Source organism: Bradyrhizobium sp. LTSP849 (assembly GCF_000938255.1).
Classification (GTDB): Bacteria; Pseudomonadota; Alphaproteobacteria; order Rhizobiales; family Xanthobacteraceae; genus Bradyrhizobium.
Genome location: NZ_JYMR01000007.1, coordinates 1 through 103,215, shown reverse-complemented (window position 1 = coordinate 103,215; position 103,215 = coordinate 1). Strand labels below are relative to the sequence as shown.

97 protein-coding genes, 1 tRNA gene and 1 pseudogene are annotated in these 103,215 nt (G+C 63.8%); 57 read left to right on the top strand and 42 right to left on the bottom strand.

The features are described 5' to 3' along the window. Nucleotides 1–560 (bottom strand): IS5/IS1182 family transposase (locus UB31_RS06495; protein ID WP_045009489.1); only part of this gene is annotated, 560 nt, incomplete at its 3' end. Nucleotides 561–1,061: 501 nt separating this feature from the next. On the opposite strand from UB31_RS06495, the gene UB31_RS06490 reads away from it, so the two are divergent. The 3 genes from UB31_RS06490 (at nt 1,062) to UB31_RS06480 (ending at nt 5,325) form a co-directional block, all read left to right on the top strand. Continuing rightward, nucleotides 1,062–1,553 carry a (2Fe-2S)-binding protein gene (locus UB31_RS06490; protein WP_045006006.1) on the top strand — a complete coding sequence of 164 codons (492 nt, stop codon included), beginning with the start codon at nt 1,062–1,064 and terminating at the stop codon, nt 1,551–1,553. Continuing rightward, entirely contained in the window at nt 1,550–3,832 is a 2,283-nt protein-coding gene (locus tag UB31_RS06485) for a xanthine dehydrogenase family protein molybdopterin-binding subunit (RefSeq protein WP_045010257.1), read from the top strand. Before UB31_RS06490 ends, UB31_RS06485 begins: the two co-directional genes overlap by 4 nt. A 398-nt stretch (nt 3,833–4,230) precedes the next feature. Then, nucleotides 4,231–5,325: an HD-GYP domain-containing protein gene (locus UB31_RS06480; RefSeq protein WP_045010256.1), complete on the top strand. Its 1,095-nt coding sequence runs from the start codon at nt 4,231–4,233 to the stop codon at nt 5,323–5,325. A gap of 127 nt (nt 5,326–5,452) precedes the next feature. Here UB31_RS06480 and UB31_RS06475 read toward each other — a convergent pair whose 3' ends face one another. Further along, a complete protein-coding gene (locus tag UB31_RS06475) occupies nt 5,453–7,033 on the bottom strand; it encodes an AMP-binding protein (protein WP_045010255.1) in 1,581 nt (526 codons plus the stop codon). 97 nt (nt 7,034–7,130) lie between these two features. Further along, nucleotides 7,131–7,541: a VOC family protein gene (locus UB31_RS06470; protein WP_045006001.1), complete on the bottom strand. Its 411-nt coding sequence runs from the start codon at nt 7,539–7,541 to the stop codon at nt 7,131–7,133. Between the two features lie 110 nt (nt 7,542–7,651). Between UB31_RS06470 and UB31_RS06465 the strand changes: the two genes are divergently transcribed. The 6 genes from UB31_RS06465 (at nt 7,652) to UB31_RS06445 (ending at nt 11,075) form a co-directional block, all read left to right on the top strand. Next, the gene (locus tag UB31_RS06465) at nt 7,652–8,626 is read left to right on the top strand and encodes a Bug family tripartite tricarboxylate transporter substrate binding protein (protein WP_045010254.1); all 975 of its coding nucleotides are present in this window, start codon (nt 7,652–7,654) and stop codon (nt 8,624–8,626) included. A gap of 148 nt (nt 8,627–8,774) precedes the next feature. Beyond that, complete coding sequence (locus tag UB31_RS06460; protein WP_045010253.1) at nt 8,775–9,053, top strand: DUF3551 domain-containing protein; 279 nt, start codon at nt 8,775–8,777, stop codon at nt 9,051–9,053. 154 nt (nt 9,054–9,207) lie between these two features. Continuing rightward, nucleotides 9,208–9,471, top strand: coding sequence for a DUF3551 domain-containing protein (locus UB31_RS40230; RefSeq protein WP_082078420.1), 264 nt, complete (start codon nt 9,208–9,210; stop codon nt 9,469–9,471). A gap of 53 nt (nt 9,472–9,524) precedes the next feature. Then, nucleotides 9,525–9,977 (top strand): ArsR/SmtB family transcription factor, encoded by a 453-nt coding sequence (locus UB31_RS06455; RefSeq protein WP_045010252.1) that lies wholly within the window; start codon nt 9,525–9,527, stop codon nt 9,975–9,977. Next, the gene (locus UB31_RS06450; RefSeq protein ID WP_245305955.1) at nt 9,977–10,321 is read left to right on the top strand and encodes an SRPBCC family protein; all 345 of its coding nucleotides are present in this window, start codon (nt 9,977–9,979) and stop codon (nt 10,319–10,321) included. Before UB31_RS06455 ends, UB31_RS06450 begins: the two co-directional genes overlap by 1 nt. Before the next feature lie 16 nt (nt 10,322–10,337). Next, the gene (locus UB31_RS06445; RefSeq protein WP_045010264.1) at nt 10,338–11,075 is read left to right on the top strand and encodes a DUF899 domain-containing protein; all 738 of its coding nucleotides are present in this window, start codon (nt 10,338–10,340) and stop codon (nt 11,073–11,075) included. 167 nt (nt 11,076–11,242) lie between these two features. On the opposite strand, the pseudogene UB31_RS06440 reads toward UB31_RS06445, so the two are convergent. Then, nucleotides 11,243–12,485: pseudogene (locus tag UB31_RS06440) on the bottom strand (S1C family serine protease). Between the two features lie 203 nt (nt 12,486–12,688). On the opposite strand from UB31_RS06440, the gene UB31_RS06435 reads away from it, so the two are divergent. The 5 genes from UB31_RS06435 (at nt 12,689) to UB31_RS06415 (ending at nt 15,683) form a co-directional block, all read left to right on the top strand. Further along, complete coding sequence (locus tag UB31_RS06435; protein ID WP_045010251.1) at nt 12,689–13,306, top strand: hypothetical protein; 618 nt, start codon at nt 12,689–12,691, stop codon at nt 13,304–13,306. Then, on the top strand, nt 13,293–13,667 hold the full coding sequence (locus tag UB31_RS06430) for a transcriptional regulator (RefSeq protein WP_045006035.1): 375 nt from the start codon (nt 13,293–13,295) through the stop codon (nt 13,665–13,667). Before UB31_RS06435 ends, UB31_RS06430 begins: the two co-directional genes overlap by 14 nt. 31 nt (nt 13,668–13,698) lie before the next feature. Beyond that, a complete protein-coding gene (locus UB31_RS06425) occupies nt 13,699–14,439 on the top strand; it encodes a di-trans,poly-cis-decaprenylcistransferase (RefSeq protein ID WP_045010263.1) in 741 nt (246 codons plus the stop codon). A 121-nt stretch (nt 14,440–14,560) separates the two neighbouring features. After that, nucleotides 14,561–15,097: a GNAT family N-acetyltransferase gene (locus UB31_RS06420; RefSeq protein ID WP_045010250.1), complete on the top strand. Its 537-nt coding sequence runs from the start codon at nt 14,561–14,563 to the stop codon at nt 15,095–15,097. 97 nt (nt 15,098–15,194) lie between these two features. After that, on the top strand, nt 15,195–15,683 hold the full coding sequence (locus UB31_RS06415) for a Crp/Fnr family transcriptional regulator (protein WP_045006034.1): 489 nt from the start codon (nt 15,195–15,197) through the stop codon (nt 15,681–15,683). Here the strand turns inward: UB31_RS06415 and UB31_RS06410 are convergent. Continuing rightward, nucleotides 15,622–16,449, bottom strand: a complete 828-nt coding sequence (locus tag UB31_RS06410; protein WP_045005993.1) for a metallophosphoesterase family protein — start codon at nt 16,447–16,449, stop codon at nt 15,622–15,624. The two genes, UB31_RS06415 and UB31_RS06410, sit on opposite strands and share 62 nt — an antisense overlap. A 167-nt stretch (nt 16,450–16,616) precedes the next feature. Between UB31_RS06410 and UB31_RS06405 the strand changes: the two genes are divergently transcribed. The 3 genes from UB31_RS06405 to UB31_RS06395 all read left to right on the top strand — a co-directional run bounded on the left by UB31_RS06405 (nt 16,617) and on the right by UB31_RS06395 (nt 18,589). Beyond that, on the top strand, nt 16,617–17,303 hold the full coding sequence (locus UB31_RS06405; protein WP_045006033.1) for a DNA-3-methyladenine glycosylase I: 687 nt from the start codon (nt 16,617–16,619) through the stop codon (nt 17,301–17,303). A 42-nt stretch (nt 17,304–17,345) separates the two neighbouring features. Further along, complete coding sequence (locus UB31_RS06400) at nt 17,346–18,074, top strand: SDR family oxidoreductase (protein ID WP_045010249.1); 729 nt, start codon at nt 17,346–17,348, stop codon at nt 18,072–18,074. Nucleotides 18,075–18,295: 221 nt separating this feature from the next. Next, nucleotides 18,296–18,589, top strand: coding sequence for a hypothetical protein (locus UB31_RS06395; RefSeq protein ID WP_045006032.1), 294 nt, complete (start codon nt 18,296–18,298; stop codon nt 18,587–18,589). Between the two features lie 59 nt (nt 18,590–18,648). Here the strand turns inward: UB31_RS06395 and UB31_RS06390 are convergent, their stop codons facing one another. Then, nucleotides 18,649–19,557 (bottom strand): LysR substrate-binding domain-containing protein, encoded by a 909-nt coding sequence (locus tag UB31_RS06390; RefSeq protein WP_245305954.1) that lies wholly within the window; start codon nt 19,555–19,557, stop codon nt 18,649–18,651. 296 nt (nt 19,558–19,853) lie between these two features. On the opposite strand from UB31_RS06390, the gene UB31_RS06385 reads away from it, so the two are divergent. Both UB31_RS06385 and UB31_RS06380 read left to right on the top strand, forming a co-directional pair. Continuing rightward, nucleotides 19,854–20,420 (top strand): hypothetical protein, encoded by a 567-nt coding sequence (locus UB31_RS06385; protein WP_045010248.1) that lies wholly within the window; start codon nt 19,854–19,856, stop codon nt 20,418–20,420. 27 nt (nt 20,421–20,447) lie between these two features. Next, nucleotides 20,448–20,849, top strand: coding sequence for a nuclear transport factor 2 family protein (locus tag UB31_RS06380; RefSeq protein WP_045010247.1), 402 nt, complete (start codon nt 20,448–20,450; stop codon nt 20,847–20,849). A 70-nt stretch (nt 20,850–20,919) separates the two neighbouring features. On the opposite strand, the gene UB31_RS06375 is transcribed toward UB31_RS06380, so the two are convergent. Then, entirely contained in the window at nt 20,920–21,270 is a 351-nt protein-coding gene (locus UB31_RS06375; protein WP_045006031.1) for a winged helix-turn-helix transcriptional regulator, read from the bottom strand. 283 nt (nt 21,271–21,553) lie between these two features. Between UB31_RS06375 and UB31_RS06370 the strand changes: the two genes are divergently transcribed. Next, nucleotides 21,554–22,204 (top strand): NAD(P)-dependent oxidoreductase, encoded by a 651-nt coding sequence (locus UB31_RS06370; RefSeq protein ID WP_045010246.1) that lies wholly within the window; start codon nt 21,554–21,556, stop codon nt 22,202–22,204. Nucleotides 22,205–22,805: 601 nt separating this feature from the next. On the opposite strand, the gene UB31_RS06360 is transcribed toward UB31_RS06370, so the two are convergent. Then, nucleotides 22,806–23,678, bottom strand: a complete 873-nt coding sequence (locus UB31_RS06360) for a hypothetical protein (RefSeq protein WP_245305953.1) — start codon at nt 23,676–23,678, stop codon at nt 22,806–22,808. Nucleotides 23,679–23,823: 145 nt separating this feature from the next. On the opposite strand from UB31_RS06360, the gene UB31_RS06355 reads away from it, so the two are divergent. Further along, the gene (locus UB31_RS06355) at nt 23,824–24,051 is read left to right on the top strand and encodes a DUF3551 domain-containing protein (RefSeq protein WP_045010243.1); all 228 of its coding nucleotides are present in this window, start codon (nt 23,824–23,826) and stop codon (nt 24,049–24,051) included. 64 nt (nt 24,052–24,115) lie between these two features. On the opposite strand, the gene UB31_RS42045 is transcribed toward UB31_RS06355, so the two are convergent. Continuing rightward, nucleotides 24,116–24,259 (bottom strand): hypothetical protein, encoded by a 144-nt coding sequence (locus UB31_RS42045; protein ID WP_197090774.1) that lies wholly within the window; start codon nt 24,257–24,259, stop codon nt 24,116–24,118. 304 nt (nt 24,260–24,563) lie between these two features. Here UB31_RS42045 and UB31_RS06350 point away from each other — a divergent pair, with 304 nt between their 5' ends. Beyond that, nucleotides 24,564–24,947: a PLD nuclease N-terminal domain-containing protein gene (locus UB31_RS06350; RefSeq protein WP_045005984.1), complete on the top strand. Its 384-nt coding sequence runs from the start codon at nt 24,564–24,566 to the stop codon at nt 24,945–24,947. A 165-nt stretch (nt 24,948–25,112) separates the two neighbouring features. Here UB31_RS06350 and UB31_RS06345 read toward each other — a convergent pair. The 10 genes from UB31_RS06345 to UB31_RS06300 all read right to left on the bottom strand — a co-directional run bounded on the left by UB31_RS06345 (nt 25,113) and on the right by UB31_RS06300 (nt 37,598). After that, nucleotides 25,113–25,189 (bottom strand) — tRNA-Arg (locus UB31_RS06345). A 58-nt stretch (nt 25,190–25,247) separates the two neighbouring features. Next, entirely contained in the window at nt 25,248–26,303 is a 1,056-nt protein-coding gene (locus UB31_RS06340; RefSeq protein WP_045010242.1) for a sensor domain-containing diguanylate cyclase, read from the bottom strand. Nucleotide 26,304: 1 nt separating this feature from the next. After that, on the bottom strand, nt 26,305–29,415 hold the full coding sequence (locus UB31_RS06335) for a bifunctional diguanylate cyclase/phosphodiesterase (protein WP_045010241.1): 3,111 nt from the start codon (nt 29,413–29,415) through the stop codon (nt 26,305–26,307). Nucleotides 29,416–29,589: 174 nt separating this feature from the next. After that, on the bottom strand, nt 29,590–30,675 hold the full coding sequence (locus tag UB31_RS06330) for a branched-chain amino acid ABC transporter permease (protein WP_197090773.1): 1,086 nt from the start codon (nt 30,673–30,675) through the stop codon (nt 29,590–29,592). Continuing rightward, on the bottom strand, nt 30,672–31,682 hold the full coding sequence (locus UB31_RS06325; protein WP_045010239.1) for a branched-chain amino acid ABC transporter permease: 1,011 nt from the start codon (nt 31,680–31,682) through the stop codon (nt 30,672–30,674). Before UB31_RS06325 ends, UB31_RS06330 begins: the two co-directional genes overlap by 4 nt. Then, entirely contained in the window at nt 31,679–32,401 is a 723-nt protein-coding gene (locus UB31_RS06320; RefSeq protein ID WP_045010238.1) for an ABC transporter ATP-binding protein, read from the bottom strand. Before UB31_RS06320 ends, UB31_RS06325 begins: the two co-directional genes overlap by 4 nt. Next, on the bottom strand, nt 32,398–33,162 hold the full coding sequence (locus UB31_RS06315; RefSeq protein ID WP_045010237.1) for an ABC transporter ATP-binding protein: 765 nt from the start codon (nt 33,160–33,162) through the stop codon (nt 32,398–32,400). The genes UB31_RS06320 and UB31_RS06315 overlap by 4 nt, the downstream gene beginning before the upstream one ends. An 85-nt stretch (nt 33,163–33,247) precedes the next feature. Then, the gene (locus UB31_RS06310) at nt 33,248–34,432 is read right to left on the bottom strand and encodes a substrate-binding domain-containing protein (protein ID WP_045005974.1); all 1,185 of its coding nucleotides are present in this window, start codon (nt 34,430–34,432) and stop codon (nt 33,248–33,250) included. Nucleotides 34,433–34,665: 233 nt separating this feature from the next. Then, nucleotides 34,666–36,402: a putative bifunctional diguanylate cyclase/phosphodiesterase gene (locus tag UB31_RS06305; RefSeq protein ID WP_045010236.1), complete on the bottom strand. Its 1,737-nt coding sequence runs from the start codon at nt 36,400–36,402 to the stop codon at nt 34,666–34,668. 230 nt (nt 36,403–36,632) lie between these two features. Next, nucleotides 36,633–37,598 (bottom strand): sensor histidine kinase, encoded by a 966-nt coding sequence (locus UB31_RS06300; RefSeq protein ID WP_045010235.1) that lies wholly within the window; start codon nt 37,596–37,598, stop codon nt 36,633–36,635. Between the two features lie 194 nt (nt 37,599–37,792). Here UB31_RS06300 and UB31_RS06295 point away from each other — a divergent pair, with 194 nt between their 5' ends. Next, nucleotides 37,793–38,632 carry an SDR family NAD(P)-dependent oxidoreductase gene (locus tag UB31_RS06295; protein ID WP_045010234.1) on the top strand — a complete coding sequence of 280 codons (840 nt, stop codon included), beginning with the start codon at nt 37,793–37,795 and terminating at the stop codon, nt 38,630–38,632. A gap of 115 nt (nt 38,633–38,747) precedes the next feature. Here UB31_RS06295 and UB31_RS06290 read toward each other — a convergent pair whose 3' ends face one another. The 3 genes from UB31_RS06290 to sthA form a co-directional block, all read right to left on the bottom strand. Next, nucleotides 38,748–40,124 (bottom strand): cytochrome P450, encoded by a 1,377-nt coding sequence (locus UB31_RS06290; RefSeq protein WP_045010233.1) that lies wholly within the window; start codon nt 40,122–40,124, stop codon nt 38,748–38,750. A 143-nt stretch (nt 40,125–40,267) separates the two neighbouring features. Beyond that, complete coding sequence (locus UB31_RS06285) at nt 40,268–41,494, bottom strand: LLM class flavin-dependent oxidoreductase (RefSeq protein WP_082078423.1); 1,227 nt, start codon at nt 41,492–41,494, stop codon at nt 40,268–40,270. A gap of 290 nt (nt 41,495–41,784) precedes the next feature. Further along, entirely contained in the window at nt 41,785–43,176 is a 1,392-nt protein-coding gene (sthA, locus tag UB31_RS06280) for a Si-specific NAD(P)(+) transhydrogenase (RefSeq protein WP_045010231.1), read from the bottom strand. 146 nt (nt 43,177–43,322) lie between these two features. Here sthA and UB31_RS06275 point away from each other — a divergent pair, with 146 nt between their 5' ends. Together UB31_RS06275 and UB31_RS06270 are read left to right on the top strand one after the other, a co-directional pair. Further along, complete coding sequence (locus UB31_RS06275; protein ID WP_045010230.1) at nt 43,323–44,735, top strand: MFS transporter; 1,413 nt, start codon at nt 43,323–43,325, stop codon at nt 44,733–44,735. A 129-nt stretch (nt 44,736–44,864) separates the two neighbouring features. Then, nucleotides 44,865–46,046, top strand: coding sequence for an extracellular catalytic domain type 1 short-chain-length polyhydroxyalkanoate depolymerase (locus tag UB31_RS06270; protein WP_045010262.1), 1,182 nt, complete (start codon nt 44,865–44,867; stop codon nt 46,044–46,046). Between the two features lie 143 nt (nt 46,047–46,189). Here the strand turns inward: UB31_RS06270 and UB31_RS06265 are convergent, their stop codons facing one another. After that, entirely contained in the window at nt 46,190–46,492 is a 303-nt protein-coding gene (locus tag UB31_RS06265) for a hypothetical protein (RefSeq protein WP_082078418.1), read from the bottom strand. A 131-nt stretch (nt 46,493–46,623) separates the two neighbouring features. Here UB31_RS06265 and UB31_RS06260 point away from each other — a divergent pair, with 131 nt between their 5' ends. Continuing rightward, entirely contained in the window at nt 46,624–46,992 is a 369-nt protein-coding gene (locus tag UB31_RS06260) for a winged helix-turn-helix transcriptional regulator (RefSeq protein ID WP_045010228.1), read from the top strand. Between the two features lie 3 nt (nt 46,993–46,995). Here the strand turns inward: UB31_RS06260 and UB31_RS06255 are convergent, their stop codons facing one another. After that, nucleotides 46,996–47,667, bottom strand: coding sequence for an MBL fold metallo-hydrolase (locus UB31_RS06255; RefSeq protein WP_045010227.1), 672 nt, complete (start codon nt 47,665–47,667; stop codon nt 46,996–46,998). Between the two features lie 176 nt (nt 47,668–47,843). Between UB31_RS06255 and UB31_RS06250 the strand changes: the two genes are divergently transcribed. Beyond that, the gene (locus UB31_RS06250) at nt 47,844–49,445 is read left to right on the top strand and encodes an alpha-amylase family glycosyl hydrolase (protein ID WP_045010226.1); all 1,602 of its coding nucleotides are present in this window, start codon (nt 47,844–47,846) and stop codon (nt 49,443–49,445) included. Nucleotides 49,446–49,593: 148 nt separating this feature from the next. On the opposite strand, the gene UB31_RS06245 is transcribed toward UB31_RS06250, so the two are convergent. Beyond that, nucleotides 49,594–51,291: an alpha-amylase family protein gene (locus UB31_RS06245; protein WP_045010225.1), complete on the bottom strand. Its 1,698-nt coding sequence runs from the start codon at nt 51,289–51,291 to the stop codon at nt 49,594–49,596. A gap of 293 nt (nt 51,292–51,584) precedes the next feature. On the opposite strand from UB31_RS06245, the gene UB31_RS06240 reads away from it, so the two are divergent. Further along, complete coding sequence (locus UB31_RS06240) at nt 51,585–52,076, top strand: MmcB family DNA repair protein (protein WP_045010224.1); 492 nt, start codon at nt 51,585–51,587, stop codon at nt 52,074–52,076. A gap of 288 nt (nt 52,077–52,364) precedes the next feature. Here the strand turns inward: UB31_RS06240 and UB31_RS06235 are convergent, their stop codons facing one another. Together UB31_RS06235 and UB31_RS06230 are read right to left on the bottom strand one after the other, a co-directional pair. Next, nucleotides 52,365–52,919 (bottom strand): ActR/PrrA/RegA family redox response regulator transcription factor, encoded by a 555-nt coding sequence (locus UB31_RS06235; RefSeq protein WP_045005960.1) that lies wholly within the window; start codon nt 52,917–52,919, stop codon nt 52,365–52,367. Between the two features lie 103 nt (nt 52,920–53,022). After that, nucleotides 53,023–54,333 carry an ActS/PrrB/RegB family redox-sensitive histidine kinase gene (locus UB31_RS06230; protein WP_045005959.1) on the bottom strand — a complete coding sequence of 437 codons (1,311 nt, stop codon included), beginning with the start codon at nt 54,331–54,333 and terminating at the stop codon, nt 53,023–53,025. Nucleotides 54,334–54,488: 155 nt separating this feature from the next. On the opposite strand from UB31_RS06230, the gene UB31_RS06225 reads away from it, so the two are divergent. The 4 genes from UB31_RS06225 to UB31_RS06210 all read left to right on the top strand — a co-directional run bounded on the left by UB31_RS06225 (nt 54,489) and on the right by UB31_RS06210 (nt 58,760). Beyond that, complete coding sequence (locus UB31_RS06225; RefSeq protein ID WP_045005958.1) at nt 54,489–55,292, top strand: ABC transporter ATP-binding protein; 804 nt, start codon at nt 54,489–54,491, stop codon at nt 55,290–55,292. 142 nt (nt 55,293–55,434) lie between these two features. Next, on the top strand, nt 55,435–56,253 hold the full coding sequence (locus tag UB31_RS06220; RefSeq protein WP_045010223.1) for an ABC transporter permease: 819 nt from the start codon (nt 55,435–55,437) through the stop codon (nt 56,251–56,253). A 121-nt stretch (nt 56,254–56,374) separates the two neighbouring features. After that, the gene (locus UB31_RS06215; RefSeq protein ID WP_045005956.1) at nt 56,375–57,703 is read left to right on the top strand and encodes a polyhydroxyalkanoate depolymerase; all 1,329 of its coding nucleotides are present in this window, start codon (nt 56,375–56,377) and stop codon (nt 57,701–57,703) included. 217 nt (nt 57,704–57,920) lie between these two features. Continuing rightward, nucleotides 57,921–58,760: a M48 family metallopeptidase gene (locus tag UB31_RS06210; RefSeq protein ID WP_045005955.1), complete on the top strand. Its 840-nt coding sequence runs from the start codon at nt 57,921–57,923 to the stop codon at nt 58,758–58,760. A 293-nt stretch (nt 58,761–59,053) separates the two neighbouring features. On the opposite strand, the gene UB31_RS06205 is transcribed toward UB31_RS06210, so the two are convergent. Then, nucleotides 59,054–61,279, bottom strand: a complete 2,226-nt coding sequence (locus tag UB31_RS06205; RefSeq protein ID WP_045010222.1) for a transglycosylase domain-containing protein — start codon at nt 61,277–61,279, stop codon at nt 59,054–59,056. Nucleotides 61,280–61,446: 167 nt separating this feature from the next. On the opposite strand from UB31_RS06205, the gene UB31_RS06200 reads away from it, so the two are divergent. After that, nucleotides 61,447–61,872, top strand: a complete 426-nt coding sequence (locus UB31_RS06200) for a DUF1330 domain-containing protein (protein ID WP_045010221.1) — start codon at nt 61,447–61,449, stop codon at nt 61,870–61,872. 61 nt (nt 61,873–61,933) lie between these two features. Here UB31_RS06200 and UB31_RS06195 read toward each other — a convergent pair whose 3' ends face one another. Together UB31_RS06195 and UB31_RS06190 are read right to left on the bottom strand one after the other, a co-directional pair. Continuing rightward, nucleotides 61,934–63,157, bottom strand: coding sequence for an ABC transporter substrate-binding protein (locus UB31_RS06195; protein WP_045010261.1), 1,224 nt, complete (start codon nt 63,155–63,157; stop codon nt 61,934–61,936). Between the two features lie 148 nt (nt 63,158–63,305). Then, complete coding sequence (locus UB31_RS06190; RefSeq protein ID WP_082078422.1) at nt 63,306–63,662, bottom strand: DUF1304 domain-containing protein; 357 nt, start codon at nt 63,660–63,662, stop codon at nt 63,306–63,308. Nucleotides 63,663–63,761: 99 nt separating this feature from the next. Here UB31_RS06190 and UB31_RS06185 point away from each other — a divergent pair, with 99 nt between their 5' ends. Continuing rightward, nucleotides 63,762–64,292 (top strand): methylated-DNA--[protein]-cysteine S-methyltransferase, encoded by a 531-nt coding sequence (locus UB31_RS06185; RefSeq protein ID WP_045010219.1) that lies wholly within the window; start codon nt 63,762–63,764, stop codon nt 64,290–64,292. A 9-nt stretch (nt 64,293–64,301) separates the two neighbouring features. Here UB31_RS06185 and UB31_RS06180 read toward each other — a convergent pair whose 3' ends face one another. After that, on the bottom strand, nt 64,302–67,091 hold the full coding sequence (locus tag UB31_RS06180) for a [protein-PII] uridylyltransferase (RefSeq protein WP_045010218.1): 2,790 nt from the start codon (nt 67,089–67,091) through the stop codon (nt 64,302–64,304). Between the two features lie 187 nt (nt 67,092–67,278). Between UB31_RS06180 and UB31_RS06175 the strand changes: the two genes are divergently transcribed. The 5 genes from UB31_RS06175 (at nt 67,279) to UB31_RS06155 (ending at nt 71,621) form a co-directional block, all read left to right on the top strand. Next, nucleotides 67,279–68,250, top strand: a complete 972-nt coding sequence (locus UB31_RS06175) for an aliphatic sulfonate ABC transporter substrate-binding protein (RefSeq protein ID WP_045010217.1) — start codon at nt 67,279–67,281, stop codon at nt 68,248–68,250. 213 nt (nt 68,251–68,463) lie between these two features. Beyond that, on the top strand, nt 68,464–69,309 hold the full coding sequence (locus UB31_RS06170; RefSeq protein WP_045010216.1) for an ABC transporter permease: 846 nt from the start codon (nt 68,464–68,466) through the stop codon (nt 69,307–69,309). A gap of 4 nt (nt 69,310–69,313) precedes the next feature. Continuing rightward, a complete protein-coding gene (locus tag UB31_RS06165) occupies nt 69,314–70,099 on the top strand; it encodes an ABC transporter ATP-binding protein (RefSeq protein ID WP_045010215.1) in 786 nt (261 codons plus the stop codon). A 70-nt stretch (nt 70,100–70,169) separates the two neighbouring features. Then, entirely contained in the window at nt 70,170–70,679 is a 510-nt protein-coding gene (locus UB31_RS06160; RefSeq protein ID WP_045010214.1) for an OsmC family protein, read from the top strand. Nucleotides 70,680–70,820: 141 nt separating this feature from the next. Beyond that, nucleotides 70,821–71,621 (top strand): hypothetical protein, encoded by an 801-nt coding sequence (locus UB31_RS06155; protein WP_045010260.1) that lies wholly within the window; start codon nt 70,821–70,823, stop codon nt 71,619–71,621. A gap of 107 nt (nt 71,622–71,728) precedes the next feature. On the opposite strand, the gene mutS is transcribed toward UB31_RS06155, so the two are convergent. Beyond that, on the bottom strand, nt 71,729–74,467 hold the full coding sequence (gene mutS / locus UB31_RS06150; protein ID WP_045010213.1) for a DNA mismatch repair protein MutS: 2,739 nt from the start codon (nt 74,465–74,467) through the stop codon (nt 71,729–71,731). Nucleotides 74,468–74,683: 216 nt separating this feature from the next. Here mutS and pcaF point away from each other — a divergent pair, with 216 nt between their 5' ends. From pcaF to UB31_RS06120, 6 genes are all read left to right on the top strand, one after another. Further along, nucleotides 74,684–75,892 carry a 3-oxoadipyl-CoA thiolase gene (gene pcaF / locus UB31_RS06145; protein WP_045010212.1) on the top strand — a complete coding sequence of 403 codons (1,209 nt, stop codon included), beginning with the start codon at nt 74,684–74,686 and terminating at the stop codon, nt 75,890–75,892. A gap of 49 nt (nt 75,893–75,941) precedes the next feature. Beyond that, nucleotides 75,942–76,835, top strand: coding sequence for a dioxygenase family protein (locus UB31_RS06140; protein ID WP_045010211.1), 894 nt, complete (start codon nt 75,942–75,944; stop codon nt 76,833–76,835). A gap of 111 nt (nt 76,836–76,946) precedes the next feature. Continuing rightward, nucleotides 76,947–77,648 carry a protocatechuate 3,4-dioxygenase subunit beta gene (gene pcaH, locus UB31_RS06135; RefSeq protein WP_045005941.1) on the top strand — a complete coding sequence of 234 codons (702 nt, stop codon included), beginning with the start codon at nt 76,947–76,949 and terminating at the stop codon, nt 77,646–77,648. A gap of 1 nt (nt 77,649) precedes the next feature. Continuing rightward, nucleotides 77,650–78,252, top strand: a complete 603-nt coding sequence (gene pcaG, locus UB31_RS06130) for a protocatechuate 3,4-dioxygenase subunit alpha (protein ID WP_045010210.1) — start codon at nt 77,650–77,652, stop codon at nt 78,250–78,252. 270 nt (nt 78,253–78,522) lie between these two features. Beyond that, nucleotides 78,523–80,214 carry a methyl-accepting chemotaxis protein gene (locus UB31_RS06125; protein WP_045010209.1) on the top strand — a complete coding sequence of 564 codons (1,692 nt, stop codon included), beginning with the start codon at nt 78,523–78,525 and terminating at the stop codon, nt 80,212–80,214. A gap of 48 nt (nt 80,215–80,262) precedes the next feature. Continuing rightward, nucleotides 80,263–81,357 (top strand): phosphotransferase, encoded by a 1,095-nt coding sequence (locus UB31_RS06120; RefSeq protein ID WP_045010208.1) that lies wholly within the window; start codon nt 80,263–80,265, stop codon nt 81,355–81,357. A gap of 134 nt (nt 81,358–81,491) precedes the next feature. Here the strand turns inward: UB31_RS06120 and UB31_RS06115 are convergent, their stop codons facing one another. The 3 genes from UB31_RS06115 to UB31_RS06105 are packed head-to-tail and all read right to left on the bottom strand — an operon-like array spanning nt 81,492 to nt 84,691. After that, entirely contained in the window at nt 81,492–83,048 is a 1,557-nt protein-coding gene (locus UB31_RS06115) for an MDR family MFS transporter (RefSeq protein ID WP_045005937.1), read from the bottom strand. A gap of 4 nt (nt 83,049–83,052) precedes the next feature. Continuing rightward, nucleotides 83,053–84,216, bottom strand: coding sequence for an HlyD family secretion protein (locus UB31_RS06110; RefSeq protein ID WP_045010207.1), 1,164 nt, complete (start codon nt 84,214–84,216; stop codon nt 83,053–83,055). Then, a complete protein-coding gene (locus UB31_RS06105; RefSeq protein WP_045005935.1) occupies nt 84,209–84,691 on the bottom strand; it encodes a MarR family winged helix-turn-helix transcriptional regulator in 483 nt (160 codons plus the stop codon). Before UB31_RS06105 ends, UB31_RS06110 begins: the two co-directional genes overlap by 8 nt. Before the next feature lie 155 nt (nt 84,692–84,846). Here UB31_RS06105 and UB31_RS06100 point away from each other — a divergent pair, with 155 nt between their 5' ends. The 6 genes from UB31_RS06100 to UB31_RS06075 all read left to right on the top strand — a co-directional run bounded on the left by UB31_RS06100 (nt 84,847) and on the right by UB31_RS06075 (nt 91,085). After that, nucleotides 84,847–85,341: a Fur family transcriptional regulator gene (locus tag UB31_RS06100; protein ID WP_045005934.1), complete on the top strand. Its 495-nt coding sequence runs from the start codon at nt 84,847–84,849 to the stop codon at nt 85,339–85,341. A gap of 35 nt (nt 85,342–85,376) precedes the next feature. After that, nucleotides 85,377–86,330 (top strand): DMT family transporter, encoded by a 954-nt coding sequence (locus UB31_RS06095; RefSeq protein ID WP_045010206.1) that lies wholly within the window; start codon nt 85,377–85,379, stop codon nt 86,328–86,330. A gap of 12 nt (nt 86,331–86,342) precedes the next feature. Continuing rightward, nucleotides 86,343–87,626, top strand: coding sequence for a flavodoxin-dependent (E)-4-hydroxy-3-methylbut-2-enyl-diphosphate synthase (gene ispG / locus UB31_RS06090; protein ID WP_045010205.1), 1,284 nt, complete (start codon nt 86,343–86,345; stop codon nt 87,624–87,626). Nucleotides 87,627–87,856: 230 nt separating this feature from the next. Then, nucleotides 87,857–88,753 (top strand): TauD/TfdA dioxygenase family protein, encoded by an 897-nt coding sequence (locus tag UB31_RS06085; protein WP_045010259.1) that lies wholly within the window; start codon nt 87,857–87,859, stop codon nt 88,751–88,753. Between the two features lie 178 nt (nt 88,754–88,931). After that, nucleotides 88,932–90,269, top strand: coding sequence for a Rieske 2Fe-2S domain-containing protein (locus UB31_RS06080; RefSeq protein WP_045010204.1), 1,338 nt, complete (start codon nt 88,932–88,934; stop codon nt 90,267–90,269). A gap of 3 nt (nt 90,270–90,272) precedes the next feature. Beyond that, nucleotides 90,273–91,085 (top strand): N-acetylmuramoyl-L-alanine amidase, encoded by an 813-nt coding sequence (locus UB31_RS06075; RefSeq protein WP_045010203.1) that lies wholly within the window; start codon nt 90,273–90,275, stop codon nt 91,083–91,085. A 17-nt stretch (nt 91,086–91,102) separates the two neighbouring features. On the opposite strand, the gene UB31_RS06070 is transcribed toward UB31_RS06075, so the two are convergent. The 3 genes from UB31_RS06070 to UB31_RS06060 all read right to left on the bottom strand — a co-directional run bounded on the left by UB31_RS06070 (nt 91,103) and on the right by UB31_RS06060 (nt 94,172). Then, on the bottom strand, nt 91,103–92,710 hold the full coding sequence (locus UB31_RS06070; protein WP_045006026.1) for a Na+/H+ antiporter: 1,608 nt from the start codon (nt 92,708–92,710) through the stop codon (nt 91,103–91,105). 48 nt (nt 92,711–92,758) lie between these two features. Next, nucleotides 92,759–93,616 carry a class A beta-lactamase gene (gene bla / locus UB31_RS06065; protein ID WP_045010202.1) on the bottom strand — a complete coding sequence of 286 codons (858 nt, stop codon included), beginning with the start codon at nt 93,614–93,616 and terminating at the stop codon, nt 92,759–92,761. A 181-nt stretch (nt 93,617–93,797) separates the two neighbouring features. Further along, the gene (locus UB31_RS06060; RefSeq protein WP_045010201.1) at nt 93,798–94,172 is read right to left on the bottom strand and encodes a nuclear transport factor 2 family protein; all 375 of its coding nucleotides are present in this window, start codon (nt 94,170–94,172) and stop codon (nt 93,798–93,800) included. Between the two features lie 94 nt (nt 94,173–94,266). Here UB31_RS06060 and UB31_RS06055 point away from each other — a divergent pair, with 94 nt between their 5' ends. Next, nucleotides 94,267–94,695 (top strand): GFA family protein, encoded by a 429-nt coding sequence (locus UB31_RS06055; protein ID WP_045006025.1) that lies wholly within the window; start codon nt 94,267–94,269, stop codon nt 94,693–94,695. 181 nt (nt 94,696–94,876) lie between these two features. Continuing rightward, entirely contained in the window at nt 94,877–96,703 is a 1,827-nt protein-coding gene (locus UB31_RS06050) for a caspase family protein (RefSeq protein WP_045005926.1), read from the top strand. Nucleotides 96,704–96,855: 152 nt separating this feature from the next. On the opposite strand, the gene UB31_RS06045 is transcribed toward UB31_RS06050, so the two are convergent. After that, on the bottom strand, nt 96,856–97,542 hold the full coding sequence (locus tag UB31_RS06045; protein ID WP_045005925.1) for a DUF1345 domain-containing protein: 687 nt from the start codon (nt 97,540–97,542) through the stop codon (nt 96,856–96,858). Nucleotides 97,543–97,549: 7 nt separating this feature from the next. After that, nucleotides 97,550–98,473, bottom strand: a complete 924-nt coding sequence (locus UB31_RS06040; RefSeq protein WP_045005924.1) for a polyprenyl synthetase family protein — start codon at nt 98,471–98,473, stop codon at nt 97,550–97,552. Nucleotides 98,474–98,634: 161 nt separating this feature from the next. On the opposite strand from UB31_RS06040, the gene mtgA reads away from it, so the two are divergent. The 3 genes from mtgA (at nt 98,635) to UB31_RS06025 (ending at nt 100,464) form a co-directional block, all read left to right on the top strand. Beyond that, nucleotides 98,635–99,315, top strand: a complete 681-nt coding sequence (gene mtgA / locus UB31_RS06035; RefSeq protein ID WP_045005923.1) for a monofunctional biosynthetic peptidoglycan transglycosylase — start codon at nt 98,635–98,637, stop codon at nt 99,313–99,315. Nucleotides 99,316–99,472: 157 nt separating this feature from the next. Beyond that, entirely contained in the window at nt 99,473–99,655 is a 183-nt protein-coding gene (rpmF, locus tag UB31_RS06030) for a 50S ribosomal protein L32 (protein ID WP_007598106.1), read from the top strand. A gap of 158 nt (nt 99,656–99,813) precedes the next feature. Continuing rightward, a complete protein-coding gene (locus UB31_RS06025; protein WP_045010258.1) occupies nt 99,814–100,464 on the top strand; it encodes a hypothetical protein in 651 nt (216 codons plus the stop codon). 6 nt (nt 100,465–100,470) lie between these two features. Here UB31_RS06025 and UB31_RS06020 read toward each other — a convergent pair whose 3' ends face one another. Next, nucleotides 100,471–100,734, bottom strand: coding sequence for a hypothetical protein (locus UB31_RS06020; protein WP_045010200.1), 264 nt, complete (start codon nt 100,732–100,734; stop codon nt 100,471–100,473). 219 nt (nt 100,735–100,953) lie between these two features. Here UB31_RS06020 and UB31_RS06015 point away from each other — a divergent pair, with 219 nt between their 5' ends. Next, the gene (locus UB31_RS06015) at nt 100,954–102,648 is read left to right on the top strand and encodes a bifunctional diguanylate cyclase/phosphodiesterase (RefSeq protein WP_045010199.1); all 1,695 of its coding nucleotides are present in this window, start codon (nt 100,954–100,956) and stop codon (nt 102,646–102,648) included. 201 nt (nt 102,649–102,849) lie between these two features. On the opposite strand, the gene UB31_RS06010 is transcribed toward UB31_RS06015, so the two are convergent. Further along, a partial coding sequence (locus UB31_RS06010; RefSeq protein WP_045010198.1) for an IS110 family transposase occupies nt 102,850–103,215 on the bottom strand: 366 nt, incomplete at its 5' end.

Below are 103,215 nucleotides of genomic sequence, written 5' to 3'. Positions count from 1 at the left end.
ATTTTATAGCCGAACACGCTCTTTTTGCCTTTCCGGCCCCAGCGAGCATCGCGATCCGCAGATGGTTTGGGTGGCGTATCCTCGCCATCCTTGCGTGCCTTGCGGGGCGGAGTGGCTCGTGCCGCGATTAACGAGGCGTCGACCAGCGTTCCCTGCTTGAGGATCAGCTTCTTGGCCTCCAACTGCCGATTGATCTCAGTGAAGATCTTCTCGATCAGACCGTCCTTGGCGAGTTCCTGCCGAAACCGCCACAATGTCGTGTGATCCGGGGTCTGATCGTGCAGGCTCAGACCAACAAAGCGGCGGAACGACAACCGGTCTGCAATGGCCGCTTCCAGCGCGGGATCAGACAGATTGTGCCAGATCCCGGCGAGCAAGCAGCGAAGCAAGACTTCCGCCGGATAGCTGCTGTTGCCGGCACCATCGCCGCCCCGCTTGCCAAGCAGCGAGCGCAGCGGCGCCCAATCCACAACAGCCTCCACCTCATCCAGGATGCTGCTTCGCGGTGCCCGAACCAGGCCATCCGCCAAGCTCATCTGACCGACATTGCGCTCAACCATGGCTCCCCTCGCTAGAATCAGCCATGATTCAAAGAATCACGTGCAGCCGATTATGCAAAGCCCTCCTTGTGGGAGAGGGTGGCTCGCCGCGTAGCGGTGAGACGGGTGAGGGGTATCTCTCCGCGCACGAAACTGCCTATTGAGTTCGCGGAGAGATACCCCTCATCCGGCGCTTTGCGCCACCTTCTCCCACAAGGGGAGAAGGGAAGCTCGCGTCTGCGGTTGCACTCTAGCTCGCCAAGTTACCTCGAAGAAACTGCCTGACCGCAATGGCATCCATGCTCGGCGCGCTCTCTTGTTGTGTCCAGTCGCTGCGCCAGCGCCGTTGTCGCAACGCACAACAGACAGACACTGCGTTTGGTTCGATCGATTCCAAATTGCATTTGCCTCTGCGCGCGAACGCGATCATTCTTGCAATCAAGGCGGCCGCCGGCCCGGTGGGCGTCCGCTACACAAGTTGCCGCCGTAAGCGGCTTCATGCACCGGCAGGGGAAGACGCCTATGCCAACGCTCACCATCAACGGGCGGAGTCTGTCCGTGGATGCGGCCAACGACACGCCGCTCCTTTGGGCCATCCGCGAACAATTGCAGATGACCGGCACGAAATTCGGCTGCGGTGCCGGCCTGTGCGGTGCCTGCACCGTGCACGTCAACGGCGAAGCCGTCCGCTCGTGCCAGACCATGGTCGGCGATGTCGCCGGCAAGAAGATCACCACCATCGAAGGCCTCTCCGCCAAGGGCGATCATCCCTTGCAGAAGGCGTGGATCGCCGAGCAGGTGCCGCAATGCGGCTACTGCCAGTCCGGGCAGATCATGCAGGCGGCGTCGCTGCTGGCGAAGAATTCCAATCCGACCAAGGAAGAGGTCGTGGCGCATATGGACGGCAATCTCTGCCGTTGCATGACCTATTCGCGGATCCAGAAGGCAATCATGCGCGCCGCCACCGAGATGCGCACCGCATCCGCCGCCGGCAACGAGCGGAGGCCCACATGAACAAGCACGTGAAGACCATCACACCCGAGACATCAGATCTCAGCCGCCGCTCTTTCCTGGTCGGCACCGCCGCCACCGGCCTCGTGCTCGGCTATGCCGGCGTGCCCGGCATCGGTGAGGCGCTTGCTGCGCCTTCGAATTTCGAGCCGAGCGTCTGGTATGCGATCTCGCCCGATGGTTTGGTCACCGTGACCTGCGGCAAGGCCGATATGGGCCAGCACATCGCCTCCACCATGGCGCAGATCGTCTGCGAGGAGCTGGGCGCGAAGTGGAGCGACATGCGGGTCAACCTCGCCTCCAACGATCCAAAATTCAACGACCCCGTGCTGGGGGCGCAGATCACCGGCGGCAGCTGGTCGACCATGATGAATTTTGACGCGATGAGCCGGGCGGGCGCCGCCGGACGCATGGCGTTGACCGAAGGTGCGGCCGCGTCCATGGGCGTGCCGGCAGGCGAGCTCGCAGTGCGCGACTCCATGATCGTGCATGCGAAGTCGAAGAAGCAGATGTCGTTCGCCGATGTCGTGAAGAGCGGCAAGGCGACCAAGACCTTCACGCCGGACGAGCTGAAGGCGATCAAGCTGAAGACGCCGGATCAGTATTCCATGATCGGCGTATCGGTGCCGCAGATCGACATCCCCTCCAAGACCAACGGCACGGCCAAGTACGGCATCGACGTGATGATTCCGGGCATGGCCTATGGTGCGGTGGTGACGCCGCCGGTGCGCTACGGCGCTACGGTGAAATCGGTCGACGACAGCGATGCGAAGAAGGTGCCGGGCTTCATCAAGGCCGTCACCCTCGACGACAAGACCCAGACCACAACCGGCTGGGTGGTTGCGGTCGCGAACACCTATGCCAACGCCAAGAAGGCGGCGGCGGCGCTGAAGGTCAGCTATGACGGCGGCCCGAACGCGAAGGTGTCGAGTGAGTCGCTGCTTGATGAGGCCAAGCGGCTTCAGAAGCTCGATGATTCCGGCCAGTTCTTCGTCAAGGACGGCGATCCCAATGCGGCGTTCGGCACGGCCGCCAAGGTGCTGGAGGCGGAGTACACCACCAGCATCAACATCCATGCGCCGATGGAGCCGATGAACGCCACCGCGGAGTTCAAGGGCGATATCCTGCACATCTATTCCGGCAACCAGTTCGCGACGCGCTCCGGTGCGATCGCTGCCGGTGCAGCCGGGATCGATCCGAAATTCGTCGTGATGCACCAGATGTGGCTCGGCGGTGGCTTTGGCCGCAGGTTAGACGCCGACATGATGGTGCCGGCAGTGCAGGCGGCGAAGGCCGTGGGCAAACCGGTGAAGGTGATCTACACGCGCGAGAACGACATGACGATGGATTTCTCGCGTCCGCTCACCTTCCAGAAAGTGAAGGCCGGCGTGGACGGCGACGGCAAGCTGGTCGCGCTCAGCCACGACGTGGTCTCGGCCTGGCCGACCCAGCGCTGGGGCATCCCCGACTTCCTGTCGCCCTCGGTCGACAAGAAGGGGCCGCTCGACGCCTTCACGGTCAACGGTGCGGACTTCTTCTACTCCGTGCCTAACCACCATGTGCGCGCGATCAAGAACGAGATGGCCCACAACGCCACCCCGTCGGGTCAGCTCCGTTCGGTGGCGCCGGGCTGGACGTTCTGGGCGATCGAAAGCATGGTCGATGAGATCGCGGCTGCGACCAACCAGGATCCGGCGCAGTTCCGCATCGCGCTGCTTGATGGCAAGGGCAAGAACGACGGCGGCGCGCAGCGGCTGCGCAACACGCTGCTCGCGGCGATGGGGCTTGCCGGCTACGGCACGAAGAAGCTGCCGAAAGGCGAGGGCATGGGCGTGGCCTGCGTGTCGTCGCAGGAACGCGCGTCCGCGAGCTGGACGGCGTGCGTCGCCCATGTCGCGGTGGCGCCCTCGGGCGAGGTGACCGTGAAGAAGCTCACGGTCGCAACCGACGTCGGCACGCAGGTGCATCCCGACAACATCCGCGCCCAGGTCGAGGGTGCGGCGATGTGGGGCCTGTCACTGGCGATGTACGAAAAGGCGACGCTGAAGGACGGTGGCATCGAGCAGACCAATTTCGATGGCTATACGCCCTTGCGCATGAGCCAGGTGCCCGAGGTCGCGATCGCCGTGATCGCCAATGGCGAAAAGGCCACCGGCGTCGGCGAACCCGCGGTGACGGTGATCGCCCCGGCCATCGGCAACGCCATCTTCAACGCCTCCGGCGCCCGCGTGCGGGCCTTGCCGATCACGGCCGAGGCCGTGAAGGCGGGCATGAAGGCGTAAGGCGGCCTGCGATCGTGACGTAACATGATCCGCCGGAGGGCAACCTCCGGCGGATTTTTTTAGCAGGCCGCCTCCACAATCTCGCTGTCATGCCCGCGAAGGCGGGCATCCAGTACGCCGCGGCTTCTCGGTCCTAGCCGCGCCGTCTCGGCGTACTGGATCGCCCGGTCAAGCCGGGCGATGACGGCAGGGGCGGGGGCGAGAGCGTCCAAAATTCTCCTTTGCCATCAATGGCCTTTCTACTGTGCATGGGGTTGTTTTCGTCGTTTGATCGGAGCGCTGATCCGTAAAATTGCGCGCAATTCCGGCAGGTTCCATTGAGCACGCCTCTTAAGGGCCGGAGAACCTGATCCGGCTTAGGCTGACGCCAAATACAGTCCCGTGCTTTTGGGGAAGCCATGAACGCGCCAGCCAAATCCGCCGCCAAACGCCGGCTTCTGCTCGCCTCCGACCGGAGCGACGAGAGCACCGAGCTCGCCAGCATCCTGAAGGCGGTCGGCGACGTCTCGACGGTCACGACTCAGGCCATTCCCGAGCAGCCGTCGCGCGATCTTTCCGGCCTTGTGGTCGACATCAATCTGCGTTCGCCCGAGAGCGTGCAGCGGGTGCGCAACAAGCTGCGCGGCGATGCCTATCGTTCGATGCCGCGGCTGTTCGTGCTCGCCGACGCGCTTCATCACGGCACCATGCAGGCCTGGGCACTGGGCGCCACCGACACCATCTCGCGGCCGCTCCAGCCCGACGCCATTTTGCAGCGCATCCGCGCTGCGTTTCCCGACACCACGATCTATGACGAGACCGATCGCGGCAAGACGCTCAACCGCGGCGTCGAGGCGGCGCATGCGGTGCTGCGGAAGATGTTCGAGAAGCTGCCGCTCGGCATTCCCCTGACCTTCGACGACATCATCGCGGCCGAGAGCAAGATCCTCAAGGCGATCAAGCACTCCTCGTTGCGCGAATGGCTCACAGCCGTCGGCTGCCACCATGTCGGCAGCTATCGCCACTGCCTGTTCGTCACCGGATTCGCGGTCTCCTTCGCGCAGCATCTCGGCATGCGCGAGGACGACCAGCGCCGGCTGACCCGCGCCGCGCTGCTGCACGATGTCGGCAAGGCCTTCGTTCCGTCCGTGCTGCTGGACAAGCCGGGCAAGCTCACCGACGAGGAGATGGCGGAGGTCCGCCAGCATCCGCGCCGCGGCTATGACGCGCTGGCAGCGCAAGGTGGCTTCCCGCCGGAGATGCTGGATGTGGTGCTGCATCACCACGAATTCCTCGACGGCTCAGGCTATCCGAACGGTCTGTCCTCGAACCAGATCAGCGACATCGTGCGGCTGACGACCATCGTCGACATCTACGCCGCACTGGTCGAGAAGCGCGCCTACCGCATGCCCTTCACCCACTCCCGCGCGTTTGCGATGATGGAAGGCATGGGCGGCAAGCTCGACCAGCAGCTGTTGCAGGCGTTCCGGCCGGTGGCGCTGGGGTCGTTCTGATCTCGGCATTCTCCACTACCGTAGGGTGGGCAAAGGCGCGCTCTTAGCGCGCCGTGCCCACCATGCATCCGCATTTGGTGAAGATAGTGGTGGGCACGCTTCGCTTTACCCACCCTACGGCACCGCTTCACCCCACCATCTTCCGCAGTTCCGCCTTCGCCACCTTCTCCAGCGTCGAGCGCGGCATGTCGTCGACCAGCCTGATCTCGCGCGGCACCTTGAAGTCGGCGAGGCCTTTGCGGCAGGCGGACATCACACGGTCGTGCAGGTCGGGCGCAGCAGCCGCGACGCCGCCGTGCGGGATGATGAAGACCACCGGCACCTCGTCCAGCATCGGATGCTTCTTGGCCACCACGGCCGCCTCGCGCACGCCGGGGACGAGCGCGACCACCTGCTCGATCTCGGAGGCCGCGACGTTCTCGCCGCCGACCTTCAGCATGTCCTTGGCACGGTCGCCGAACCTGATGAAGCCGTCCTCCAGCAGCGTGACGCGGTCGCCGGTGACGAAGAAGCCGTGCTCGTCAAAACTCTCGCGCGTCGCCTTTTCGTTGTGGAGGTATTCGGCGAACAGCGACAGGCCGACAATGCCCTTGATCGAGAGATCGCCGGTGCCGCCGATTTCAGTCGGCCGTCCGTCATCATCGGTGATGCGGATCTGATATTCCGGCGCGGCGCGGCCGATCGACATCGGGATGTTGGGCTGATCGACCTCGCCGACGATGCCGTGGGTGATGGTCTCGGTCATGCCCCACCAGCCGATCATCTTGACACCGAACGCAGCGAAGGCCGGCGGCTCGTTGATCGCGGTGCCCCACAGGCGGAATTTGTGATCCCTCGGGACCTCCTGCTCGAGCAGCGCCTTCATGCAGAACGGAATGGTCGAGGTCCAGGTCGAGCCGTGCTCGCGCGCGACGCCCCAGAACCTGCTCGCCGAGAACCGCGGCTGGATCACGCAGGTGGCGCCGACCCACAGCGTTGCCAGCATGGAATAGGCCAGCGCGTTGGTATGGAACAGCGGCAGGTAGGCCTGGTGCACGTCGCTTGCATGCAGATCCTCATGCGCGGCGTTGATCTTAGCGCCCCACAGCGCGTTGGCGTGGGTCCACAGCACCGCCTTCGGCCGCGATGTCGTGCCTGACGTATATTGCACGCTGCACGGCGCGAGCGGATCGGTCGCGCCGCGCGGGCGGTCGGCGCTGTCGGCAAACAGTGACTCGAAGCTGTCGCCGCGTGAAACGGCCTGCGCAGATGCAGCGCCGGCATCATGCGAGGTCACCGCCAGCCAGCGGATGTTGCGGCAGTTCTGCGCGACGATCTCTGCATAGGCCGGCTGCGTGATCGCGGCGACTGCGCCGCAATGATCGGCGAAATACTCGATCTCGGCCGGTGCCGAGCGCGTGTTGGTGGTGACCGCGATGGCCCCACACTCCACGCAGGCAAACCAGGCCAGCATCGCCTCGATGCAATTGTCGAGATGAATGAGCACATATTCGCCGGGCTTGATGCCGCGTCTGGCGAGCCCCGCGGCCAGCGCGCCGACCCGCTCGTGAAATTCACCATAGCTCCAGCGCCGCGCCGGCGCGTCGAACGGTGCCCAGATCAGGAACGGATGTGAGCTGCGCACCTCGGCGCGCATTTTGAGCAGCCAGGGCACGTCGAGCCCGGCAAATGGACCTACGATTCCGGCCGCGGATTGCGAATTCGGCATGTGTCCTCCCGTGCAGCCTGCTTCGAGGCGGCTGCTTTCGTTATCGGGAGTCTTTCTGCCATCGGATGGCGCGGGGAGCAAATGCGCCAGCCGCGCCTCAGGCCTCGTACGACGAAATCTCGATCAGGCTGCCATCCGGATCCCGGCAATAGACCGAGCGTAGCGTGCCGCGGGCGCCTTGCTTGGGAACCGGGCCTTCCGCGATCGCGACGCCATGTGCCTTCAAATGCGCCACCACCTCGTCCGGCGATGAGGAGGTGAGGAAGCACAGATCCTCACTGCCGGCGGTTTGGTGGTCGGCGGTGAACCACTCCACCTTGTCGGCATCGCGCGGCCGGACATTGATCTTCTGTTGACCAAATTGAAGCGATGTCCGCGGCGCTTTGCCGCCGCCGGGCTCGAACACCTTGACTTCCATGCCGAGGATTTTGCGATACCACTCGGTGGTCACTGCGACGTCGGCGACGTTGATCACGAGATGATCGAGGGCTTCTACCTTGACCGGCATGCCTTATCCTTTCGTCGCCATGTTCGTTGCGCACTTTCCGCGTGCGGCGCGCTTTGTTACAACGCCGCGGACGCCACTTTCAAGAACAACACTTCGGGAGAACCCTTGAGATGATCACTCGCCGTACCGCGCTGGGCCTGCTCGCCGCCACTCCGCTTGCAGCCAGCCCGCTGTCGAAGGCCTTTGCCGCGGACTATCCGACCCGGCCGGTGAAGTTCGTGGTCGGCTATCCGCCGGGCGGCGCCACCGACATCCTGGCGCGGCTGATCGGCCAGCGGCTGTCGGAACGGCTCGGCCAGCAATTCGTGATCGAGAACAAGCCGGGCGCCGGCAACAATATCGGCACTGAATCCGTCATCAACGCCGAGCCCGACGGCTATACCGTGCTGCTGGTCAATCCGGCCAACTACATCAACGCCACGCTTTACACGAACCTCAAGTTCAACTTCGTGCGCGACATCGCGCCCATCGCCTCGTTCCAGCGCACGCCGAACGTGATGACCGTCAACAAGGATGTGCCGGCGAAGACCGTCGCCGAGTTCATCGAGTACGTGAAGGCCAATCCCGGCAAGGTGAACATGGCTTCGTCCGGCAACGGCACCTCGGTGCATCTGTCCGGCGAGATGTTCATGTCGATGACGGGCTGCAAGATGCAGCACGTGCCCTATCGCGGCGCTGCGCCCGCGATCACCGACATGCTCGGCGGCCAAGTCCAGGTGATCTTCGACAACATGCCCTCGATCATCCAGCACATCCGCTCCGGCTCGCTTCGCGCGCTCGGCGTCACCACGGCGCAGCGCTCGCCGCAATTGCCCGACGTGCCTGCGATCGGCGAGACCGTGAAGGACTACGAGGCGAGCGCACTGTTCGGCATGGGTGCGCCGAAGAACATGCCCAAGGACATGATCGCCAAGCTCAACAGCGAGATCAACGCGCTGATGAAGGAGCCCGAGATGACCAAGCGCCTGGTCGAGCTCGGCGGCGACCCGCTGGTGCAGACGCCGGAGGCGTTCGGCACGGAGATCGAGGCCGAGACCGCGAAGTGGAAGAAGGTCGTCGAGTTCGCCGGCCTCAAGGTCGAGTAGCGATCTTGTGATGTCCGGGAATGGAGCCCTGCCGTTCGGCAGGGCTTTTTCTTGCGTGCTTTGTTCGGTTGATCTGGAATAAAGCGGCTTGGCGAAACCTGATGATAGATGGCGCGTATCTCGCGCCATGGAGAGAGGAGTTGGGATCATGCGCAAGATGCAATTGGCGCTGCTGGCGCTGGGCGCGATAGTCCTTGCCGGTTCCGTCACCGTCACGCCCGCCGCGGCGCACGACTATCCCTGGTGCGCGCAGGGGGGGGAGTACGACTATCCCGGCGAATGCGCCTACAGCACCTATGAGCAATGCCAGGCCAGCGTCTCCGGCCGGCTGCTGTTCTGCGGCCCCAATCCGCTGGTCGCTTATGGTCAGGTGCAGCAGCCGCAACCGCATCCGCGGCGGAAGATCCGGCATTCCGTGCCGTATTGATGCTGATCAAGTCAGTCGTCCTGGCAGTGCTTTGGTCTGTGGCCAGCGATAGCCGCCTCGATTTCTATGAGACGGCTCTGGAATAAACCGGCCTCCCGAAACCTGACTCTATGCGAGGCGCGCATCTCGCGCGGCAAGCTTTGGAGGTCGGGTCATGCGCAAAACGCAATTGGCACTGTGCGTCATCATTGTGGCGGGGGTCGCCGGCACCTGTCCTGCACGGGCGGACTATGATTATCCGTGGTGTATCACTGATTCCGAATATGGCTACCCCGGCGACTGCTCGTATCAAACTCGTCAGCAGTGCCTCCTGAGCGCATCGGGCCGCAAGGGATACTGCGACGTCAATCCGCGCTTCGTCCCGAGAAGTTCGCCGCAACAGCAGGCGCCACGCGGGCGGCGCGTTTCGCCGAATTAGTCGCGCCAGGGTTCCGGCTTGACGCTTCCAGCTTTGCGCCTATACTAAACCTTATGGTTAAGTATCAGGATGAGGCGCTGGACCAGACCTTCGCGGCACTGTCCGACCCGACGCGGCGCGCATTGCTCGCGCGGCTCGGCGAGCGGGACAGTCTGTCGGTGAGCGAGCTGGCGGCGCCGTTCCCGATCTCGCTGCCGGCGATCATGAAGCATCTCGACGTGCTCACGGATGCCGGCCTGATCGTGCGCGAGAAGAGTGGCCGCACGGTCGCCTGCCGGCTCACCGCGCAACCGATGCAGCAGGCGATGAACTGGCTCAATCGCTACGCGCAGTTCTGGTCCGACAATCTCGACCGCCTTGCCGCCTTTGTGGAGAAAGACCCATGGCCAACGCAATCGTCGACGCCGAGCCCCGCACAACCGAACTCCCAAGCCTCACGCTCACGCGCCGGCTCCGCGCGCGGCCGGAAAAAGTCTACGCCGCCTGGACGCAAGCCGAGCAGCTAGTGCAGTGGTTCGGGCCGCCGAACATGAAGCCGGCGACGCTGAACGCCGATCTCGATGTCCGCACCGGCGGCCACTACCGCATCAGCTTCACCCGCGAGGACGGCGAATATTTTGAAGCCGGCGGCACCTATCGCGAGGTCGTGCCGAACGAGCGGTTGGTCTTCACCTGGGCCTGGCACTCGACGCCGGAACGCGAATCGCTGGTGACGATCTCGCTGAAGCCGGACAGTGCCGGCACCTTGATGATCTTCCATCACGCCCAGTTCTTTGATGAGACCGCGCGCGACAACCATCAGCGCGGCTGGAGCTCGTTCTTCGACAAGCTCGACGCCTTCGTCGCCTGACCCCATGGAGGACACCATGCAGCAACATCAGATCGTCTCGCGCGAGCAATGGATCGCAGCGCGCAAAACCCATCTGGCGCATGAGAAGGAGCTGTCCCAGGCCCGCGAACGCCTGGCCGAAGAGCGTCGCGCGCTGCCCTGGGTCAAGGTCGACAAGAATTACGTGTTCGAAGGAGCGAACGGCAAGGTCACGCTCGGAGATCTCTTCAAGGGACGCCCGCAGCTCGTGGTCCAGCACGTGATGTTCGCGCCCGACTGGGAGGCGGCCTGCAAGAGCTGCTCGTTCTGGGCCGACGGGTTCGAGCGCATGGTGCCGCATCTGGCCGCGCGCGATACAACCATGGTCGCGATCTCGCTGGCGCCGGCCGCAAAGCTCGAGGCCTTCAAGATTCGGATGGGCTGGAGCTTCGACTGGGCCTCCTCGGGCGGCAACGACTTCAACTACGATTACGAAGTCTCGTTCACGCGCGAGCAGATCGACAAGGGCGTCCAAAAATACAATTTCGGCACCACGCCGTTCTATGGCCCCGAGCTGCCCGGCATCAGCGTGTTCTTCCGCAACGAGGCCGGCGAGATCTTTCACACCTATTCCTGCTTCGCCCGCGGCCTGGACATGATGAACGCGGCCTATCAATATCTCGATCTCACCCCGCTCGGCCGTCACGAGGACGGCTTGCCCTATCCGATGGACTGGGTCCGCCTGCGCGACCAATACGAGCCGCGGGCGGCGAAGGGGGCGTGCTGCCACGGGTGAGGGGGCGCTGGATCCACACGAACGGTGTCATCGCCCGACTCGATCGGGCGATCCAGTATTCCAGAGACAGCGATGGGATACGGAGAGGCCGCGGCGTACTGGATTCCCCGCTTTCGCGGGGAATGACAGCGGGCTTTGGCGCGACAGCGCGCGCCTATCGTCTTCAACTACCGCTTCGCGTCGGCCTGCTCCGTGCCGTTACACGAGATCAGCATCGTATAGGCGCGTGCGTTGCCCGCAATGTCGGTTGTCTTCAACTCGCTCTTCGGCTCGGTGGTCTGGTAGGGCACCACGGAATTGTCGAGGAAGTCGCGCAGCGCGCCGGTCTTGATGGCGAAGTTAATGTTCTCGGGGATGTTGCCGGTTGCTGCGGCGATCCGCAATCCATCGAGCTTTCCGGTGACCACGCCCACGATCTGCCCGGTGGTGTCGAACAGCGGGCCCCCCGCTGTTGCCGGGTTGCACGGGTGCACTGATTTGCAGGAAGCGCGAATCGTTGCGCATACCGCTGAGCGAGCTCACGATACCGGTCGTCACGGTGAAGTCCGAGGTCAGCATCCCGTGGTAGGGAAAGCCGATCGCCACCACGGAATCACCGGAGCGGATTGAGCGGTCACGGATCCGGGCAAACTCCCTGAATGTCGCCGTCGACGGTGCCTGCAACAGAGCGAGATCGTTGTTTGCGTCGCTTGATACGACCCGCAACACCATCGCGGCCTCGCCGGTGAGATTGCCCTTGAGGTCGCTGCATCCGTCGATCACATGGTTGTTGGTGACGACGTGTCCGTTGGCGCTCACCACGAAGCCGGTGCCGCTCTTGGCTCTGACAGGCTTGGTGGCGGGAGGTGTGCCTTGCTTGTCCGCCGTGGCTGCCGGCTTCGCCGCCCCCTTGGTGAAATCGCCGGCCTTGCTGAGCCCGTCGGCTTTCACCCTGGTGACGCAATTGGCCAGTGCCGCGATGACGGGTCCGGTCGAGGTCAGATCGAAATTCAGGACGGTGCGGCCCGCCGTTGCGACCATCAGGCTTGCCTTCTGGAACGTTCGCACGACGTTGGCCGGCATGATGGATGTCAGCATGTTCGACTGATTGGCAGTGGCAAACAGCCTGGCCTGCTCCTGCCCGTCGAAAATAACGTCGATCGCGGCGTTCTCGCCCTTGTTGAATCGGTAGCTGGGGCTTGCGAAGCTCAGTAGCCACGAGCCGGCAGCATTCTGGGCGACGACGAGAATGACGCCGTTGGCGTAGGGCGCCGTTGCGGCGCAATGGGAGAAGGCGCCTGTCTCGTCATTGCTGAAGGCGCCGCCGATCCAGTTACCGACATTGACGGTGCCGAACGGCCCCGCCGCATTCGCTGCTCCGACAAGACTCAGCTGTAAAAGAGACGCAACGACAAAAGACTTAAGCCACATAATTTTCCCCCCGGAACGGCCATCGGGCGCATCTTATCTGCGCGGGCGGGTGTCGCGCAACCGGCAGTTGTCCAGCGGGATGCCGCCTGCAGCCCGCGACATTCCGGCTTGCCTTTACTTTGTAATGCGGTATACTTTGCAATACAAAGTAACGGGGCGATGGTCCCGGAAACATGGGGTGGAGCGGGGCTTTGGCGTTGCCGATGCGCGATCTCGACAAGGCACTGGCCGACATCGTGGCGATCCGCAGCCAGATTGCGGCCGGCACGGCGTTCCGCGGCTATGGCCCGGCGACGATGGCTGCGACCGGCGTGGTCGCGCTTGTCACGGCGATCCTGCAATTCTGGCTGCTCGGCGATCCCACGAGCGAGCCGCTCGGGTTCTTTTTCGGCTGGTTCATTGCGGCAACGCTGTCCGGCCTGATGATCTGGATCGAGATGCGCGCGCGCTCGCGCCGTCATCATTCCGGACTTGCGGACGCCATGATTCACCAGGCGGTCGAGCAGTTCTTGCCCGCGGGCGTCGCCGGCGTGCTGCTCGCGGTGGTGATGTGGAAGTTCGCCACCGAGATGCTGTGGCTCCTGCCGGGGCTGTGGCAGATCCTGGTGTCGCTCGGCATTTTTGCGTCCGTCCGCTCGCTGCCGCGTACCGTCGCGTTCGCGGGGGCCTGGTACTTCATCTCGGGTTTTGCAGTGGTGGTGCTGGCGAGCGGAACCCACACGCTGTCGCCATGGACCATGGGACTGCCCTTTGTGATCGGCCAGTCGGTCATGGCGGCCATTCTGTATTTTGCGTCCGGAGACAATGATGTCGAAGATTGACAGCGCGCCTTTCTCCTATGAAGGGCTCGACCGCGTGATCCACGAGAAGGCGAGGCTCGGGCTCCTGACCTCGCTGATGGCGTATCCCAAGGGACTGGCGTTCGCCGATCTCAAGCAGCTCTGCGGCCTCACCGACGGTAATCTCAGCCGGCATCTTGCCGTGCTTCAGGAGGCCGGCCTCGTCGAGGTGACCAAGGGCTACGAGGGCAACCGCCCGCACACCACCTGCCGCCTGACCAAGAGCGGCCGCCGCCGCTTCCTCGACTATCTCGCCGTGCTCGAGCGGTTGGTACGCGACGCTGCCAAGGCCGCCGGCCGCGAAGCGCCGGCACTTGGACGTCTCGGCATTCTTTCGACCTGATAGCCCCCTTTTTTTGACCGGAGACTTTGCGATGCAAAGTGAGACCACGTCCCCGAACGAGAAGCTTCATGTCGGCATCATCATGGACGGCAATGGCCGATGGGCAACGCGGCGCGGGCTCTCGCGCATGCGCGGCCACGAGGCCGGCGTCGAGGCGATCCGCCGCATTGTCGAGGTCGCACCCAAGCAGGGCATCGGCACGCTGACGCTCTACGCGTTCTCGACCGACAATTGGCGCCGGCCCAAGGCCGAAGTCGCCGCGCTGATGACGCTGTTGCGTTTCTATCTTGCCAACGAAGTGCAGAGCCTGGTCAAGAATGGCGTGCGTCTCAACGTGATCGGCCGCCGTGACCGTCTGCCAGACGGCATCGCCAATGCCATCGCGCGAGCCGAAGAGGCCACCGCGCACGGCGCCACGCTGCATTTGCGCATTGCCGTCGACTATTCCGCGCGCGATGCGATCCTCAACGCCGCGGCCAAGGCCGCCGCGCTGACCAGCCTCACGCGTGAAGCCTTCTCGCAGCTCGTCACCGGCGAAGCCGGCTTGCGCGACGTCGATCTCATCATTCGCACCAGCGGCGAGAAGCGGCTGTCGGACTTCCTCTTGTGGGAAGGCGCTTATGCGGAGCTGCACTTCACCGAGCGGATGTGGCCGGAATTCGATTCGGGCGATCTCGCCGCGGCCCTGGGCTCGTTCCATGGTCGCGAGCGTCGCTTCGGCGGTCTCCAGGCGATCATGCCAGAGGAGGTGCCGTCACTCTCGCGTGTGTGACGTGCGGCACGCTGCAGCGAGCTGTTCGTTTTCGGCCGCATGATTGGCAGCAATGTCCAAGCGGTCAGTATGCGGTCTCGGTTAGGTGTGCGGTCCACGCAACCTGCCGAGAGCGCCGTACATGTCTCAGATATTTTCGGGTGCCGTCGTCGAGCCGGCCGAGCTGGCCAAGGCGAAAGGCGCGATCTACATCAGGGCTGCCGGCGCATCCGATGTGGAGAATCTCTCGATCTACTTCACTGGCCTTTCCACAACATCGCGGAACAAGCGCTTCATGGGAGCGCGCGCCGATGTTGCAGTGGTGGCGGCCGAATGCCTCTCAAGGACGGACCATCCTGACCATTTCACGCTGCTCGCCGAACTCCGGCGTGACGGGCGGAGCACGATCGTCGGCGAAACGCGATACGCCTATGATGCGACGGCCCGGCACGGCGAATTTGCCATCTCGGTCGCCGATGCCTTCCAACGCATGGGCCTTGGCTTCCACATGATGACAGCGATGGAAACGCGCGCGATCGATCTCGGCCACGCCATGATCGCCGGCGAGACCACGCGAGTGAACGCTGAAATGCGCGGCCTTGCGAAGAAGGCCGGGTTCAGGGATAGCGGCCTTGGGGACTGGCAGTCGGTTCACCTCGCAAAACGCCTGTCGCGCTGACCGGGCTTGCCGAACGGGCGTATGGCGCGCTCGAAAACCGCTGCACGTTTCTGCGGATCGTGCTCTACTGCCCACTCGTGGCGGGAGTTTTCGCAAGATGCGCGCAGTCCTGGATCATTGCACCGGCGGAACAGAGCGGCAGGTTGTGGCCGGCACGCTCGTTGTCAGCGAGGGCGGCACCAGCAGCGGCCACCTCTACGTGCTTGTGGAGGGGAAGCTCGAAGTGCTCAAGGGCGACATGGTGGTCGCGACCATCGCCGAGCCTGGCGCGGTGTTCGGCGAGATGTCCGTGCTGCTCGGGCTGCCGCATACCGCAACGGTGCGGGCCTGCGCGGATTCGATCATCTACGAATTCGAGGACGCGGCGTCGTTCCTCATACAGCGGCCGGAGGTGGCGCTCCTGCTCGCGCGCACGCTGGCGCAGCGGCTCAACGTCGCCAACACCTATCTCGCCGATCTCAAGCGGCAATATGCCGGCCACGGCACGCACCTCGCGATGGTCAGCGAAGTGCTCCAGAGCATGATCAACCTGCCGCCGCTCGAGGTCTCGCCAGGCTCGGATCGGCAATCCGACCCAAGGATGTAAGCCAGTCCGGCGGATCCTCGACGTAAGCGGCTGGCCGTTTCAGCGGTGCACTGAGATCGATCCATTGCGCTTCTCCGGCGGCCAGCCAGAACGCCTTGTTCGCATCGAGATCCAGCACGATGTGCGTCGGCGGTCGTCCGGATTGCAGGCCGGCGTTGAACGCCCAGGTCTGGCCCAGCCGGTCGAACCACGAACCGTCCTTGATGAAGGGCGACTGATGCACATGGCCCGAGATCACCATCGACGGCTGATACTGCATGATCCACTGCACCAGCTCGACATCGCCGAAGAAGCGCTTGCCGCCCCAGCTCGTCGGTGAATTCGCCGGCGGCGCGTGATGCGCCCAGATCCATCGTGGCGGACGGTTCACGGAGGCATCGCGCAGCTGGTCGGCAAGGCGCTGCTTGACCAGTGGTCCATCCCACCATGGGCACACCGTGAACAGCGTGTCGCCGATGGTGAGGTTGTCGCCATCGCAGGCGATGCCGAGCTCGCGCACCTCCGAGATCCAGCGAGAGATCTTCTCGCCTTCCGCATTGCGCTCGTCGAGGTCGTGATTGCCGGAGCAGAGGATGACCTTGGTCTGCGCGGTCAGAAGCGCGAGGTATTTCTTCACCACCACGATCTGGGCGCGGAAATCCACCATCGAGCCGATGTCCAGCGCATCGCCGGCAAAGATCACCAGGTCGAATTGCGGTGCCGCGCTGACCAGCCAGTCGAACTGCGGCAGCGAATAGTGCAGGTCGGCCACGACCAGGCAGCGCATTGAATGTCCGTCGGTGGGAGATTGAAAATAAAAGGGAATTCGAAAAATTTATGAAGCAAGAAGCAGACCAGCACGGCTTCGTCGCCGGCGCAAGTGTCGGTGCGTCGCAGGGCTGGACCGGGTCGTCGAATTCTGATGTCGTGGCGCGGCCTCAACGCGGTGACCGCATGACCTCGTTCAAGACCATTCGTGCCCGCGCCGAGAAGCGCAAGGGCGGGCCCAAGGCGCTCGACAGACTGATGCCTGACAAGCCCGATCCGAAGCGGCTGGCCAGGCTTGGCGACGACCGCATCCTCGCCGAGATGACCAGGCGGGTGTTTTGCGCGGGCTTTGCATGGAGCGTGATCGATACCAAATGGGATGGTTTTGAAGACGCGTTCCTGCGCTTTGCGCCGGCCAAGCTCACCTTTCAGCCCGAAGACTATTGGGAAGCTCTGCTGCGCGACACGCGCATCGTGCGCAACGGCGCCAAGATCATGTCGGTGCGCGACAACGCCGCCTTCGTGCAGGAGATCGCAAAAGAGCACGGCAGTTTTGGCAAGTTTCTGGCGGCGTGGCCGTCGTCCGACGAGATCGGCCTGCTCAATCTCCTGGTCAAGCGTGGCAGCCGGTTGGGCGGCAACACCGGTCAGATGCTGCTGCGCTTCGTCGGCTGGGACGGCTTTGTCACGTCCAGGGACGTCGTTGCCTGTCTGCGCGATGCCGGCCTCGATATCGCCGAAGAGGTGAAGTCCAAGGGCGATCTCGCCAAGGTGCAGGCGCAGTTCAACGCCTGGGCCAAGGAGACCGGCCTGCCCTACACACATCTGTCGCGCATCTGCGCGCTGTCGGTCGGCGAGGTCAGAGGCGAGTAGGGTGTGCGGCGCCGTTTGGTGTCATGCGATCGGGAGGAACCTATGGCCGACGAGCTGGAAGGCAAAATTGCCGTCGTGACGGGGGCCGCGTCGGGCATCGGATTGGCCAGCACCGAAGCGATGCTGGCCGCAGGCGCGCGCGTGGTGACGGTCGACCGCGACGCGGGCGCACTGAAGGCGCTTCGCGACAAGCACGGCGATGCCGTGATCCCGCTCGTCATCGATCTCCTTGACCCCAAAGACTGCGCCACGCTGCTGCCGCAAGTTCTGGAGAAGGCGGGCCAGCTCGACATCCTGCATGCCAATGCGGGCGCCTATGTCGGCGGCGATCTCGTCGATGCCGATCATGGTGCGATCGACCGAATGCTGAACCTGAACATCAACGTCGTGATGAAGAACGTGCGCGACGCGCTTGTTCACATGATCGAGCGCCGGAGCGGCGACATCATTGTCACGAGCTCGCTCGCGGCCCATTTCCCGACGCCGTGGGAGCCCGTCTATGCATCGTCGAAATGGGCGATCGATTGTTTCGTGCAGACGGTGCGGCGCCAGGTGTTCAAGCACGGCATCCGCGTTGGGTCAGTGTCGCCCGGTCCTGTCGTCACGGCGCTGCTCGCGGACTGGCCCGCGGAGAAGCTGAAGGAGGCGAGGGAGTCGGGAAGCCTATTGGAGGCCAGCGACGTGGCCGAGGTCGTGATGTTCATGCTGACGCGGCCGCGCGGCATGACGATTCGCGACGTCATCATGCTGCCCACGAATTTCGACCTCTAGACCTCCGGGGGCGTGACCGGCCGGCGTCGGAATGATGTGCATGATGTGGCGTCAGCGTGCTGAAGGCGCGGCAGACGAACCGCCTCATCACAAAATCCATCGTCCAGGAACATTTGCGCGCTGCACCAGTTCGGGAGCTTGAGCCAGCTGAACAAAGGCCCAGGGAACTCCCGCCTTTGCCTCAGCCAATGAAACCGGACGGGACAGAAACGGAGCAGCACATGAAGCTCACATCCGAGCAAGTGAAGCAGACCATCAATCAACTCGGCGCCCAGGTGCTCCCCGACGAGCATCCCGCCATGCCCCAGCTCAACAGCATGTTCGGCGAGCATACATTTTTTGTCGACGAGAGCGGGCTCAAGGTGCTCGAGCCCACCCCATCGCCCGGCGCGGAACGTCAGACGGGCGAAGTCGTCAGCCTTGCCGAATGGAGCGATGCGGATCTGACGCGATTGACGGCACACGAGCCCGAGCCGACTGGCGTGATCGTGGTGTTCGAGCACGCCAGGCACTGACCGTGATCGGTGCTGTCAAGCCGACGCTTGCGCCGTGCCGCGAAGCAGGCACGGCGCAGCTAAGCGGCTAGGGAGCCCCGGCGAGCTTGCCGACCCGCGAAAGCAGCAGCTTCAGAATCGGCGAATTGTTGGCCTTGTGATAAGCGGAGGACCAGATCGATCGTAGGGGCTTCTCCCAGCACCGGACGGGTGGTGATCTGCTCGGGCAGGTACCGTTTTGTGTAAGCCGGCAACATCATGATCCCGCGCGTCGATGTGATCATCGATATTGCGTGCACGACGTTGTGCACCTCATGCTCCGGCTTGAGATCGATGCCTGCGCGGTTGAAATAGTCCAGGACGACGCTGCGCACCGCGGGTGCAGCCCTGGACGGAAGGTAGAAGGTCTCGCTTGCGATCTCCTGCGGCGCGACGGTCGCATGCGATGCCAGGCGATGATCGCTCGGGAAGACAAAAATCAGCGGGTCGGTGCGAACGCGACGGCAGGCCAGATCGCCCATGTTGTCGCCCATGTTCTCTTCCCGCCGCATGAAAGCCGCATCGAGCTTGCGCCTTATCAGGGCTTTGGCGAGCACGGGAGAATATTCGCTCGACAGGCGGATTTCGAGACCCGGAAACGCGCCGCGCAGGAGCCGGTCCACCTCGGGCAGCAGGCCGATTTCGGCGCCCGACAGAAAGCCGAGCGCGAATGTCGGCTTCGGCGGCTGAGCTGCTCGCAGTGCCGCCTCCTTTGCAGCCTCGGCCTGAAGCAGCGCCATCCGCGCATGGTCCAGAAAAGCCCTGCCGGCCGACGTCAACTCGACGCCGTGGGCGCTGCGATGCATCAACTGAACGCCGACCTCTTGTTCGAGATCCCGGATCTGCCGGCTGAGAGATGGCTGAGACGTGTGGAGCGTCTGTTCGGCCGCTACGGTCAGACTACCGGCGTCGGCGACGGCGATGAAGTAGCGGAGATGCCGTAGCTCCATCCTAATTCCCCATGTCTTGAGGCCATGTCTTGAGGGCCATATCTCGCAGGCATGGGGCCAGCCTACAAAGTCTTTTTCAGGCTCGCTAGCGGCTTTTATAGCAAGACGCGAAACATAACCGGGGTCTGCCTGGCAGGCAGGGCATGATCGTCGCCGCGCTCCGTCCACGAGGCGGACGAGATGAAAGCACGCGCATGTGTCACGGCATTAAAACGTTGTTGCTGCTCGTTCTGGTGATGACAGGAATCGGCGGAGCCGCAGCGCAATCCCCACCCAACCAGATAAGAGCAGGCGGCATGGATACGGACGTCACCAAGATCAAAGAGGCGGTGCTCGGAAGCTGGGAAAGCATCGCACCGGAGGTGCGGCCCAGCAAGAACCCCGACGGTTCGCTCAAGCCGTTCTACCTCAAGCGCACCTTCAGATATCTGCCGTCCGATCGGTTCGAACTCGAGGTCGTCAACTCGGCCGATCCCTACGGGGCCGTGCCGCTCGTGCGCATCAGGATCGGCGGCCACATGCTGTGGCAGGGCGCGCATCCGATCGCTCCCGGCGCGCAGAAGGTCGATTTCGTCGCCGACGAGACCTACGAGGTCACGCCGCTGGTGCCGGGATTTGTCGATGTGCTGAACAAGGTCGCGTCAGCCGGATACGCGCCCTGGGCCGTCAACGCGCCCCAGAGCATATTCGGCAAGACGTTCGTTCCCTTCGGTCTCAAGGAAGGGACGAATTTCATGGAGTACGACCTCGTTTATCTCAGAGGCGATCTGCTGTTCTGGGGCGCGCGCAATATCGACGGCCGTGGCTTCGATACCGAGCAGAACCGGCCGACCAATCTGCAAATCCCGCTGGTCCGGAAATAACCTCCGGGCCTGGCAAAGGGCACGATCATGATCAAGTCGGGCGAAGACGGTCGGGTGCAAATCGTCCTGAACGCGTTTGATACGCTCTTCAACAAGCGCGACTACGCTGCCGCCGAGCGCTTCTGGTCGCCCCGCTACATCCAGCACAGCGCGCATATTCCACCGGGCCGTGACGGTCTGTTCGATCTGGTAAGGAGCTTGCCCGCGACGCTGCGCTACGAAAACCACATTGTGGCAGCGACGGGTGATTTCGTCATTCTCCACGGGCGGTTCAGCGGTCACGGCCTGCCGGCGGCGTGGGTCGTCGCGGATATCGTGCGCATGGAAAACGAAGTTCTCGTCGAGCACTGGGACGTGATCCAGGACGAGGCCACGCAGGCACAATCACGCAGCGGTCTGCCGATGTTCGGCGACAAGTTCCCAGCTTGAGGAGCGGGCAGCGCGAGCGTCGCGCCCGCATCGAGCCTTGCGAATGCGATATTCTGCGGAACTACATTGCTCAATCCTTCGAGTCGTATAGCTGCTGAGCTTCTTCGATTTCATGCCTATTGTGCCGTGCCCATTCAGCTAGAACAGCGAGCGGCTTGGTCAATGTGAATCCCAGAGGTGTGAGAGCATATTCGACGCGCGGGGGCACCGTGGCGAACGCAGTCCGCCGCAATAGACCGTCGCGCTCCAGTCCTCTTAATGTCAGAGTGAGCATTCGGTGCGAAATGCCCGGTATGTCTCGCATGAGTTCGTTAAACCGATGCGTTCCCTCTGACAGGTTGCCCAGGACCATAACGGTCCACTTGTCTCCGACCCTGTCGATTATTTGTGCGAGAGAACGACACTCGACGCGCGGATCCATCCGGTCGAATTCTTCAGGCGTGGCCTCGGTCGGCACCGTCACTCCTCCAGTACGAACACGCCTGTTCGTAAAGAACATTTTCATGCGTTCTTGTGCGTATAACGCGTTCGCTTATCGTAAGGAACAAATTGTTCCTTCGGAGTGCTGCAGTGACGATCAGTTCGCTGGATACTGGGAGTGAAGTTCTCGCCCTTCCTGGGCTTACCTATGCCAGCGACGGCCCTGACGGGACCGCTGCGCGGCTAACCAGCTTCTTCCATGAGATCGAGAAGGGGGGCAGGGCATGAAGGTCGCGGTTTTGGGAGCGACCGGGAGCATCGGAGCCCTGGTCGTCGATAAACTACTGGCCAACGGCCACGACGTAGTTGCGGTGTCCCGATCGCCAGCTCTGCCACGTCAACCAGCGACACGATTTTCGCAGGAGAACGGCGATCTCACCGACACCGGCTTTGTGTCGAAGGCCGTTGCTGGTTGCGATGCGGTCGTGTCGTGCATTGGCCAGAAGCGGGCATCCAAAAGCCTTTTCGCGAAGCGAACGTCACCCCCTGACATTCTTCGCCGGAGCGCAGCCGCTACTCTCAATGCTATCGGCAGTGGCTCGCAACACTTTGTGTATCTCAGCGCTTTCGGAGTTGGGGAGGACCGGGGCAGACATGCGATGCTGTTTCGTATCATCCTGCGGATGAGCAGCATCCACGACGCGTACCTGGATCATGCTGCAGCCGAGGCCGCTATTCGGGCATCGCGAGTAGGCTGGACCATCATCCGCCCGCCTGGCTTGACCGAGAAGGACGAAGAGATGCCCCTCATCGACAAGAGCGATCGGTGGTCCTCGTTTGAGACCATATCGAAGCGCTCACTCGCCAGGTTTCTGGTCGAGTGCGTAGAAAAGCGTGGCCCCTTGAAGCGGGCGATTACGATCGGCGCTTTCTGACTGTCCGGCAAAATCGCAGCCACCCGACGATGCGGGTCGGAGAGATCACGTCGATCGCCTTTGAACGGGGCTCCCCAACAAGCTGTTCATTGCGGGCCGGCTGCTCGCGGTTTATCTGACCCGCAAATATCTGACGGCCAAGGTGCGAGAGTTCGCTACGATTTCCGTCCGCCTGCTTACGCGAGAAGGGCTTCGATCGACCTTCATGCGCATCATTGTCGGCCGAACTGGAGAGCGAAAATGGAAACCGTGGGATGTAGCGCGGCCACACTCGAAGCCGCTAGCAAGGCTTTGGACGGGGAGGGGCCTGTCAACATGGTCCGCTCCAGAGACCGGGTGGATTATCACGGCAAGTCGGAGTTTCGACCCCCACGGGCGATTCAGCGGTCACGGCCTGCCGGCGGCGTGGGTCGTCGCGGATATCGTGCGCATGGAAAACGAAGTTCTCGTCGAGCACTGGGACGTGATCCAGGACGAGGCCACGCAGGCACAATCACGCAGCGGTCTGCCGATGTTCGGCGACAAATTCCCAGCTTGAGGACAACTGTAGCAACAGAACAACCATTCTTCGGGGCTGAAGGATGGTTGCGCGTCTCTGATATCAGATCCGGTCGTTGAGAAGGACGCCGGACAGCGAAGGGTCGCTTGGATTCGTCGTGCCGTTTGGTCCCGTCCCGCTGTAGGTCGAATCCGCGAGCGAGTTTTTCAGCGACTGAAGGAATTGTTCGAGCAGGTCCGTCGCCGAGGTGCCGCTTGACGAGCTATCGGTGCTGCTGGTCGCAGCAGACGCGCTTGTCGTCGTCGTGTCGCTTGATCCCGTCGTGCTGGAGGAGGTCGAGCCCGTGAGCGAGTCTTTCAGCGACTGAAGGAATTGCTGAAGCAGGTCCACCACCGAATTGCCGCTGGATGAGCCATCCGCGCCGTTGGCCGGAGGAGGTCCGCCGGCCGGCGGCGGTCCGCCCGCGCCATCTGGTCCATGCGAGAACGCTGCTTTGAAAACGCCTTGCAGCTCGGTCGCCTGCTGGTCGGTCAGCTTGCCGGCCGAAACCGCCTGCTGGATCAGATCATCGATCTTCGACTTGATGCTGTCGGACGATGATGTGCTGCCGCTGGATTGATCGCTCAGGCTGCTTGATTGCAAAGCCGAGTCAATGTCGCTGAGCGCGGAGGACAGTGCCGACTGATCGGACGAACTGATCGTGCCGGAGCTGACTTCCGATTGCAGTTCGTCCTGCAGCCGCTGCAACGGCGATGCGCGGTGGTGGTGGGAGGAGAGGCCCGAAATCGAGGTCATGGTGGCTTTCCGTGCTTTGTGTCCTGAGTTCGCCCAGGCAGCTGGATCTGCCCGGTTGCGCGGTGGTAGCGACGCGAGCTGGCGCGGAGCCTTCGGAATCGCGCAAGACCGGTTGCCGAGTATTGCCAAGGAACAATTAGAAACATTTAGAAACAAAAAGCCCGGCATCGAGGTGTTCAACCGCAGCTTGAGCTCGTTGCCATTCCGTGAGCACCCGTCTCTCCGGAGGTCCTCTCAACAGACAACCCGCGTCTGGTTGGGGCTTTTACTGACGGTCTCACCTCGGTGTCGCCCGTATACTCACCTCCATCAGAAGGGGGTTGAAATGCATCTCACTGTTCCGGTGCTGGCATCGGTCACCATGCTTTTGGTTCAGGTCTTCTCAGTACCAGCCCAGGCTGCCGCGGCAGATCGATACTGCCTGCGCGGTCGCCACGCTGGCTTTCCCGGCAATTGCCAATTCGCCACCCGTGCGCAATGCCTGGCCACCGCCTCCGGCACGAGCGCCTATTGCGGCATCAATCCGCGCTACGCCTCCTCGCGGCGGCGCTAATTGTTTCTGCGGTGAGATGGTGCCCCAGGCACGAATAATCCAAGGGGTTAATCCGATAAAACCCTCAGGTGCGAATGTGATTGTTCGGATTTTTCGATTGGGCGGCCAGTGATATCCAGGTCGTGGCGACCAGCGAACGCGCCGCCCCTACAGAAGCGATCAATCGAAGAAAGGAACACCAGATGCGAAAGCTTTCGCTATTGGTCATTCTGCTCTCGCTCGCAGGAATGCTCCCTTCCAGCGAATCCTTTGGCCAGAGTGCGCTTCGCGGTGCGGTTATCGGAGGTGCCGTCGGCGGTCGTCGTGGCGCTGCGATAGGAGCTACGGCCGGAGCCATCGCCGGAGCCAACCGTCGGCATCACCATTGGCACAGATATTATTGGAGAAACGGCAGCTGCTGGCATCGCACGCAAAGCGGAAGGTCGCACCGCGTGTCGCATCGGTACTGCCGGTGAGCGGTCAGGCTTGATGGCGGCAAAGGTCGAGAACGGCAACGCAACAAGGAGATCGCAATGTTCTTCGCACAAGAGGGATTCACCTATCGAAATTTCCTGATGGATATGATTGCCGTATTCGCATTTGTCGTCTGGTTCTGGCTGCTCATCGTCATCTACGGCGATCTGTTCAGGCGCCACGACATCTCCGGATGGGGTAAGGTATTGTGGGTGCTCGCGCTGGTTCTGACCTCCTATTTCGGCATTTTTGCGTATCTTATCACCCAAGGCAGAGGCATGGCCGAACGCAGCGCGGAGCAGGCGCAACGGACGCGCGAGGAGTTGCGTAACATCGTCGGCTTCAGTGCCGCAGACGAACTTGCCAAGCTCGATCAGCTCAAGAAGTCTGGATCGATAACCGATACCGAGTACGGGCGCCTTCGCACCAGACTCGTCTCTTAGCTCCGTCGGTGCGCCACGCGCCACCGCCGTAGGATCCGCAGGTTGCAGATAGACCCGGCGGTCCCCAATCAGGCAGGCAACGGACGTTCCAAATGAATGTTTGGCGTTCGTCCTTGCCCTGCCGAGGGCGCGTTCCGGTACATTTCAATAAATAGCGGATTTGAGTGGCGCACCCGACACGATTCGAACGTGTGACCTTTGCCTTCGGAGGGCAACGCTCTATCCAGCTGAGCTACGGGTGCAACGAGGGTTCATTTAGCCGATTGGCGCGGGGCGGGCAACCGGTCTTGCCGCGGCAATCTAGGCTGATTTGCGGGCGGTGGAGCTCGGAACTTGCACGCCGTCCCGGCCGAGGCCGGCGAATTCGGCCAGCATCCGCTCAGCGCAGATGACGCGGTTGCGGCCGAGCCGTTTGGCGGCGTAGAGCGCCTGATCGGCCGAGCCGAGCAGCCGGTCGGGGCCGCCGTCGGCTTCTCCGGGAATGTGGCTGGCCACGCCAACGCTGAGGGTGACGTGGTTGCCGGCCCCAATGGCACCATGGGCGATCGCTAAGGCCATCACGGCACGGCGGATCTCCTCGGCGATGACGCAGGCATCGTCGCAACTCATATCGGGCAGGATCAGCGCGAATTCCTCGCCGCCATAGCGGCTGGCGAGGTCGAGCGGGCGCAGCGCATGCCGGCTGACGACATCGGCGACCGCCCGCAGGCACTCGTCGCCGGTCTGGTGGCCGTGCTGGTCGTTGAACAGCTTGAAATGATCGACGTCGACGAACAGCAGCGACATCGGCCGCTGCGTCTGCTGCGCACGCGACCATTCCGACATCAGCATCTCATCGAAGGAGCGGCGGTTGGACAGTCCGGTGAGGCCGTCCTTGGTCGCGAGCTCTTTCAACGCCGTCTCGGCGCGCTTCTGGCCGGTGAGGTCGCGCAGCGTTTCCACCACCGCAATCAGATTGCCGGCCTCGTCGTGGATGGGGCCAGCATCGATCGCGAGATAGAGCTGGTTGCCGAGCCGCGGCATCACGCACCAGTTTTCCGCGCTGAAGCCGAGGCCGTTGTGGCCGCGCGCGGCGTACTCCGAATAATACTCCGGGAGCTGCTCGGGGCGGTCGAGCGCGACCAGATCGGCGAGACAAGGGCGCTTGGACTCGTAGAAGGCTTGCCAGTGCTTCGTGGTGCCGATCACTTCCGACGCAGCCACGCCGGTCAGCCGCTCGCAGGCTCTGTTCCAGATCACGACACGACGCTTCGGGTCGATCACGAATGTCGGCACCACAAGATGCTGCATCAGCCGCACCGCGTAGGAATCCGCTACGTCGACGGTTTTGGCCGGAGTCTTGCCTCGCTTTGCCATCTCAGGCCACCGCCGCTACCGGCACGGCATCGCCCGGTCCGAACAGCTTGCGCACCTCGGCCGCCGGCTTCGGCTTGCTGAACAGATAGCCCTGCATCTCGGTGCAGCCGAGCGCGCGCAGCATCTCGCGCTGCGCCTCGGTCTCGACGCCTTCGGCGACCGTGGTCATGTTGCTGGCGGCGGCGATGTTCACCACAGCCTGCACGATCACGGGTGCGCCGCTGGCGTCGGCGATGTCGGCGACGAAGCAGCGGTCGATCTTGATCTTGTCGAACGGGAAGCGCTTCAGATAGCTCAGCGACGAATAGCCGGTGCCGAAATCGTCGAGCGCGATGCGCACGCCGATCGAGCGGAGCTGGTGCAGGATCGAGAGCGCGGCTTCGTCGTCGCGGATCAGCACGGCCTCGGTGATCTCGATCTCGAGTCGCCGCGGCTCGAGCCCGGAGGCGGCCAGCGCGCCGGCGATCTTCAGCGCCAGGGTGTCGCATTTGAGCTGCACCGGCGAGACGTTGACCGCGAGGCGCACATGGGCGGGCCAGGTCGCGGCCTCGTTGCAGGCGGTGCGCAGCACCCAGTCGCCGAGCTCGTTGATCAGGCCGGTATCCTCGGCGATCGGAATGAACTCGGCCGGCGATATCATGCCGCGCTCGAGATGGCGCCAGCGCAGCAGCGCCTCGCAGCCGGAGACTTCGCCCGAGTGCAGATTGACCAGAGGCTGGTAGTGCAGCTCGAAGCCGCCATCGACCAGAGCCTGGCGCAGATCCTGCTCCATGGTGAGGCGAGCCTTGGCGCTCGCATCCATCTCAGGCACGAAGAAGCGGTAGGTGCGCCGCCCTTCCGCCTTGGCGCCGTACATCGCGAGGTCGGCGTTCTTGATGAGCTGGTCGAGATCGTTGCCGTCCTGCGGCGCCAGCGCGATGCCGATGCTCGCGTCGGTGGAGAGCTGATGGCCGAGACAATGATAGGGGCGGCGGATCGCTTCATGAATCCGCGTCACGAAGGACAGCACGTCGGCGGACGATTCGATTTTGGTGTGGATGACGGCGAATTCGTCGCCGCCGAGCCGCGCGATCAGGTCGCCCGGCTTGAGGCAGGCGCGGATGCGGCCCGCGATCGCCTTCAACAGCTCGTCGCCGACATGATGGCCGAGCGAATCGTTGATGCCCTTGAACTCGTCGACGTCGATATAGAGCAGCGCGAACTGCTCGCCGCTTGCGACCTTTTCCAGCTCGCGTTCGATCTGCTCGCGGAACAGCGCACGGTTCGGCAGGTCGGTCAGCGCGTCGAAATGCGCCATATGCGCGATCTTCTCATGGGCGCTCCGCCGTTCGGTGACATCCTCGACGACATTGATGAGGTAGCGCGGCTCGCTGGACTTATCGCGGATGCCGATCCGGGTCGAGGTGATGTAGCGCAGTCCCTTGGTTTGGCTCGGCCAGGGATGTTCGTCCTTGTACAATCCCGTGGCCGCTTGCAGCGCCTTGCTGTCGTCGTCGGTGACGAGCCTGGCGGTGTCATCCGGGTATATGTCGAAGGGGGTCTTGCCAACGACGGCTTCGTGCGATTGGCCGAATTGCTCTGCGGCGGTGCGGTTGACCAGCAGATATTGCCGCGTGCGGGCATCCTTCACCGTGATCTGCGACGGGATATGGTCGATGATCTCGCGAAGGAACGTGTAGTTGCGGTCGCGCTCCTGCTCCAAACTGCGCCGCTCGGTGATCTCCTCGATCGTGGCGACCCATCCGCCCTGCGCGAGCGGGGTGTTGATGACCTGGAAGGCGCAGCCGTTCGGCAGCTCGTGCATCCTGGTGGAAACCGTGCCTTCGGCGACGACCCTCATGACGTCGGCGCAAAACGCCTCGACGTCGCCATTGAACGCTCCGCGTTCCTTGCGATGGTGCATCGCCTCGATGATGTGGCAGCCGGGTTTGATGACGTCCGCGGACAGGCCGAACATGTCGGCATAGCGGCGGTTGCAGGTGACGATGTATCCGGCGGCGTCGTACAGGATCAGCCCTTGCGACATGTTGTTGAGGGCGGTGTCGAGCCGCTGCCGCTCCGATTCGATCCGCTCCTGGGCCTCGCGATTCTGCCGTTTGATCTGGCGGATGATCAGGAACAGGATCAGCGCGATCACGGCCGCCGAAAGCGTTGCGGTGGTGACCATGAATCCGGTTTGCTGCCGCCAGTCCGCAAGCGCAGCCGACATGGTGTTGGTCGCGACGATGACCAGCGGGAAATGGGTTAGCGACGCGGCCGAGCCGAGCCGATCCTCACCGTCGACCGGGCTCTTGACGCGAAGCGTGTGCTGACCGCCTTTGGCCAGCACTTTCTGCATCAACGGTGCGTTCTTGTAGTTGGTCCCGATCAACTCCTCGACATGCGGGTAGCGCGCCAGCATCGTGCCTTCGCGGTCGAACAGCGAGATGGCGGCGCCCTCGGCCAGCGCGACGGACGCGAAATAGCGTTGATAGCTGTCGGGATCGATCCGCCGGACCATCGCGCCGACGAAGGTGCCGTCCGGCAGACTCAGCCGGCGTGCGACGATCGTGGTCCATTTGCCGATCAGGAGGCTGCGCACGGATTCCAGCAGCACCGGCTCCGACATCGGATTCGATCTGAAGGTCTGGAAGTAGGCGCGCGCCGACACATTGATCTTGGGGAGCGGCCGGGGCCGCGACCAGCTGATCAGCTCGCCATCGGCATCGTAGATCGCGATGTCGCCGAGATAGGAGACCGCGCTGATCTTGCTCCTCAGCATCCGGCTGGCTTCAGGCCCCGACATGCGCTCGCGGAACATCTGCGGCGAGGAGATCTCCGGCAGATGCATCTGCCCGATCAGGTCGGCCGCGATGACGTCGGAGTCCTCAAATTGCTGATCGAAATGCCGCGCGATCAGCTGAACGGTATTTTCCAGCTCGCGCTCGCGGTTCGCCAGTGTGCGCTCGCGGAATTCGCCGGAGGCCATGGCGGTCACGACGAAGATGCCGGCGACCAGCAATGCGCCTGATAGTGTCAGCCACAGCACGGGGCCGCGCCGCGTGGCGGCGTCCCAGCCGCCCCTTGCGGCTAGCGACAGTCTGACTGCCATCCCTGAAAATACGTCGCGCATTTCCTCCCCCTGGAGGAACAGAAATACACCGCACAAATGGCCTAAAGCTTAGGAAAACCAGTTACCTAAGGATTAATCCGGTTGCGCAGTCGCATCGGCGTAGAGCAGGACGCGAATAACGTCATGGTTGCACATCATCTGCAACAAACGCTGCGCTGCATCATGAATCGCTGCTTAATGCGAGGCGCCCGGGCTCTTGTCGCCGCCCACATTGCGCAGCCGTCCGACCACGCCGGTCGGGAAAAAGTAGACGCTGGCAATGAACAGCAACCCGAGCCACAGCAGCCAGCGGTCCGGGTGCAGCAGTCCCGGCAGCAGCGGCAGGCCGGCCTCCGCCGCCGCCTTCGAGGCGACGCCCATCAGCGATTGCAGATAGTTCTGGGCAAGGATGAAGATCGTGGCGCCGATGATCGCGCCGTAGATCGTGCCCATGCCGCCGATCACCACCATCAGCAGGATGTCCAGCATGATCGAGAAACTGAGCGAGGTGTCGGGGCCGGCATAGCGCAGCCACAGCGCGTTCAGCATGCCGGCGCTGGCGGCGACCAGTGCGGCGAGGCAGTTGGCATAGGTCAGGTGGAAGACGGTGCGGAAGCCGAGCGCCTCGGCGCGAAAACGGTTCTCGCGGATCGCCTGGAGCACACGCCCGAACGGCGAGTTTACCACCCGCAACAGGCCGAGGATCATCAGGGCCGAGACCGCGAACACCAGATAGTAGGTCAGGGTCCGGCCGTTGATCTCGAAGCCGAACAGGCTTTTCGAGACCAGCACCGTGCCGGGGCGCAGCAGCTCGGGCAATTGAAAGCTGCGTCCGTCCTCGCCGCCGGTCAGCCAGGACAGCTGCGAGGCCAGCACCTGGAAGGCGGAGGCGACCGCGAGCGTGATCATGGCAAAGAAGATCGCGGCGACCCGCAGCGAGAACAGGCCGATCGCGAGCGCGAGCAGGGCCGCGAGCGGCAGGCCGACGACGATGCCGGTTGCGACCGCGGCCCAATTCGGACCCATCCCATACAGCGCGATCGCGACCGCGTAGCTGCCGATGCCGTAGAACATGGTGTGGGCGAACGACACCGAGCCGGTGTAGCCGAGCAGCAGGTCGTAGGAGGCAACGAGCGCGGCGAAGACGCAGATCTTGGCCGCAACGTTCAGCGCCTTGGCGCCCGGGAACAGGAACGGCGTTGCCGCCAGCGCCAGGATGATGACGACAAGAACGAGCGTGAGGGCGCGGCTGCGCGGCGGGTCGCCTGACAGGATCATCATCGGCTGGTTACCGCATAGAGGCCGCGCGGCCGCCACATCAGAATGGCGACCATCAGCAGGATGTTGGAGACGAGGGCGAGCTTCGGCACCAGGAAGCCGCCGTAATTGGCGACCATCGCCACCAAAATCGCGCCAATGAAGCAGCCGCCGATCGACCCCAAGCCGCCGATGATGACGACGACGAAAATCAAGACGGTGAGCTCGTCGCTCATGGAGGCATGGACCTGCTCGCGATAGAGCGCCCACATCACGCCGCCGAGGCCTGCGAGCGCCGATCCCGTCATGAACACGCCGAGGAACAGCCGTCGGATGCGATAGCCGAGCGCTTCCACCATCTCGCGATTCTCGACGCCGGCGCGGATCAGAAGGCCGAGCTTGGTGCGGTTGAGCACGAGCTGGATCGCGACGAAGACGGCAAGCCCGATCAGCGTCGCCAGCACGCGATATTTGGCGATCGCGACGTCGCCGAGGATGAAGGAGCCGCGCAGCGAGGTCGGCAGCGGCGTCGGGATGATCTGTGGCCCCCACAGCGCATAGAGCGTCTGCTCGGCGACGATCAGGCCGCCCGTTGTCATCAGGATCTGCTTCAGATGCTGGCCGTAGACGGGGAGGATCAGCACGCGCTCGACGATCAGGCCGAGCGCGCCGGAGACCGCCATCGACAGCAGCGCCGCCGGCGCCAGCACCGCGAGGTTGATCCAGAGCGAGTCGGCCTGAATGGAGGCTGCGAACGGCGCAAACACCAGCGTTGCGACATAAGCGCCGACCGCGATGAAGGCGCCGTGGCCGAAATTGAGCACGTCCATCAGGCCGAATACGAGTGTCAGGCCGGAAGCCATGATGAAGATCATCATGCCCATCGCGAGGCTCGCGGCGGTCAGTGTCAGCCAGGTGCTGGGCGAGCCGATCAGGGGTATCGTCACCAGCGCAAGTGCGATCGGCAGCAGGATTGGCGCGATGTCGCGCTTGGGCTTCGGCAGCGGATCGGTTGCGGCAAGTTCAGTCACTGATGCGCCTCCAGGCTCAGGCCCAACAGCCGCTCCTGCAGCGGCACGTCGGAAGCCAGGGCCGCCATCTCGCCGCGATGGACGATGGTGCCGTTGTCCATCACCAGCACGTGGTCGCCGAGCTCGCGGGCGGCAAAGAAATTCTGCTCGACCAGCAGGATGGTGGCGCCCTTGCGCTTGATCTCCTTCAAGCACTCGATCAGCGCCATCACGATCGCAGGCGCCAGCCCTTTGGTCGGCTCGTCGATCAACAGCAGTTTTCGCGGCTCGATGATGGCGCGCGCGATCGACAACATTTGTTTTTGTCCACCCGAGAGGCTGCCCGCGCGCGACAGCCAGAACCGGCGCAGCGCCGGGAAGAAGCCAAAGATCCACTCGAGCTGGGTGTCGTCGAGTGGCCCGTCGCGCGCCGCCAGCACCAGATTCTCCTTCACCGTGAGGTCGGAGAACACCGCCATGCTTTCTGGCACATAGCCGACGCCGAGCCGCGCGATGTCGGGCGTGGCACGGCTCTCGATACGCTGGCCGGCGAGGCTGATCTCGCCGCTTGAGGCCTGCCACAGGCCCATGATGGTGCGCAGCGTCGTGGTCTTGCCGGCGCCGTTGCGGCCGAGCAGCATGGTGGTCTGTCCCTGCGGGACGGCGAGATCGATACCCTGGAGGATGTGATAGCGGCCGATATGGGTGTGCACGCCGGAGAGTTTGAGCAGGTCGGTCATGCTGCGCTCTTCGGAGCAATGCCGAGATAGGCTTCCTGCACGATCGGCGAGGCGATCACCTCGGCCGGCGGGCCATCCGCAACAAGTTGTCCGTTATGCAGCACGATGATGCGGTCGGCGAGCGAGCGCACCACGTCCATCTTGTGCTCGACCAGCAGGATGATCTTGCTCTTGTCCTGCTTGAGTTGCGCAATCAAATTCAGCACCACAGGCACCTCGTCGATGCTCATGCCCGCGGTCGGCTCATCGAACATGAACACCTTTGGCTCAAGCGCGATCATCAGCGCGACCTCGAGCTTGCGCTGGTCGCCATGCGACAGCACCGTCGCGGCCACGCCGCGGCGGTTGCCGAGCGCGACTTGGTCGAGGATGGCGGCGGCGCGGGCGATCAGGTCGCGGCGAACCATCCAGGGCCGCAGCATGTCGTAATGCGTGCCGTTTGCCGCCTGCACCGCGAGGCGGACGTTCTCCTCCACCGTCAGGTTCGGGAACAGATTTGTCAGCTGGAAGGCGCGCCCGAGGCCAGCGCGGGTGCGCAGCGGCGCGGAATGCTGGGTGATGTCGGTGCCGTCGAACAGGATGCTACCGTGTGAAGCGCGCAGCTGGCCGGAGATCAAATTGAAATAGGTGGTCTTGCCGGCGCCGTTCGGCCCGACGATGGCGGTGAGCTCGCCCGGGCGAAATGTACAGGTGACGTTGTTGACTGCGACATGGCCGCCGAAGCGGATGGTGAGGTCGCGGGTTTCGAGAGAGAGCGTCATTGGTCTGGCAAATAATGAGAGGAGGTGTTTCCGCGATCACGCTGCGCCCCCTCCCCCGCAAGCGGGGGAGGGGGCGCAAGAAAACTCAACGCTTGTTGCGGATCGGAACGTCCATGTCCTCGATCTTCAGCTCGCGCACCGGCTCGAGCACGGCCCAGGCGATGTTCGGATCGACCTTGACCTTGAAGTGATACATGCTCTGGAGCGCCTGATGGTCCTCTTTCCGGAACACCATCTTGCCCTTCGGCGTGTCGAACTCCAGACCTTCCATGGCGGTGATGAGCTTCTCGCTGTCGGTCGACTTCGCCTTGGTGACGGCGGCGACGACGGACATCGCGGCGGCAAAGCCGCCCGCGGTGAAGAAGTCCGGCGGCGCGTTGAAGCGCTTCTGGTGCTCGGCGACGAACCAGTCGTTCACCGGATTCTTCGGGATGTCGTAATAGTAATAGGTCGCGCCTTCCATGCCGGGCAGGCCCTTATAGGCTGCGAGTGCCGGGAGGATGTTGCCGCCGGTGGAGAGCTCGATGCCGTAGCGCTTCGGGTCCATGTCCTGGAGCTTTGCCAGCGGATTGCCGGCGCCGGCCCAGATCACCCAGATCACCTTGCGGCCCGGCTTATCTTTCAGCGCATCAAACAGGCGCTGGCCGACCGCGGTGAAATCGGTGGTCGAAGTCGGGGCATATTCTTCCGCTGCGAGTGTCGCGCCGGTCTTGCCGAGCGCTTCCTTGAAGGCGGCGACGCCGTCGCGGCCGAAGGCGTAGTCCTGCGCCAGCGTCGCCACGGTGACGCCCTGCTTGCCGATTGCGACTGCGTTCGAGATCGCGTCCTGCGAGGAGTTGCGCGCCGTGCGGAAAATGTAGCGATTCCACTTCTCGCCGGTAATCTGGTCCGCGACCGCAGGCTCGACGATCAGGATTTTCTTGTTCTCCTCGGCAACGGGGAGAATGGCGAGTGCCGCGGCCGACGAGGTCGTGCCGATCGCGATGTCGGCCTTGTCGTCCTGATAGGCCTCGGCGAGCGCGGCCTTGGAGAGGTCCGGCTTGCCCTGATCGTCCTTGGTGATGATGACGATCTTGCGGCCGTCCAGCGTCATGGTGCCCTTGGTGGCGTACTCAAAACCCATTTGCAGGCCGGTCTCGGTCTGCTTGGCGTAGGCCTCCAGTGGACCGGTCTTGCCGTAGATCAGCGCGACCTTGAGATCATCTGCGTGTGCGGAGGCCGCCGCAGCCAGCCCGAGAATGGTTGTTGTGATGATGAATGATCGACGCAAGATGATCCCTCCTTATTGAAATTCCTTGGCAACAGCGATTTGCACAGCCTGACCAACATTGCAATTCCACCTTCCGGCGGGACGTGCACGAGGCGCATATGACAATGGCTTGACGCGGATCATAACGGATTGCGGTTGCCGCGGAAATCGGCGGCGCGGGCACGCAGGCTCGTGCTGTAGTCACCCCTGGATCGGCCTGCTCAGGTCACACAAGGTCAGGCTGCGGGAAGCGGTCAGCGCCGATAGCCGCTCGCGCGTGAATAGCCCTGCCGGTTCTGCTGTATCGGGCGGTTTGCGACGCTGACCCGCGCCTCGCTGGAGGCGGGCGTGGCGAGCTTCAGCTCCTCCAAAAAGATCGGCCGGGCGAAATAATAGCCCTGGGCGTAGCGGATCTTGGTCGCGGCCTGGAGATAGGCGAGCTCCTCGTAGGATTCGAGGCCTTCGGCGATCACGGTCATGCCGAGCGCTTCGCTCAAGGACTCGATCGCGCGCAAAATGCCCTGGCTGCGCGGGCGCTTATGGATGTCGGTGATGAAGGAGCGGTCGATCTTGATCTCGTCGGCGGTGATGTCGGCGAGCGCCGACAGCGACGAATAGCCGGTGCCGAAATCGTCGATGGAGATGCCGACGCCGAGGTTGCGGAACATCGGCAGGATTTCCGACTGGAAGTGGCTCTTGGCGACGAACGCGTCCTCGGTCACCTCGATCATGAAGCGCTTGGGAAAGCCGGTCTCCTCCAGCGCCTTCGCAAAAGTGCGCATGAATGCGGGGTTGCCGGCCTGCTTGGCGGCGACGTTGATGCTGATGGTGGCGTCCGCGCCAAACGTGTCGTTGATCAGGTCGATCGATTTGACGATCTCGGCGAGCACGAGATGGGTGAGCTCGTCGATCAGTCCGAGCTCGACTGCCAGGTTGATGAACGAGCCGGGGGCCTGGATCACGCCTTCGTCGTCGCGCAGCCGCACCAGCGCCTCGATGCCCGTTACGGCCTGCGTCCGGATATCGACCTTGGACTGGAATGCGCAACAGAAGCGCTTGTCGAGAATGGCGAGCCGCAGCGACTGCTCGATCTTCATGCGCGCGAGCGCCTCGCGCTCCATGCTGGCGTCAAAAAATGCCGCGGATCCTTTGCCGTTGTTCTTGATGCGGTACATCGCGATGTCGGCGTTCTGGCGCAGCGTCTCGAAGTTGCGGCCATGATCCGGATAGAGGCTGACGCCGACCGAGGTGGAGGCGAAAATCTCCGAATTGTCGAGGAAGAACGGCGCGGTCAGTCGCTCCAGGGTCGATTGCATGAATTCCGCAACTTCGTCCTGGCTCTGGATCGGCGAGAGCAGCAGCAGGAATTCGTCGCCGGAGATACGCGACAGCATGTCGGACTCGCGCAGGTCGCGGCCGAGCCGCTTCGACAGCTCGACCAGCAGCATATCGCCGACCGCGTGGCCGTAATAGTCGTTGATGTGCTTGAAATTGTCGATGTCGAGAAAGGCGAGCGCGAAGCGTTCGCCGACACGCTCGCACGCCAGCAGGTTGTTGGCGCGATGCTCGATCACGCGCCGGGAGGGCAGTCCGGTCAGCTCGTCGAAATAGGCCGAGCGGAACAGCTGGTCCTCGAAATTTTTCTGCTCGGTGATGTCTGCGGAGGTCGAGATCAGCAGCTCGCGTCCGGCAAGGCGGACCGGACGATGCGTGGTGAGCAGCACCCGGCGCGCGGGGCCGTCGTGCAGCGCTTCCTCGGTGACAACAGCCTGGCCGGCCGCGAGGGCCCGTTGGCAGGCATCCCGGCGCTGCGCGAGATTCGGCGACGGACGGCTGCCGTCCATGCCGAGCTGGTTCGCCGCGGTGTCGTTAACCAGGAGAAGCTCGCCTTGCGCGTCCTGCACGGTCAAGCCGGTCGGCAGCAATTTAACGATTTCCTTGAGAAAGCCGAGCTCAGCCTCGCTCGCGCCGGAATATTTACTGTTGTTCATAGAAGTCATGAATCTTGTTGTTTCAGCGCGCCTTTGCAATGGACGCGATCATGCGCAGTTCCCTCTTAGGTTTGGTTAAGGGGTCCGAAGAAATACGGGTGTGTTCTGGGGGAAACTTGCGGCGTTGCGACGCGCGCTCGCGATCGTCATTAACAGAAGGTCAACGGCGCAAACGAAAGCGAGCGGCGCGCGCGATCTGCTTTCGTTGCAGCGAGGCTATCGCTGGCCGGTTATTCGCTTTGGGGGATGCGGCATTGCATGATGCAATGCAGCCCGGTCTTCAGGTACGAGACCTCAGCCTTGCCGTCGAAGGCGGTGAGTGCCGACTTCAGCAGCTTGGTACCGAATCCGGGTTCGGACACCTTGTCGATGCTCGGGCCCTCGGTTTCGTCCCATGTGACGGTCAGGCGGTCATCGCTGACGGTCCACGACACCTGCAACAATCCGCGGGGTGCGGAGAACGCACCGTACTTTCCCGCGTTGGTGGCGAGCTCATGAAACATCAGTGACAGCGTGACCGCGAGCTTCGGCGGCAGAAACAGCCGATCGCCGTTGAGGGTGAAGCGGACGTGGCCGTAAGGGCCGAGCTCCGAGATCAGGAGATCGCGGATGTCGCAGCCGGCCTTGTCGATCCGCGAGATCAGATCGTCGGTGGCGGCCAGCGACCGCAGCCGCGGGTCGATCCGGGACCACACCTGCGGCTGGTCGTGCAGCACCTGATGCAGCACGGCGTGCACGGTCGACAGCTTGTTCTTCAGCCGGTGCTGGAGCTCGTCGACCAGCAGCTTGCGATAGTCCTCTTCCTCGATCAGGCGCTTGGAGATCCGGCGCTGCTCCGCCAGCATCGTGCGATAATGCTCGACGCCCCAGATGGTGAGCGCAGAAACACCCCAATAGAGCGTCAGCAGGGCGAACCGGGCGCGATCGGCAAACGCATCGCCGAAATTCACGACGACGCCGAGCACGCCGCCGACCAGCGCCGTGACAATGCCGATCCGCAAGCCTCCGAACGCGGCGGCAAAGAACACAGCCGGGAAGTAGGGCGTGAAGTAGACGTCGGGACGCACATGCGCGAGACCCCAGCGGGCCAGGGTCGCGACCAGCAGGCAAGCCACCGCAAAGGCGATGCTCAGGCCGAGCGATGGCGGCGCCACGCCCCGCCAGCCTCTACGGAATTCGTCGATCAGCTTCCCCATGCGTAGCCCAGTTGCAATGTGCGTTCGAAAATCGAGTGGCAGGTGAAGATGTTACGCATGCCGCCCGCACAAGCAAAGCTTGCCTTGTCGCGTGCCGGCAGGAATAGTGACCGTCGCGGTGCCGACTGTTGCGGCGACGTCATCGATCGGCGCCCGCCATTTGATATCAAATCGTTCAAAAACAGGGACATTCCATGGGCAGGCTGGACGGCAAGGTTGCGGTGATCACGGGTGCGACGAGCGGGATCGGATTGCGCACCGCAGAAGTCTTCGTTGCCGAAGGTGCCAAAATTGTGATCGCGGGGCGGCGTATACCGGAAGGCGAGGCGCTGGCGAAGCAGCTCGGCGATGCCTGCGTTTTCCGCCAGACGGATGTGACCGTCGAAGCGCAGATGCAGGCGCTGATCGCGCTCGCGGTCGAAAAATTCGGCAGGATCGATTGCCTCTTCAACAATGCCGGCGGCCCGGCCCAGACTGGCGGGATCGAAGGCCTCGAGGTCGAGCGCTTCGACGCCGCCATGGCGACGCTGGTGCGCAGCGTCATGCTCGGCATGAAGCACGCTGCGCCCACCATGAAGAAGCAGGGGTTTGGCAGCATCATCAACAATGGCAGCATCGCTGGCCGTCTCGCCGGCTTCTCATCCTCGATGGTCTATGGCGCGGCGAAAGCGGCGGTGATCCATCTCACCAAATGTGTGGCGATGGAGCTCGGCGAGTCCAATGTGCGCGTCAACTCGATCTCGCCCGGCGCGATCGCGACCGGCATCTTTGGCAAGGCGCTGGGCCTCTCGACCGAGGCTGCGGAAAAGACGCCAGCCGTGATGCGCGAGGTCTACAAGACCGCGCAGCCGATTCCACGCGCAGGTCTTCCCGACGATATCGCTCACGCCGCGGTGTTCCTGGCGAGCGACGAATCCAGCTTCATCAACGGCCACGACCTCGTGATCGACGGTGCCATCACCGGCGGCCGCAACTGGAGCCAGCAGCAGCAGGGCTATGTGGCGCTGCGCAAGGCGTTCGATCAGGGGGCGTAGCGGCGGGGACAGTGTCGTAGGGTGGGCAAAGCGAAGCGTGCCCACCAACTTTCTATCCACGAAAAATGGTGGGCACGGCGCAAGTGCGCCTTTGCCCGCCCTACGAGAGCGTCATTCACACCGCCATCACCGTCACCCGCAGCCCATCCCGCGGCTTCGGGATCGGCCACATCTGCCAGTCCGGCTTGTAGCCGGGCTCGAGCGACACCTCGATGTTCTGCAAGAAGTGCCGCGCGAAGCATTTTGCCTGCATGTAGGCGAAGTGCAGGCCGAGGCACATATGCGCGCCGCCGCCGAACGGCACCCAGGCGAAGCGGTGGCGGTTGCGCTGCGCTTCTTCGGTGAAGCGCAAGGGATCGAAGCGGTCGGGCTCCGGCCAGATGTCCTTCATGTGGTGGGTATAGAGCGGATTGACGCCGATCGCGGTGCCGGCGGGAATCGTAAATCCCTTGAAGCTGAAATCGCGCATCGCGCGGCGCGGCATCGACGGCACCGGCGGCTTGATCCGGAGCGCCTCCTTGAATGCCATCTCCGACAGCGGCATTTTTTCGAGATCATCGAAGCTGGTCGGCGCATCCGCAGCCAGCCCGAGCGCGAGAACCTCGTCGCGCAGCTTGCTCTGCCAATCCGGATTCGCAGCAAGCTCGCCGATGAAGGATGTCAGCGACGAGGTCAGCGTGTCATGCGCCGCCATCATCAGAAAACTCATGTGGTCGATAATGTCCTGCTCGGAGAGCAGCGCGCCGTCCTCATGGGTGGCGCGGCAGAGATGCGAGAACAGATCATCGCCGCCATGATTGCCGCGTCGCAGCGGGATCTGCTCGCGGAAATAGGCAACGATGCGCTTGCGTCCCTTCACGCCGCGCGCCATCTGAGTGCCGGGCAGGGGACGGCGGATCGGGGCAACGGCGGCCGCGACCATGTCGACGAAGGCGCGGTTGATGTCGTCAACCTCCGGCCCGATCTCGGTACCGAGGAAGGACGTCGCGGCGAGGTCGAGCGTGAGCTGCTTCATCGCCGGATAGAGTTGCATCGTGCCGGGCTTCACCTTCCACTGCGCGACTCGTGCCGCGATGCCGCGGTCGAGATCGGTGAGATAGGACTTCATCGGTCCGGATTTGAACGCGACCGAGAGTGCCTTGCGGTGCAGCCGGTGCTCGTCGAAATCGAGCAACATCAAGCCGCGCGGAAACAGCAGGCCGAGCACCTTGTTCCAGCCGTGGGTCGAGGAAAACAGCTTCTGCTGGTCGAACAGCACGAGCTCATTGGCCTCAGGCCCGAGCAGCACTACATTGGTCTCGCCGAAAAAATGGGTGCGGTAGACCGGGCCGTATTTGGCGCCATTCGCCTCGATATGCCCTTTGGGGTCAGCCAGCACCTGAAAGGTCTTGCCGATGATCGGCCAGCCTTCATCGCCCGGAATATGCGTCAGCTCGTTGCGCTTGGGCGCGGTGAAGCTGAGCGCAGGCGCGGCCACATTCTGCATCGACATCACGATTGCTCCGGTTGGCTGACCGAACAGAAATCAGGCGACCGCGGCACTATTGCGGCCCGCGCCAGGCTGACGTGGTCAGCATAGCACAGGCCGATATCTCTTGCTTGTGATCGTGGTTACAACTGTAGCGACGACGAGGCCTACCGCTTCGCCGCTTCCTTCTGCAAATCCGGTGCGTTCACGGCCGGAATCGCGACGCGGCCGGGGCCGGTCACCTTCAGCGCCTCGGCGGCCTTGTCGTTCTCCATGATCTTGGCCATCACGGCTTGTCCCGCGCGCTCGAAGATCGCGCGGTTCTCGATCACGAATTTTTGCGACTTGCGAAGTGCGTCGATGTAGCCGTTGATCTCGGGCACGACATAGCGCGCGACCATGTCCCAGCTCCGGCGCGTGGCTTCCGGATTGGCCCAGTCGTGCACGAAACCGATCACCGCGCCGACGCCGCCCGACACCTGCATCACCTTCTTGATCATTTTGACGAGATCGTCGGGCGTGCCGATGACGGAGGCCGCGCCGTCGACGAAAGCGGTCTTGTCCACGGCCTCGTCGGGCGAGTCGAATGCGGTCAGGCCCGGCCGTTGCAGCGTGCCGACATTATATTCGTTGTGCCAGCGCATCAGGCCTGCACCGGCCTCGCGGCGGGCCTGTTCGCGCGTTTCGGCAACATGCCAGCTCAGCAGCACGCGCCAGTTCGCGCGATCGACCTTGGTGTCGTGCTTCTCGGCGGCATCCTCGGCGAACTGCCATTGCTGCTGCAGCGACATCAGACCCTGCGTCGTCATCGAACCGAGCGAGATGATGCCGATGCCGTATTTGCCGGCGAGCGTCATGCCCGAGGGCGAGATCTGCGACGCCACGACGAACGGCATCTCTTCCTGCAAGGGCAGGATCTGAAGCGCCGCGTCGTTCATGGTGAACCAGTCGCTCTTGGCGGTGACGCGCTCGCCGTTGAAGAGGCGGCGGATCACGCCGATCGCTTCGTCCTGGCGGTCGCGCTGGGTCATCGGGTCGATGCCGAGCGTGTGCGCGTCGGAGGCAAGCGCGCCGGGACCGGAGCCGAAGATGGCGCGGCCGCCGGTCATGTGGTCGAGCTGCACCATGCGCTGCGCGACGTTGTAGGGATGGTGATAGGGCAGCGACACGACGCCGGTGCCGAGCTTGATTCGCTTGGTGCGCTCGCCTGCGGCGGCCAGAAACATCTCGGGCGAGGCGATCATCTCCCAGCCGGACGAGTGATGCTCGCCGCACCAGAACTCGTCATAGCCGAGGCTATCTAACTGCTCGACGAGGTCGAGATCACGCCGGAACTGAAGCATCGGATGCTCCCCGATCGGATGATGCGGGGCAAGGAAAGCTCCGAATTTCAGGCGCGCCGTGACGTTCTCTCCGGCTGGTTTTTTGTTTGTTGAGGCGGTGAGGCTACGTGCTGAAGACAGCGAAGGCAATCGCGTGATGTCCCGCGCAGCGGAATGCAGCTATGTGCAGAACGAGGCGACGCTGCTTCTTCTCCCTCTCCCCGTTCTTACGGGGAGAGGGTTGGGGTGAGGGGCTGCTTCAGCAAATACGGTGGTAGAAAGTTCGCGGAGACTCCCGCTCACCCGGAATTCAAACTGCGTTTGAATCCCGACCTCTCCCCGCACGCGGGGAGAGGTGAAGATCACCGCGTCATCCTGTTCCACGCATCGAGGCCGGCGATCTTGTACGCTTCGGCCAGCGTCGGATAGTTGAACGTGTTCTGGATGAAATAGTCGATCGTGCCTTTGAGATTGAGCACGGCCTGGCCGATATGGATCAGCTCGGTGGCGCCTTCGCCCAGAATATGCACGCCGAGCAGGCGGCGCGTCTTGGTCGAGAAGATCATCTTCATCATGCCGCTGTTCAGCCCCATGATGTGACCGCGCGAGGTCTCGCGGAAGCGCGCGATGCCGACCTCGTAGGGGATGCCGCGCGTCCGCACCTCTTCCTCGGTCAAGCCGGTCGTCGAAATTTCGGGCACTGAATAGATGCCATAGGGAAAGAACTCTGGCGGCGCCATCGGCTCCATGCCGAGCGCGTGGCATGCGGCGACCCGGCCCTGCTCCATCGAGGTGGAGGCAAGGCTCGGGAATCCGATCACGTCGCCGGCCGCGTAGATGTGCGGCACGCTGGTCTGCAAGGTCACGGGATCGACCTTGATGCGGCCGCGATGATCCACTGCAATGCCCGCCGCTTCGAGGTTGAGCTTGTCGGTGGCGCCGACACGCCCCGCGGCAAACAGCAGCATCTCCGTCGTGACGTGCCGCCCGTCGGACAGCTTTGTGACGATGCTGCCTTGCGCGGTCTTCTCGATCGAGTTGACCTTGGCGCCGAGCCGCAGCGCGACGTTGCGGTCGCGCAATTCGTGCATGAACTCGTCGATCAATTCCTTGTCGATGAAGTCGAGGAAGGTCGGCCGCGGCTCGATCAAGGTCACGGGCACGTCGAGCGCGCTGAAGATGGTGGCATATTCGACGCCGATCACGCCGGCGCCGATCACGGCCAGGCTGCGCGGCAGCTTTGGCAGCTCGATGATCTCGTCGCTGTCGAGCACGGTCTGCCCGTCAAACGGCACGTAGTCGGGGCGGAACGGTCGCGTGCCGCAGGCGATCAGTATGTAGGCTGATGACACCACCTTGGTCTCGCCGATGGCGCTGGTGATCTCGACTTCGTGCGGCGAGATCAGCCGCGCCTCGCCATTGGCGGTCCGCACCAGATTGCGGCTGAATTGATGCTCCAAGACCTCGACCTCATGGTCGAGCGTCTTCTGGAGCCGGGTCATCAAATCGCTCGCCACGATGTCCTGCTTGACCCGGTAGGAGCGGCCGTAAAAGCCGCGCTCGCGCCAGCCGGAGAGGTTGAGCACGGTCTCGCGCAGGGTTTTTGAGGGAATCGTGCCGGTATGGACGGAGACGCCGCCGACCCGTCGGCCCTTCTCCACCACCAGCACGGCCTTGCCGAGTTTGGCGCATTGCACCGCGGCCCGGCGCCCCGATGGGCCCGAACCGATCACCACCATGTCGTAATCGTACATCGGGAGACTTCCGAACCCGCGAACCAGCGGGAATTCCCATGCAGCAATCGGGCCAATGCGGCAAGTCCTACCTCTGAGGTAATCGCGCGAATGACGCCGATCTGAGAGCATCGGGCGCAAATAAATGCCCGAAGGTTCGCGCGCCGATGCATCAAACAGTCACAAAGCAAATCGATTCGTCCCGCCGCTGGTGGGTGCTCGCCATCGTTGTCGCCGCCCAGTTCATGTTCGGCGTCGATGCCTTCGTGGTCAACGTTGCGATCCCGACCATCGCGGTCGATCTGCACGCGACGCCGGCCCAGATCGAATCCGTCATCGCGATCTATCTGATCGCCTATGCCACCCTGGTCGTCACCGGCGGCCGGCTCGGCGATATCCACGGCACCAAAAATGTGTTTCTGGCCGGCGTGCTTGGCTTCACGGCGACGTCGCTGTGGTGCGGTCTGGCGCAATCCGGCGCGGAGCTGATCATCGCGCGACTGGCGCAGGGCGCCACCGCCGCGCTGATGGTGCCGCAGGTGCTGGCGACGCTGCATCTCCTGTTCACCGACGAGACGCGCAGCCGCGCCTTCGGCATCTACGGCATCGTGCTGGGGCTCGCGGGCGCTGCCGGCTTCCTGCTCGGTGGTCTCCTCGTGACGATCGATCTTGCCGGCACCGGCTGGCGCTCGGTGTTCTTCGTCAACGTGCCCTGCGGCCTTGTCATTGCAGCCGCCGCGTGGCGCATCATGCCGTCGGTGCCACGCCGGGCCGGTACAAGGCTCGATATCAAGGGCAGCGTGGTTCTGTTCGCCGGGCTGCTTTGCCTGATCGGGCCGCTGTTGTTCGGCCATGATGTCGGCTGGGCGCCGTGGCTGTGGGCGGTGATGGCGATCGGCGGCGCGATCCTCGCGGCATTTCTCAAGCTCGAACATGCGGTCGCGCGCGCCGGCGGCATGCCGCTGATCGATCTCACGCTGCTGGCGGATGCAAGCTTTCTGCGTGGCCTTGGCGCCGCGTTCTTTTTCTTCGTCGCCAATCTCTCATTCTATCTGGTGATGACGTTGTTCATGCAGCGCGGCCTGAAGATCCCGCCGCTCGCGGCTGGCATGGCCTTCATTCCGCTCGCGCTCGCCTTTGTGGTGGCGTCGCGCCACAGCGGCGCGCGGGCGCGGCGTCGCGGCACCAGGGTGTTGATCGAGGGCTGCATGTTGCAGATCGCGGGCCTTGCCGCGCTCGCGCTCGTTGCATTCTCAGTCGATGCGCCGTCGCCGATCGAACTCGCGCTCGTCATGATCATCTTCGGCTACGGCCAGGGGATGGTGATGGCGCCACTGTCCGGCGCGGTGCTCTCGAGCGTGAAGCCCGTCGCCGCTGGCTCGGCATCAGGCATGTACGGCACCATTGCGCAGATCGGGAATGCGGCCGGAGTGGCCGCAATCGGCGCGGTGTTCTTTGCGGTCGAAGCCCTGCAATCAGCGCGCGCAGGCTTCGTCGTCTCGCTTGCGCTGTTTGTGACGTTAATCATGATCTGCGCCGCATTTCTGGCGTGGATGCGCCGCGCATCTGCACGAAGTTGAGGCAATGCGGTTAATACCTGCGGATTCACCGTGAATTTCCAGTAATTGACGACACACACGCTTTTTATTTTGCAGTGCAGCAACTATCTGGTCTGGGTGACGTTGGAAATCGCCCACCAGGAGTTGCCGGTGTCGTTAACAAGAAATGTCGAACTCTTAAGACGTCTGCCGAGGCTGGACGGTCTGCGCTTTCCCGACTTCGGGCAGAACGCTGATTCATCCAGTCCGCTGGAAGAAGTCACGGGGTTCGGCGAAAACCCCGGCAACCTGCGCATGTTCGCGTTTGCGCCGGCGCAATTGCAGAAGCCGCGCGCGCTCGTCGTCGTCTTGCATGGTTGCGGCCAGACCGCCGCAAGCTACGACCTTGGCGCGGGATGGTCGACGCTCGCACGGCACTACGGCTTTGCGCTGTTGATGCCCGAGCAGCAGCGCGCCAACAACGGCAACACCTGCTTCAACTGGTTCAATCCGGAAGACACGGCGCGCGACAGCGGCGAGCCGCGTTCGATCCGCGAGATGATCGCGCATATGGTCGAGACCCACCGCATCGATCCCAAGCGCATCTTCATCACCGGCCTCTCCGCCGGCGGCGGCATGACCTCGGTGATGCTCGCGACCTATCCCGAAGTCTTCTCAGCCGGTGCGGTCATCGCCGGACTGCCCTATGGCATCGCGTCCAACCTGCGCGAGGCGCTGGATGGCATGTTTCATTCGCCGGAGCGGCCCGAGCGTGAGCTCGGCGACTTCGTGCGGCGGGCATCGAGCCATCGCGGGCCCTGGCCGAAAATCTCGGTGTGGCACGGCAGCGCCGACCGCACCGTCAATCCCGGCAATGCCAACGAGATCGTCAAGCAATGGCTCGATCTGCATGATCTGCCGGCCGTGCCGATGGCGGAGACCAACGTTGACGGCTATCCGCGCCAGACCTGGTGGAACAAGGACGGCGAGACGCTGGTCGAGTCCTATGCCATCACCGACATGGCGCATGGCACGCCGCTCGGCCTCGCCGACAACGATCAGCGCTATGGCGTGGAAGGCGCGTTCCTGATCGAGGCCGGCATCTCCTCGTCCTATCACATCGCGAAATTCTTCGGGCTGACCGGCTGGATTCCGGACGCCGCGAAGAAGAAGGCGGAGGCAAAGCCTCCCGTCGCGCCGATACCGGCACCTTCACCGGCACCACATCTCGCCCGCTCGATCCGCGCAGCGGTCGCCGAGCAGCCGGCCGAGCCGAAGCGCGAGAAGGCCCGCGGCTTCGATGTCGGCGAGATCATCACGCGGGCGCTGACGGCCGCAGGGTTGATGAAGTAGCCGTCGTCCCGGCGAAGGCCGGGACCCATACCGCGGAATCTATCGATTGCAGTCGGTACGAGTACCGGACGACGAGTCGTCGCCAAACTCCCTCCTCGGAGTATGGATCCCGGCCTTCGCCGGGACGACAGTGGAGTTTGTGGCTAAGCCGTCTGATCGATCATCTCGATCGGCGTCACCGTCACCTCGCCGCCGGCGACCTTCCGCGTCATCTCCGTATAGTGCTTGAAGAAGTCGCGCGATTGCAGCGCTTTTTGCGCGGCATCGTCGGTGACGCTGGCGAGATGGAAGTAATGGCCGTCGTCGCGGTTCTTCAGGCAGCGATAGCCGACCCGGCCCTTGAGCTCGGGGTCGTTGTCGATCGCCTTGATGAACCGGCCGATCTCCTGGTGCCAGGCTTCCGTCGTGCCGTGCTTGAATTCGTATCTGATCATGAAGTGCTTCATGTGACGCTCCCTGTTCGTCATGTCCGTCATCATCTGCGCCTTGGGAGCCGTCCTGCAAGTATGGACAAAATTGATAGTATGGACTTTTTCGCCGCTGCTCCTATCCTGATCTCGCACATGGAGGAGACGACATGGCAAAGGCGATCCCGGCGCGCACCTGTCCGGTCGCGGCGTTTCAAAAAATGATCAGCGGCAAGTACAAGCTCCGCATCGTCTGGGACCTCAAGGACGGCCCGCGCCGCTATGGCGAGATCAGGAGCGGCTTGCTGCGCGGCACGGAAGGCAGCGCCGAAATCACCCCGCGCGTGCTCAGCCGTGAATTGAAGGCGCTGACACAAAGCGGCCTGATCGATCGCAAGGATTTTGGCGAGGTGCCGCCGAAGGTCGAGTATCGCCTGACCCGCAAGGGCAAGAGCTTTGTGCCGGTCGTCGCCGCGATCCGCGAATGGGGCGAGCGTAACCTCAGCGAGCCGGCGGCGCTGGCCGACGCCGCCGAATAAAACTCACGTCTCGCCGGTGATGAACGGATTGGTCATCCGCTCCTGGCCGATGCTCGAGCCGGCGCCGTGGCCGCAGATGAAGCCGACATCGTCGCCGAGCGGCAACAGCTTGGTCTTGATCGAGTCGATCAGCGTCGCATGACTGCCGCCGGGCAGGTCGGTGCGCCCGACGGAGCCTGCGAACAGCACGTCGCCGACATGGGCAAAACGTAAGTCCTTGTTGAAGAACACCACGCTGCCGGGCGAGTGACCGGGGCAGTGCAAAATGTCGAACTCCAGGCCGCCGATCGACACGGTGTCGCCTTCGTCGAGCCAGCGGTCCGGCGCAAAGTTGCGCCCACCGGTCATGCCGAAGCGCGCCCCGCTCTCGACCACGTTGTCGAGCAGGTACTTGTCGGCGGGATGCGGGCCCTCGATCGGCACCTTCAGCGCATCGCGCAACTCGGCCGCGCCGCCGACATGGTCGATATGGCCGTGGGTCAGCCAGATCTTCTCCACGGTGACGCCGGTCTGCTTGATCGCCTCAAGAATCTTCGGCACGTCGCCGCCGGGATCGATCACCACGGCTTTTTTGCCGGGCTCGTCCCAGATGATGGTGCAGTTCTGCTCGAACGCGGTCACGGGAACGATGATCGCGCCCGCCTTGGCTTGTTGGGTGTCGTTTTGCTCGGTCATGGCCTCACAATGCCGATTTTTGGCCTATGGCCAAGCAAAAGATTCGTGTCGTGGACCCGGGAACAGCCGGTCGTCACACAGCCGTCCCAATTGGCTCGCTGGTTTGAACCGGGACGTTCCTTCCGCGTTCTCTCGCGCAGGGCTTTCAAAGCAGATTTTCGGGTGGGTTTTCCGGCATGGCTCAGAGCGGCGACAATTGGTGGCGCGACGGCATCTTCTATCAGATCTACCCGCGCTCGTTTCAGGACTCGGATGGTGACGGTGTCGGCGATCTCGCCGGCATCCTGCAGCGGCTGCCTTATGTGAAATCGCTCGGCGTCGATGCGATCTGGCTGTCGCCGATCTTCCCCTCGCCGATGGCCGATTTCGGCTATGACATTTCCGACTATACCGGCATCGATCCGCTGTTCGGAACGATGGCGGATTTCGATGCGCTGCTCATCGCGGCGCATGACAACGGCCTGAAGCTGATCCTCGACCTCGTGCCGAACCACACCTCCGACCAGCATCCCTGGTTCGTCGAGAGCCGCTCCTCGCGCGACAATCCCAAGCGTGACTGGTACGTCTGGCGCGATCCGGGACCGGATGGCGGCGCGCCGAACAACTGGCTGTCCGAGTTCGGCGGCAGCGCGTGGCAGTTCGACGAGACGACGGGTCAATATTACTACCACGCCTTCCTCGCCCAGCAGCCGGACCTCAACTGGCGCAATCCGGATGTCCGCGCGGCGATCTATGACGTGATGCGGTTCTGGCTGGAGAAGGGCGTCGACGGCTTTCGCGTCGACGTGATCTGGCACCTGATCAAGGATGCCGAGTTTCGCGACAATCCGCCGAACCCGCATTACGTCGAGGGTCGGCCGCCGAACGAGAAAATCCTGACGCAATACTCCACCGACCAGCCGGAGGTGTTTGATGTCATCACCGAGATGCGGCGCGTCATCGATTCCTTTGGTGCGCGCGTGCTGATCGGCGAGGTCTATCTGCCGCTGCACCGGCTGATCGCCTATTACGGCAACGATCTCACGGGCGCGCAGATGCCGTTCAACTTCGCGCTGCTCTCGACCTTCTGGAGCGCGCGTTCGATCGAGAAGATCATCGACGATTACGAGAAGGCATTGCCGCGAGGGGCCTGGCCGAACTGGGTGCTCGGCAATCACGACCGCCCGCGCGTGGCGAGCCGCGTCGGGCCGGAGCAGGCCCGAATCGCCGCCATGCTGCTGCTGACCCTGCGCGGCACGCCCACGCTCTATTACGGCGACGAGATCGGCATGCATCAGCTCGCCATTGCACCGGAGGACGTCCGCGATCCCTTCGAGAAGAACGTCCCCGGCATCGGCGTCGGCCGCGACGGCTGCCGCACGCCGATGCAGTGGGACTCTTCGAACTTCGGCGGCTTCTCGGACGTCAGGCCTTGGCTGCCGTTACCGGAGGATCATATCCACGAGAATGTCGTCAATCTCGACGCCGACACGCGCTCGATCCTCACTCTGTACAAGCGCCTGATCGCCTTCCGGAAGACCTGCCCGCCACTGGTTTCGGGCGACTATCACCCGATCGCAGCGCAGGGCGATCTCCTGATCTATCGCCGTGAGGCCGAGGGCCGCGGCGTGATCGTCGTGCTCAATCTCGGCCCCGAGCCGATCGCAGTGACCACCAGCGCGATCCGTTTCGGCAGCGAGATTTTGCTGTCGACGTCTCTGGATCGAGAGGGAGAGAAGCTCGAAGGCGTGCTGGATCTGCGCGGCAATGAAGGCGTGATTATCGCGCCGCCATCCTAGCCGTCGTCCCGGCGAAGGCCGGGACCCATACCGCGGAATCTATCGATAGCGATCGGTGGGCGTACCGCACGACGAGTCTTCGCCAAACTACCCCCTGGGGTTATGGGTCCCGGCCTGCGCCGGGACGACACCGAGATTGTGGTCGGCGTTACCCCGGATGCTTGTTGCCCGCCGCATTCTCGTCGATATCACTGCGCTTCAGCAGATAATCCAGCCCGCCGACCCGATACCAGCGATACCCATACGGCTCCAGCACGATGCGGTGCTGGCCGCGCTTGTCGGCGTGGCTGTGGTCTTCCGCAAGCAGGTTGATCAGGTGCTCGCCGGCGTCTCCGGGCAGCCCCACCGAGAACGTCGTCTCGCGCGGCTTCTCATCCAGATTGTGCACGAACAGCACCGAATTGTTGCGCCAGTCATAGCGCATGATGAAAACGGCGGGATCGCGCGTCGTGATGATGGCGAAATCGCCCCAGCCGATCTCGGGCACCTCCTTGCGCATGCGCACGATGCGCTCGGTCCAGTTCAGCATCGAGTTGGGATCGCGCCGCTGCTTGGCGACATTGACGTGTTCGAAGCCGTAAGGGCCCTTGTCGATGACGGGGTTGGCCGGCTTGTCGCTTTTGGTGAAGCCGCCCTGCGGTTCGGTCGACCATTGCATCGGCGTGCGCGCGCAATTGCGTTCGGGCAACGAGAGATCGTCACCCATCGCGATCTCGTCGCCGTAGCGGATGACAGGCGTTCCCGGCAGCGTGCACATCAGGCTGTAGGCAAGCTCGAGCCGCCTGCGGTCGCCGCCCAGCATCGGCGCAAGGCGGCGACGGATGCCGCGGTCATAGAGCTGCATGTCCTTGTCGGGGCCGAAACGCTTGAACACGATGTCGCGCTGCACTTTGGTCAGTCGGCCGAGATCGAGTTCGTCGTGATTTCGCAGGAACAGGCCCCATTGCGCCGCGGCCGGCCGCGGCTTGGTCGCCTTCAGCGCCTTCGCCAGCGGACGCGTGTCGCCGGACGCCAGCGCATAGAACAGATGCTGGTTGACGTGGAAATTGAACATCATGTGCATGCGGTCGCCATCGCGGCCGAAATATTCCATGTCGGTTTCCGGCAGCACATTGGCTTCGGCGAGGATGATGGCGTCGCCCTGCCGCCATTGCAAGAATTCGCGGAAGGTGCGCAGCATGTCGTATTGCTCGACGGGCTTCCTCACCTTGGCGCCCTTGGTGGCGATCACGAACGGCACCGCGTCCATGCGGAAGCCGGAAACGCCGAGCTGGATCCAGAAGCCCATGATCTTCAGGATCTCGGCCTGCACGTGCGGGTTCGAGGTGTTGAGATCAGGCTGGAAATCGTAGAAGCGGTGGAAGAACCAGGCGCCGGCTTCCTTGTCGCGCGTCCAGGTCGACTTCTGCACGCCGGGAAACACCATGCCCTGATTGGCGTTGGCCGGCTTCTTGTCCGACCACACATACCAGTCCCGATAAGGTGAGTCCTTGTCGCGCCGCGCTTCCTTGAACCAGTGATGCTGGTCCGAGGTGTGGTTGACGACGAGATCGATAATGACGCGGATGCCGCGCTGCTTGCAGCCGTGGGTGAACTCGACGAAATCGCCAAGCGTGCCGTAGCGGGGATCGACGCTGTAAAAGTCGGCGACGTCATAGCCGTCGTCGCGGCCCGGCGAGGTCTGGAACGGCATCAGCCAGATCGTGGTGATGCCGAGGCCGTGCAGATAGTCGAGCCGGCGCAGCAGACCCTTGAAATCGCCGATTCCGTCGCCGTTGGCGTCCATATAGGTGCCGACAGAGAGGCAGTAGATCACGCCATTCTTGTACCAGAGATCGTCGATCATGCGCGAGCGCCCTCGATGCTCCCGCCGAGGTGCGGCGGCTGCGTGATAAGTGCGAGGGCAGGGGGAGGTTCCCGCCTCACTGTCGTCCCGGCGAAGGCCGGGACCCATACCGCGTGATCTCACGATGTAGCGCGGTGCGCGTACCGCGGGAGGCTTTCTAACTACCAGTCTTCGCCAAACTCCTCCCTGTGGTTATGGGTCCCGGCCTTCGCCGGGACGACAGCGGAGAATAGGCGACAGCTCGCTTCTATCGAATGGTGTCCGCACCCACCGGAATCGGCTAAACTCCCCCCATGGACAACTCCGCCCGCAACATCGCGCTCGTGCCGCCGCCGGACCGCCGTCAATCCGAGACGGCGCTCGCCATCGCGCGCGGCACGGCGCGGCTGCTGCGCTCGCTCGGGTTCACCTGCATCAGCGAGTTGCCATTGCCGTCGGGCCGGCGCGCCGATCTGGTGGCATTGAACGAGCGTGGCGAGATCTGGATCGTCGAGATCAAGTCATCGATGGAGGATCTGCGCGCCGACCAGAAATGGCCCGGGTACCGCGCCCATTGCGACCGGCTGTTCTTCGCCTTCACGCAGGACCTGCCTTGCGAGATATTTCCCGAAGGCACCGGCCTGATCATCGCGGACGCCTATGGCGCGCATCTGCATTGCGAGGCGCCCGAGCACAAGCTGGCTGCGGCCACGCGCAAGCAGATGACGGTGCGTTTTGCGATGGCGGCCGCGTTGCGGATCAATCGCCTGGTCGATCCGCAGGGGCACGCGGAGTTTTGGGAGTAGGGCGCCGCGATCACTGCTGCCGTAGGGTGGGCAAAGCGAAGCGTGCCCACCATTCAAGCCAATCAGGACTGAAGCGGAAGTGATGGGCACGGCGCTTCGCGCCTTTGCCCACCCTACGTTCCGTTTCCCCGTCATCCTGAGGTGCGAGGCTTACGATGCGAGCGCATCGCAAGGGGAGCCTCGAAGGATGTACGGCCGAGATGCAGCCGGGCCGTCGCCCTTCGAGGCTCGCCTTGCTTTGCAAGACGAGCACCTCAGGGTGACGGTGATAGATAGGCGGTCGCTGAATTACCGCGGCGCGCGCTTGGCCAGAATCCGCTGCAACGTACGGCGGTGCATGTTGAGCCGCCTCGCCGTTTCCGAGACGTTGCGGTTGCACATCTCGTAGATGCGCTGGATGTGTTCCCAGCGCACGCGGTCGGCCGACATCGGGTTCGCCGGCAGCTCGGATTTGTCCGAATTGGTCGAGAGCAATGCGGCGACCACGTCGTCGGCATCCGCAGGCTTCGAGAGATAATCGATCGCGCCCATCTTTACCGCGGTCACGGCGGTGGCGATGTTGCCATAGCCGGTCAGCACGATCGCGCGAGCTTCGGGGCGCTTCTTCTTCAGCGCCGACACGACATCGAGACCGTTGCCGTCGCCGAGCCTGAGATCGACGACTGCGAATGCGGGGGCGGACTTGCCGATCTGGGCGAGACCATCCGAGACGGTGTCACATGATGTCACCGCAAAACCGCGCGTTTCCATGGCGCGCGACAAGCGCTCCAGAAACGGCTTGTCGTCCTCGACGATGAGAAGCGAGCGGTCGGTCTGTTCGTTCAGTTCGACGATGGCGTTCAAGGTTTTGTCCTCTCTCCAGCACATCTACATATGGCGTCGCAATCAGGCGGTGCCAAGGCCGCCATTAGTCGATCGGGCCTCTCGTGCGACGCAAGGTCGCGGCCTATCCTATTGTTTCTTCGAAGGTCTCGATAGCCTCAAAACGCTCCCTCGGCCACGCGATCTGGACCACTGCACCGTGTTCCGGGAAGGTTCGATTGGTAAACGAGACCTTGGCGCCGGTGCGTTCGAGGAGCGTGCGGGCGATGAACACGCCGAGGCCCAGGCCGCCGCCGGCATCCTGGGTGCGCCGCCGCGATAGATAAGGCTCGCCGATCCGGCGCAAGAGATCTGGCGGAATGCCCGGGCCGTCATCGGAAATCACGATCTCGATCGTGTCATTGTTCCACCACGCGTTCACCTCGACCGTGGAGTTGGCGAAATCGACGGCGTTCTCGACGATATTGCCGACGCCATAGAGCACCGCCGGATTGCGCGATCCGACCGGCTCGGCCGTGGCGGCAATCGCGATCCGCACCTTGATGTCGACGCCGAAATCGCGATGCGGCGCCACCACCTCCTCGATCAGTTCGGACACCTTCATGTGGTCGAACGGCGCGCCGCTGGAGGAGAGCTGGGTGATCTTGCTCAAAATGTCGCGGCAGCGCTGCGTCTGCTCGCGCAGGGTTTTCAGGTCGGCGGCGAAGACCGGCTCCTTCACCGTCTTTTCCAACTCGCGCGAGATCAGGAAGATGGTCGCGAGCGGCGTGCCAAGCTCGTGCGCTGCGGCCGCCGCCAATCCATCGAGCTGGGTCAGATGCTGCTCGCGCGTCAACACCAGTTCGGTCGCGGCCAAAGCGTCGGCAAGCTTGCGCGCCTCCTCGGTCACCTGGAACGAGTAGAGGCTGGTGACACCGATCGCGAGCACGATCGAGAGCCAGACGCCGAAGAGATAGATCGGCGGGAGCACCACGGGATCTTCCGAATCCCATGGCAGCGGCAGATGAAAGAAGAACAGGATCGAGGCGCAGGCCACGGCCAGAAGGCCGATGGCGAAGGTCAGCCGGGCCGGCAAGGCGGTGGCTGAGATCAGCACCGGCGCGAGGAACAGGAACGAGAACGGGTTCTGCAATCCGCCGGTGAAAAACAGCAGCCCGGCCAGTTCCACGATGTTCAGCGCCAGCAGCCCGGCCGCCTGAAGCGGCTCCAGCCGCTGCATCGGGTTGGCCACGGTTTGCAGGGCCAGGTTAAGCAAGGCCGACAGGCCGATGATGCTGACACAGGGGACAATCTCGACCTCGAACTCGAGCCCCTGCGCCACGATAAAGATCGCGGCGAGCTGGCCCAGCACAGCGAGCCAGCGCAGCCGCAGGATGGTGTCCAGGCGGATATGTCGCTGCGAGGGACGGAAGTCGGAAGCTGCAGTCTCGGTCATCTCAGCCAATCTAGCGGTGCGTGCGCCCGATCACAAACACGCTGGCGCACACGTTCGGCCTGCTTGCAGGCCTCTTACATCAACCCGTGTTACTTCAGGTCCTATTACTTCAGGTCTTGCACTCGACGGCGCAATGGCGGAAGAACGCCTCTAGCATGACTGAGAACGACAATGCTTCAAGTCGGCCGACTGTCGCGGATGGCACTTCGTCTGCGGCAATAGAGGTCGATCGCCTCGTCAAGCTCTACAAGCAGACCCGCGCGGTGGACGGCATCTCTTTCTCGCTTCCCCGCGGCAGCATCACCGGCCTCCTCGGCGGCAACGGCGCCGGCAAGACCACCACCATCGCGATGATCATGGGCCTGGTGCTGGCGACCTCCGGCCGTGTGCGGGTGCTCGGGCATCGGATGCCGGAGGAGAGCGCCGCGGTACTGGGGCGGATGAATTTCGAGAGCCCCTATGTCGACATGCCGATGCGGCTCACGGTGCGGCAGAACCTCACCATCTTCGGCAAGCTCTATGCGGTGAAGAATCTCACCGACCGCATCGCAGAGCTGGCCGACGATCTCGATCTCACCGAATTCATCGACCGCGCCAATGGCAAGCTCTCCGCCGGGCAGAAGACCCGCGTCGCGCTCGCGAAGGCGCTGATCAACCAGCCGGAGCTGTTGCTGCTGGACGAGCCGACCGCCTCGCTCGACCCTGATACGGCCGATTGGGTGCGGGCGCATCTGGAGCGTTACCGCAGGGCGCACAACGCCACCATCCTGCTGGCGTCGCACAACATGCTCGAGGTCGAGCGGCTCTGCGACCGCGTCATCATCATGAAGCGTGGCCGCGTCGAGGACGACGACACGCCCGAGGCCATTTTGGTCCGCTACAACCGCACCACGCTGGAGGAAGTGTTTCTCGACGTCGCGCGCGGCCGGGTGAACGGTGTTCAGGAGGCGGCGCGATGAGCGAGCCCCAATGTTTCGGCCGTAGCCGTAGCCCGGATGGAGCGCAGCGAAATCCGGGGCCTTCGTCGCTCGTGGCACGATTCCCGGATTACGCTTCGCTCCATCCGGGCTACCGGATCCATCCGAGCTACGCGGTGCGGTTATGACCGATATCTCCCTTCACCGCGGCATCTCCGTGCTGCGCATCGGCGCGATGATCCTGCGCTACTGGTATCTCTTGATGTCGTCCTGGCCGCGGCTGCTCGAGCTGCTGTACTGGCCGGCGCTCCAGGTCATCACCTGGGGCTTCATCCAGTATTACATCGCGCAGAACGCCAGCTTCTTCGCGCGCGCCGGCGGCACACTGATCGGGGCCGTCATCCTCTGGGACATCCTGTTTCGCGGGCAGCTCGGCTTCTCCATCTCGTTCCTGGAAGAGATGTGGGCTCGCAATCTCGGCAATCTCATGATGAGCCCGTTGAAGCCGATCGAGTTTCTGCTGTCGCTCATGGTCATGAGCCTGATCCGGCTCGCGATCGGAGTCATCCCGATGACGCTGCTCGCGCTGATCTTTTTTCACTTCAACGTCTACAGCCTCGGCCTGCCGTTGATCGCCTTCTTCTGCAATCTGATCTTCACGAGCTGGTCGGTCGGCATCTTCGTGTCGGGTCTGGTGTTGCGGAACGGGCTGGGCGCCGAGAGCATCGTCTGGACCTTGATGTTCGCGATCATGCCGCTCGCCTGCATCTACTATCCGGTCAGCGTCTTGCCGGGCTGGCTGCAATATGTCGCCTGGTCGCTGCCGCCGACTTACGTGTTCGAGGGCATGCGGGCCCTTTTGATCGAGCAAACCTTCAGAACCGATCTGATGCTCAGTGCGTTAGCCATCAATGTCGTGCTTCTGGTTGCTTCTTTTTGGGCATTCCTTGCCCTTTTGCGCAGCGCCAAAAAGAACGGCTCTCTGCTCGCGGGCGGCGAATAACTTCACTTTCCCGTGGATTTAGGCTGGTTTAACCGTCTTCGCTACGTAGATGTACGGAACCATGCATTGACGCAATATTACGCATTCGGCAGTATGCTGCGATGCGAAGAGGGATTTGATTATGCCTATTGGTGAGTTTGGCGGCGCACCGCCTCTGGCGAGTGAAGGCAGTCCGGTCCTGACCACGCCGATGTACTGGATGTACGAGATGGCGCAGGCCTCTCTCAATCCAGCGCGTGCCGTCACCGACGCGACCAAGTTGCTGTTTCAGAATCCGCTGAATCCCTGGGCGCGCACCGAGGTCGGCAAGTCGGTCGCTGCGGCCTGCGAATTGTTCGAGCGCACCACGCGCCGCTACGGCAAGCCGGAATGGGGTCTCAACGACACCGAGGTCAACGGCATCCGCGTGCCGATCGAGGTCCGTCCGGTCTGGGAAAAGCCGTTCTGCAAGCTGCTCTACTTCGATCGCAAGTTCACCCGTCCGCTGCGCAGCCCGCAGCCGCGTGTGCTGATCGTCGCGCCAATGTCCGGCCACTACGCGACGCTGCTGCGTGGCACGGTCGAAGCCTTTCTGCCGGCGCATGAGGTCTACATCACCGATTGGGCCGATGCGCGCATGGTGCCGCTCAGCGAAGGCCGTTTCGATCTCGATGATTACATCGATTACGTCATCGAGATGTTGCACGTGCTTGGTGGCAACACCCATGTGATCGCGGTGTGCCAGCCCTCGGTTCCCGTCGTCGCCGCCGTCTCGATCATGGAAGCGCGGCGCGATCCGTTCGTGCCGACCTCGATGACGCTGATGGGCGGCCCGATCGACACGCGCCGCAATCCGACTGCGGTGAACAACCTCGCCCAGGAGCGCGGCATCGACTGGTTCCGCAACAACGTCATCACCAAGGTGCCGTTCCCGCATCCGGGCATGATGCGCGACGTCTATCCGGGCTTCTTGCAGCTCAACGGCTTCATCAGCATGAATCTTGACCGGCACATGGATGCCCACAAGCAGCTCTTCGCCAATCTGGTGAAGGGCGACGGCGACCTCGTCGACAAGCATCGCGACTTCTATGACGAATATCTCGCGGTGATGGATCTCTCCGCCGAATATTATCTACAGACGGTCGACACCGTGTTCGTGAAGCACTCGCTGCCGAAGGGCGAGATGAGCCATCGTGGAACTCGCGTCGATCCCTCCAAGGTCACGCGCGTTGCGTTGATGACGGTCGAAGGCGAGAACGACGACATCTCGGGCATCGGTCAGACCGAGGCAACGCACGGATTGTGCAGCTCGATTCCGGATCATCGCCGTGTTCATTATGTCCAGAAGGGCGTCGGACATTACGGTGTGTTCAATGGATCGCGCTTCAAGTCGGAAATCGTGCCGCGCATTCATGATTTCATGGTCTCGGCCGCGAATCCGAACGTAACTCAGGCGCTTGCGGCCGAATAAGCGCGTTTTTCGGCTTTCCCGCTGTAAATTCTGGTCCCGTCGGAGGCTCCGACGGGGTCGGGCTTCGCCTAGATTCGAGGTATTTAGGTAGCTTTATAGGAGTGAGTCCGTCCTCATCCCTTGAGGGTGCCGCATGCGTCCAGCGGGGACGAAAAAACCAGGTTCCAACCCCAGTCTGTAGGGTCTCCCGGACGCCAGACCCCTGTATATTGGGCAAATGATTTGTTTTTGCGCCGAGCGCTTTCCCTGGCGGCGGTTATGGCAGAATCCGGGCGAACTCTTGCTCCCCGGACTGACAGACATGGCCACTCGCGCGCTCCTCTATCGTCGGCCCCACGAACCAAAGACCCTTGTGATCACCCATGGGTCGCAATTTTTCGCGATAAGGCTGCGCCGCCATCGCCGAGCGCGCCGCTATACGCTCCGAATTCATCCGAGCGATCGTGAAGCCATCCTCACCATGCCGCCGCGCGGCACGCTGGCCGAAGCAAAGGACTTCGCGCAGCGTCATGGCGCGTGGATCGCGGCTCGTCTTGGTCGTTTGCCGAAGGCCGCGCCGTTCCAACCTGGCACAGTGATACCGCTGCGCGGCGTTCCCCATCGCATCGTTCATCGCGCGGGGACGCGCGGCACGGTGTGGACGGAGGTGCGTGACAGCGGCGAACGCATTATCTGCGTCGCCGGTGGCGTCGAACATGCCGACCGCCGCGTCCATGACTTCCTCAAGCGCGAGGCGCGCAGCGATCTCCAGCGTTCGGCGGAGGCCTATGCCGTCGAGCTCGGCGTCAGGGTCAAGCGGCTCTCGATCCGCGATCAGTCCAGCCGCTGGGGCTCGTGCACCTCGGCGGGCTCGCTGTCGTTCTCCTGGCGCCTGATCCTCGCGCCGCCCTACGTGCTCGACTATCTCGCCGCCCACGAGGTCGCCCATCTCGTCGAGATGAACCACTCGGCGCGGTTCTGGCGCGTGTGCGGAAAAGTCTGCCCGTCGATGGAGCGCGCCAAGAAGTGGCTCGATACGTACGGCAATGATCTGCACCGGTACGGGGTCGAGGATTAGGGCGCTCTCGCAATCTTGGAAGGTGTCATCGCCCGCGAAAGCGGGCGATCCAGTATTCCAGAGGCCGTTGTTGTTAAGCCGAGAAGCCGCGGCGTACTGGATTGCCCGCTTTCGCGGGCAATGACGGCGGAGAGCGAGGCAACGTCAGCGCTTTGCGCTACGGCTTCTGATTTACCCGACCTATCAATGACCTCGTGCAATCCACCCAGCCACACGCCAGCGCGAGCCGTCTACTGTGCATAGGGTTGTTTTCGCGTTTTTTGTTGTGAGGCCACGGCGACCTCCGGCCGAACCTACCTGTTCCCGCCAAACAACCGGTCCATCAACCAGCCATCAAGTCCCGCCGCCGCTTCCGGCCGCACATTGGCGCGCGTCGGTGGCGGCGAGCGATAGCCGCCATTGCTGGAAGGCTGAGCAGGCGCCGGTCCTGGCGCTGCCGCTGTTGGCGGCGATACCTGCGATGCAGCCTGCGCGAGGTTCGACTGGCCCCAACCGGCTTGCGCGTTCGGCAAGGCTGCCACCGGCACGCCCTCGTGCGCTGTCTTCATGAAACGCGACCAGACTTCGACCGGCAGGCCGCCGCCGGTCGCCTTCTTGGTCGGCGAGTTGTCGTCATTGCCGAGCCAGACGCCGGTGACGAGGTTCGCTGTGTAACCGATGAACCAGGCGTCGCGATAATCCTGGCTGGTGCCGGTCTTGCCGGCCGCCGGCCAGCCCGGGATCTCCGCCTTCTTCGCCGTGCCGGAGATCAGCGTCTCCCGCATCATCGTGTTCATCATCGCCACATAGCGCGGCTCGATCACCTGGTTGTGCTCCTCCGGCTGGCGCATATAGAGCAGCTTGCCGTCGAGGGTCTTGATCCGCGTCACCACATGCGGCGTCGCCGTGAAGCCGCCATTGGCGAACGGCGCATAGGCACCGACCATCTCGACCACGGACACTTCGGAGGTGCCGAGCGCGATCGAGGCGTTGGGTTCGAGTTTCGAGGAAATGCCGAGCCGGTGCGCGGTGCGCACCACGTTCTTCGGCCCGACCTCGAGGCCGAGGCGAATGGCGACCGTGTTGAGCGACATCGCCAGCGCCTGTGTCAGCGTCACCGAGCCAAAGTATTCGTGGGTGTAGTTCTCGGGCTTCCAGCCCTTGACCTCGATCGGTGCGTCCTGGCGCACGGTGTCGGGCGTCAGCCCCTGCTCGAGCGCGGTGAGGTACACGAACGGCTTGAACGATGAGCCCGGCTGGCGCTTCGCGGTCACCGCGCGGTTGTACTGGCTCTCGGCATAGTTTCGTCCCCCCACCATGGCGCGCACGGCGCCATCAGGGGTCATCGCCACCAGCGCGCCCTGGCTGACATTGAACTTCACGCTCTTGGCCGCCAGCTCGTCGATGATGGCGGCTTCCGCCACGCTCTGGAGCTTTGGATCGATCGTGGTCTCGACCGTGATGCTCTGGTCGATCTGGCCGACGAGGTCGTCCAGCACTTCGCCGATCCAGTCGGCGACGTAATTGACCGTGCCGGCGCCGACCGGCTTCACATTGTAGGAGGGATGGCCGATCGAGGCCTGCGCCTGCGCGTCGGTGATGAACTTTGCGTCCGCCATCGCCGTGAGCACGATTTGGGCGCGTGCTTCCGCGCCTTCCGGATTGCGGTTCGGCGCCAGCCGCGACGGTGACTTGACGAGGCCCGCGAGCATCGCGGCTTCGGCGATGGTGACGTTCTTCGCCGACTTGCCGAAATAGCGTTGCGCCGCGGCCTCGACGCCATAGGCGCCGGAGCCGAAATAGACGCGGTTGAGATAGAGCTCCAGAATCTCGTTCTTGGAATGCTTGCGCTCCAGCCAGATCGCGAGCTCCGCCTCTTGCAGCTTGCGCTGCATGGTGCGCTCCTGGGTCAGGAACAGGTTTTTGGCGAGCTGCTGCGTCAGCGTCGAGCCGCCCTGCGACACGCCGCGATGGAGCACGTTCGTGACGGCCGCGCGCAAAATGCCGATCGGGTCGATGCCGAAATGCGAATAGAAGCGGCGATCCTCGATGGCGATGAAAGCCTTCGGCAGATAGGGCGGCAGATCCTTCAGCGAGACGTTGGCGCCGGCCATCTCGCCGCGCTGCGTCAGCACGCTGCCGTCCATGCCGACGATCTGGATCGTCGGCGGCCGTTTGGGAATTTCCAGCGACTGGATAGGCGGCAGATGGGCGCCGACATAGATCACGACCCCGATCACGGCGATCACGCCCCACAGGCTCAGCACCGCGCCCCAATAGACGAGGCGGCCGAGGCCGGCGCTGATGCGCGACTTCGATCGGCGCTTGGCGCCGCTGCGGCTGGCCGGCGCCTTCCGCTCGCGCGGCGGCTCGTCGCCGGAATCCTCGTTTTTGCGCTTGGCGGATGATTTCGCGGATTTCTTTGGCTTGTCGTCGCCACCGGGAATGCGGTCCGCCACCGTCAGGCGCAGATCGGCGAGCGCCGCGGGCAAGCCGAACAACGGCTCCTTCCGCCCACCCTTTTTCTTTCCCGACCCCATACGCAAACGCCCGGTCACCCCGCCCCGCCGCACGCTAGCGGTGGCTGTTTAAGGCCCGGTTACCCAGAGCTTAACACGTGATTAGGAGGTGCGGCATTCGCCCGCCGCAGTTCCGCTCGTCTGACGCCGGAGCTAAGATCGCCGGCACAAAAGAAGAGGGAACCCGCATGGGCCATATCGATCCGACCAAGGAAGTTTTCGCGCAATTCCGGGAGAACGACCGCCCGGGCCCGATCCACATGCTCAATCTGGTTCGCTTACGCCAAGAAGCAGCCTATACGGACGGCCGGAAAGCTTCCGGCGCGGAAGCCTATGCGGCCTATGGTCGCGAGAGCGGCCCGGTGTTCGAGCGCCTCGGTGGTCGCATCGTCTGGCAGGGCAAATTCGAGCTGATGCTGATCGGTCCCGAGACTGAGCGCTGGGACCACTGCTTCATCGCCGAATACCCAAGCGTCGCCGCCTTCGTCGAGATGATCCGAGATCCCGTCTACCGCGAAGCGGTGAAGCATCGCCAGGCAGCGGTGGAAGATTCGCGACTGATCCGGCACGCGGTGCTGCCGGTGGGGAAGAATTTTGGGGAGATACCGAAGTAAGTCGGTGAATTCGCAGGGTGGGCACGGCGCTTGCGCGCCTTGCCCACCCTACGATGTGTCGTTAACCCGCCGGGCCCGTATCCTCGATGATCGGGCCGAACAGCTCCCAGCGCTCGCCGTTGAACTTCATCAACTGCATCTGCTTGTTGACGCGGAAGTCGCTCGGGCTCGTGTTGACCTTGATGCCAGGCAGCCCCAGGCTCGGCACGAAGTCCTTCACATTGGCGGCCTGCTTCATGAGATTCTCACGGGTGAGATCATCGCCGCATTGGCGCAGAATCTGCGTCATGAGCTCAGCCACCGAGTAGCCATAGGTGTTGATGGTGTTGAGCTTGTCGCCTTCCGGGAAATATTTGTCCATAAAGGCGAAATAGGCCTTCATGCCGGCATCGTCCTTCCACTGCGGGTCGCCCGGATCCTTGCCGTAGGCCGTCGAGATGATGTCCTTGGAAATATCGAGGCCTGCAGGCTTCAGCGTCGCCGACATCGGGCTCGCATTGATGTCGAGGATGTGAACCGGCTTCCATCCGAGGTCGGCGAGCTTCTTGATGGCCTGCGCCCCGAATTTCGGTGTCGAGGCATCGAACAGCAGGTCGGTGCCCATCGATTTCAGCTTCACGATCTGCGAATCGACGGTCGGGTCGGTGACCTCATAGGGCACTTCGCCGACGATCATGCTCGCCTTCTCCCCGAGCCCGCTCTTGAGGCCCGCGACGTAGTCGCGGCCCATGTCATCGTTCTGATAGAGAATACCGATCTTGGCGTTGGGGTGATTGGCTAGAATGTACTTTGCGTAGATGCGGGCCTCGGACTGATAATTCGGGTTGAAGGCCATCGTCCACGGATAGCCTTGCGGATCGGTGAAGCGCGAGGCGCCGGTCGAGGCAAGCATCTGCGGCACCTTCTTGCTGTTGAGATATTTCTGCACAGCGGCGTTGGCGGCCGTCCCGATCACCTGGAAGGTGAACAGCACCTCATCGCTTTCGACGAGCTTGCGCACCTGCTCGACCGTCTTGGGCGGAGAATACGCGTCGTCATACTGGATCAGGTTGAGTTTGCGGCCGTTGATGCCGCCCTTGTCGTTGATCATGGCGAAGTAGGCGAGCTCCGACTTGCCGATATTGGCATAGGCGGAATAGGGGCCGGAGAACGGCACTGTCTGGCCGAACTTGATCTCGGTGTCGCTCGCGCCGGTGTCGTATTTCTTCTGTGCAAGGGCTTGGCCTGCGGAGAACGCGAAGGCGAGCACCGTCGTGGCAGCTAGGAAGGCTCTGCGATTGTTCATGTTGGAATGTTCCTCCTGACGGAATTTTCGACCGATGGTCTTGTTCCGTTGATTGCAACGGTCGCCATCGCTGCCGAAGATTGTGGAGGAAGGTCCGGCGCGGCGCAAGGATCGTGGCGCTGCGCCGAAGCGTCTCAGGCCAAGAGTCTTAGGCTAAGATCAGCGCGACCAGCGCGATCGCCGCCGGCAGCGCCTGCACGATCAGGATGCGTGTGCTGACCGTTGCCGCACCATAGGCGCCGGCCACGATCACGCAGATCAGGAAGAACGCCTTGATCTGGAACGCGAAGGCCGGGTTGCCGTGAACGAGGCCCCAGATCAGGCCGGCGGTGAGGAAGCCGTTATAGAGCCCCTGATTGGCGGCCAGCACCTTCGTGATCTCGGCCTTCTCCGGCGTGTTGTGGAATGTCTTCAAGCCCAGCGGCTTGTCCCAGAGAAACATCTCCAGGATCAGAAAGTAGGCGTGCAGTGCGGCGACCAGCGCCACCAGGACATTGGCGATCAGAATCAAGTTGAGCTCCCCCCAAAAGCGTCAGCTTTCGGGTGGACGGTAGCATGGCCGGCATGGCAAGTGCGACGTGTGTTTCAATGCAATGGTGTCGCAATGGCCAGCCGATCAGCGCGTCCATCAGAGAGCTTTGGCCTTGATCGGCTGACCACGCCGATCGGGATCGCATTGCTCGTCACCGATACCGAGGGCGCACTGCGCGCGCTCGATTGGGAGGACTACGAGCACCGCATGCGCGAGCTGCTGCGCCTGCACTACGGTGCGGTGGACCTGCGCGAGCAGGCCGCGCCGGCTGCAATGAAGGCCGCGTTGTCGGATTACTTCGCGGGCGACCTTGCGCAGCTCTCGTCGATCGCATGGCGTATCGCCGGCACATCGTTCCAGCAAAAGGTCTGGACCGCGCTTGCGCAAATCCCTGTCGGCACCACGCTCAGCTATGGCACGCTCGCTGCAAAGATCGACATGCCCAGGGCCATTCGCGCCGTCGGCCACGCCAACGGCTCCAATCCGATCAGCGTGGTGCTGCCCTGTCACCGCCTGATCGGCGCAAATGGCTCGCTGGTGAAATATGGCGGCGGCCTCGAACGCAAGCGCTGGCTGCTGCGGCATGAAGGCGTCGAGGTTTAGGTTCCCCCCTCACGCCGCCGGCTGAACCGCCTTCTCACCTGCCATCACATGGGTCAGCGCGCTCTTGATCGCAGACTGGCGGGTCGGCGCGTTGATCTGGGCACCGAGAAGATCGGTGACGTAGAACACGTCGCGGGCGCGTTCGCCGAAGGTCGCGACATGGGCCGAGGCGATGTTGAGGTTGAGCTTCGAGATCGCGGTGGTCAGCTCGTAAAGCAGGCCGGGACGGTCAAGGCCCGACATTTCGATCACGGTGTAGCGGTCGGACCATTGATTGTTGATGGTCACTTCCGGCTCGATGGTGAAAGGCCGCGCCTTACTGCGCACGGTGCGCCGCGCCACCACTTCGGGCAGGCGCAGCTTGCCTTCCAGCACGTCCTCGATCATCTCGCCGATCCGGGTGGCGCGCCGGCCCTCGTCTTCGTCGCGGTCGTATTCCCGGGAGATCGAGATCGTATCGAGCGCGCGGCCGTCGGTCGTGGTGTAGATCTGGGCGTCGACGATGTTGGCGCCGGCCGAGGCGCAGGCGCCGGCGATGATCGAGAGCAGCCAGGGATGGTCGGCCGCGAAGATCGTCAATTCGGTGACGCCGCGGACCTCGTCGAAGCCGACATTGATCGCGAGCTTGTGGCCGGCCTGCTCGCTGGAGCGGACGAAGCGGGCATGGCGGATCTTGCGCGGCAGCTCGACCTTTAGCCAATAGGCCGGATAGTGCCGGCCGATATAGGCGTCGAGCTCGTCGCTCGGCCATTCGGCGAAGGCCATGCGGAATTCGGCGTGCGCGGCCACGAGGCGTTTTCCCCGGTCGACTTCCGAGAAACCGCCGGTCAGAACCGGCTCGGTCTCGTAATACAGGGAACGCAAGAGCTGCGCCTTCCAGCCGTTCCACACGCCCGGGCCGACGCCGCGAATGTCGGCGGTGGTGAGGATCGTCAGCAGCTTCATCTGCTCGACCGACTGCACCACGGCGGCGAAATTCTCGATGGTCTTGCGATCGGACAGGTCGCGCGACTGCGCGACCGTGGACATCGTCAGATGCTCCTCGATCAGCCAGGCCACGAGCTCGGTGTCGGCCGCGCTGAAGCCGAGCCGCGGGCAGAGCCGTCGCGCGACCTTGGCGCCGGCGATCGAGTGATCCTCGGGCCTTCCCTTTGCGATGTCGTGCAGCAGCGTCACGATATAGATCACAGAGCGATGCTCGGGCCTGATCTTGCGCATCAGGTCGCTCGCAAGCGTGAACTCCTCGAGGCCACCGCGCTCGATGTCTTGCAAGAAGCCGACGCAGCGGATCAGGTGCTCGTCGACGGTGTAGTGATGATACATGTTGAACTGCATCATCGAGACGATCTTGCCGAAGGCGCGGATGAAATGGCCGAGCACGCCGGTCTCGTTCATCCGCCGCAGCACGATCTCGGCGTTGTCGGAGGTCAGGATCTCCATGAACAGCCGGTTGGCCTCGGGGTTCTCGCGCAAGCTCGCATTGATCAGGCCGAGCGAGCGCGTCACGTCGCGCATCGCATCGGGATGGAAGGCGAGGTTGTTCTTCTGCGCCAGGCGGAAGATGCGGATCAGGTTGACCGGGTCGTGCTTGAACACGTCGGGCGCGGCGACATTGATGCGGTTGTTGTCGACAATGAAGTCGTCGCTGTCAGGTACGCGCCGCTTCACCTGGGTCGGCCGTAGGCGTGCCATCATCCGGCTCAGCACGGGTGCGGGCTTGGCCTGCTGGTCCTCGAGCTTGGCGCAGAGAATGGCGGTGAGGTTGCCGACTTCCTTGGCGACCAGGAAATAGTGCTTCATGAAGCGCTCGACGTCCTGCATGCCGGGATGCGAGGTGTAGCCGAGCCGGACCGCGATCTCGCGCTGGAGATCGAAGGACAGGCGCTCTTCGGGCCGTCCGGAATAGAAGTGCAGGTTGCAGCGCACCGACCAGAGGAAATCGGCGCAGCGGCGGAAGGTGCGGTATTCCTGCGCGTCGAACACGCCGTGCTCGACCAGCTCGTCGGTGTCACGGACCCGGTAGACGTATTTCGCGATCCAGAACAGCGTGTGCAGGTCGCGCAAGGCCCCCTTGCCGTCCTTGACGTTGGGCTCGACCAGATAACGCGACTGGCCGCCGCGGCGATGCCGCTCCTCGCGCTCGGCGAGTTTTGCGGTGACGAATTCGGACGCGGTGCCCTGCACCACTTCCTTGTCGAAGCGCGCGACCAGCTCGTCATAGAGCGGCTGGTCGCCGGTGAGGAAGCGCGTCTCCAGGATCGCGGTGCGGATGGTCATGTCGCCGCGCGCCTGCCGGATCGACTCGTCGACCGAGCGCGTGGCGTGACCGACCTTCAGCCCCATGTCCCAAAGGCAATAGAGGATCGCTTCAGCGACCTGCTCGCCCCACGCGGTCTGTTTGTAGGGCAGGATGAAGAGCAGATCGATGTCGGATTCCGGCGCCATCAGGCCGCGGCCATAGCCGCCGGTCGCGACCACCGCCATGCGCTCGGCGCCGCTCGGGATCGGCGAGCGGTAGAGATGGCGGGTCGCGGCCGAATACAGGATGCGGATGATCTCGTCCTGCACATGACACAGCCGCTCGGCGCAGCGCCGGCCGTGACGGTCTTTCAGCAGGATCGCTTGCGCCGCAGCGCGCGCCGTCATCAGTTCGCCCTTGAGCAGTTGTGCGGTCGCAGTGCGGAACGTGTCCTCTCGTCCCTGATGCTTTTCGGCAAGCGCGTCGACCGCGGCGGTGATCCGCGCGGTGTCGAAGCGATCGTCCACCTCTGGCTTGGGCTCAGTCGTGACGCTGTCCATGTCTCACCGGATATAAGAGGTGACAGGCGCTGTCACCCGCCATTCTCTGGCAATAGTCGTTCCATGCTGGAAATGGCTGGCTTTGGGCAAAGTTGTTCTCGGCTGGCCCGCATTCAAGGGTGGGATTTTCTCGTTGACCTCTAGATATAACTCATTGAAAAACAATGAAATTCGGAGGAGGCCGGGCATGACCAGGATTTCAAGACGCATTCTGCTGGCGGGGGCGGTGGCGCTCGCCGTAACCCCCGCTGCAAGGGCGGCGGATCCGCTCAAGGAAATCCGCATCGACTGGGCGACCTACAATCCGGTGTCGCTGGTGCTGAAGCAGAAGGGACTTCTGGAGAAGGAGTTCGCCAAGGACGGCATCACCATCACCTGGGTGCAGTCGGCCGGCTCCAACAAGGCGCTCGAATTCCTCAACGCCGGCTCGATCGATTTCGGCTCGACCGCGGGCTCGGCGGCGCTGGTCGCCCGCATCAACGGCAACCCGATCAAGTCGATCTATGTCTATTCACGTCCCGAATGGACGGCGCTGGTCACGGGCAAGGATTCCAAGATCGCAAGTGTCGCGGATCTCAAGGGCAAGCGTGTCGCGGTGACGCGCGGCACCGATCCGCACATCTTCCTGGTGCGCGCGCTGCTAGGTGCAGGCCTCACTGAAAAAGACATCACACCGGTGCTGCTCCAGCACGCCGACGGCAAGACCGCGCTGATCCGCGGTGACGTCGATGCCTGGGCCGGCCTCGATCCGATGATGGCGCAGGCCGAGGTCGAGGAGGGCGCAAAACTGTTCTATCGCAAGGCCGATGCCAACACCTGGGGCATCCTCAATGTGCGCGAGCAGTTCCTGAAGGACAATCCGGACATCGTCCGCCGCGTGCTCGCGGTCTATGAAGAGGCGCGTAAATATTCGCTGGCGAACTACGATGACCTGAAGAAGACCTTCATCGCCGTGACCAAGCTGCCCGACGCCGTCGTCGACAAGCAGCTCAAGGAGCGCACCGAGCTCACCCACAGCCGCATCGGTGCGCCGCAGCGCGAGTCGATCCTCGCCGCGGGTCTTGCCTTGCAGCAGGCCGGTGTCGTCGACGCCAAGGTGGACGTGAAGGCGACGGTGGACGCGTTGATCGACGACCAGGTCCCGCTGCCGACGAATTGAGGTTGGCAAGCGCGCGCGGCAAATTCAGGTGTCGTCCCGGCGAAGGCCGGGACCCATAATCCCAGGGCGTAGTTTGGCGCAAAGACGGTCATTCCGAGTCCCCGTAACCACATCTCCCTGTGGTTATGGGTCCCGGCCTTCGCCGGGACGACCGGCTGAGGGCGCTGCAAGAGTAGTGTTGCAATCTCGCAGAAGACGCGCTTCCTACCGGCCATGATCTCCGACGCGCCAGTGCTGCAACAGTCTTCGGAACCGGCCGAAAGCGCCGCAGCGCCCTCGCGCGTCGCTCGCTATGCGCGGCCGGTGCTGGGACTGCTGTTGCCGCTGATCCTTGCGCTTGGCTGGGAGCTCGTGGTCTGGTCCGGCTGGTCCAACGGCCGGCTGGTGCCGCCGCCCTCGCGTGTCTTTGCCACCATCACGGACCTCGCCAGATCCGGCGAGCTGATCCACCACATCGGCGCGACGCTGTGGCGCGTCGGTCTTGGCTTCGCGTTCGGCGTCGTCGCGGGCACGCTGCTCGGCGCCATCTCCGGCTATTGGTCGCTGGCGCGCCGGCTGCTCGATCCGACCGTGCAGGCGCTGCGCGCGATCCCGTCGCTGGCCTGGGTGCCGCTGTTCATCTTGTGGCTCGGCATCTTCGAGACCTCGAAGATCGCGCTGATCGCGGTCGGCGTGTTCTTCCCAGTTTATCTCGGCGTGATGGGCGCGATCCTTTCCGTCGATCGCAAGATCGTCGAGGTCGGCCGCACCTTCCGTCTCTCCGGCCCGGCGATGATCCGCCGCATCCTGCTGCCCGCGGTGCTGCCGGCCTATGTCGTCTCCTTGCGCGTCGGCCTCGGTCTGGGGTGGATGTTCGTGGTCGCGGCCGAATTGATCGGCGCTTCCGAAGGCCTTGGCTATCTCCTGCTCGACGGCCAGCAGCTCGGCAAGCCCGCGCAGATCCTGGCCGCGATCGTGATCTTCGCGATCCTCGGCAAGCTCACCGATTGGCTGATCGAGGTCGGGGCCGCGCCGTTCCTGCGCTGGCAGGACGCCTTCGGGCGCGCCAAGGGAGCGTAACGCGATGCTGGCGCTCGACCGGGTCAGCAAGACCTATCCCAACGGCGTGCACGCGTTGGCGCGTTTCGCCGCCGATGTCAGGCAAGGCGAGATCGTCGCCATCATCGGCGGCTCCGGCTGCGGCAAGTCCACGCTGCTCCGCGCCATCGCCGGCCTCGATCGCGCCAGCTCCGGCACGGTGACGCTCGACGGCGAAGCGATCGCTTCTCCGCATGCCAAGATCGGCATCATCTTCCAGGAACCGCGGTTGCTGCCCTGGCTCAGCGTCGCCAACAATATCGGTTTTGGACTTGCCGATGTGCCCGCGACGGGGCGGCGCGAAAAGGTGGCGCGTGCACTCGCCCGCGTCGGTCTCGCCGACAAGGCGCAGGCCTGGCCGCGCGAGCTCTCCGGCGGACAGGCGCAGCGCGTCGCGATCGCGCGCGCACTGGTGCCGCAGCCGGAGGTGCTGCTGCTTGACGAGCCGTTCTCCGCGCTGGACGCCTTCACCCGCAGGGATCTCCAGGATCACCTGCTCGATCTCTGGGCCGATATGCGGCCGACGCTCATCCTCGTCACACATGACGTCGACGAGGCCGTGGTGCTGGCTGATCGCGTATTGGTGATGCGGCCGCGGCCGGGGCGGCTGTTCGACCAGATCGAGATCAATCTGGGGCGGCCACGCGACCGCAATTCGCCGCTGTTCGAGAATTTCAAGCGAAGTGTGCTGACGTCACTCGACCGCTCGCTCGATCGCAGCGTGCCCGACCGTGACGCAACCCAGGGTCCCGGTCAGGCCATGTGGTGGTGACAATTTCTCTCCGAGCCGGTACATCGCAAGCCAGTACTTCGTAGAGGCGATTTTTCCGGGAGAGAACAAGATGGACGCCGCAGAACTGCGCCTGATGCAGGCCCCGATCAAGGAGCGCTACAAGACCGACCCCAAGACCGCGATGATCACGCTAAAGGCCAAGGGCTCGACTGACAGCGAAGGCATCGCCTGCAAGGTCGAGACCGGCCGCGCCATCGCAATGGCTGGCCTGCATCCGGCGACCGGCGGCTCGGGCCTCGAGCTCTGCTCCGGCGACATGCTGCTCGAGGCTCTCGTCGCCTGTGCCGGCGTCACGCTGAAATCGGTCGCGACCGCGATCGAGGTGCCGCTGAAGACCGGCAATGTCTACGCCGAGGGCGATCTCGATTTTCGCGGCACGCTCGGCGTCGACAAGGAGACCCCTGTCGGCTTCGCCGAGATCCGGTTGCGCTTCGAGGTCGACACCGATGCGCCGCAGGACAAGCTCGATTTGCTGCTGAAGCTCACCGAGCGCTATTGCGTGGTCTATCAGACCATCAAGAACGGCCCGAAGGTTTCGGTGTCGATGCAGCGGATGTAGCCATCAGTGTCGTCCTGGCGAAAGCCAGGACCCCTGCGCGAGCGCTTGCGCTCGTCGCAACCACCACCGTTCAACACAGCGAAGCCTGTGGTTATGGGTCCCGGATTTGCGCTTCGCTTGTCCGGGACGACGAAGAAGAAAATGTCCCTCGACCTCCACTTCATCCTCTTCCTTCTCTTGCGCATGGCGATCGCGGCGGCGTTCGTCGTGACGGCGTCGATCATCACGGAACGCTCGGGGCCGGTGATCGGCGCGCTGATCGCGACCTTGCCGGTCTCGGCCGGCCCGTCCTACGTCTTCCTCGCGTTCGACCATGACGCCGCCTTCATCGCGCAGGGTGCGCTGTCGAGCCTGCCGGTCAATGCGGCGACGATCTTCATGTGCCTCACCTATGTCGTGCTGGCGCAGCGGCACAGCATGCTGGTGAGTTATGGAAGCGCATTCGCGGTCTGGATCGTGTTCGCCTCGATCATCAAGCAGTTCGACTGGACGCTCACCGCCGGGCTCGCCGCCAACCTGATTGCGTTCGGCATCTGCATTCCGCTCTTGGCGGGCTATCGCCACGTGAAGATGCCGCTGGTGACGCGGCGCTGGTACGATGTGCCGATGCGGGCTGCGCTGGTCGCAACCCTCGTCGCGATCGTCGTCTCGACCTCGGGCTGGGTCGGCCCCCGCATCAGCGGCATCATCGCGCTGTACCCGGTCGTGTTCTCCAGCATGATGGCGATCCTGCATCCGCGCATCGGCGGTCCGCCGACAGCCGCGGTGCTGGCCAATTCCGCCTGGGGCCTGCTCGGATTCGGGATGGCGATCGCCGTGCTGCACGTTGGCGCGGCGAACTTCGGCTCGGCGATCGGGCTGAGCCTTGGACTCGCGACCTGCGTCGTGTGGAATCTGACGCTGTGGTGGAACGGGCGGCGGAAACGGCTGGCGACGGCGTAATTGTAGGGTGGGCAAAGGCGCGCTCTTTGCGCGCCGTGCCCACCATCCGTCCGCGAATTCGCCGTTGCATGGTGGGCACGCTGCGCTTTGCCCACCCTACGGCACCGCTATTGCTTCGGCAGCTTCGCCTTCAACGCATAAAGCGCATCGAGTGCCTCGCGCGGCGACATCTCGTCGGGATGCAGCGCCTTGACCGCTTCCATCAGCAGTTCGGCTTCGCTCGGCGGGGCAGCTTCGGCGGCGGCGCGCGAGGGCACCGCGAACAGTGGCAGATCGTCGGCGAGCGCGCGTGCGGTTTGGCCGCGATCTTGCGCTTCAAGCTTGGCCAGCACGGATTTGGCACGCGTGATCACGGCCGGCGGCAGGCCCGCGAGTTTTGCGACCTGAATGCCGTAGGAGCGATCGGCCGAGCCCGGCAGCACCTCGTGCAGGAATACGACATTGCCCTGCCATTCCTTCACCCGCACGGTCGCGTTGAACATCCGCGGCAGTTTTGCGGAGAGCGCAGTCAGCTCGTGATAATGCGTGGCGAACAGCGTGCGGCAACGGTTGCTCTCGTGCAGGTGCTCGATCGCGGCCCAGGCGATCGAGAGACCATCGAAGGTCGCGGTGCCGCGGCCGATCTCGTCGAGGATCACGAGCGCGCGCTCGCCGGCCTGGTTGAGGATCGCGGCGGTCTCGACCATCTCGACCATGAAGGTCGAGCGGCCGCGGGCGAGATCGTCGGCGGCGCCGACACGTGAGAACAGGCGGTCGATGATGCCGATCCGCGCGCGCGCCGCCGGCACGAAACTGCCGATCTGCGCCAGCAGCGCAATCAGCGCGTTCTGGCGCAGGAAGGTCGATTTACCGGCCATGTTCGGACCGGTAATCAACCAGAGCTGGCCGGACTTTTGCCCCGGCGCCGGTGAGAGATCGGAGGCATTGGCAATGAACGGTTCGCCATTGCGCTTCAAGGCCTGCTCGACCACGGGATGGCGGCCGGCCTCGATGGCAAAGCCGAGGGAGTCGTCGACTTCGGGCCGTACATAATTCTCATCGATCGCGAGCTTGGCGAGCGACGTTGCGACGTCGAGCAGCGCGAAGGCATGGGCGGCCGCGCGCAAATCGTCGCTGACCGCGAGCGCCTTCACGGAGAGCCGCTCAAAAATCTCGAGCTCGAGTCCGAGCGCGCGGTCGCCGGCGTTGGCGATCTTGGCCTCGATCTCGCCGAGCTCGGAGGTGGTGAAGCGCACCTGTCCCGCCAGCGTCTGGCGATGGATGAAGGTCGCATTCAGCGGCGGCGACATCAGCTTGTCGCCGTGCTGCGCGGTGACCTCGACGAAATAGCCGAGCACGTTGTTGTGTCGGATCTTCAGACCCTTCACGCCCGTATTATCGGCGTAACGCGCCTGCATCGAGGCGACCACCAGCCGCGAGGCGTCGCGCAGGTTGCGCGTTTCGTCGAGTGCGGGCTCATAGCCCTGGCGAACGAAGCCGCCGTCGCGCTTGATCAGTGGCAATTGCTCGTCGAGCGCACTGGCAAATTCTGCCGCGAGTTCGCGGGACGGACGTTGCAGCGCCGCCATCACGGCTGCGATTTCATGCGGCGGCTGCTCGAGCTCGCCGAGCCGCGCCAAGGCCTGGTCGGCCGCCATGATGCCATCGCGCAGGCCGGCGAGATCGCGCGGCCCGCCGCGGCCGACCGAGAGCCGCGCCAAAGCGCGCGACATGTCGGGCGCGCCACGCAGGATGCTGCGGATGTCCTCGCGCGCGGCCGAATCCGCAACGAAGCTGCTGACCGCGTCAAGCCGCCGCGCGATTGCCGCCGCATCGGTCAATGGCGCCGCCAGACGCTGCGCCAGCAAGCGCGAGCCGGCCGATGTCACCGTGCAGTCGATCGCGTCGAGCAGCGAGCCGCGGCGTTCGCCCGCGAGCGTTCGCGTCAGTTCGAGATTGGCGCGCGTGGCCGGATCGATTGCCATGGTCGCACCGGAGGCTTCGCGCGCGGGCGGCGACAGCGGCGGATGCTTGCCGACCTGGGTGCGGTCGACATAGGTGACGGCGGCCGCAGCGGCCGTGGCTTCAAGCCGCGAGAGCTGCGAGAGCCCGTCCATGGTCGCGACCGCGAAATAATCGCACAGGCGCTTTTCGGCGGTGGCGCCGTCGAAGACGTCGCGGGTCAGCGGCGCCACCGCCGGCAGCTCGCGCAAGGTCTGGCCGAGCTCGCTGTCGTTATAGAGCGCGTCGGTGACGATCGCCTCGTTCGGATTGATGCGCGCCAACGTCGCGGCGAGCTCGCCGCCTGAGCATTCCAGCACCATGAATTCGGCGGTCGAGATGTCGATCCAGGCGAGGCCAAAGCGGTCGCCGCCGGCCGACGAACGTGCCCGCGCAATCGCCAGCAGATAATTATTGGCGCGCGCATCGAGCAGCGTGTCCTCGGTCAGCGTGCCCGGCGTCACCAGCCGCACCACGCCGCGCCGCACTACGCTCTTGTTGCCACGCGCTTTGGCGGCGGCCGGATCCTCGGTCTGCTCGCAGACCGCGACCCGATGGCCGGCGGTGATCAGGCGGTGCAGATAATCCTCGGAGCGCTCGACCGGCACGCCGCACATCGGGATATCTGCGCCCTGATGCTTGCCGCGCTTGGTCAGGACGATGCCGAGGGTTTTCGAGGCGATCTCGGCGTCCTCGAAGAACAGCTCGTAGAAATCGCCCATCCGGTAGAACAGCAGCAGGCCCGGATGCCCGGCCTTTATTTCAAGGTACTGTTCCATCATCGGCGTGACGCGCGCGGCAGCTTCCGCCTGCGGCGCGGGCACGTCATCGAGGGGCGGTATAGGGATGGGCTGTTGCATCGTCATGAGCGGCGCAACCTACAAAATTTCGACCCATGGTCCTACCGCTTTGGCCGGGAGCGGCGGGTTTTCCACGTTGTCCGCACCGCGGCATGCGTGGCGAGCGTGCGCGCCCCTCGGAACACGCGCGAAACCGTCAATTGACCTGTCGCGGGCGCCCTCCTAAAACTCCGCCGACATTGAAGAATTCTGGCCGAACCGCGGCATTCAGGGAGAACAACGATGCGTGACGTCTTTATCTGCGATGCCGTGCGGACCCCGATCGGCCGTTTCGGCGGCTCGCTCGCCAAGGTGCGCGCCGATGACCTCGCGGCTGCCCCGATCAAGGCGCTGATGGCGAAGCACCCCAATCTCGATTGGGCGCAGGTGGACGAGGTGTTCTTCGGCTGCGCCAACCAGGCCGGCGAGGACAACCGCAACGTCGCGCGCATGGCGCTGCTGCTGGCGGGCCTCCCGGATTCGGTTCCCGGCCAGACCTTGAACCGCCTCTGTGCCTCGGGCCTCGATGCGGTCGGTGCGGCCGGCCGCGCCATTCGCTCCGGCGAGATCGAGCTTGCGATCGCTGGCGGCGTCGAGTCCATGACTCGCGCCCCCTTCGTGATGGGCAAGGCGCAGGAAGCCTTCTCGCGCTCCGCCGAGATTTTTGACACCACCATCGGCTGGCGCTTCATCAATCCACTGCTGAAGGCGCAGTACGGCGTCGATGCGATGCCGGAGACCGGCGAGAATGTCGCCGAGGAATTCCAGGTCTCGCGGGCCGACCAGGATGCCTTCGCGATCCGCTCGCAGCAGCGCGCGGGCGCGGCGATCGCAGCCGGTTATTTCGCCGAAGAGATCATCCCGATCACCATTCCCGGCGGCAAGGCCGGTCCGATCACGGTCGACAAGGACGAGCATCCGCGTCCCGAAACCACGCTCGAAGCCCTGACCAAACTGAAGCCGATCGTGCGCAATCCCGGCACGGTGACGGCCGGCAACGCCTCCGGCGTCAATGACGGCGCCGCCGCGATGATCCTCGCCTCCGAGGCTGCCGTGAAGAAGCACGGCCTGACGCCCCGCGCCCGCATCCTTGGCCTTGCCTCCGCCGGCGTGCCGCCGCGCATCATGGGCATCGGCCCGGTGCCTGCGACCCGCAAGCTGATGGAGCGGCTCGGCAAGAAGATCAGCGATTTCGACCTGATCGAGCTCAACGAAGCCTTCGCCTCGCAGGGTATCGCCTGCATGCGCCAGCTCGGCGTTGCCGACGATGCCGATTTCGTCAATCCGCATGGCGGCGCCATCGCGCTCGGCCATCCCCTCGGCATGAGCGGCGCCCGTCTCGCGCTCACCGCCGTGCACGGCATGGAAAAGCGCGGCGGCAAGCTCGCACTGGCCACCATGTGCGTCGGCGTCGGCCAGGGCGTCGCGGTCGCGATCGAGAAGCTGAATTAAGCTCTCTCCCTCTCCCCGCTTGCGGGGAGAGGGCATTCAGGGATCGTTCATGATCATCGAGCGCGAGCAGGACGTCACGGCCGCGGCATTGGCGGTGATGGAGCGGACGTCCGATCCGCGGCTGCGCCAGATCATGGTGTCTCTGGTCAAGCACCTGCATACCTTCGTCCGCGATGTTCGCCTGACCGAGGCTGAATTCCGCGACGCCACGGCGATCGTGGCGGAGCTCGGCAAGCTTTCGACCGACACGCATAATGAAGTCGTGCTGATGGCGGGCTCGCTCGGCGTCTCCCCGCTGGTGTGCCTGCTCAACAATGGCGATCAGGGCAACACGGAAACGGATCAGTCGCTGCTCGGACCGTTCTGGCGGCTGAACTCGCCGCGGATGGAGAATGGCGGATCGATCGTCCGCTCCGAGACTCCGGGGGCACCGCTGTTCGTCAGTGGCCGCGTCGTGGACAAGGACGGCCGCCCGGTCGCCGGCGCGGAGGTCGATGTCTGGCACGCTTCGCCGGTCGGTCTTTATGAGAACCAGGATCCCGAGCAGGCGGACATGAACCTGCGCGGCAAGTTCACGACCGACCAGGATGGACGCTTCTCGTTCCGCTCGGTGATGATGATTGGCTATCCTATTCCGACCAACGGCGTGGTCGGGCGCCTCTTGAAGGCGCAGAGCCGGCACCCCTATCGTCCCGCGCATCTGCACGCCCTGATCTTCAAGCCCGGATTCAAGGTGCTGATCTCGCAGGTCTACGACCCCGCTGATCCGCACATCGACAGCGACGTGCAGTTCGGCGTGACACAAGCGCTGATCGGCAAGTTCGTGCGCCACGATTCGCCTTATCCGAGCGCGGCGGCCGTCGCAATGCCCTGGTATTCGCTCGACCACACCTACCGGCTCGAGGACGGAGAGGCCGTGCTGCCGCGGCCGCCAATCAAATAGCGTTGGGCGCAGGAGGCCTGCTAAACTCACTTCCCTAGATTAGTTATATTCTATAATGATCGGCGGAAGCGTTGACCGGCTGGACCGAAATCGCCGGGGAGGAGTTCGCCAATGACATTCATCTACCCCGTCGACAGCAACAAGGCGCATCCGCTGCCGCTGTCGCCCGAATACAAGAGCTCGATCAAGCGCGCGCCGAACAAGCCCTTGATCCCGATGCGCCATACGCTGTCGGAGCTGACCGGCCCGGTCTACGGCCACGAGACCGTGCGCGACGGCGACAACGACCTCACCACCCAGCACAAAGGCGAGCCGCTCGGCGAGCGCATCATCGTGCACGGCCATGTCCGCGACGAGGACGGCCGCGGCGTGCCGAACTCGCTGGTCGAGATCTGGCAGGCCAATGCCTGCGGTCGCTACGTCCATGTCCGTGATCAGCATCCGGCGCCGCTCGATCCGAATTTTACCGGCGCAGGCCGCACGCAAAGCGATGCCTCCGGCTACTACCGCTTCGTCACCATCAAGCCCGGCGCCTACCCCTGGGGCAATCACCACAACGCCTGGCGTCCGGCGCACATCCATCTCTCGGTGTTCGGCCACTCTTTCGTCACGCGGCTGGTGACGCAGATGTATTTCCCGGGCGATCCACTGTTCCCGTTCGATCCGATCTTCAACTCGGTGCCGGACGAGGCCGCGCGGATGCGGATGGTGTCGTCGTTCGACTTGGAGAATACCAAGCCCGAATGGGCGCTGTGCTACCGCTTCGACATCGTGCTGCGCGGCAAGAACGCCACTCCCATGGAGACCAAGTAACGTGCAGGATAACGTAAAGGACAACGGAATCACGCCATCGCAGACCGTCGGTCCGTTCTTCAAATACGGCCTGACACCGACCGGCGACTACGCCTGGAATGACGCCTTCACCAACTCGACGCTCACGCCCGACGTCACGGGCGATCGCGTCCGCATCGAGGGCCGGGTGTTCGACGGCGACGGCGCCGTCGTGCCGGACGCCATGCTCGAGATCTGGCAGGCGGATGCGCAGGGCCGCTTCGCCGATCCGCAGGACAAGCGCGCGCTGCCGAATGCCAGCTTCCGCGGCTTCGCTCGTTGCGGCACCGACAAGGACGGCCATTATTCCTTCGAAACTATCAAGCCGGGCGTGGTGCCGGATCCGGACGGCAAGCCGCGGGCGCCGCACATTGTTCTGGCGGTGTTCGGCCGCGGCATGCTGCGGCATCTCTATACCCGCATCTACTTCGGCGACGAGGCCGGCAACGCCGTCGATCCCGTGCTGGCACTGGTGCCGGCCGACCGCCGCGCCACGCTGATCGCTGTGCGCGAGGCCGGTAAGGCGGTGTATTGCCTCGACCTGCATTTGCAGGGCGGCGAGGAGACAGTGTTCTTCGACGTGTGAGGATGGATGCGATGGCGTGTGCGGCAACGATGATGTCGGCACGCCACACATCTGACCGGGCCTGATGTTGCAACGCGGCGGTCCTCAAAACTATCTTTGGGCTATTTCCCCGTCTTCGCACGCGACCGCTGCGCTGTACGAGAAGTGCGTTGCCGATTTTCCCGTAGTTCGCCGGGGTCGTTTCAGTACAATTTCCGCGCGAAGCAATCCCGTGTTTACCGCAAGCCCTTAACGTCCGATTTGATTCGACGCGGGCTACCGGATTGTTCCATGAAAATACGTCTGTCGCTTTCTTCCGCGATCATTGCGTTCGGCATTGTTCTGGCCGTCGGTTTCACGGCCGTGGTTGCCACCAGCTACTATGCGCTGCGCGAGCTCAAGGTCGGAGGTCCGCTCTACACCGACATCAAGCTCGGCAACGATCTGATCGCGGATATCCTGCCGCCGCCGGAATACGTCATCGAGGCCTATCTCGAAGCGACGCTGGCGATGCGCGAGCCGGATCAGCTGGCGGCTCATGGTGAGCGTCTGGTCCAGCTCCGCAAGGACTACGACGAGCGTAAGGCGTACTGGACCGCCTCGAGCCTCTCCGCCGACCTGAAGACCGCCCTGGTGTCGAAATCAGACGCCGAAGTACAGAAATTCTGGAAGCTTCTGTCCGATCAGCTCCTGCCGGCCCTCAAGGCCAAGGACACGGCCGCCGCCGAGCGCGCCTACGCGCAGCTCAAGGACGCCTATACCGCGCATCGCGCTATCATCGACAGCATCGTCGAGAGCGCCAACAAGCAGAATGCCGATATGGAGAAGCTGGCCGCGGATCGCGACAGCTCGATCCTCTACATCCTGCTGGGCGTCTCCGCCGCCGTCCTGGCCTTCATTGCCGCGGGCCTGCTCGGTGTTGCCCTCGGCGTAGTGCGCCCGATCGTGCGCATGACCGATGCGATGCAAAAGCTCGCGACCGGCGATCTCGCCGCCGACATCCCCTTCGCGCACCGTCAGGATGAGGTCGGCTCGATGGCAGGGGCGCTCCTCGTGTTCAAGCAGGCCGCCGTCGAGAATTCCCGGCTGCGTGAGGAGCAATTGCAGAAGGAGCAGGAGGCGGCGTCTGCCAAGCGCGGCGCCCTGCATCAAATGGCTGAGACCGTCGAGCGCGAGACCGGCCGCTCCGTCGACACCGCGAGTGCTGCGGCCGCGGGTGTGGAACGGGCTGCCTCCAGCCTGTCCGAGATCGCCCGCTCGCTGTCCTCGGAGTCGCAGGCCGTGGCCTCGGTGTCCACCCAGGCCCTGAGCAGCTCGCAGACCGTCTCCGCCGCGGCCGAGGAGCTGAGCGCCTCGATCCGGGAGATCGCTACCCAGGTCGCGCGCACCAGCACGGTCACCAAATCGGCGGTCGCAGGCCGCGAACAGGCGCGCTCAACCATCCAGACGCTGGCCGACTCGGTGAAGAAGATCGCAGAGGTCTCCGACCTCATTGGCGGCATCGCCGGCCAGACCAACCTGCTGGCGCTCAATGCCACGATCGAGGCGGCGCGCGCGGGCGAGGCGGGCCGCGGCTTCGCGGTGGTCGCCGCCGAGGTGAAATCATTGTCCGACCAGACCGCTAAATCCACCGAGGAAATCGCGCGCCTGATCGCCGAGATCCAGGCCTCCACCCAGGCCGCAGTCGACGCCGTCGAGACGATGGGAGGTCACATCGTCGAGATCGACGGCGTCGCGACCTCAGTCGCCGCGGCGATGGAAGAGCAGGATGCCGCAACAAGGGAGATTGCGCGGTCGATTTCCGAGTCGGCCTCGGCGGCGAAGGACGTCTCGACCAAGATCGGCAATGTCAGCCGCGACGCCGCCTCGGTGAACGAGCGCGCCACGGAGGTCAGGCAGGCGATCGCCGGCATGGCGGCGAACCTCGAATCGCTGCGCACGGTGGTGGTCCGGACAGTGCGCGACTCGACCGCGGCGGCGTAGCTTGGCGCCCGGTCAGCCCGCTGGTGCCCGCGGTTTTGATCGTGCAGTATGGCACCGCACGGGGGCATCGTGGCTTTCATGACAGATTCGCAACTGCCGGCGGTCGCCGAGCCGGCTTATCTCACCGCCGCGCTACGCAAGGCCGGCGTGCTGGACGCCGGTGCCGTCCGTGAAGTGAAGGTGCTGCATGAGCGTGACACCGTCGTGTCACATATCGTTCGCCTCGGCCTACGCTATGTCGGGGAGTCTGCCGGCGCCCCGCAATCCCTGATCCTCAAGACCGCGCATGCTGACTTCGCCAAGACGCTTGCAAATGGCGGCCGGCACGAGGTGGCCTTCTACACGCAGCTTGCGCCAAAAATGCCGCGGGGGCTCGTGCCGAGTTGCTTCGACGGGCATTTCGACGAGGAAAGCCATGCCTGGCATCTCCTGCTCGAGGACCTCACCGACAGTCATGAGATTGCGAGCCAATGGCCGCTGCCGCCCTCACGCGAGCAGATGATGGCGATCGTCACCACGCTGGCGCGTTTGCATGCGGCCTGGTGGGATCATGCCAGCCTCGGCGAGACCGTCGGCACCTGGGCGAGCACTGAGGACAGCGCGACGCACATGGAGACCTTCGCCGGCCATTACGACCGCTTCGCCGATCTGCTCGGCGACCGCCTCAGCGAGGAGCGGCGCCTGCTCTACCGCCGCCTCGTCGAGCAGTCGGCCCGGCTGTCCCAGCGTTACCATTCGCGCCGCCACGTCAGCATCACCCATGGCGATGCTCATACCTGGAATTTCCTGCTGCCGCGTGCCGGTGTCGCCGACACCGTGCGCATCTTCGATTTCGACCTGTGGGGCATCAATGTTCCCACCAGCGATCTCGCCTACATGATGGCAATGCAATGGTATCCGGAGCGCCGGCAGGCGCTCGAACGTCCCCTGCTCAACCTCTACCATGAGACACTGATCGCGCACGGCGTCACCGGCTACACGCGCGGCGCGCTCGACCAGGATTATCGCTCGTCGGTGCTCTGGCACATCACCAAACCGGTCTGGCAATGGAGCATCAACATCCCACCGTTGATCTGGTGGAACAATCTGGAGCGGGTGATGATGGCGGTCGAGGATCTGGGTTGTGAGGAGATTTTGGGGTAGGGTAGCGCAACCTACGCGCTGTCGTCGCCCGGCTTGACCGGGCGACCCAGTAGTCCGTGACGCCAGTGATTGAATCGAGAAGCCACGGCGTACTGGGCGGATGCCCCGGTCAAGCCGGGGCATGACACCTGCTGTTACTCCATCACCGCATGTTCCGGCGCCGCCGTCTGCTTGCGCAGTGTGGCCTTGGTCGAGCCGATCATGAAGGCAAGCGGGATGGTGCAGAGGATGAAGAACATCACGAGCTGATAGTCGCGCGCAAAGGCGATGATCTGCGCCTGGAGGCCAACGATTCTGTCGGCCATGGCGCGGCCGGCGTCGGTCGACAGATTGATCATGCCGCTGACGTCGGGCATCTGGAGCGCGTGATTGAACGGGTTGATGTGCTCGGACAGGATCGCATAGGTCTTGCGCGTGCCCTGGGTCAGCTGGGCGATGACGATGGAGATGCCGACCGAGCTCGCGACGTTGCGGAAGAGCGTCAGCATCGAGGTGCCATCGGTGCGCAGATGGTTCGGCAGAGTGAGGAACGCGACCGTCGAAAGCGGAACGAAGACGAGGCCGAAGCCAAACCCCTGGATCACGCTGACGACCACGATTTCCGGCACCTGGGTCTGGTCGGTCCAGCCGGTCATCTGGAACAGCGATGCCGCCGTCAGCGTCAGCCCGGAGATGATCAGCGTGCGCGCCTCGATGTAGCGCATGATGCGCCCGACCATCATCATCGCGAAGAAGGTGCCGAAGCCGCGGCTCGCGAGCAGGCCGCCGGCGGTCATGATGGGATAGCCGATGACGTTTTGTAAGTAGGGCGACGCGAGCGCCATCGTCGAATACAGCACGAGCCCCATCACCGTCATGAAGATGACGCCGGTGAGGAAATTGCGGTCTTTGAACAGCGCGAATTGGATGAACGGCCGCGACGTCGTGAAGGAGTGCGCGAAGAAATAGTAAAAGGCGACGGCGGAGACGGCAAATTCGGTCAGGATCTCTGCGGACTCGAACCAGTCGAGCTGCTCGCCGCGGTCGAGCGCGAGCTGGAGCGCGCCAATCCCGATCGCCAGCGCGGCGAAGCCGAACCAGTCGAATTTGAGGCTGGAATCCTGCTTGGTCTCGTCCATGAAGATGGAGAGCCCGAGCACGGTGATCGCGCCGAACGGCAGATTGACGAAGAACACCCAGTGCCAGGAATAGGTCTCGGTCAGCCAGGCGCCGAGCGAGGGGCCCATGATGGGGCCCATCATCACGCCCATGCCCCAGATCGACATCGCCTTGGCGCGTTCCTGGAGCGTGTAATAGTCGAGCATGACCGACTGCGACAGCGGCACCAGGGCTGCGCCGAACACGCCTTGCAGCAGGCGGAACAGCACCATCTGGTTGATGTCCTGCGCCAGCCCGCACAGTACGGAGGCGAAGGTGAACCCGGCGGCGCAGATGATGAAGATGCGCTTGCGGCCGAAGCGATTGGAGATCCAGCCCACCGGCGCCGTCATGATCGCGGCGGCGACGATGTAGGAGGTCAGCACCCAGTTGATCTGGTCCTGCGAGGCCGACAGCGTGCCCTGCATGTAGGGCAGCGCAACGTTGGCGATGGTGGTGTCCAGCGCCTGCATGATGGTCGCGGTCATGGCGCAGATCGTCACCATGTTCCGGCGCAGGCCGGGGACCATCAGGGCGGGATTGGACTCCGCCATCGGATCAGTCCTTGTCCTGGCTAGCTGTTGCCGACAGTCCGAACAGGCCAGCGAGCGAGCGCTGATGGCCGGTGTCGATGGTGGCATAGACGCTCATGCCGGCCTTCAGCCTCTTCACGTATTTGTCGGTCTCGTCGAAATAGATCCGGATCGGCACGCGCTGCACCACCTTGACGAAGTTGCCGGTGGCGTTCTGCGGCGGCAGGATCGCGAATTGTGCGCCGGTGCCGGGCGACAGCGAGCCGATCTTGCCCTTGAAGACATGGTTCGGAAACGCGTCGACCTCGAGCGTGACCGGCTGGCCTTCGGTGACGTGGGTGAGGTCGCTCTCCTTTGGATTGGCGTCGACCCAGGGATGGGCGACGTCGATGATGGAGAACACCGCCATGCCGGCGGAGACGTAGCGGCCGAGCTGGATCTGTTCGACCTGCGTCGCCACGCCGCCCATCGGCGCGCGCACCACGGCGTGGTCGAGATTGCGCTCGGTGTTGTCGAGCTTTGCCTTGGCCTGCGCGTAGGGCGGGAATTTTTCCAGTGGCAGGTCGGGATCGCCGAGCAGCTGGGTCTTGGCGGTCGAGATCTGCTGCTTGATGTACTGCGCGATCGAGCCGGACGTGACCAGCGCATTCGCCGAGTTGTCGAGGTCGAGCTGCGAGCCGAAGCTGTTCTTCACCAGTGACTGCTTGCGTTCGACGTCGCGCTGCTTCAGGTCGACGCCCTGCTGGGCGAGGTTGAGCATGTCGCCGTAGATCTTGATGTTGGCGCGGAGGTTGTCATAGGTCGTCTGCGCCTGCGCGAGCTGCGCCTTGGACTCGTCCACCGCGAGGCGGAACGGCACGGGGTCGATCTCGAACAGCTCGTCGCCTTTGTTGACGATCTGCCCCTCTTTCACGACGACCTTCTCGATCTTGCCGGAGATGTCGGGCGTCACCAAAACCTTCTGCGCGCCGACATAGGCATCGTCGGTGCCGACATAGCGGCCGCCATTGAGATAGAAGGTGAAGCCGGCGATGGCGACGACGATCGGCAGCACGACCATCAGCAGGAAGCGGCGATAGCGCCGCAGGCCCGCGACCAGGCGGCGGCGTGGGTCGGTGCCGGCCTTCTTGGTGGGCTTGCCGCTGTCGATCTTCTGCTCGGGCTGGAATTTGAGAACTTGATCAGCCATAGCGCTGCTCCTTACGCGCTTGTTCCGCTCCGGACGTCTGGATCGCGTTACGCACGTTTTCCTTGATGGTTTCGAGTTGGGTGAGGAGGCGATGGGCGTCCGCCGGACTGATGCCGTCGAGCGCGTTCGCCGTGAGTTCCGACTTCAGGCCGCTCATTTTACCGAGCAACGTCCGGCCGGCCTTCTTCAGATAGAGGCGCTTGACGCGGCGGTCCGAGGCGTCGTTGCGGCGCTCGATCCAGTCGCTGTCGCAGAGCTTGTCGATCAGGCGCGTCAGCGTGATCGGCTGCATCTCCAGTAGCTCGGCGAGTTCCGACTGTTTCATGCCCTCGCTGCGCTCGACCTTGGACAGCACCGCCCATTGCGCGCGGGTGATGCCGAAGCGCGACGCCTCCTTGTCGGCATAGACCCGCAAGAGACGGTAGAGTTCACCAAGCGTGAACAGGAAGTTCTGGTCGACGGACCCGCGGGTCATAAATGTCTCCCCCAATGAGCTTGACTATAATAAGCAAGCTTATGATTATTTCATGGCGGGTTAACGCGATGCTGTCCCGCAGCAAGAGCATGGCTGGCAGCCGTTCGGTGGCTGCGCTTTGGGTTCCCCAGCCGAAATGCTAGAAGGCGGGCCACATGACCCTCGCAAAGCCTGCATTTCCGACGCCTGACCACGATCACGGCCGCTGCACCGCCGACGCGCTGGCGCATGCCGAGGCGGTTTGCGAGCAGCGCGCGCAGAAATTCACGCCGATTCGTCGCCAGGTGTTGGCGGCGCTGCTCTCCAGCCACCGCCCGCTCGGGGCTTATGAGGTGATCGACGAACTGGCCAAATCGATGCCGCGGCCGGCGCCGATCACGGTCTACCGTGCTCTCGATTTTTTGATAACCAACGGTCTCGTGCACCGCATCGAAAGTCGCAACGCCTATCTCGCTTGTGCCGCCCACGACCATGACGCGACCTCGGCGGTGGCGTTCCTGATCTGCGAGCGCTGCGGCCTGGTCGGCGAGATCCCGTCGGCGTCCTTCGCCAAGGACCTCAATGCCGCGGCGCGTGCGTCAGGCTTTGCGCCGAAATTATCCGTGGTCGAGATCACGGGCACCTGTACCCATTGTCAGAAGACCTCTTAAAGCAACAACGGCGCGAAGCCGGATTTCGGGAAGAAATGTCCTCACCTCAAGTCAACCAATCCGCCGGTCGCCCCCTCAGTGCCGGTGCCATCGCCCTGATGCTCATGCTGTGCCTGACCTGGGGCTTCAATCAGATCGCGGTGAAGTTCGTTCTGCCCGATATTCCGCCGATGCTTCAGGCGATGATCCGGTCGATGGGTGCGTTGCCGGTGTTGTTCATCATCGGCACCGTGCGTGGCGTCAAATTCTTCGAGCGCGACGGCACGTGGAAGGCCGGTCTTTTTGCAGGATTGATGTTCGGCATCGAATTCGTGCTGATCTTCCAGGGCCTGCGTCTCACCTCCGCGTCGCGTGCGGTGGTGTTCCTGTACACCGCGCCGTTCTTCGTCGCGCTCGGTTCCTATCAGGTGCTTGGTGAGCGGTTAGGCTCCTCGCAATGGCTGGGGCTGGCCGTGAGCTTTGCCGGCGTCGCCCTCGCGATCGGCGTCCCGCAGGCCAACGTGGACTCGCACGTCCTGCTCGGCGATCTCTTGATCGTCGCCGGCGCCGCGCTGTGGGCCGCGACCACGCTGGTCGCCAAGGGCACGCGGCTGCGCTTCGCCGCGCCTGAGAAGGCGCTGGGCTATCAGGTCGCGACCTCGATCCCGATCCTCGGCACCGCCGCCTGGCTGTTTGGGGAATCCATCACCCACACGCCATCGCCGCTGTCGCTCGGCCTGATGGCCTTCCAGGCGATCTGGGTGGTGGGAACCACGTTCACGCTTTGGTTCGCGCTGGTGAAGACCTATTCGGCCAGCAAATTGTCGGCTTTTACCTTCATCACCCCTTTGTTTGGCGTGGTCGGTAGCTATTTCATCATGCACGACAGCCTGAGCCTGGCTTTCGGGGCCGCCGCCGTCCTTGTAATTGCTGGGCTTTTTCTGGTTAACCGTCCCAGCCAAACCGCTGCGGCGCCACGCGATGCATTGCTGAACGTCACCAAAACCTGATATTTGGACCCCATGAACAAGCTCGAAAACTCGATCGATTCCGACATCGCGGGCCCCGCGCCGCGTCATCACACCACCCAGGTCAAGGTTGGCAACGTCGCCGTCGGCGGCGGTGCGCCGATCGTGGTGCAGTCGATGACCAACACCGACACCGCCGATATCGACGGCACCATTGCCCAGGTCGCAGCGCTCGCGCGCGCCGGTTCCGAGCTGGTCCGCATTACCGTCGACCGCGAGGAGGCGGCAGCCGCCGTTCCGCACATCCGCGACGGCCTGCTCAAGCTCGGTCTCACCACGCCCCTGATCGGCGACTTCCACTATATCGGCCACAAGCTGCTCGCGGCGTATCCGGCCTGCGCTGAAGCGCTGGCCAAGTACCGCATCAATCCCGGCAATGTCGGCTTCAAGGACAAGCGCGACACGCAGTTCGCCGACATCATCGAGATCGCCAACAAGAACAACAAGCCGGTGCGCATCGGCGCCAACTGGGGCTCGCTCGACCAGGAGCTGCTGACCAGGCTGATGGATGAGAACACCGCCTCGGCCAATCCGCGCGATGCGCGCGCGGTGATGCGCGAAGCCATGGTGCAGTCGGCGCTGCTCTCGGCAGCGCGCGCCGAAGAGCTCGGCATGCCCAAGGACCGCATCATCCTGTCGGCCAAGGTCTCGGCGGTGCAGGATCTGATCGCGGTCTATGAGGTTCTCGCCAGCCGTTCCGATTACGCCATCCATCTCGGCCTCACCGAGGCCGGCATGGGCACCAAGGGCATCGTGGCGTCGTCTGCCGCGCTCGGCATCCTGCTTCAGCAGGGCATCGGCGACACCATCCGCATCTCGCTGACGCCTGAGCCCGGTGGCGACCGTACCCGCGAGGTGCAGGTCGGCCAGGAGTTGCTCCAGACCATGGGCTTCCGGACCTTCGTGCCGCTGGTTGCGGCCTGTCCCGGTTGCGGCCGCACCACCTCGACCACGTTCCAGGAGCTGGCCCAATCGATCCAGGGTTTCATTCGTGACGAGATGCCGAACTGGAAGACGAAATATCCCGGCGTCGAAGAGCTCAACGTCGCGGTGATGGGCTGCATCGTCAACGGCCCCGGCGAATCCAAGCACGCCAATATCGGCATCTCCTTGCCCGGCACTGGCGAAGCCCCGGCTGCGCCCGTCTTCGTCGACGGCAAGAAGTTCCGCACACTGCGCGGCCCGACCATCTCTGCCGACTTCAAGGCGCTGGTGATCGACTACATCGACCAGCGCTACGGCCAGGGCGCCAAGGCGCCGGTATCAGCGGCGGAGTAGTTTCACTCCGCTCGCGCTCCGCACTCAGCTGTCGTCCCGGCGAAGGCCGGGACCCATAACCCCAGGGAGGGGTTATGGCGCGAGATGGTGGTTACTGGATATTCGCCAAACTCGATCCTGTGGCTATGGATCCCGGCCTTCGCCGGGACGACACCGAGTTTGCGGCGCAGATTGCACATCCATTACCACGCGCTACGATGCTTCCAATCAAGATGATCGGGAGACACGCCATGAGCTCACTCGCCGGCAAGCAGGGTCCACGCTATCGCCACACGGCTGAGGACGGCGCGCCTTACGAAACCATCGCCGTCGAAAAACTCACACCCATCATCGGTGCGGAAATCACGGGCGTCGACATCGGCAAGCTCGTCTCCGACGACGCGCGCTCCAACCGGCAGATGGACGAGGTCCATCGCGCGCTCGCCGAAAATCTCGTCATCTTCTTCCGCGACCAGCACATCACGCCACAGCAGCATCTCGCCTTTGGCCGCAAGTTCGGCGAGCTGCATTTTCATCCGGCCGCCCCGCACGAGGACGAAGACCCGGCGCTGATGAAGATCTATGCGGATGCGAACTCGCCGCGCGCCAATGGCGAGGGCTGGCACTCCGATGTGTCGTGCGATCTCGAGCCGCCGATGGGGTCGATCCTCTACATCAAGCAGTGCCCACCGCGCGGCGGCGACACGTTGTTCGCCAACATGTACGCGGCCTATGAGGCGCTGTCCGACCGCATGAAGGCCTATCTCGACGGGCTCACTGCGCTGCATGACGGCGAGCCGATCTATCGTGGGCTCTACGCAAACTACGGAGTTGCCGACCGTCCGTCCTATCCGAACGCCGAGCACCCGGTGGTGCGCACGCACCCGGTCACGGGCAAGAAGGCACTCTACGTCAATCGCGGCTTCACCCGTCACATCAACGGCATCCCCCGCGACGAGAGCGACGCGATGCTCGCCTATCTCTACCAGCACGCCGAAAACCCGCTGTTCCAGTGCCGTTTCCGCTGGACCGAGAACGCCATCGCCTTCTGGGACAACCGCTGCGCCCAACACCGCGCGATGTGGGACTACTGGCCGCACACGCGGTCAGGGACGCGCGTGACGGTGAAGGGGGAGCGGCCGGTTTAGGCGCAGCTGTCGTAGGGTGGGCAAAGGCGCGTCAGCGCCGTGCCCACCAACTCCCTATCTCCAGTCGTAGTTGGGTGCTGGGCACGCTTCGCTTTGCCACCCTACGAAACGGTTCTTGCGTTGACGTCCTCCTCCGCCCGCGCCAATCTTCCTAAAAAACAAATCGGGAGGATCTGCCATGCTCCGCGCCGAGGATAACAAGTTCCTGACCGAATCGAGCCAGGGAACAGGCATGGGCGAATTGCTGCGCCGCTTCTGGATCCCGGTCCTTCTTTCTGAAGAACTCCCCGAGGCCGACGGCGAGCCGAAGAAGATCACGGTCCTCGGCGAAGAGCTGCTCGCCTTCCGCGACTCAGGCGGCGTGGTCGGTGTCATCGACCAATACTGTGCGCATCGCGGGGCCAATCTCTGGCTCGGGCGCAATGAGGAATGCGGCATCCGCTGCGTCTATCACGGCTGGAAGTTCGATACCGACGGCCGGTGCGTCGACATGCCGACCTCCTATCCCGATCTCAACGCCAAGGATCTCATCCGCATCAAGTCCTATCCGGTGCGCGAATGGGGTGAGATGATCTGGGCCTATATGGGCCCCGCGAATGCGATGCCCGAGCTGCCCGATCTCGAGATGGCGCTGCTGCCGGCCTCGCACCGCTACGTCAGCAAGAAATGGCAGGACTGCAATTGGGTGCAGGCGCTGGAGGGTTCGATCGACACCGCGCATTTCACCTTCGCGCATCTCTCCTTCGACAAGGAGGAGAACGAGATTCTGGACATCAAGAAGCACTTTGTGAATCCGCTCGTGCGGATGTCGAGCGACCACATGCGCTGGATTGCAGAGGATCCACGCCCGGTGATCAAGATCGCCGCGCACGAGGCGGGGCTGACGATCGCCGGCGGCCGGCTTACGGGCGGCGACAACATCTACTGGCGCATCGCGCAGTTCCTGATGCCGTTCCACGCCTATGCGCCGAGCGCGATGCCGGGCGAAAACATTTTTGGCCAGACCTTCGTGCCGGTGAGTGACACCAATTGCTGGATCTACACCTATGCCTGGAATCCGGAGCGGCCGCTGACGCAAGCAGAGCGCGACGCCTATGACCGCGGCAATGGCGTGATCTCGGAGGTCGATGACAATTACGTGCCGCTGCGTCACAAGGGCAACGACTATCTGATCGACCGCAAGCTCCAGAGGACCAAAAGCTACACCGGCATCAAGGGCGTCTCCGAGCAGGATGCCGCGGTGCAGGACAGCCAGGGTCCGATCGCCGACCGTACCCGCGAGCATCTCGGTCCGACCGATCTCGGCATCATGCATTTCCGGAAAGTCGTGATGGAGCTGGCGCGCGCGCTTCAGCACGGCGAGCCGCCGCCGCAGGCCGCGCATCAGGATCGCTACGCCGTGCGCTCCGGCGCCTGCGTCACCAGCAAGGCCAAGGACCTGCCCGCTGTGATGCTGGAGCGGTTCGGCGACGTCGCGGGCTTCGTCGGCCGTCCGCGGATTGCAGCGGCGGAGTAGCGCTTGTCACTGGCGCGAGGCATTGTCGCAGCGATTGTGGTGTCGCTGGTCGCATCATCGCCCGCGCCGGTCGACGCGAGGCGCACCGCACCGGCGCGCAAGGTCGCTAAAACCAGACAAAAGACAGAGGTCCCGGAAAAATGCGAGCCGCGCAAATTCCGAATCGTGCTCGACGTCGGGCACACCTCCGAATCGCAGGGTGCGACGAGCGCGCGCAACGATGTAGAATTCGGCTTCAACCTGCACTTAGCGAAACTCATCGGCGAGAGATTGAAGTCGGCCGGCTTTGCCGCGACCCGCGTGCTCGTGACCGAGGGCAAGGCGAGGGCAAGCCTGCTCAAGCGCGTCGGCACCGCCAATGCTGCACATGCGGATTTCTTCCTGTCGATTCACCACGATTCCGTGCCGGACAAGATGCTCGAGGCATGGGAATTCGAGGGCGCCAAGAGCTACTTCAGCGATCGTTTCGGCGGCCACTCGCTGTTCGTGTCGCAGCGTAATCCGCACTTCGGCGCAAGCCTCGCCTTCGCGCGGCTGCTGGGCAAGGAGCTGAAGGAACGCGGCCTGCAATATGCCAGCCAATACACCCTGCCGCTGATGGGCCGCTACCGGCACGAATTGCTCGACAAGGATGTCGGCGTCTACCGCTATGACGGTCTCGTCGTGCTGTCGCAAACCAACAGCGCCGCAGTGCTGCTCGAGGCCGGCTCCATCATCAACCGAGATGAGGAGATGGCGATGAACTCGCCGGAGCGACAGGAGTTGATTGCGACGGCCGTGACGGTCGCGATGCAGGAGTTTTGCGAGAGGCGGTAAGAGGTCGTGGCGCTAAGCTACAACGGCGCCCCTCGATACTCCCTGTTCGCCAAGCTCGCCTCTTCCAGATCCAGATCGCGCTCGATCCGGCGCCGCGTCTCGTCCGTGATCTGGCCGTCGCGCAAGAGGTCATGGATGAATTTGCGCTCGGCTCCGATCAGCTCGCGGGTCAAAGCGGTGCCGGCCGCGGAAACGTCGTGGTGGTTTGGGTCGAGCGAGTCCGGAAGCTGGTTGGCGCGGATCTCGTGACGTGCGCGCAGCAGTTTCACCACCCCCTCGGATACTTCCTTCTCGTCGGTCAAGGTATCGAGTGATTTCAATGCGGCGTCGAGCGCCTGGCGCCGTGCCGAGATCTCAGCCTCGTGTTCGGCGACATGTTCGTTGCGGCCGGCTTCCGCGATGCCGAGCCAGCGCACCACCGGCGGCAGCGTGAGGCCGATGCCGACCAGCGTGATGAAGATGACGCCGAAGGCGACGAACAAGATCAGGTCGCGAAATGGAAAGGCCTCGCCGCTCGGCAGCGTGAACGGCAGCGCCAGCGCGGCCGCGAGCGACACGGCGCCGCGCACGCCGGTGAACGCGAGCGTGAACGGCCATTGCCATGGCGGCGACGGATCGCGCGTGCGCAGTGACTTGCTGAGGATCCGCGGCAGGTAGATCGCGGGATAGAGCCAGGCGAAGCGCGCGATGACGATGACCACCATCACGATGGCGGTCGCGATCATGATGTCGTCGAGCGGAAACGCCTTCGACTTCTCGTAAAGCGCCCGCATCTGGAAGCCGGTGAGCAGGAACAAGAGGCCCTCGATCAGGTAGATGATGAGGTCCCAGAAGAAGATGCCTTGCAGCCGCGTCGACGCGGAGATCCACAGCGGCCCGTTCCAGCTCACATAGAGGCCGCAGGCTACGGTGGCGATCACGCCGGAGCCGCCGAAATGCTCGGGCAGCCAATAGGAGACGTAAGGCGTGATCAGCGACAGCGTAAGTTCGACCTGCGGATCGTGAGCCCATTTGCGGGCGCGCAAGGAGAGCCAGCCGACGCCGATGCCGAAGGCGATCTCGCCGGCGACGATGAGAGAAAATTCGCCGGCCGCCTTCGGCAGCGAGAACTGGCCGACCATGATTGCGGCAAGCGCAAAGCGGTACAGGATCAGCGCGGTGGCGTCATTGGCGAGCCCTTCGCCTTCGAGTATGACCAGGATTCGGCGCGGCAGGTTCAGTCGGCGTGCGATCGCGAGTGGCGCTACCACGTCGGGCGGCGCGACGATGGCCCCGAGCAGGAAGCCGATGGTCCAGGGCAGCTCGATCAAATAATGTGTGGCCGCCGCCACCAGTGCCGCGGTGAAGATCACGGCGCCGACCGCTAGCAGCACGATCGGGCGCAGATTGTTCCTGAACTCGCGCCAGCTCATGGCGACGCTCGCCGAGTAGATCAGCGGCGGCAGCACCATCAGCAGCACCAGTTCCGGCGGCAGTTCCACCGGCGGCATGCCCGGCACGAAGGCGAGGCCGATTCCGGCCAGCATCAGGAGAATGGCCGGCGCGACATTGAAGCGGCGCGCGACCACCGCCGTGCCCGCCAGCACCGCGAGCAGGATGAGAAAGGTCTGAAATTTCGCTTCGATCATGGCCTGTCTTCGCCCGGAAGCGGGCGACAGGTCAATGTGGCGTGGTCAGGCGAGCCGCTCAGTCACCATGCGCCCGATGCGCGCGAACACGGCCTCGATCTGTGCAGCGGTTGGCGTGCCGCCCTGGGTATAGGCCGCGATCAGGATCGGCCTGTCAGGCTTGGGCCAGACGATCGCGATATCACCCGATGCATCCTTGCCGTTATTGCCGGTCTTGTCGCCGATCTTCCAGTCTGCGGGCAGGCCGCCGCGCAGCCGATTGGCGCCCGTCTTGCAGTTCACCATCCAGTCGGTGAGCTGCGCGCGCGATGCTTGCGACAATGCCTCGCCCGTCACCAGCCGCCGCAGATTGTTCGCCATCGCGGCCGGTGTCGTAGTGTCGTGGGGATCGCCGGGCGGCGAGCGGTTGAGCTCGGGCTCATTGTGGTCGAGCCGCGAGATGGAATCGCCGAGCGATCGCCAGAACGCGGTGAGGGCGGCGGGGCCGCCGATCCGCGCCAGCAGCAAATTGGCGCAGGTGTTGTCGCTGAGCTCGACGATCGCCTTGCACATCTCAGCGACCGACATCGCGCCGGTCGACAGATTTTGCTTCGCGACCGGCGCATAGTCGAGCAGGTCGGCCTGGCCGTAAGGGATCGTGGCGGCAAGCTGCTCCTCGCCGCGATCGACCCGCGCCAGCACGCAGGCCGCCAGCGAGGCTTTGAATGTCGAGCACATGACGAAGCGCTCGTCGGCGCGCCAAATGAGCTTGGCGCCGGTCGCGAGGTTCTCCGCATAGACCCCGATCCGCCCGCCGCTCTCGCGTTCGTAGGATTCGAGTTCTGGCGGCGCATCCGCGGCGAGCGCGGGAGAAGCGGCCATCCAGCACAGCGAGGCGAGCAGGGAACGGCGATCGAGCAGCATGGGAACCTTTGGGCGGGACGGTAGGTGGGGAAGGATGCAGCGTACGCGCGATCTGCGCCGTCATTGCGAACGTAGCGAAGCAATCCAGTCTGCCTCCGAGGAGAGATTCTGGATTGCTTCGCTACGCTTGCAATGACGGAGAATGGGAGACGAGTGTGCCCGATTTCAGGCAGTGAAAGCCTCACTCCCTCAGGTCATACCGATACGATTTCGACACGATCTGCCAGCCATCGGCGAGCTTCATTGCGACCAGATAGTCTGTGAAGAAGCGCGGCGGCAGCTGGCACTTGACCTTGATGAAGGCGGTCTTGTCATCCGAGCGATCGATGGTGACGATGAAATCCTCGCGCGGCTTGCCCTCGGCCTTGGCGGAGGCGCGCTTGCGCACGCGGTCGAGCCAGTCGGGCACGGTGAGCACCTGCAATTCGCCCTTCTCGACCCAGCGCAAATCGGCGGTGGGATGGAAGATGGCGCCGAGCTTTTCGGCGTCGCCCTCGTAAAGCCCGTCAAAATAGGATTGCACGACGGCTTCGACGCTCGAACGATTCTGGGTCATGGGTCATCCCTTTGAATGATGGTTTGGCGCGAACTTAGTCGTACACATCAAATTGCGCTATGGGTCTCCAAGCCTTTTGCGCGAGGACGCCGACATGACCGGATCAGAAAATTCGAACGCTCGTATCCTTGCCGGCGAATGCTATTGCCGTGCCGTTCGTTACGAGGTGGCGGACGCGTTTTCCTATGCGATGAACTGCCACTGCTCGAACTGCCGCCGCACCACCGGCTCCGCCTTCAAGCCGTTCGCCGGGATCGAGCACAGCAAGCTCCGCATCGTCAGAGGCGAGGACCAGCGCATCATCTTCGGGGACGACGCCACGCACGACGCCCACTGTGCCCGCTGCGGCTCGCTGCTTTATTCCCGGGTCCGCGAAGGAAAATGGGTCCATGTCGCCATGGGAACCCTGGTCGATGCCCCCTCGATCCGGCCGGGCGCCCATATTTTCGTCGGCTCCAAGGCCCCTTGGCACGAGATTACGGACAATCTGCCGCAGTATCGGGGGCACATCGGGAATGGCTAGGGGAAACCCCGGCCCGCGCGCATTTGCCAGCGAACCGCCAACGCACTGGCGCGACTAACGAAAGGGGTTCCTCGGCATGCGGCCGGCGCTGCTTCGTGACCTCCATCACAAGCGCAGGCGGCAGATCTTGCTAAGGCTATCCCGAGGGTATGAACTGCCCCGAACATTTGGATGTCGTGTCATGCGCAATTTATTCAGACTTTGCCCGCTTCTCCTCGCAGTCGTGCTGTTGTTCGGTGCGGACCCCGCCTTTGCCGGAAAGCGCGTCGCGTTGGTGCTCGCCAATTCCGCCTATCTGAACGCGCCTCAGCTCACCAACCCCGTCAACGACGGCGCGGTGATGGCAAAGACGCTGAAGGATGCCGGCTTTGATGTCGTCGATTCCCGCCACGATCTGACCGCGCTCGATACGCGACGCGTGCTGCGCGAGTTCGCGGATTCAACCCGTGATGCCGACATCGCTGTCGTCTATTACGCCGGCCACGGCATCGAAGTCGAAGGCTCCAACTATTTGATCCCGGTCGATGCGAAGCTCGAGCGCGACACTGATGTCTATGACGAGGCGCTCTCGCTCGATCGCGTCCTGGTCGCAGTCGAGCCTGCGAAGCAGCTTCGCCTGGTGATCCTCGACGCCTGTCGTGACAATCCTTTCGGCAGGACCATGAAGCGCACGCTTGCCTCGCGTGGCATCGGCCGTGGTCTGGCCCAGGTCGAGCCGGCCAGCTCCAACACGTTGATTGCCTATTCGGCCAAGGCCGGCTTTACCGCGCAGGACGGCGACGGCGCCAACAGCCCGTTCACGATCGCGCTGTCGAAGCATCTGACGACGCCGGGCCTCGACGTCCGCCGCGCCTTCGGCTTCGTGCGCGATGACGTGCTCAAGTCGACCGGCAACAGGCAGGAGCCGTTCGTTTATGGCTCGCTTGGCGGTGAAGACGTGCCGCTGGTGCCCGTCAAGGTGACGGCTGCGACGGCGGCAGCGCCCGCGCAAAATCCGCAGGCCGACATGCGCCGTGACTACGAGCTCGCGCTCCAGGTCGGCAACAGGCCGGCGTGGGAAGCCTTCCTGGCCCAGCATCCGGACGGCTTCTATGCGAACCTCGCCAAGCTCCAGCTCGACAAGATCCAGGCCGAGCAGGCGCACGTTGCGGCGATCGAGAAGGCGAAGCAGGCCGATGCCGAACGCGACCGTCTCGCCGCGCTTGGTGCGCAGAAGGACACGCAAGCCAAGGCCGACGCCAATGCGAAAGCAGCCGAGCAGGCGCAGCTTGTCGCGCAGAAGGCCAAAGAGCAGGCGCAGCAGCAGGCCGCTGCTGCCGAGCAGCAGCGCGTCAACCTCGCCGCCACGGCACCGAGCGCCGCGCCGGCCAGCACGGCGAGCCCCGCCGGCACCAATGTCGCCTCGCTGACGCCCGCGACGCAGCCTGCCGATCTCAGCCGCTCGGTGCAGACCGAGCTCGGCCGCGTCGGCTGCTTCTCCGGGCAGGCCGACGGCAACTGGAACAGTTCAGCGCAGCGGTCGCTGTCGCAGTTCAACCGCTATGCCGGCACCAAGCTCGACGTAAAGGTGGCAAGCAGCGACGCACTCGATACCGTCAAGTCAAAACCGTCGCGCGTCTGCCCGCTGGTTTGCGAGCATGGCTTCAAGGCCGACGGCGACAAGTGCTCCAAGATTGTCTGCGACGAAGGCTACGCACTCGACGACGACAACGACTGCGTGAAGAAGCGTGCCGCAAAGCCTACGCCTTCGAAGCCCACGACCTCGCGGCGTGACGACAGTGACGATCGGCCGGCCCGGCAGCGTCCGCAGATGGGCGCGGCGGGTGGTTATGGTGCCGGAATGGGCGGCGCCGCGGCCGGCATTGCCGCCGGCGCGGGCCGCGCCTCGGGCGGCGGGCAGATGTACTGCAACAATACCGGCTGCCGTGCGGTCAACCGCGGCTGCCATCTCGAATATCGCGGCGGTGGCGGCCCCGGCAACGATGCCAATGCCGAGGTGTGTTACTAAAGGACACGGTGTCGTCCCGGCGCAGGCCGGGACCCATAACCACAGGGAGTGGTTTGGCGAAGGCTGGAAGTTATCCATCGTAGCGCGGTACTGTCACCGAACTATCAAAGATAGATCACGCGGTATGGGTCCCGGCCTTCGCCGGGACGACATTAAGTGGCAATCGCGCTCGCCGCGATGTTCACGGTCAACGCCAGTAGCGCCGTGTTGTAAATGAACGAGATGATGCCGTGCGCGGTGGCGGTGCGGCGGATGGTCTTGTCGGTGATGCCGACGTCGGAGACCTGCGCGGTCATCCCGATCACGAACGAGAAATAGACGAAGTCCCAATAGTCGCAGTGGTCTTCCTTGTCGCCGCTCGGGAACTGCAACCCGCCCGGCGGGTGGCGGTAATAATCATGGGCGTAATGCAGCGCGAAAGTCGTGTGCACGGTGGCCCAGGACAGCACGATGGTGGTGATGGCGATCGTCAGTTCCGCCGCACCACGATGGGCGCCAAGCTCGGAGACGATCGCGGCGATGCTCGCAAACGCGCCGATCGCCGTCACCAGCAGAATCACGAAGCGGCCGTCGTCCTGCATCGCGGCCGAGCGGCGGATGTGCTGATGGTCGTTGTTCAGCATCATGCTGTAGACCAGCACGAGATAGACCGCGATCAGCGCGTCCCAGCCGAACAGCAGCCGCGTCACCAGCCGGTGCGAACCTGGCAGCAGCAGGCAGACCAGGATGCCGGCCGCGAGCGAGATGAATGTCCGCGGCCGCGCGTAGAGCACGCGCATCGGCCGCGACATCTTGCGGAAGCGGACGAGGACGGGATCGTCTTTGTCGATGCCCGTCATCGCACCGTCAGTTCTTGCGTTCGGCGACGAAGCGCGCGGCAGCTTGCAGCACGGCGGCGCGATCGCCGAAGATCGACACCGCGCTGTCGGCCCGCGCCAAGAGATCGCGCACGCGCTGCTTGGCGCCTTCGATGCCGAGCTGAGTGACGAAAGTGGTCTTGCCCATCGCCGCGTCCTGGCCCGAGGGCTTGCCGAGCGCTTCCGCATCGCCCTCGACATCGAGCAGATCGTCGGCGATCTGGAAGGCCTCGCCGAGCGCGCGGCCGTAATCGTCGAGCGCCTGATATTCCTTGGCAGTCGCCTGGCCGAGGATCGCGCCGGCGATGCAGCCATATCGCAGCAGCGCGCCGGTCTTCATCTGCTGGAGGCGCGCGACGTCCACGGGCTCGCGGTCGCCGAAGCGGCCTTCTCCGGCGAGATCGAGCATCTGGCCGCCGACCATGCCGCCGATGCCGGCGCAACGCGCCAATGCGCGCGTCAGCAGCAGCCGCACGTTGGCGTCGCGATGGATCTCGTCGCGGGTAATGATGTCGAAGGCCAGCGTCAGCAGGCCGTCGCCGGCGAGGATCGCGGTGGCATCATCGGTCTTCTTGTGCAGGGTGGGGCGGCCGCGGCGCAGGTCCGAATTGTCCATCGCCGGCAGGTCGTCATGGATCAGCGAATAGCAGTGGATGCATTCGAGCGCGGCGCCCGCAAGCAATGCCGCCTCGCGGGGCACGCCGAACACGGCCGCGCTCTCGACCACCAGGAACGGCCGCAGGCGCTTGCCGCCGTTCAGGCTCGAATAGCGCATTGCGTCCATCAGCCGCTTGGGCCGCGCGATCTCATCGGGCAGAATGTCGTCCGCCAGGAGGCGCCCGAGCAGGGCTTCGGTGTCATCAGCGGTCTTGTCCAGACGTTTGGCGAAATCGGACGGGGACGTGCCGGTCATCAAGAAAGGCTCCAGGACTAAAATTCGGCGGGACAATCCTTTATGCGCCCGCCCCAGTCAATCGTTTGGAAGGCCTAAAAAGCGCTGGAAAAGGCCCGAATTATCACAGACTTAATGGGTGGGCCCGTGGCCGCGTTTCAGTTTGCGCCGGAAAGGTCGATTTGCGCATCGTCAAAATCCTGCTGGTGATGCTCGCGGTCGCAGCTCTCGCGCCGTATGTGATCGCGCCGTTCTACCGCACCGGCCATCCCGTTTCGACGCTGATGGCCTGGCGCAGCTTGCGCGGCGCGCCGATGCAGCGGGAATGGATCGATCTCGCGGCGATGTCGCCCTCATTGCCGCGCGCGGTGGTGGCGGCCGAGGACGCCCATTTCTGCAAGCATCACGGCATCGACTGGGGCGCGCTACGCGAGGCGATCGACGACGCCAAGGAGGACGGCACGCCGTTCCGCGGCGCCTCCACCATCACCCAGCAGGTGGCCAAGAACCTGTTCCTCTGGCAGGGGCGGGATTTCGTCCGCAAGGCGTTGGAATTTCCGCTGGCGCTGTGGGTCGATTTCGTCCTGCCCAAGCACCGGATCCTGGAAATTTACCTCAACATCGCCGAGCTCGGCCCGCAGGGCCAGTTTGGGGTGGAGGCGGGCAGCGCCTATGCCTTCGGCAAATCGGCGGCAAACCTCTCCCCTCGGGAGGCGGCACTTCTGGCCTCGATCCTGCCGAATCCGGTCAAACGGAGCGCCAGGGCCCCCGGGCCGGGCGTCCGGCGCCTGGCCGGGACCTATGTGGCCAGGGCGCAGGCCTCTTCGCTTTCGACCTGCTGGCCGGAAAATCGCGGATTTTGAGCCCTTTTCGGGCTTATTTTCCGGTCCAAAACCCTAGCTTTGCGGCCAGCCTTCCTCTATAAGCCCGGCCTTGATCGGCATTTCGCTCGCCCCGTTTGGGTGCTGAGCCGTCGTGCGGACGATGCCCGGACAACACCAATCCCTAGAGGATATTGAAATGGCCGTTCCGAGAAGAAAAACCTCGCCGTCGCGTCGTGGCATGCGCCGCTCGGCAGACGCCATCAAGAAGCCGACCTATGTCGAGGACAAGGACTCCGGTGAACTCCGTCGTCCGCACCATCTCGACCTCAAGACCGGCATGTACAAGGGCCGTCAGGTCCTGAAGAAGAAAGAGTCCTGAGTCAGGACCTTTCCTCAGGCAGGTTTATCCTCAATCAGGATGACGTGACCTGCCTGATTTCAGCCAATCCATGAGATATGACGGTGACGGCGGCGGAGCGAATGCTTCGCCGTCGCATTGTCCTGCCCGGACATCTTGATCGAGAAGGCACATTGCCGATGGTCGGTTTCCCGCTGCTTCTGATTCCGCTCGCGGTCTACAACATCATCGCCTTCCTGATGCCCAGCGTGTCCTTCTCGGACGTGCTCTTCAAGGTGCCGATGATCACCGGCGAGACCTGGCCGGTGACGCTTGCCGACCTCCTGCTCGCGCTCGGTGTGGTGCTGCTGCTGCTCGAAGTGGTCAAGGGCGCGCGGCCCGGCGCGAAATTCCTGATGGATCATTTGCTGTCGCTGATCCTGTTCGGTGCAGCCGCGGCCGAATTCGTGATCTGGCCCAAATTCGGCAACTCCACCTATTTCCTGCTGGTGCTGCTCGCGATGGCTGATTTCCTCGGCGGCATCGCCCAACGCGCGCGCCGTCGCATCGCTTACGTCGCCGCCGAGACTGTGCCGGTGCCGCGCAAGGCCAAGCGTCAAGCCGAGACGCCGGCGGATGAACTTGCGTCCGAGCCCAAATTCGAGCCGGTGCCCACGCCGCAAGCCGCTCCGGCGGCCCCGCCAGCACCCACGGCGCAATCAGTTGCCGAATCCGTGCTGATGGATCACCCCGCGCCGAAGCCGGTGCAGGGCGTGTCGTCGCCGGAAATACCCTCGCCACATTTGCAGCCGGGCAACGGCACGCCGTCCTCGCCCGACGCACCGCGCTGATCGGCTTTATGCGACCTGCCGGGTGCGCGCGGTGACGCTGGGAAGCGGGCGCTTGCCGCCATAGGCCATCTGCGCATCTTCGGAAGAACCGCGGCGCAGCCGGCTTGTCTGGGGCAGGTGCTCGGCGTTGGCGATCAGCTGGGTGACGAAGCTCGGATCCGGGCGCGGCAGGGGGATCACCTTGTGAACCCATTCCAGCGTCGGGGTCAGCGGCACCACTGCGGTGCCCATCATCCGCTCCGCCTCGTCCGATCGATTAATCGTCACCATCGTAACACCGTCAGGCCGGTCAACTGTCGCGTTTCGGGACGAAGCGCGCTGTGCCTGTGATGGTCTCGCAAGGCCTATGCCGGCGGAGCCTATCTGGTTCCAAGGTGCCCTTGGAACGTGGTTTCCAAATTGTTTATGAACTTTGCCTAGGGTCGGGGGCGAATCTGGCCGTATTCTGTGCCGGCTCAGGACTCCCCGCTGTCCCGAAACGAGGCGATTTTGACCCCCGCATTGCCGCAAGCCTCCGAAATCCTGGCCGCCCTCGGCCAGGCTGTTTTCGTCTGGGATATCGCCAGCGACGCCATCGTCTGGGGCGAGCAGGCCGGCGCGGTCTTCCCGGGCATCCCCACTGAGCGGCTTGCGACCGGTGCCGAGTTCGCCAAGCTGATCGAGCCCGCGCAGACGCTGCGGACCGCCGCGCTGGCGCAGACCTCCGCCGTGCACGGCGCCGACGGCACGCCCTACCGGGTCGAGTACGGCGTCCGCATGAGCGCGTCCGATCCCGTGGTCTGGGTCGAGGAGACCGGCCGCTGGTTCGCCGGCGCCGACGGCCGCCCGGTGCGCGCGATCGGCTCCGTCCGCATCAACAATGAGCGTCACGCCCGCGACGAGGAGCTGTCCAAGCTCGCCCGGCTCGATCCCCTGACAGGCGAGCTCAACCGCTCCCATCTGATCGCGGCCCTGGCCGAAGCGATCGAGGAGACGACCCGCTTCCGCTCGACCGCGGCCTTCATGCTGGTCGGCATCGATCATCTCGCGCGCGTCAATGACGCCTTTGGCTTCGATGTCGCGGATGCCGTGATCCTCGATGTTGCCCAACGCATCCGCGCGCGACTGCGCGGCGGCGACGTGCTGGGGCGCTTCTCCGGCAACAAGTTCGGCCTGATCCTGAAGAACTGCACCGTCGACGACATGAATATCGCAGCCGAGCGCTTCCTCGCCGGCATCCGCGATGAGGTGGTGCCGACCAAATCCGGCCCGGTCTCTATCACTGCCTCGATCGGCGCCGTCAGCCTGCCGCGCTATGCCCGCAGCACCGATGAGGCGATCAACCGCGCCCATGAGACGTTGGACGCCGCCAAGCGCCGCCGCGCCGGCTCGTTCGCTGCGTGGCGCCCGGATGCCGCGCGCGATGCGCAGCGCCGCGTCAACATCCGCGTGACCGACGAGATCGTCACCGCGCTGAACGAGCGCCGCATCAAGCTCGCCTATGAGCCGGTGGTGTCAGCCGCCTCGCGCGAGGGCGCGTTCCACGAATGCCTGGTGCGGATGGACCAGGGCAATGGCCAGGTGCTGCTTGCGCCCGACATCGTGCCCGTGGCCGAACGGCTCGGCCTCATTCGCCTGGTCGATCACCGCGTGCTCGAACTTGTGGTCGCCGAGCTTGCGGCCGCGCCCGACATTCGCCTCAGCCTCAACATCTCGCCGGACACGACGATGGATCCGGACTGGTGGGCGGGAATTGAATCGCTGATGCTGGCCCATCCCGGCGTCGCCGAGCGGCTGATCGTGGAGATCACCGAGACGGTCGCCATCCAGGACATCGATGACGTCCGCGGCTTCGTCACGCGGCTGAAGAATTTCGGCAGCCGCATCGCCATCGACGATTTCGGCGCCGGCTACACCTCGTTCCGCAATTTGCGCAAGCTCGGCGTGGACATTGTGAAGATCGACGGCGCCTTCGTGCAGAACATCACCCATTCCGCCGACGACCGCGCCTTCGTGCACACCCTGATCGACCTCGCCCGCCGCCTCGACATCAAGACCGTCGCCGAGTGGGTGCAGGACGAGGAAGCAGCCAGCATGCTGCGCGACTGGGGTTGCGACTACATCCAGGGCAGGTTGATAGGGCTCGCGTCAGCCGACCGGCCGTGGGGTGCACCGCCGGACAGCGCGCTGCCCGCGGCGGGTTGAGAAATCGTAGCAACCATTAAAGCGCGCCCGATTGCCGGCGAGCATGACGCCGTGCTTGCGGCCGTCAAGGCGTGGCCTGGCGGCAGCGGAGATGGGGTTGGGCCGGAGCGACGGCCAGCCTTGACGGCCGCGGCGCGCGGCGTCTTTGTGACGGCAGGTCGGGACGAAGAAACGGTGCTTCGGCCGAACAAAGAAACGCGGTCAGATGGCTGGCGGGCTGGCGACTTCAGGCGATTCTTTTTGCCAGGGTGTGCCGCGGGCTACGACTGTGTTGGCGAAAATCAGCAGCTTTCTGGCGCAAGCGATCCGAGCGCGCTTGTGCTCCTTGCCGGCCCCAGTCAGCTTTTTATAGAACGCGATCAGCTGCGGATTCCAGCGAAAGGACGCCGGTAGCGCCGCATTGAACAGCGCGCGGCGCAGCCGTTCACGCCCGCCCGCAATGTGACGGACGCCGACGTGATTGCCGCTGTCATCGTCATAAGGGGCAAGCCCTGACAGTGCGGCGGCTTGTTCGCGCGTGATCTGACCGATCTCGGGCATCCGCACCAGAATGATAATCGCGGTCTT

Coding starts and splice junctions, on each gene's coding strand:
- UB31_RS06080 (WP_045010204.1), top strand. CDS start 88,932: ATGCTCCGCGCCGAGGATAACAAGTTCCTGACCGAATCGAGCCAGGGA.
- UB31_RS06305 (WP_045010236.1), bottom strand. CDS start 36,402: ATGAACAACAGTAAATATTCCGGCGCGAGCGAGGCTGAGCTCGGCTTT.
- UB31_RS06095 (WP_045010206.1), top strand. CDS start 85,377: ATGTCCTCACCTCAAGTCAACCAATCCGCCGGTCGCCCCCTCAGTGCC.
- UB31_RS06300 (WP_045010235.1), bottom strand. CDS start 37,598: ATGGGGAAGCTGATCGACGAATTCCGTAGAGGCTGGCGGGGCGTGGCG.
- UB31_RS06290 (WP_045010233.1), bottom strand. CDS start 40,124: ATGTCGATGCAGAATGTGGCCGCGCCTGCGCTCAGCTTCACCGCGCCC.
- UB31_RS06245 (WP_045010225.1), bottom strand. CDS start 51,291: ATGATCGACGATCTCTGGTACAAGAATGGCGTGATCTACTGCCTCTCT.
- UB31_RS42045 (WP_197090774.1), bottom strand. CDS start 24,259: ATGACCAATAGCGAAAGCTTTCGCATCTGGTGTTCCTTTCTTCGATTG.
- UB31_RS06425 (WP_045010263.1), top strand. CDS start 13,699: ATGCAAAGTGAGACCACGTCCCCGAACGAGAAGCTTCATGTCGGCATC.
- UB31_RS06455 (WP_045010252.1), top strand. CDS start 9,525: ATGGTTAAGTATCAGGATGAGGCGCTGGACCAGACCTTCGCGGCACTG.
- UB31_RS06180 (WP_045010218.1), bottom strand. CDS start 67,091: ATGGACAGCGTCACGACTGAGCCCAAGCCAGAGGTGGACGATCGCTTC.
- UB31_RS06105 (WP_045005935.1), bottom strand. CDS start 84,691: ATGACCCGCGGGTCCGTCGACCAGAACTTCCTGTTCACGCTTGGTGAA.
- UB31_RS06225 (WP_045005958.1), top strand. CDS start 54,489: ATGACTGAGAACGACAATGCTTCAAGTCGGCCGACTGTCGCGGATGGC.
- UB31_RS06025 (WP_045010258.1), top strand. CDS start 99,814: ATGGTCGGTTTCCCGCTGCTTCTGATTCCGCTCGCGGTCTACAACATC.
- UB31_RS06205 (WP_045010222.1), bottom strand. CDS start 61,279: ATGGGGTCGGGAAAGAAAAAGGGTGGGCGGAAGGAGCCGTTGTTCGGC.
- UB31_RS06210 (WP_045005955.1), top strand. CDS start 57,921: ATGATTTGTTTTTGCGCCGAGCGCTTTCCCTGGCGGCGGTTATGGCAG.
- mutS (WP_045010213.1), bottom strand. CDS start 74,467: ATGACGATGCAACAGCCCATCCCTATACCGCCCCTCGATGACGTGCCC.
- UB31_RS06155 (WP_045010260.1), top strand. CDS start 70,821: ATGTCCCTCGACCTCCACTTCATCCTCTTCCTTCTCTTGCGCATGGCG.
- UB31_RS06470 (WP_045006001.1), bottom strand. CDS start 7,541: ATGCCGGTCAAGGTAGAAGCCCTCGATCATCTCGTGATCAACGTCGCC.
- UB31_RS06375 (WP_045006031.1), bottom strand. CDS start 21,270: ATGGATCCGCGCGTCGAGTGTCGTTCTCTCGCACAAATAATCGACAGG.
- UB31_RS06230 (WP_045005959.1), bottom strand. CDS start 54,333: ATGACCGAGACTGCAGCTTCCGACTTCCGTCCCTCGCAGCGACATATC.
- UB31_RS06240 (WP_045010224.1), top strand. CDS start 51,585: ATGGACAACTCCGCCCGCAACATCGCGCTCGTGCCGCCGCCGGACCGC.
- UB31_RS06055 (WP_045006025.1), top strand. CDS start 94,267: ATGACCGGATCAGAAAATTCGAACGCTCGTATCCTTGCCGGCGAATGC.
- UB31_RS06250 (WP_045010226.1), top strand. CDS start 47,844: ATGGCTCAGAGCGGCGACAATTGGTGGCGCGACGGCATCTTCTATCAG.
- UB31_RS06040 (WP_045005924.1), bottom strand. CDS start 98,473: ATGACCGGCACGTCCCCGTCCGATTTCGCCAAACGTCTGGACAAGACC.
- UB31_RS06255 (WP_045010227.1), bottom strand. CDS start 47,667: ATGACCGAGCAAAACGACACCCAACAAGCCAAGGCGGGCGCGATCATC.
- UB31_RS06045 (WP_045005925.1), bottom strand. CDS start 97,542: ATGACGGGCATCGACAAAGACGATCCCGTCCTCGTCCGCTTCCGCAAG.
- UB31_RS06405 (WP_045006033.1), top strand. CDS start 16,617: ATGACCTCGTTCAAGACCATTCGTGCCCGCGCCGAGAAGCGCAAGGGC.
- UB31_RS06160 (WP_045010214.1), top strand. CDS start 70,170: ATGGACGCCGCAGAACTGCGCCTGATGCAGGCCCCGATCAAGGAGCGC.
- UB31_RS06125 (WP_045010209.1), top strand. CDS start 78,523: ATGAAAATACGTCTGTCGCTTTCTTCCGCGATCATTGCGTTCGGCATT.
- UB31_RS06260 (WP_045010228.1), top strand. CDS start 46,624: ATGGCAAAGGCGATCCCGGCGCGCACCTGTCCGGTCGCGGCGTTTCAA.
- UB31_RS06415 (WP_045006034.1), top strand. CDS start 15,195: ATGCGCGCAGTCCTGGATCATTGCACCGGCGGAACAGAGCGGCAGGTT.
- UB31_RS06170 (WP_045010216.1), top strand. CDS start 68,464: ATGATCTCCGACGCGCCAGTGCTGCAACAGTCTTCGGAACCGGCCGAA.
- UB31_RS06380 (WP_045010247.1), top strand. CDS start 20,448: ATGATCAAGTCGGGCGAAGACGGTCGGGTGCAAATCGTCCTGAACGCG.
- UB31_RS06060 (WP_045010201.1), bottom strand. CDS start 94,172: ATGACCCAGAATCGTTCGAGCGTCGAAGCCGTCGTGCAATCCTATTTT.
- UB31_RS06100 (WP_045005934.1), top strand. CDS start 84,847: ATGACCCTCGCAAAGCCTGCATTTCCGACGCCTGACCACGATCACGGC.
- UB31_RS06275 (WP_045010230.1), top strand. CDS start 43,323: ATGCATCAAACAGTCACAAAGCAAATCGATTCGTCCCGCCGCTGGTGG.
- UB31_RS06165 (WP_045010215.1), top strand. CDS start 69,314: ATGCTGGCGCTCGACCGGGTCAGCAAGACCTATCCCAACGGCGTGCAC.
- UB31_RS06200 (WP_045010221.1), top strand. CDS start 61,447: ATGGGCCATATCGATCCGACCAAGGAAGTTTTCGCGCAATTCCGGGAG.
- UB31_RS06315 (WP_045010237.1), bottom strand. CDS start 33,162: ATGACGCTCTCTCTCGAAACCCGCGACCTCACCATCCGCTTCGGCGGC.
- UB31_RS06475 (WP_045010255.1), bottom strand. CDS start 7,033: ATGCCGAATTCGCAATCCGCGGCCGGAATCGTAGGTCCATTTGCCGGG.
- UB31_RS06020 (WP_045010200.1), bottom strand. CDS start 100,734: ATGGTGACGATTAATCGATCGGACGAGGCGGAGCGGATGATGGGCACC.
- UB31_RS06195 (WP_045010261.1), bottom strand. CDS start 63,157: ATGAACAATCGCAGAGCCTTCCTAGCTGCCACGACGGTGCTCGCCTTC.
- UB31_RS06330 (WP_197090773.1), bottom strand. CDS start 30,675: ATGATGATCCTGTCAGGCGACCCGCCGCGCAGCCGCGCCCTCACGCTC.
- UB31_RS06115 (WP_045005937.1), bottom strand. CDS start 83,048: ATGGCGGAGTCCAATCCCGCCCTGATGGTCCCCGGCCTGCGCCGGAAC.
- UB31_RS06355 (WP_045010243.1), top strand. CDS start 23,824: ATGCATCTCACTGTTCCGGTGCTGGCATCGGTCACCATGCTTTTGGTT.
- UB31_RS06485 (WP_045010257.1), top strand. CDS start 1,550: ATGAACAAGCACGTGAAGACCATCACACCCGAGACATCAGATCTCAGC.
- UB31_RS06335 (WP_045010241.1), bottom strand. CDS start 29,415: ATGCGCGACGTATTTTCAGGGATGGCAGTCAGACTGTCGCTAGCCGCA.
- UB31_RS06370 (WP_045010246.1), top strand. CDS start 21,554: ATGAAGGTCGCGGTTTTGGGAGCGACCGGGAGCATCGGAGCCCTGGTC.
- UB31_RS06490 (WP_045006006.1), top strand. CDS start 1,062: ATGCCAACGCTCACCATCAACGGGCGGAGTCTGTCCGTGGATGCGGCC.
- UB31_RS06085 (WP_045010259.1), top strand. CDS start 87,857: ATGAGCTCACTCGCCGGCAAGCAGGGTCCACGCTATCGCCACACGGCT.
- bla (WP_045010202.1), bottom strand. CDS start 93,616: ATGCTGCTCGATCGCCGTTCCCTGCTCGCCTCGCTGTGCTGGATGGCC.
- UB31_RS06410 (WP_045005993.1), bottom strand. CDS start 16,449: ATGCGCTGCCTGGTCGTGGCCGACCTGCACTATTCGCTGCCGCAGTTC.
- UB31_RS06445 (WP_045010264.1), top strand. CDS start 10,338: ATGCAGCAACATCAGATCGTCTCGCGCGAGCAATGGATCGCAGCGCGC.
- UB31_RS06400 (WP_045010249.1), top strand. CDS start 17,346: ATGGCCGACGAGCTGGAAGGCAAAATTGCCGTCGTGACGGGGGCCGCG.
- pcaH (WP_045005941.1), top strand. CDS start 76,947: ATGACATTCATCTACCCCGTCGACAGCAACAAGGCGCATCCGCTGCCG.
- UB31_RS06265 (WP_082078418.1), bottom strand. CDS start 46,492: ATGAAGCACTTCATGATCAGATACGAATTCAAGCACGGCACGACGGAA.
- UB31_RS06120 (WP_045010208.1), top strand. CDS start 80,263: ATGGCACCGCACGGGGGCATCGTGGCTTTCATGACAGATTCGCAACTG.
- UB31_RS06215 (WP_045005956.1), top strand. CDS start 56,375: ATGCCTATTGGTGAGTTTGGCGGCGCACCGCCTCTGGCGAGTGAAGGC.
- UB31_RS06385 (WP_045010248.1), top strand. CDS start 19,854: ATGGATACGGACGTCACCAAGATCAAAGAGGCGGTGCTCGGAAGCTGG.
- UB31_RS06390 (WP_245305954.1), bottom strand. CDS start 19,557: ATGGAGCTACGGCATCTCCGCTACTTCATCGCCGTCGCCGACGCCGGT.
- UB31_RS06140 (WP_045010211.1), top strand. CDS start 75,942: ATGATCATCGAGCGCGAGCAGGACGTCACGGCCGCGGCATTGGCGGTG.
- UB31_RS06435 (WP_045010251.1), top strand. CDS start 12,689: ATGCGCGATCTCGACAAGGCACTGGCCGACATCGTGGCGATCCGCAGC.
- UB31_RS06185 (WP_045010219.1), top strand. CDS start 63,762: ATGGCCAGCCGATCAGCGCGTCCATCAGAGAGCTTTGGCCTTGATCGG.
- UB31_RS06340 (WP_045010242.1), bottom strand. CDS start 26,303: ATGGCAAAGCGAGGCAAGACTCCGGCCAAAACCGTCGACGTAGCGGAT.
- ispG (WP_045010205.1), top strand. CDS start 86,343: ATGAACAAGCTCGAAAACTCGATCGATTCCGACATCGCGGGCCCCGCG.
- UB31_RS06460 (WP_045010253.1), top strand. CDS start 8,775: ATGCGCAAGATGCAATTGGCGCTGCTGGCGCTGGGCGCGATAGTCCTT.
- UB31_RS06175 (WP_045010217.1), top strand. CDS start 67,279: ATGACCAGGATTTCAAGACGCATTCTGCTGGCGGGGGCGGTGGCGCTC.
- UB31_RS06480 (WP_045010256.1), top strand. CDS start 4,231: ATGAACGCGCCAGCCAAATCCGCCGCCAAACGCCGGCTTCTGCTCGCC.
- UB31_RS06320 (WP_045010238.1), bottom strand. CDS start 32,401: ATGACCGACCTGCTCAAACTCTCCGGCGTGCACACCCATATCGGCCGC.
- pcaF (WP_045010212.1), top strand. CDS start 74,684: ATGCGTGACGTCTTTATCTGCGATGCCGTGCGGACCCCGATCGGCCGT.
- UB31_RS06295 (WP_045010234.1), top strand. CDS start 37,793: ATGGGCAGGCTGGACGGCAAGGTTGCGGTGATCACGGGTGCGACGAGC.
- sthA (WP_045010231.1), bottom strand. CDS start 43,176: ATGTACGATTACGACATGGTGGTGATCGGTTCGGGCCCATCGGGGCGC.
- UB31_RS06420 (WP_045010250.1), top strand. CDS start 14,561: ATGTCTCAGATATTTTCGGGTGCCGTCGTCGAGCCGGCCGAGCTGGCC.
- UB31_RS06395 (WP_045006032.1), top strand. CDS start 18,296: ATGAAGCTCACATCCGAGCAAGTGAAGCAGACCATCAATCAACTCGGC.
- UB31_RS06465 (WP_045010254.1), top strand. CDS start 7,652: ATGATCACTCGCCGTACCGCGCTGGGCCTGCTCGCCGCCACTCCGCTT.
- UB31_RS06430 (WP_045006035.1), top strand. CDS start 13,293: ATGTCGAAGATTGACAGCGCGCCTTTCTCCTATGAAGGGCTCGACCGC.
- UB31_RS06110 (WP_045010207.1), bottom strand. CDS start 84,216: ATGGCTGATCAAGTTCTCAAATTCCAGCCCGAGCAGAAGATCGACAGC.
- UB31_RS06350 (WP_045005984.1), top strand. CDS start 24,564: ATGTTCTTCGCACAAGAGGGATTCACCTATCGAAATTTCCTGATGGAT.
- UB31_RS06050 (WP_045005926.1), top strand. CDS start 94,877: ATGCGCAATTTATTCAGACTTTGCCCGCTTCTCCTCGCAGTCGTGCTG.
- rpmF (WP_007598106.1), top strand. CDS start 99,473: ATGGCCGTTCCGAGAAGAAAAACCTCGCCGTCGCGTCGTGGCATGCGC.
- UB31_RS06220 (WP_045010223.1), top strand. CDS start 55,435: ATGACCGATATCTCCCTTCACCGCGGCATCTCCGTGCTGCGCATCGGC.
- UB31_RS40230 (WP_082078420.1), top strand. CDS start 9,208: ATGCGCAAAACGCAATTGGCACTGTGCGTCATCATTGTGGCGGGGGTC.